Below are 115343 nucleotides of genomic sequence, written 5' to 3' on the forward strand. Positions count from 1 at the left end.
TTATTTGCCAATGTGGTGAATTAACACTTTTAACAATACAGTTAAAAAATTTAAATTTCGTCACATTTGATTTACATGCCGATATTAAATTCCAGTTCAAAATTCAAACAAAAAATTAATTGATTTAAATTCAACAAGATAAAAAAAATGCAGTTTTAATTATTTTTTAATTTAGAATTTTCTATCGATTCACGTGAGGTGCCCAATAAAACCGATTTATTTTATTAAACTAAGAAGAGGAAATTTGACGGTATTAAATACCAATAAATAAACAAAGATTGGTTTTTCACTTCATTCAAGTGAACAATGGCTATTTGGCCAAAATCTGTCAATGATTAATGATAAAAAACCAGCATACTGATATAACACAATATGCTGGCCTAGCTGGATTAAATACCCGTTAACTAGCGGCTTTGAGCTAAATCAGAAGGCATATTGCTTTGCATACTATGCCAAATTATTCCGCTTTCTTTACCATAGTTACGCACACAATCCATAATACGATCATAGGCTTGCTCACGACAAAGATGGCTTAATTGTTGATAAAAATTCAACGCTAAGCGCCTCGCTTCAGGGTTTGAAAAATAATAGCGGCCAACACGGGTATACAACCCTCTTAAACCGTTAATAATCAAACCATAAATTGGGTTACCGGATGCAAATGCAAGCCCACGGAAAATGTTATAATCCAAATCACTGAATGCATCTGAATTATCTTCCACTTTTTCCCGCCCAGCTAACACCTCTATTGATTTCTCTGGGTTATTTCGAAAGGCAGTGCGAATAAAAATTGCCGCAATATTGGTACGTACTGCCAATAAATTATCAATGAGTTGCGGTACTCTATCGTGATCAAGCCTAGCCAGTGTCTCTAAAATATTTAGGCCAGACGTTTCCCAATAGTTATTCACTTTCGTTGGTTTACCATGCTGAATGGTTAACCAACCGTCACGAGCCAAACGCTGTAACACTTCACGTAAGGTTGTTCTTGTTACACCAATTAACTCCGAAAGCTCACGCTCAGCGGGTAAAATTGAACCTGGTGGAAAGCGGTTGTTCCATATGCTCTCAATAATATACTCTTCCGCGAAACCGGCCGGACTTTGAGCTTTAATAACCATATTTTTATTATTCCAAACATTTAGACGGATATTGAGCAAATCATACCAGATTGTCATCACCTGATATAGTTAGACTAAAAATAAAGGGTGAAGCAAATCATATAATTTCCATATAATTCATACGCTCTCAATTAGCAAATAAGCTTAAAATCTGTCAGAGATAAGAGTAGTATGTATAACACAGTACACGACATCCGCATAAAAGAGGATAACGAACCATAATGGATTTTAGTTTAAAAACAGCTTTTTTGAAAAATTTTCTGGGAAATTCGCCTGATTGGTACAAATTAGCAATTATTATATTCCTAATAATTAACCCTATTGTCTTTTTCTTTATCAGCCCCTTCGTTGCAGGCTGGCTATTAGTCGCTGAATTTATATTCACACTCGCAATGGCACTTAAATGTTACCCATTGCAGCCTGGCGGTCTTTTGGCCATAGAGGCCGTTCTCATTGGTATGACTACACCAGCTCAAATTTCACATGAAATTAGCAATAACCTTGAAGTTATCTTGTTACTGATTTTTATGGTAGCGGGTATCTATTTCATGAAGCAATTGCTTTTGTTTGTTTTTACCAAACTGTTGATAAACGTGCGTTCTAAGCGCATTCTTTCCCTTGCCTTTTGTATCGCGAGTGCATTTTTATCTGCATTTTTAGATGCATTAACCGTTATTGCTGTGGTCATTAGCGTTTCAATTGGTTTTTATTCTATCTATCATCAGTATGCTTCTAACCAACCCAGCAGCACTGACCTACAAAATGATGGTTTCATTAACAGTGCAGAGCAGAAACAGACCCTTGAGCAGTTTAGGGCTTTTTTACGAAGCTTGATGATGCATGCAGGTATTGGTACCGCGCTTGGTGGTGTCATGACCATGGTGGGTGAACCACAGAACCTTATCATTGCAAAACATGTCAATTGGGACTTCATTACCTTCTATATCCGTATGGCTCCTGTAACCATACCGGTTTTTGTTTGTGGTTTAGTCGTCTGCTTTGTTGTTGAAAAATTTAAACTATTTGGCTACGGTGCTGAGCTTCCAGACTCTGTTCGCCAAATTTTGACTGAACACGATAAAAAACAGACCGCTAAACGTACCAAAAGAGATCTTGCACAGTTAGTCGTTCAAGGATTAATTGGTATTTGGTTGATAGTCGCCCTTGCTTTCCATTTAGCTGAAGTTGGTCTGATTGGCTTATCCGTTATCGTACTTGCTACCGCATTTTGTGGGATCACAGAAGAGCATGCATTAGGTAAAGCCTTCGAAGAAGCGTTACCTTTTACCGCGTTATTAACGGTCTTCTTTAGCATTGTTGCTGTTATTATTGACCAGCAATTATTCACCCCATTTATTCAGTTTGTGTTGCAATCCTCTGAATCATCGCAACTCTCCTTATTTTATCTGTTTAATGGCTTACTCTCTGCTGTATCAGATAACGTTTTCGTAGGGACAGTTTATATTACTGAAGCTTTAAAAGCGGCAAATGACGGGTTGGTGTCAACGGAACAATACCAGTTTTTAGCCGTGGCAATTAATACAGGGACTAACTTGCCTTCTGTTGCGACACCTAATGGCCAAGCTGCCTTCTTGTTTTTATTAACATCCGCGTTATCACCGCTGATCCGTTTGTCTTATGGTCGCATGGTTTGGATGGCGCTGCCATATACCATCGTAATGACAATTGTTGGGCTATTAGGAGTCGAATTCTGGCTAGTACCAATCACGCATTGGATGGAAAGTATTGGCTTGATAACATTCGCTCAGTAACTATACTTTAAAGCAATTAGCCGTCCCCCAATACGGCTAATTGTAATATTAGGTAAAGCCCTATCTAAAAATTGCATAATTTCACTTTAATTACTTTTTTTATCGGTGCGATAGAGGCAAAATGGGTGCATTACTCAATTAGGATACTAAGTATGTTCAGATTTTTTAACTACTGCTCACAAGGAAGAGTCGCTTGGCTACTCATGGCCTTTATTGCCTTTATGCTCGAGTGTGCGGCTTTATATTTTCAGCATGTTATGAAGCTACAACCATGCGTTATGTGTATCTATGAACGCGTTGCATTACTTGGCATTATGGTTGCTGGCATAGTTGGCGCAGTAGCACCGCGAAACATGGTGATACGCTGGGTTGCCATGCTTATTTGGGTTTACTCTGCTTGGCGCGGTTTAGATCTTGCATGGGAACATACCATGCTACAGCTTTATCCTTCCCCATTTGCCTCTTGCGATTTTTTTGTTAATTTCCCTGATTGGTTACCATTACAAGAATGGGTGCCTGCAGTGTTTGAAGCGACAGGTGACTGTGCCGTTAGGCAGTGGGCATTCTTAGGGCTAGATATGCCACAGTGGTTAATTGGTATCTTCGCGGCTTATCTCTTAGTAGCCATCATTGTTATCATCAGCCAGTTTTTCCCAGCCAAAAAATAGTCATTAAGGCCCCAAATGTTACGTTCAACATTTGGGGTTCCTAGAACAACAAAGTCGACTTATTGAATAACGCGTTCTAATTTCACAGGAATATTTTTATACGCAGGAATACCACATTGCGGGTCGAAATTATCTAACGAAATTAAATTATTAGCTTCAGGAAAATAAGTAGCAACGCTGCGGTCTGCCATATCATAAATCACGACAGTGAGGTTATCTAAACGACGTTTTGTCGGTTTTTGCTCACGATCTAATGCAATGAGATTTACTTTATCCCCCGCCTCTAATTTCTGTTTTTGGGCTTCGGCACCACTAATGAAAACAACATCTCGCTGCCCAAACACACCACGGTATCGGTCATTTAAACCATAAATTGTGGTATTGTATTGATCATGGCTACGCAATGTTGCCAAAATTAATTCGCTGTTTACGGCTGAATTCGGGTCTTCAATAACGCCTTCTGTTGGTACAAAATTAGCTTTACCTGATTGCGTTAACCAACGACGTTCAGAAGCAGCGTTAGTCAGATGGAACCCTCCTGGTATTTTAATACGCGCATTATAATCATCGAAACCAGGTAATACTGCTTCCATCGCATCACGGATCAAGTCGTAATTACCGATAAAATCATCCCATTCAACTTTACTATTCGGTATTGCCGCTTTCGCTATTCCTGCGACAATCGCACACTCGGATTTAAGATAAGGGCTACAAGGTTTAAGTAGACCTTTTGATGCATGGACCATCGACATGGAATCTTCTACCGTAACACATTGCACGCCACTGCTTTGTCTGTCTATCTCGCTACGCCCTAATACCGGTAACAAGAATGTCTGCTTAGCGGTTAATAAATGAGAACGATTCAGTTTAGTGGCTGTATGGACAGCTAAATCAAGCTTTTTCATACCTGAAAAACAAGCGTCTTTGTCTGGCATTGCAACTGCTAAGTTTCCACCCATACAGATTAACGCATTGGCTTTGCCTTCAGAAATCGCTTGCATGCTCGCCACTGCAGCATGGCCAAATTCACTTGGTGGTTTAAAACCAAATCGTTGTTCAATTTTGTCTAAAAAGCTTTTTGATGGTTTCTCTGTAATGCCAACCGTTCTGTCACCTTGAACATTCGAATGACCCCGTAATGGGCAAATACCTGCACCTTCCCTGCCAATATTTCCTTTTAGTAGCAGTAAGTTAACAAGTTGCTGAACATTCTGTGTACCATGTTCGTGCTGAGTGATCCCCATGCCATAACAGATAATGGTACTTTTTGCCTCAATATAAAGGTCAGCAATCTCTTCAATAGACTCACGTGGTAAACCAGAAACCCTTAAGATATCTTTCCAGCTTGTTGTCTGTAAGTCATTTTTTAAAGCTTCATAACCCTGGGTATGAGTTGATATGAACTCAGTATCAAGAATAGGCTCGTTTCCTGCCTCTACAGCAGCTTGGTGCTTTTCAATCAACAACTTCATGACGCCTTTAAGTAGCGCGGTGTCTCCACCGACACGAACCTTATAATAGTGCCCTGCTAAAGGTGTAGACTCTAGTGTTAACATTTCTACTACGTCTTGCGGGTAGGTAAAGCGCTCAAGACCACGCTCTCTTAAGGGATTGATTGCAATTATTTTTGCACCGCGTTTAGAAACTTCACGCAATGAACTCAACATCCTCGGATGGTTAGTTCCTGGGTTATGGCCTATGCAAATCACTAAATCCGCTTTATCAAAATCATCTAACAATACTGTCGCCTTACCGACACCAATGGAATCAGCAAGACCAACACTCGTTGGTTCATGGCACATATTTGAACAATCAGGGAAATTATTTGTGCCATATTCACGAGCCAATAATTGATATAAGAATGCGGCTTCATTTGAAGTCCGCCCGGAGGTATAAAACTCAACGGTATTTGGATTGGAATAACTCTGTAAACGTGTCCCTATTTGCTGAAATGCATCTTCCCATTCGATTGGTTCATATTTATCTGTTTGTGAATTATATTTCATAGGATGCGTTAAACGTCCCTCATCCTCTAAATGAAAATCATCCCACTCAAGTAATTCTGTAACGGTGTATTTAGAAAAAAATTCTGGGGTTGTTTTTTTAGATGTTGCTTCCCAAGCAATGGCTTTTGCCCCATTCTCACAAATATCAAATGACGCTGTGTGTACCGGATCAGGCCACGCGCAACCAGGGCAGTCAAAGCCATCCACCTTATTCATTTCAAACATCGCAATGATATCGTGCCCGATTTTCATTTGGCCACGTAACGCTTCTGCAACGGCTTTAACAGCACCCCAACCAGCAGCTGGGCCATCATACTCTTCAATTTTCTTTTTCATTTGGCATTACTCTTTAATAAATGTAAACATCTTTATATGTGGTTTTATAATTATCGAAAATATTCTTTATTATTTAATATTAGTAATATCATCATTAAATATCAATAATTAAAATAAACACCTAAATAGATGCTCATATTTAGATAGCCCGTATATGAATAGTGAAAATATAATTAAACAAAAATAGTTCGGGGTATTAAAATAGATTACAACCAAAGAAATATAGAGAGTTAATTAATCTTATATTAATAATTAATAAAAGATTAATTAACTTTATAATAAAATTATATACAAGAGCCCGATTGTATAATGTCAACAGCGCAACGCTTACCATTCGCAAATTGACATACTGCAGTTTGTGAGCCATTTAATTCTAATGTCAGTGCAGGCAAGCCTCCCGCTGACACGCAAGCTTCTTGCGCACCTGGCCCTAAATTGACTACTTGCTTGGCGTACTGACTCGCAGAATGTTCCACAGATTTATCTACGTTTGAGCTACCACACGCAGATAACATGACAGATATAAACCCAGTGAGTGATATTGCTATTACGGGTTTTAAAAATTGACTCATCCGATGCCTCATTCCTTGTTTCTCCAATCATGCTGCCTGAATATTCTGCACCAACGATTTAGTGCCCACCACTTTTTGAAAATAAATTGATGACTAACACACCAACAATAATTAATAGCATACCAATAATTGCAGGTAAATCGAGTTTTTGGTTGTAAATATAAATTGCAGCGATGGAAACCAGCACAATTCCCAAACCTGACCAAATTGCATAAGCAATCCCTAATGGCATGGTTTTTACTACCTGTGAAAGCCCCCAAAAAGAAACTGCATAACCAATAATAACAATCAAAGACGGCCAAAAACGACTAAAACCATCAGATGCTTTTAATGTGGTCGTTGCAATGACTTCAGCAATAATAGACATCAATAAAAAACCTAGACCCTTCATTGTCTTTCCTTATTATTAGAATGCGTTACTTAGATAACAACAAAAAAGCTCTGTTTATCATTAAAATAACACAGAGCTTTTTATCTTTACATCATAATGAAAATGCAAGTTACTGATTTACAGCGGTACCTGTTTTATCGCTGAGGGTAACACTATAACGCTTGAACAAATAGACACATAACGCGAAGGCGATAAGACCAATCACACCACCAATATAACCAATCTGGGTCATCCCCATATGGACAATAACTTGATTACCTAACAGTGCTCCAGCGCCAATACCAATGTTGAAAATTCCAGAAAAAATTGACATTGCCAAGTCGGTGGCATCTGGAGATAAATCAATCACCTTAACTTGCATTCCTAAACCAATGCACATCATTGCCATTCCCCAGAATACGGATAACATCACCAAAGACCAAACATCTCTACCTAATGGCATCAGCAATAATAAGCAAATCGTCATAAATGCGATTGCTGCGGGTAAAAAAGATAATGAAAATTTGCTGCTATAGCGGCTAAATATGACGCTACCAACAATACCGGCTCCACCAAAAATTAGCAGGAGTAAAGTGGCAAAGTTTTGGCTCTGTAATGCAACCTCTCGAACAAAAGGCTCAATATAACTGTAAGCCGTAAAGTGCGCCGTCACTGCTAACACTGTTAATGCAAACATGCCAACGAGTGCCGGTCGTTGAAATAACATAGGCAAACTTTTTAGCGAGCCAGAATGTTCACTTGGTAAACGAGGTAAAAAACGGATCAACACAACCATAGTGAACAATGCAATAACACCGATACCTAAAAATGTCGCTCGCCAACCCAAGAATTGCCCCACCACTCTGCCAAGGGGAAGACCCAATACTGTCGCTAATGCAGTCCCCGTCGCTAATAATCCAAGCGCTTGAGCTTTTTTACCTGCGGGAGCAACCCGAATAGCCAACGATGCCGTAATTGACCAAAATACCGCATGAGATAAAGCCACACCAATACGTCCTGCAATTAAAATATCAAAACTCCATGCAAAACCAGAAATAATATGGCTAATAATAAAGATAACAAATAAGAAGCCTAATAATTTACGACGCTCTATTTTACTGGTTAATAACATTAGAGGTAGCGACATCAAAGCCACAACCCACGCGTAGATTGTTATCATCAAACCAGTATGTGCGACCGTCATATCAAAGCTTTTTGCAATATCACTGAGTAATGCAACAGGCACAAACTCTGTTGTGTTAAAAACAAATGCAGCAACCGCTAATGCTATTACACGGATCCAAGCTGTTTTTCTAGAAACTTGCGTCATATTTCTTTTAGCCTTCACTTTCCCACAAATAATAGATACCAATCACCTAATTGGGTATAAAAATTGCTGCGAAAAGACATTGGTATTTAGTACAGGATTGAGACGTTACTGAGCAACTTTGGTTGCCAATAAATCTTTTTGTGAATTGTATCACAATTTTTCATTACTCATAAAGGCTCCTTTCCACTTACCGGTAAGAAAAACAGCGAGCCTAGAGGTGATCCCCCTCCTACATACTATTTAATTGTTCGTTCAAATTTAACTCATTAATCTGAATATTTATAACATTCAGTTATCTGAAAACACATAGTATTACTTTCTATGCTACAATCTTGCTATTATTTTTTTATGATTAAAGGACCTTTTTAATGAAAACCCATTTTCCTACTGAACCTAACGTTAATACTTTAGCGGATGAAGTTACTTGTCTAAAAAATTTGCTGACGCATATGCTAAAAGCTATTGGTCAGGCTGATGCAGGTAAAATTTTAATCAAGATGCAACGTGAAATTGCACAAATGGAAGACGAAAAACAGGCAGAAACCTATAAAAACACGTTAGAACAAATAAAAACAGGCTATCGCCAATAGATTATTTAGCGATAAATGCTATTTTAAGGATATATATACTATTGCGTGGTTTAAACTGCACAAATAACTAAGTTTTAATCATGAAAATCATCTATCTTTATTCATGAATTAAACCATTCTTTATTCATTTAGCTCCCCCTTCAGAACCCTATGAAGGGGGCTTTTTTTTCTACAACTTATGCATTATTTCGCTTATAAATATCTTGGCAATGCTGAATATATTCATCAACAGTCGTATCCGCGGTTTGTTTGTCCCAGCTTTTCTGCTCTTCGAAAGCCCACATTTGAAATGTTTGCCCTAAGTTAGCCCCTGATATGCCAACTTGCTTATATACCCGATGGTAAAAACCTTGCTCAGAATGATAAATCTCAAATTTAAATGGAACTAACCTAGCGGGGTTTGTCGTTGTCAAAAAATCATTACCAAACAATAACGTTTTCTCCAGAATATCCATTCTATCCCCTTGTTTAATTTATAAAATACGCATGGTTTACAACTTCTCTTCTAAGCATAGCGCATTTAACGCCATTCCGTAATTTTACTGATAAAAATAGATGATTTATATATTACCCATCGATAAGCTTTATGAATAAGAGGGGGATATTGAAGAAACAATAAGCTTCATCATTAAAATGAAGCTTATTGCCAATCAATTATGATTTATTGTCGTACAACTGTTTTGCCATATCAATGCTATCTGCGTTCACATCTTTTATATGGTCACGTGTTAACCGGTAAACAACAGGGCTTAAAAGTAACAGAGCAATCAAATTAGGGATCGCCATCATTGCATTTAGTGTATCCGCCAATAACCAAACAAAATCAAGCGATTGCGTTGCCCCAACTGGTAAAGCTATCAACCATAAAACTCGGTACGGCTTTATTGCTCGCAATCCAAATAAATATTGCACACATTTTTCACCATAGAAACTCCACCCTAAAATGGTAGTAAATGCAAATACGGCTAATGCAATAGCAACAATGTAATTTCCACCAGGAATGGCTGTTTGGAATGATGATGCAGTTAATGTCGCGCCAGTTTCACTGGTCAGCCAACCACCAGTAATAATGATGGTTAATCCCGTGACAGAACATACAATGATAGTGTCAATGAATGTCCCTAACATCGCAATAAGCCCTTGGCGAATAGGATTTTGTGTTTTTGCAGCAGCGTGGGCGATAGGTGCACTTCCCAAACCCGCTTCATTGGAAAACACGCCTCGCGCAACCCCAAAACGTATTGCAGCCCATACAGCCGCACCCGCAAACCCACCTTGAGCAGCAACAGGGTTAAAAGCCGAGGTAACAACCAAAGAAAGTGCCGCAGGGATCTCAGTAAAATAAATACCAAGCACAATGATGCCTGCGCCAAAATAGGCAACAGTCATAAATGGGACAAGTTTTCCTGCAACATCAGAAATACGTCGCAGCCCACCAATCAATACCGCACCAACTAATAAAACTAAAGCCCCTGCGGTCAACCATTTATGCACACCAAAGTTACTTTCTAGTACATCAGCCACTGAGTTCGCTTGTACCGTATTGCCGATACCAAAACTGGCACATGCACCGAAGAAGGCAAACAGTGCTCCCAGCCAAATCCATTTAGGGCCTAATCCATTTTTAATATAGTACATTGGGCCACCAATATACTGGCCATATTTATCGACTTCACGAAAACGGACAGCTAACACCGCCTCAGAGTATTTTGTTGCCATCCCCACCAATGCCGTCATCCACATCCAAAACAACGCGCCAGGTCCTCCCATGACAACCGCAGTTGCAACCCCGGCAATATTCCCCGTACCAATCGTTGCCGATAACGCAGTCATTAATGCATTAAAAGGTGATATTTGTCCCTCACCTCGTGATTCATTCTTTTGAAACAATAACTTAAAACCTGTTCCAATTTTCCTTATCGGTAGGAATGCAAGTCGAATTTGCATATAAATACCAACGCCTAAGATCCCAACAAGCATTGGTACTCCCCACACCACACCATTTAGTTCACTTAACCACGTCGTTATCAAATCCATCCTACCCCCAATCAACTCACATTAATTAACATACAAATAAAATTTATAACAATTCCTTATCAATCTAATAAAGATTAAAAGTAAAATAAAAGCGAACAAAATTTCAATAATTCATCATTTAAAATAAAAGATTGTGAGTAAGCTCACTTGTGATTTATCGATTGCAGTTATAAATACAATTAATTGCGAGCCGTCATTAAAATTGAGTTAGTTGAATATGAATGGGTATTTGGGAAGGGATATGTGTGCATCCTGCATCAATAAAAATGCCCAGTAATTAAACAATTACTGGGCAGATACTAAAACCATTGTCTACATAAGACGCACTTTAGATAATTATTTAGGCTACTTTAAATATTGACCTGAACGTAATGCTTCAATGCGCTTGTCTAATGGTGGGTGTGATAAAAATAATTCACTGAATGCTTTACCACGACCATTGATGCAAAACGCCATTAAACGGCCTTCTTCTTGTGGCTCATAGCTGGTTTTTAACCGTTGCAATGCCGCTATCATCTTTTCACGACCGACTAATTTTGCAGAACCTGCGTCCGCATGGAACTCACGGTAACGAGAGAACCACATCGTAATGATGCTTGCCAAAATACCGAAGACGATTTCAAGTACCATGGAAACCGCAAAATAGACCATTGGGTTACCATTGCTACTTTCACTTTCGTTATCACTGTTGGACATAAAACCTGCCGCAACCTGTGCAATAATACGAGAAATAAAAATAACGAACGTATTCACCACACCTTGCAATAAGGTCATCGTGACCATGTCACCATTTGCGATATGGCTAATTTCATGAGCGATGACCGCTTCCGCTTCATCGCGGCTCATATTTTCTAATAACCCAGTACTCACCGCAACAAGTGAAGCATCACGGCGTGCGCCCGTAGCAAACGCATTGATATCTGGGGCATGATAAATAGCCACTTGTGGCATCTGAATACCCACTTGTTGTGCTTGGCGCGCAACGGTTGATACTAACCACTGTTCGGTTTGGTTCCGTGGAGTTTCAATAACTTCACCGCCCACTGATTTCAGGGCCATCCATTTGGACATTAAGAGTGATATGAAAGCACCACCAAACCCAAACAGACCCGCCATAATCATAAGGCCTTGAACACTACTCCCTCTGATCCCAGTTAAACTTAGGATTATCCCAAACACAAACATAACAGCCAGGTTTGTGAGTAAGAATAAAGCAATTCTCATCATTTTTTATGTATTCCTTGGTAAAAACAAATATACGTAGAATTTACTTTATAAATAAGGTTTTTTCACACTATTTCAAGTGTATTAACGCGAAAACCCTAAAAAATAACATAACTTTACATAGCCACATGCAAAACTCATTCATATACGCTAAATAAATAATTACTTTTTATAGGAAAAATTTTAACCACTTGTTTTTACAGGTTCATTTTATAACCATTTAAATTTAAAGTTAAAGTTATTTTTTATTGAAACGATAAAGCTAGCTCGTCAATTACCAAAAACAATTTGGTGTATTTATCTATCTTATCACTTACTTTGTTCACCAAACGAATGAATATTCAATTTTACTTTCATTTTATTAAAAAATAATGCCACATTAAGTGGCACTATTTTGCTCTATCGTAATTTGCTGTTTTATTTTCGGACTAATTAGTTTTCTCTTTAGTTGATCTTGTTGTTTGTTCTTTTACTGTTTTAGCTGACCCTTTATCCGCAGCTTTAGATGCTTTCTCTTTCACCGCTTTTGCTGACTCTTTATCCGCAGCTTTAGACGCTTTCTCTTTCACCGCTTTTGCTGACTCTTTATCCGCAGCTTTAGACGCTTTCTCTTTCACCGCTTTTGCTGACTCTTTATCCGCAGCTTTAGACGCTTTCTCTTTCGCGGCTTTTGCTGACTCTTTATCTGCAGCTTTAGATGCTTTCTCTTTCACCGCTTTTGCGGAGCCTTTATCTGCCTCTTTGCTAACTTTATCTTTTACGTCTTTAACTTCTTTATCCGCAGCTTTGCTCGCCTTCTCTTTTACTGTCTTAGCTCTGCCAGATGCTTTGTCACTGGCCTTGTCTACTTTATCAGAAACGGTTTTACTGGCTTTGTCACTCGTATTTTTTATTGAATCAGAAACCGATGACTTACTCGATTGCTTGACTGCACCTGTGCCAATCACTGCCCCAGCCGCTTTTGCTTTACTGTTAATATCATTTTTTAATTCTCTCGTACACACTTGCTCTGAGCGGCTAGTTGACCCGTCATTACAGATAAACTTCTCCCCGTCACAACGGTCAATTCCACCTTTACTTCCAGAACATGGGTAATTTCTTGCATTCGCTGTATTAATAGATGCAACCATCATTACACTAACAGCCATTAATCCTATAAATAATTTACGCATGATATTGCCTCGTTGATAAGGAAACTATACCAAAGTTTAGGATAAATTAAGTAAAGGTAAAGAAGCCTATAAATAATTATTAACTTGAGTTAGTTATTTTAAAAAATAAAATAACTAAAGTATAAAACCGCATAAATTTAGACATTACTTATTAAAAACACCAAATTCACAATAAGTTGATATTGCGTTTTTCGTTTAAGATATGTATTAAATCGGTACTGTAATGACTCAAAAAATTAAGCCAGCTTAGGCGCTGGCTTAATTCGAAAAATAATAAGAGAAAATTATTTATTATTTGATAATAACTTAGTGTGTTGGTTAGCCAAATCGACTGCCATTTTCACCGTTTCATCGAGGTATGGATCCGGCCCTTCGTAATCTTTAGGTAAATCATCAATTGATTTCAGTAATGGTTTACCTTCTCGAGTATTACGTTCATTTATACGTTTCAATTTTGTCGCTTCAATTTCTGAATCTTCTTTTTGTCGCTCAGCATAGTTGAGTGAAATAAGATTCTTACTCTCTTTGTTAACTTTATAGCGCGCAATATCTTCATCAATATAGTTGAATTCAGGATCTTTGCTAATACGCGCCAAATGTTGCGTTTTTATTGGTGATAAATCAGAAGCAACATCACCAACAGGCGTATATTTTGCCGGTGGGATGCTATCCCATGGCAATGCATTATCCTCAAAGCTTTCACCTGTTTCAGCTGGATCTTGGCCTGTAGGCATGACCACATCAGGGGTTACCCCTTCACGTTGTGTACTACCGCCATTAACCCGGTAAAACTTCTGAATGGTATACTGGACAGAACCTAATGAAGGCCATTCTGGTTTTAGCATTTGATCGTAAACACGGCTCAGACTACGGTGCTGCTGAACGGTACCTTTACCAAAAGTCGGCTCGCCCACAATCATCGCCCTACCGTAATCTTGCATTGCCGCTGCAAAAATTTCAGATGCAGATGCACTAAAACGATCGACTAAAACAACGAGAGGACCTTTATAGTAAATAACATCGTCATCATCGATATCTTGGCGAACTTGACCGTTATTATCACGAACTTGAACAATTGGCCCTTTCGGAATAAACAGGCCGGATAACGCAACGGCTTCAGTTAATGCACCACCACCATTACCACGTAAGTCAATAACCAATGCCGAAACATTATCTTTTGCCAAGTTTTGCAATTGTGTTTTAACATCATTCGTTAAACCGACATAAAAACCAGGAATATCTAAAACAGCGACTTTATCTTTACCTTGCTGCTTAATCGTCAACTTAACCGCTCGGTCTTCTAACCGGATCTGCTCCCGAACTATCGTGACAATATGTGGCTTCGCCCCTTTAGTATCAGAAACGACTTCTAACCGAACTTTGCTTCCTTTCGGCCCTTTGATTAAAGCAACCACATCATCAAGGCGCCAACCAACCACATCAACAATCGGCTTACCTGTTTGACCTACACCGATAATTTTATCACCGACTTTTAGCTCTTTACTTTTAGCTGCTGGGCCTCCAGCAACTAACGAGTTAATAACCGTATTTTCGTCATCTTGCTGTAATACCGCACCAATTCCTTCTAATGATAAACTCATTTCTGAATTGAATTGTTCTGTATTACGAGGCGATAAATAACTTGTGTGCGGATCGATTTCACGGGCGAAAGAGTTAACGATCAATTGAAACACATCTTCACTTTGCGCTTGCGTTAAACGCCTTAACGCAAAGTTATAACGTTTTGTCAGTTTCTCTTTGATTTCTTTATCATCTTTCCCTGAAAGTTTTAAATTCAACCAGTCATAACGCACTTTTTGGTCCCAAAGACGATCAAGTTCTTGCTTGTCTTTGGGCCACGGTGATTTAGAACGGTCAACTTCAATTGAATCAGTCGCATTTAAATCGATAGGTTGCTCTAAACGAGCCAATGCATATTTAAAACGCTCGAAACGCCTTTCCTGTGACAGGTTATACAGGTCATAAAACGTATCTAATTTGCCATCCTCAAGCCACTGACCGACTTTGCCTTTATCTTTGGCGTATTGCTCAATATCATATTGGAGTAAAACATTATGACCAAAATCTAGCATATTAAGATAACGGTCAAATATCTTCCCAGAAAACGCATTGTCTAAATCAAATTGACGATAATGTGAGCGAGTGAACCGAGATGTGACTCTTTCACTCACAGTGCCGTGTTGTACACTCTGTTTTAAGACAGGTAACTGAGCCGCAGTGACCGGAGCCACTGCTTGAGTATTAGCGACCGCACTGCCGAAAGTTGCTAGACTTACCACCAGTGCAATTTTAAGAAGTTTGTTCATGACCTGATTGACCTCCGTATCAGAACTTTAAATGTTCCGCGCGTACAATCATTGCCAGCCCTGTTGGCAATTGAACCCTGACACCATCTTTTGCAATTTCCAGCACAGAAGCGTCCATCACACTAGTGCCCACTTTCACTTTCAAAGTTTGGCCAATCTGTAGTGCGTTGATGTCAGTCACTGATTTCAGGTTTTGCTCTGGAGCTGGTGTATTACGGCGAGGGTTTTTAGCTGATGTATTTTGCGGACGTTCTTTATTCTCTGTTGGACGGCGGCGAGGCGCTCTTTCTTTAGTTGCATTTTGAGTACGCGGTGTTTTTTCACCCGTTTTTTGTGCAACTGGGCGTTTTTGTGCTTTTTGTTCAGCACGTTGTGCTTGAACACGAGCTTTAGCCTCAGATAACTGTTGGCGCGCATGAGCAATATGTTCTGCGTCTAATTCACCACAATCTTCACCGTTTAGGTCAACGCGTTTGGCGCCCTCTTTAACACCGTAAAGATAACGCCAGCTAGAAGTATACATGCGTAATGCAGAACGCAATTGCGTTTTACTAATACCATCTTCTTCTTTTAAGCACCCTACGATATCTTGAAAAATTCCGACTTTTAACGGACGTGCTTCGCCTTCAGCGATAAAACAGCGAGGAAAACGCTCTGCTAGAAATGCGATAACTTCTTTACTACTATTCAACTTAGGTTGATTTTCCATGAAATTTCCTGATAACAACGATTTTGCCAACCTCACGGGCATGAACAAGCCGACATTATAATCGTGTTGCTGACAATTGCCACGTTACTATTAATTTAACTGACCATTATTTAATGATATTTAGGCATAGAACACATTGCCAAGTGTTGACACAACTGGCTTACAAGGTGCAGTAACCCTTTTTCATCCTCTTGGTCGAATTGGCTAATATTTGGGCTATCGATATCTAAAACCCCGATAGTTTGCCCATTAACGACCAAAGGAAAGACAATTTCTGCGTTACTAGCTGCATCACAGGCAATATGACCTGGGAATGCATGAACATCTTCTATACGCTGAACTTGGTTATTGGTAAAGGCTGTTCCACAAACGCCTTTACCAAAAGGGATCCGCACACACGCAACCTTACCTTGGAAAGGCCCCAGTACTAATTCTTGCCCATTACTGAGATAAAAACCAGCCCAGTTAACGCCTTCTAAACATTCATATAAAAACGCACTGGTATTTGCTAAGGTTGCAATTAAATCATACTCACCTGCAAGTAGAGCAGAGAGATTGTCTGAAAGTTCAAGATAATACTTCTTTTTATCCATAATTATTTCTTGTAATAATCAAGCAATTAATCAAATATTTGTAAGCGTAGTCCTAAGATTACCAATTTGTCACTTTGAGGTAAATTCTTTTACACTAGATTACATCTAGGTAACCACCTAAAATGAGTCAATATGAGCCACATTAATCACTCTGATTTGCTTTTTCAACGCTGTAATCATTGCAATCAGAAACTACTAACTCCTCAATTCAGCAGACGGCAAGTCGTTATTTGCCCTCGCTGTCAGAGCCAACTTAATGATGGGCGGTCTTGGTCACTTAACCGTTTATCGATATTGGCTGTCACATTATTAATGCTTGCTCCTATTGCATTTTGGCAACCACTCATTTCTATTCATTTATTAGGAAGCCAAATCAACGCAAATGTCATTGAAGGTATTCACTTAATTAACCAACAGGGGGACCCATTTACAGCCAGTATAGTGGCTTTTTGTGCTATTGCCGCCCCCTTGTTATTACCAATTTTAATTTTATTGTTATCCATTGGTCAGCGCATCAATTTGAACCTCCGGCCTATCCTTTTAGTGCTAGGGCATATCAAAGAGTGGGTTATGTTAGATGTTTACCTGATAGCATTAGGTATTGCCGCCATTAAAATGCAAGATTACGCAAGTGTATTCATTGGACATGGTTTAGTCGCTTTTATTACCATGTCGATTCTCAGCTTATTAATTCTCATCCATATGAACCTAGATGAGCTATGGCATAAGTTTTATCCCACGAATAATAAAAAAGCTCAAGATAGCACATTAGCTTGTACTGCCTGTCATTACACTGGGCCTGCGAATTGGAATGGGAAATGCAGGCGATGCCATCGTCCTCTTCATTTTCGGGAACCTCATAGCTTACAAAAAACCTGGGCCGCACTAATTGCTGCCATGGTGTTATTATTTCCTGCTAATTTAATGCCAATCTCTATTTTTTATCTCAATGGACAGCGTTTAGAGGACACCATCTATTCTGGCGTCGTTTCTTTAATTGATACAGGTAACTGGCCAATCGCAATTATTGTATTCATCGCCAGTATATTAGTTCCATTTATTAAGATTATTATCATGATATTGCTACTATTTTCTATCCATTTGAAAAGCAATACTGATCCTATTCTACGTATGAAATTACTCAAGTTTGTTTCATGGATTGGTCGTTGGTCCATGTTGGATTTATTTGTCATTGCCTTAATGATGACACTTGTTAATCGAGATCAGCTGATGTCTTTTACTATGGGGCCTGCCGCTCTGTATTTTGGTTCAGCCGTTATTTTAACAATTTTGGCTGTTGAGTGGTTAGATAGCCGTTTAATTTGGGATTCTTATGGAAAATCAAAACCCGCAAAATGAACCCTCTGAGGAAATATCAGAAGCCATATTGCGTAAACGCAAACAAATTTCGCCTTTCTGGCTATTGCCTTTGGTCGCTATTTTTATCGCAGGCTGGCTTTTGTTTCAACATTGGACTGAACGAGGTACAGATATCACGATTGAATTTACATCTGCGCCTGGTGTTGTCGCCAACCGAACACCTATCCGATACCAAGGCGTAGAAGTTGGCTTAGTACAATCCGTTGCTATCAGCAAAAATATGAAAACCATTATTGTGACCGCTAGTGTGAATAAAGATATGCGGCCGGCCCTAAATTCAGGCACTAAATTTTGGTTAGTCACCCCCAAAGCATCATTGGCTGGCGTTTCTGGCCTTGATGCTCTGGTTGGAGGAAATTACATTGGCATGTTACCCAGCACGGGAACAGAGCAGTTCTCTTTTGTTGCACAAGATACGCCCCCACAACTCAATATTGATAAAGGTGAGTTACTTATTCACCTTACAGCCCCAGATCTAGGCTCATTGAATGAGAACTCCCCTATTTATTACCGGAAAGTGCCTGTTGGTTATATTTCGGACTACACTATTTTACCTGATAACAACGGCGTTTCCATTTCTGCGGTAGTAAAAAAACCTTATGTTCACTTGGTTCGTAAAGAGAGCCAGTTTTGGAATGTATCAGGGCTTCAAGGCAATTTTGACCTTAAGTCTGGCGCGAGCCTAAAAATGGAAAGCCTTTCTGCCGTTATAAATGGCGCCATTGCTTTTGACTCACCACAAAACAGCCCACAAGCGGAAGAAGGGCAAAAATTTGTTCTACAAAGTAGTAAAAAAATCGTTAAAACCGAAGAACAAGATGGCAAATCTCCCCTTATGCTAACACTTTGGGCACACGATACTTACGGTGTCGATAAAGAGCAACCTATTGTTTATAAAGGTATCCAGATTGGTGAAGTGTTACAGCGTCACCTAGAAGCTGAGAAAGTCAATTTTAGTATCTTAATATATGATGAGTTCAAGCACCTTGTTCGTGAAGATAGTAAATTTATCGCAAATAGCCGAATGGATATCCAATTAGGCCTTAATGGAGTGCAATTCCAAGGCGCCACCCCTCAAGAATGGCTAGATGGCGGCATTCATTTAATTGCAGGACAAAGCAAAGAAAAACTCCCTGAAACGTTTCCTTTATATCGTAATGATGATAATGCAAAAGCGGGTATTTTGGGGGCTTTACCGCCTACCACTATCACCCTCAACACTACGACACTACCCGATATCCAAGCGGGCTCTGTTGTTCTTTATCGCCAATTTGCCGTCGGTAAAATCATTGCCATTAAACCAACTAAATCCGGGTTTGCGATCAATGTAAATATTTCAAATGAATATCTTCACTTACTCACTGAAAACAGTGTATTTTGGGCTGAAGGTGGCGCAAAAGTTCAGCTTAATAGTAACGGTTTAACCGTTCAAGCTGCACCACTGAGCCGAGCCATTAGCGGTGCTATTAGCTTTGATAACCTTGATGGTAGCGTCGCCAATACCGCTCGCCAACACACACTTTATCCAAATGAAACCTCAGCTAAAGCGATAGGAAGCATCATTACCTTAACAACATTTGATGCATCAAAACTCTCAGAAGGCATGCCTATCCGTTATTTGGGCATCAATATTGGCCAAATTGAATCATTAAAATTGTCATCTGATAAACGTGAAGTGCAAGCAAAGGCGATCCTATACCCTGAATATGTCAGCACTTTTACCAAACTAGGAAGTCGTTTCGCTGTTGTAACCCCTGAATTATCGCCCGCGGGTTTAAATAATTTAGATAGTATATTACAACCCTATATTAGCGCAGAACCGGGACGTAATAATAAAACCCGTTATCAATTTGAGTTACAAGCTGCAAATATTACAGACTCGCGTTATCTAGACGGTTTAACTATTTACCTTGATGCGAGTGATGTCGGCTCCGTTCAAGTTGGCACGCCTATTTTATTTAGAGGCCTAGAGGTCGGTGTTGTTACCGGTCTATATTTGGGAGAGCTTTCCGATCGTGTATATGTTGCCACACGCATTGGCAAGGAGTACCAATATCTGATTCGCAGCAATACCGAGTTTTGGCAATCCTCCGGTTTTAATTTTTCATTTGGTTTAACGGGTGGCGTTGCTAAAAGCGGAACTTTCAAACAGTTTGTGCGTGGTGGTATCTCCTTCGCAACCCCGCCGTCAGTACCTTTAGCCCCACAAGCTAAGCCTGAACAGCATTTCATCCTAAAATTGGAACCCCCTAAAGATTACATGGCATGGGGAACGTCTATCCCTAAAAAATAACCACTATTAGGGTGCATATTAACCACATATTGCACCCTTTCCTAATACACACCATAAAAATTATTTTGGAAATTAATTCCATTTGTACTATGCTTAACTTCGTTGGGCTGATTATATATGGTTAAAATGGATAAAGTGAGGTGCAGTTATGTGTATTGTGAAATTGAAAATATCTTCCTATGAAATTAATGATGCGATTATGGCTTCCCACAAAAGCGATACCGTTAGTATTCCGTGTGATTCTGATACTGACTTCTGCATGCAACTTGATGGATGGGACGAACATACAAGTATCCCGGCAACTTTAGATGAGAAGCCAGTCTTACTCTACCGTGATCGTTATGACAAAGAAAATCATCATTGGGTGATGAAACTAGCTTAATCATTTTATTTGTAAGCTTAGGCGAGTGGCTAAGTATATAAATAGACAAGAACTGATAAGCTGATATGAAATGAAAACGAATAAAATTATAGGCAAAAAAAGAGGCCTGGTAGATTCCGATTACCGGGCCTTGGGAAATGGCTCTGGCAGAGCCGTGCGCTAAAATTGCCATTGAGACGTAACAAAGTACACTCTAATACTAGCCTTCAATGCACGTTCTTACCATGTTTATTATCAATAATTTTACATATTATTAACACAATTTATTTCTTAATTTTCTAAAGTTGAACTATTTGTTTAATAGGTTGAACCTATACATGCAATAACTCAAACCTTTCAATCAATCAACGCATTGAATAATATTGATAATTTTCTAATTCTCCACATCCCTTATAGGCTGATAATTTAATTAGCAATACACTTAATTGCCTATACACAATTTTTTTGCCGCTTCTTTTATCGGCAATATTCTTTCCTCTACTGACTTGGCGCTATCAATAGGCTTAAGGAGTACATCAATTGGTTGCGCTTTGATCTCTTTCTTATTCATCAGCTCAGTCGCTATTTCATTGAGTGGATATTGCATTAATGTGGCAGGGTTAATGACGACCAAAGCCCCATTATGGCGGCACTCTAACATGACCTCCTCACGAGTAAATGGCCAATCAGCACCAAATTGTGTTTTACTCACAGATGTTAACGGTGCAGAAAAAGCCGTACTCACAGTTCCACCCAATAATAGAGAGCAAATAATGAGTTTAAGTTTCATGATAATGACCTTATTGAACATTAAATATATCGTTGCATATTATCAATTAAATATAAAAGTTTCGCTATATTGGTTGGTAGCTTGCAAAAATCGCCACAGAAAGGATCGCCATAGTGCCTAGCAATAACTCAACCCAACTGTTAATGATTAGGTAATTCACCCGCCCTTTTTGCCTAATGTTCGGTACGATGTAATAGCGATTGATAATAGCTAACAAAAGCATTCCCCCCACTAAAATGATCTTAAGCCAAAGTAGTGATTGGTATTCTGACCCCGAGTAGTTTAATGGCCAGCCAGGCAAAAGAATTACCGCACTGATGACACCCGTTATAATAACCAGTGCAACAGCGATATGGCCCAAACGTGAAAAACGCATCATGGTATTCACAATGTGTTTATCCATCCCTTCCGCCATCTCTTTTTTATTGCGTAAAAATTGAATGCAAATTAAAAATGGCCACAGACCACCAAACCAATAGGCCGAACTAATAAGATGAACAAACTGATTAATGCGATGAAGCACCCCGATTGCGCCATCATGCATCGCTGCGTGCCCAATAAAAGCATGCAGACCAAGTAAGATGACCGAAAAGATTAATATTAACGTTAATCGTAATTTGGTAGGCTTTACAAATAAAACCAAGAGTAATAATACCGATGACAAAAGTTCCCAACGCCATATTTGACCGAATGACGTCCCGAGTACCCCTTGCCATATCGCCCAGTCGATACTATCTTCCCAACCATCCCCCATCAAACCTGCTTGCGCAAGCATCCAGCTAAAGGTCGTTAATACAGTAACGATAGCGCAAAAGAAAATGCCTTTATTCAAATAGCGGCTTAGTAAATAATTAAATGACCCGCGGCTAAGTAACACTGCAAATATTGACATTCCGCACATCAATATTGCAGCGATAAAATGAACAAAGCGAATAAGTGTGTAAAAAGCTTCTAGTGACATATTATTTCACTGCAAAGCTATACGTTCCTTTTGTTTTATGTCCGTCGACAGAAACGACGCTCCAATTAACGTCATATTTTCCCGCAATGAGTTTGTCTTCCACAGGAACAATCACTTTAGTATCGTTAGTTGGATCTAACGTTGCTTTACCAGTTTTTACTATTTTATTTTCAGGCCCAATAATGCTGACTTTAGTAAAGTTAACTTCAATACCTTCAGAAAAGCTTAATGTGATGGACTCAGGTGCTTGTTCTACTGCTGTACCTTCAGCTGGAAGCTGGTCTTTTAAATGCGCATGTGCAAATGCTTGCTGGAAAGACATTCCTAAAAAAAGAACGGCAACTGCGCTGATTTTGCGCCATGAAGATTTAATAGGGTTAATTGGCATAGTAACCTCTTAATTTGCAGGTGAATTTAGAATAATTGCCAATCATTATACGGAAAACAAACCATTTTACCGCTTAAAAATGGGTTTTATCGCCCTATCCTGTGAGTTTTCACACAAAATGAAAAGAAAAAGACTTATGAACATTGAATTACCGTATTCGTGTCCATAAGTCTAGGGAGCTTATATATCAAGTTGAAATAAAAACGATGTTTCTATTTATCTGCGGTGTTTAGATTAAACATGCGTTGCCGCTGACAGGTTTTTCAAGTCTTTATCTAACAAGAAGAGTGCCTTACCAGACTCACCCACCATATCCAGTTTATCCAGTACTGATTTAAATAATTTTTCTTCTTCATGTTGCTCTGCAACATACCATTGTAAGAAGTTAAATGTAGAATAATCTTGTGTCGTCATTGCTAAATGAGCCAATTTATTAATTTCACGGGTGATTAATTGCTCATGTTCGTAAGTTTGGTTGAAGACATCGCTAATTGATTTGAAATCAACGGGTGGCGCAGCAATTTGCCCTAACAGTGGCAGTGCACCTGTGTCACTAAGATAATCAAATAAACGCTGCATATGTTCCATTTCTTCTTGCGAGTGTGCTTTTAAGAACGCCGCAGCGCCTTCATAGCCTTTGTCACTACACCAAGCACTCATTTGCAAATAAAGGTTTGCTGAGTAAAATTCAAGGTTTAATTGTTCGTTTAATTTTTTGACCATGTCTGTAGTTAACATATTTATGCCTTATCGGTTAATCATTGATGTGTATATTATGCACAGTATTACAATAATTAAAACCCTAAAACAATCTTAAAACAAAAAAACACAATTTACTGATAATTAATAACTTTTGTTAAAAACAATAATAATCAATCTCATTATCTTTTCTTGTTTTTCTTAATAACTAAATATATAAAAAGATAAATTTAATCCTTATATTTCATTATTCCAATTAATGTATTGAGATTTTTTCTCATTATCCAGTTACAATAATAAGGGATGAATTTAACCGTAGAGATCAAATATGAGTCATAATCTTGCTTTATTGCCTAAAGATGAAATGGATAAGGTCAATGTCGACCTTTTGGCTTCCGGTGTTGCATTTAAAGAACGCTATAACATTGCCATCATTGCTGAAGCTGTTGAGCGAGAACAACCTGAACACTTAAGGGAATACTTCAGGGAGCGACTAGTATACTACCGCCAACTATCACAGAATTTTGCACGTATGCCCTATGAGCCGCGAAATCGCTAGCCCCACAAACACACAAAAATGATGCAAAAAAGGGATAACCTGAATGGTTACCCCTTGATTATCAAGATCAAAAAATTTATTTCGACGTATTATATGTCACAGTATTATTTTGGCAGTCTACCGCAACTGAATAATGTAAGTCAGATTTTGCACCACGAACAACTAGCGGGACCCTATAACCTGTTTCGGTTTTAGTGACTTCGCTATCATTGACCCATGCAACCGCTTTCTTGCCTAAAGCCGCTTTTTCATCTGTCCAGCGAGGTAAACGATTATTCATAAAATCGCTTTTCACTTGTGCTGCAATTTGAGGCTCAGTTAACGTGCCACAACTGACGAAAGGTGCAGCTTTACCTTCTTCACTATTTGCGCTTAACGCAAAAGAGCTAAAAACCAGCGTACAAGCACCTAAAACCACAGCAATTTTTTGTTTCGCTTCCATACCATCCTCCGATACCTATTAATAGGTAAAGACTTTTGATTAGTTTAGCGGCTTATTTCAGCCTATCAGATACCCGTTATCTTCTGGTTATTATCTAGTCTTCATTGATAAATAGAATGACTTAACTAATATTAATTTATCAGATTTATGCATGGATGTTAATAGTATGTTTACAAATTATTAATTTTCATCATCAAAACGAACATGGATCTGCTCTTTATCTTGGTGCTTTTCTCTAATTTCTTGAGCGACTAATGCAATAGCCTCACCACTACTCATCCCTTCCGCCATCAATTGATGAATTTTTTCAACTGCTTCTTGCTGTTCTTGGTGATTAAGTGCTGGCATACCAGAAAACATGGTTTAAACCTCATGTATAAAAGACTAAAATCAATGATTAAGATTTTAACATCTCTTCGTCTATTAAGATAAGAATATATGTTAATCTGTATTGATTCACTTGCGGAAATTTAGACTCATCATTATGGTTATCAAAAAAATCCAATTACCTTATAGCCCAAGCACAGCCATTGATTATTTTACCCCACTGGCACACCTGCCATGGGCGATGTTACTGCATTCAGGTAATGCAAAACACCCCCATAATCGGTATGACATTATTGTTGCTGACCCCATTGCAACGCTGACGACTAATCAGTTTGAAACAACCATCTCAGAGCCAAATCAGGCTCCTATCGTTTCTGAATCAGATCCTTTTGAACTTCTTCAAGGATTGCTTGATAAATACCAACCGAAACATCAGGAAGAGACTGAATGTCCCTTCAACGGCGGTGCCCTCGGTCTTTGGAGTTACGATTTAGGTCGACGCATTGAAAAATTACCTGAAATTGCAACAACAGAATTGCAATTTCCAGATATGGCTATTGGGATCTACTTGTGGGCACTCATTGTTGATCACCATAATAAAACAACTACATTAATTAGTTATGATGATGTTGATGCCCGACTGGCTTGGCTGCAAACCCAAAAAAGGCCCCGTAAAAACAAGTTTCAATTAACCTCAGCATGGCAATCTAATATGTCAGAAGAGGCATATCATCATAATATTGCCCGTATCCATGAGTATTTACATAATGGTGATTGTTATCAAATCAACTTAGCGCAAAGATTCAAAGCTAAATATAAGGGAGATGAATGGAATGCATTTTTAGCGCTACTTGAACGTAACGGCGCCCCTTTCTCTTCATTTATACGTCTCCCCGAAAACGCAGTTATCAGTATTTCGCCTGAGCGTTTTATCAGTTTACAAGATGGGAATATCCAAACTCGTCCAATAAAAGGGACGCTACCTCGCCTAGATAATGAACAAGATGACCTTGCACAAGCAGAAAAACTGGCGAACTCAGTCAAAGACCGCGCAGAAAACTTGATGATTGTCGACCTACTACGTAATGATATTGGCCGCGTTGCAAAACCTGGCACTGTCAGTGTTCCTGAATTATTCGCTGTTGAAGCGTTTCCTGCAGTGCATCACTTAGTCAGTACCATCACGGCAAAACTCGATACCCCATACCGTGCAACTGATTTATTACGTGCGTGCTTTCCAGGCGGTTCAATAACCGGAGCCCCTAAAATTCGCGCAATGGAAATTATTGAAGAGTTAGAACCCCATCGCCGGCATGGCTATTGTGGCGCAATCGGCTATATTAGTTTCAGTGGTAATATGGATAGCAATATCACTATTCGTACTTTACTGACGTATAAAAAGCAGGTTTATTGTTGGGCTGGCGGCGGTATCGTTGCAGATAGCCAAGCAGACAAAGAGTACCAAGAAACTTTTGATAAATTAAGCCTGATCTTACCGCTATTAGGAGCGCTCAATACCGATGACTGAACTGAATAACTTTATCAGTCGTTTTCAGTTTACTTTACCGGCCACCCGCCAATCTGAACGCAAGGCGGGTAAATCGGCGGCTGTTCTTTTACCTATTATTAATAAACCAAATCCGACGCTACTTCTCACGCAACGCTCTCCATTTTTACGCTCCCATGCAGGCCAAGTCGCCTTTCCAGGTGGCGCAAGTGACCCAGAAGATGGTACGCTCGTGAATACCGCCTTGCGTGAAGCTTATGAAGAAGTGGCTATCCCCCCAGAAAAAGTCACGGTACTGGGCCAATTAAGCCCTTTACAAAGTTACGGTGGCTATGAAGTTACGCCAATCGTTGGCTTGGTGCCAAATAACATTCAATACCAAGCCAACCCGAGTGAAGTCGCTGCTATCTTTGAAGTTCCCTTATTTGATGCGCTTTCATTACAGCGTCATGAGTATGTCGATATTAAGCGTTCAGGGCGACATAATCGCATCTTTTTTTATTGGTATAATGGCCATTTAGTGTGGGGACTAACCGCCTCTATTATTCACCAACTTGCTTTGCAATTGGATTAACGCTTAACACAACTTTTCACCATACGATGCCAGTATCGCAGTAAAATCTATTTAAGATAACAAGATATGACGTCATATATGACAAAATATACCTCTACTACCTGTTGCTTTTTTAGCCATATCACAGACATTTTGTGCTATTTACAATCAATTACCCTTCAGCAACTACCTTATTTCAAAAAATACTTTAAACTTACTGGTTAACACTACTAAATAACAGTAAAGTAGCGCCTTTTAAAATAATGCACTACATTTTCATATTTTTTTTAAGGAGTCCTGCGTGATAAGCGTTTTCGACATGTTTAAAGTGGGCATAGGCCCTTCAAGCTCTCATACCGTTGGTCCAATGAAAGCTGGGAAAGAATTTGTCGATGATTTAGTAAGCAAAAATTTATTACCTAACGTCACTCGTATTTCTGTGGATGTTTATGGGTCATTATCGCTTACTGGAAAAGGGCACCATACTGATATCGCCATTATTATGGGGCTAGCAGGTAATTTACCTGCCACTGTCGACATTGAATCCATCCCAACTTTTATCAAAAATGTAGAAGAAACAGAAAAGTTATCATTAGCAAATGGTCTTCAGGTCGTTGACTTCCCCAATGAAGGTGGCATGAATTTTCGTCAAGACAACCTGCCATTGCATGAAAATGGCATGACAATTCATGCTTTTGCAGGTAATGATGAAATTTACACCAAAACTTATTATTCCATTGGTGGTGGTTTTATTGTAGATGCCGAGCATTTTGGTGAATCTACTCTTGATAGCAAACCAGTTTCTTATCCGTTTAATTCCGCGGAAGAGCTATTACTCAATTGTAAAAAATCAGGCCTCTCTATTTCTAGCTTAATGATGAAAAATGAGTTAGATCTTCACACTAAAGAAGAGATTGAAGCCTATTTCGCTGATGTATGGCAGACGATGCAGGCCTGTATTGAGCGTGGTTTAAATACCGAAGGTGTTTTACCTGGCCCATTGCGTGTTCCCCGTCGTGCGCCGGCACTTAATCGAATGGTCACTTCATCAAGCAAGTTATCTAATGACCCGATGAATGTGGTTGATCTGATCAATATGTATGCCTTAGCCGTGAATGAGGAAAATGCAGCTGGCGGCCGTGTCGTAACTGCCCCAACTAATGGTGCCTGCGGCATCGTACCTGCGGTATTAGCTTATTATAATCATTGCATTGAACCTGTAACGCCAGAGTTATATATGCGTTATTTCTTAGCTTCAGGCGCTATTGGTATATTATACAAAATGAATGCGTCCATTTCAGGTGCTGAAGTAGGCTGTCAAGGTGAAGTCGGTGTGGCATGTTCTATGGCCGCAGCGGGTCTGGCCGAATTATTTGGTGGCAGCCCTGAGCAAGTGTGTATTGCTGCAGAAATCGGTATGGAACACAATTTAGGTTTAACTTGTGACCCTGTCGCAGGCCAAGTGCAAGTTCCGTGTATTGAGCGTAATGCCATTGCATCCGTTAAAGCGGTGAATGCCACACGTATGGCACTGCGCAGAACAAGCGAACCTCGTGTTTCTCTCGATAAAGTCATTGAAACTATGTACGAAACTGGGAAAGACATGAATGCGAAATATCGTGAGACATCCCGAGGCGGGTTAGCCATCAAAGTACAATGTGACTAATTTTATTCTCAATTAATTTAAGTCTTAAGCACCCTTTTCTATTCTGTTATCGTTTTAAACAGTATTTTAAGGGTGCTTTTTTAATATGTATTAAAAAGTTTTTTGTTATTTTTAGTCACCTTTCTCTTCCTAAATGCTCCAATTCACCTAATCAATTACCCCTAATTTTTCCATTGAATTAACTCAGTTTTCTTATATTCAACAAGTTACATCAAAACGAAATTAATACTATTTTGTGCTAAAGATTGTTTTGAGCTGAATAAGAGATTTCTAATCGCCACTGAAAACTGATTATTTTTTACTCTAAAAATCAATATCGTACTATTTTATTTGCTTTTTTTGTTACCGATAACACAGCAATAAGCCAACAAAAACAAAATACTCAGATTATTAATTTTATTGAATCAAAATAAATAGCAGTAAAATGCAATTCAATATCAATTTTTAGGTATATTCTTATTTTTCTGACGCGAAACAAGTTTTTAGGATAATACAAGATGATATGCTAATAATGTAATTGATACTAACAACACCATGAGCTACTTCATGAATATTATGAGATGTTTGTAATTATTCAGCTAAAATTATTATACAGGGGAAACTGATAAAAAGGCGCCTGACTTGAGTGTCCATTTTATCGACAGATAATGTTTTGTTTTATCTATCTATGAGGGAAAAATAGTGAGTATAGCTATTATGATTGGTACACACGGAGTCGCTGCAGAGCAGCTTCTTCGAACAACCGAAATGTTAATAGGCGAGCAAGATAATGTGTCGTTTATTGACTTTATCCCTGGGGAAAACGCAGACACCCTATTTGATAAGTACACCCAAAAGCTAACTGATTTAGATACATCAAAGGGTGTCTTATTCCTTGTTGATACATGGGGAGGCAGTCCATTTAACGCGGCTAGTCGTATTGTTAATGAGCATGATAATTATGACATTATCACTGGTGTAAATGTTCCAATGTTAGTTGAAACCTTCATGTGCCGTGATGATGACCCATCAATGAATGAACTTATCTCTGTTGCACTCGAAACGGGTCGCGGTGGTGTTCGTTCATTTAAATTCAAAGAAGCTGTAGCAGAAGTAGAACCGGCTCCTGTCACATCAAACACCCCCACCCCTGCACCAGTGAAAGCCGGCCCCGGTGAACATATGGTGATCGCACTTGCTCGTATTGATGACAGATTAATTCACGGACAAGTTGCAACACGCTGGACGAAAGAAACCCAAGTTAAACGCATTATTGTGGTCAGTGATGACGTAGCAAAAGACCAAGTTCGCTCTACGTTGTTAAAACAAGTCGCACCACCGGGTGTCACTGCGCATGTTGTTGATGTGGCTAAATGTATTCGCGTTTACAATAACCCGAAATACGCTGGTGAGCGCGTTATGTTGCTTTTCACCAATCCAACTGATGTTAAACGTATCGTCGAAGAAGGTGTTGACGTCAAGTCCGTTAATATTGGTGGAATGGCATACCATGATGGCAAAACCATGGTCACAAATGCTGTTTCTATCAACCAAGAAGACATTGATGCATTTAATTATTTGAACGACAAAAAAATTGAACTTGAAGTTAGGAAGGTCTCATCAGATAGCAAAGTTTATATGATGGACTTGATCAATAAACTCAAAAAATAATTTTTATATTAATTTTAATCCATTACTCAAAACAGATTTTAAAACTTTTGGTTACAGGAGATTAAACAATGGAACTTACCGTTGTTCAAATAGTAATGGTCTTCATCGTCGCTTGTATCGCGGGGATGGGATCAATCCTTGATGAATTCCAATTTCACCGTCCTCTCATTGCTTGTACGCTTATAGGTATCGTTCTGGGAGATATGAAAACAGGTATCATCATCGGCGGTACATTAGAAATGATCGCACTGGGGTGGATGAATATCGGTGCTGCCGTTGCACCAGATGCCGCTTTAGCCTCTATTATTTCAACTATCCTCGTCATTGCCGGCGGTCAAAGTATTGGTGCAGGTATTGCCATTGCTATCCCACTCGCAGCTGCAGGACAGGTATTAACCATTATTGTTCGTACTGTGACAGTTGCATTCCAACATGCTGCTGATAAAGCCGCCCTAAATGGCAACCTAACTGCTATTGGCTTTATCCATATTTCAGCTTTATTACTGCAAGCGATGCGTATCGCAATACCTGCCTTAATTGTCGCCATTTCTGTTGGTACATCAGAAGTACAACAAATGTTGGATTCTATCCCACAAGTTGTTACTGACGGCCTGAATATTGCTGGTGGTATGATTGTTGTTGTCGGTTATGCGATGGTTATCAATATGATGCGTGCAGGATACTTAATGCCATTTTTCTACTTAGGCTTTGTTACCGCGGCATTTACTGACTTCAACCTGGTTGCTCTTGGGGTTATCGGTACTGTTATGGCTATTTTATATATCCAACTCAGTCCAAAATACAATAAATCGCAAACTGTTGTTACCCAAGGAAATAGTAGCAATAACAACCTTGATAATGAGCTAGACTAGGAGGAACGTATAATGGTAGATATCACTAAGCCAACGGCTAAAAAGCTTACACAAAGCGATATTCGCGGCGTATTCTTACGGTCTAACCTATTGCAAGGTTCTTGGAACTTTGAACGTATGCAAGCCCTAGGCTTCTGCTATTCAATGGTTCCCGTTATTCGTCGTCTTTATCCTGAAAATAATGATGATAGAAAACAAGCCATTAAGCGCCATCTTGAATTCTTCAATACTCACCCGTATGTTGCAGCGCCTGTTCTGGGTGTCACAATGGCAATGGAAGAGCAGCGTGCCAATGGTGCTGACATTGATGACGGTGCAATAAATGGTATCAAAGTCGGTCTAATGGGGCCATTAGCTGGTGTGGGTGACCCAATTTTCTGGGGAACGGTTCGCCCTGTATTTGCGGCTCTCGGTGCAGGTATCGCAATGACAGGTAGCTTACTTGGCCCTCTCCTGTTCTTTGTTTTGTTTAACCTTGTACGTTTATTAACCCTTTACTATGGTGTGTCATATGGCTACAAAAAAGGGATTGATATTGTTCAAGACATTGGTGGTGGTTTCCTACAAAAGCTAACCGAAGGAGCATCAATCCTTGGTTTATTTGTTATGGGGGCCTTGGTAAACAAATGGACACATGTCAATATTCCACTGGAAGTGTCACGGATCAAAAACCCTACAACGGGTACTGAAGATATTACCACCGTTCAAATGATCCTTGATCAACTCATGCCAGGATTAGTGCCTCTATTGCTGACTTTCGCCTGTATGTGGTTGTTACGTCGTAAAGTTAACGCGTTGTGGATTATTATCGGCTTCTTTGGCTTGGGTATCCTAGGTGCTTGGCTGAACTTCTTAGCGCCATAATTTTTCATCATTATTTGAATTGGGAGGTTGCAGCCTCCCTTTTTTAATTTTAAGCTCTGCATTATGTCTACTTATCCAAGGGCTCACAAATGACCTTCAATGATGCCATTCTTGTTATAATCATTTTGATCATGCTTGTTTATGCAATTTATGATGAATTCATTCAGCATTTGCTAAAGGGTAAAACCTTATTAAAAATTAATCTAAAACGAAAACATCGAGCTGATGCTATTATTTTTATTGTTCTAATTTGTATCGTTATTTATACAAATATTGTACGCCATGGTAATTCATTAACCACTTACTTATTATTGATTACTATTTTTATGTCAATCTATTTGGCATTTATAAGAACACCTAAGCTATTCTTCAAACAAACTGGTTTTTATTTTGCTAATGCATTTATTTTGTATGACAGAATAAAAACAATGAATTTATCCGAAGACGGTGTATTAATAATAGGTTTAGAAAAAAAGAAAATTAACATTCAAGTATCGCATCTTGATGATTTGCAACAAATTTATGAATTCCTCATTAATCATAAGTAAATAGTTTTTATATTGGCATTAAAAACAAGGTTAATTATAAATTTAATTAACCTTGTTTTTTTTAATAACCTTATTGATAATAATTCTCAATAAGATCTAATATCCACAATTAATTAAGTGTTGCCTTTAATATAAATTATGGTATCTTTCTTTCCACGTCATTGGGGAGTAGCCTGTTCTGGTTTGATATATTACCAGAAAGTCCGTATCAACATACTCGTTTGGTTTCAAACGTGGTGCGGACACCAAAGTTCGGTTGGCAAGACCATAGACACATAAATAAGCCTTTTGGTTGGGGGTAATTTATGTGTATATGGAATCACCCAACCGAGGTTCTATTATGAGTTTCTATGCTACCCTTATCTTAGCCCTTGCCCTGTCAATGGATGCCTTCGCTGTTGCTATTTGCAAAGGTGCCGTACTTCATAAACCCCGCTTTAGAGAAATCCTCCGTACAGGTTTTATTTTTGGTTTTATTGAAGCCATTACACCCATTATTGGTTGGGGGATCGGGATCTTAGCTAGCCAATATGTTATCCGCTGGGATCACTGGATTGCATTTGCTTTATTATTTGTTTTAGGTGCTAGAATGATCTGGCAGAGCATTAAAACAAAAGATGAAGAATGTTGTTCTAAACCCTCTAGTCATAGTTCAACAAACCTTATTTTTTCCGCGATAGCCACCAGCCTTGATGCAATGGCTATTGGTCTCGGTTTAGCTTTCTTACAAGTGGATATTGTTCATACTGCAATGACTATCGGCTTAATGACGATGATTATGGCAACTATCGGTATGATGATTGGCCGCTATGTTGGCCCATTACTCGGAAAAAAAGCAGAAATTATTGGTGGGTTGGTACTAATAGGTATTGGTTTTAATATTTTATTTGAGCATCTTGAGTTATTTATGTACGCCCATTAGTTTTTGTGCCCCCTTATATGGGGGCAATAACCTTACTCTGCATCAGATTGATAAACACGAATTAAAAAATCAGCCGTATACTCTTTCACTTCAGCTTGTTGCAAATTCTCTTTGACCTGCTCTGATGCGCGCCAAGCAAATGGTGTCATCATCAACAATTCATAAGCTTCATACCCTGTCAGTGCCATTTTATAATTTAATCGGCAGCTATCTATTAGCGAAAGATTGGGTAAATCTTCCTCTTTAGTTGGATGTAACTTTACCTCATCGTAAATTAACGCTTTTAATTCTTGCAGATGTTCCGCTGCTGGCGTAACGGTAATTAACACGCCTTTAGAAACTAATATACGGCTTAATTCTTGTGCTTTGCAGGGTGCGTAAATTCGGACAACTCCACCCAAGCTGTTATTTGAGAATGGCAAGCGATGACTTGTACCGACGCAAAAACGAACGGATTTATAGCGTTTCGCTGCATAACGAATTGCTACTTTCGAAACATCTAGGCCTAAAACCGAATATTTTTCAAAATGTTTTGCAAGTTCTCGAGAGAAATAGTCTGTGTAATACCCTTCCCCACAACCAATATCTAACAAACTAGGATGAGATGATGGAATAAACTGAATGAGTTTTTCGGCTACCTTTTCACGCATTGGATGGTAATGGCCCGCATCAAGAAATTGCCTACGCGCTTGCATCATTTCAGCATTATCACCGGGGTCTTTAGACCGTTTATGTTGCACGGGCAACAAATTAACGTAGCCCTCTTTTGCACAATCGAATTGGTGGTTTTCTACACAGCGATAGCTGTTATTGATAAAATTTAGCGGTGTAAAACAAAGTGGGCATTGATAATTCATAGGGGTCACTGACTAAATAAATAATAATCAGTATACCATACCAACATTGATGCAGCGCCATGAAATTATTTTTCCATGGCACTGTGACGTTAAATAAAATTCCTTGAGTTATTTCGTAGATTTGCTTACCTGTGCAGATTTTCCTTTATTCGCCTTTTTCTCACTGTTTATTTTAACTTGATGAGATTTGGTTATTTGATGTGACTGTGCGACCGGAGATACAGGTTCAGATTTTACCGTTGTGTTTGCTAATGCAGCACCAGAAACAGCTAAAGACAATACGGTTGCAATTGCTAATAACTTTTTCATTTAATGTACCTTATTATATTTACAAGCAAGGATGTTCTTGCCATGCTAATAAATCATACTTTATTTATTATCCACAATAGGACAAATTTAAAGATTTATATATTTTTCATAGGTTATCTTAGTGGAGATATATTTTCAGTTCGTTGATATTATATTTACTTTTCAATATTAGATTTTTTATTTTAAAAAAATTATAATTCAATAAAAACAGTCATATGGCAACATTCAGTTTTATTATCACTATTTATCAAGTTAAATCAAATTATTTGATAACTAATTTTCCAATAAGAATTTTATACTTGGCCTTGCCTTTTAATTTAATTTTTAGTTTTATAGAAGATAAAAGTAAATTAGGATGGAATAATGAAATTGAGATTAGCCACACCCAATGAAGCTGAATACCTTTGGTTTATACGCAACCAAGCCATTCGCCATGGCTGCACAACCAGTTTTGATGCAAAAACGATCAGCGCTTGGACACCTGATGAAATGCCAGTAAGTTATATATATATTGTGAAGAATAACCCATTCTTTGTTGTGACAAATGAAGATGATAAACCCGTTGCAACTGGCTATCTTAATCTAGAGGCTAACAGTGTTGATGCCATATTTACTTTACCACAGTACACTGGCTGCGGAGCTGCGGGCTTAATATTAGATGCTATTAAAGCTGAAGCCAAAAAGCGAAATATTAAAAAATTGGTATTAGATTCATCCCCGAATGCGGAACGTTTTTATCAGAAACATGGATTTACTTCGATTAAACATGGTAGTTACTACTCTTCTCTTGCGCAAGTCGAGTTAAATTGTGTTCAAATGGAAATTGAATTATAACTTTCAGTATAGCTGGAGTTAAAAGCCACTAACCTATTTAGTGGCTTTATTCTATTCAAGACGGACTATATTTGTGATCAACAGTACCTGTGACTACCGTTTTATATAACAGTTAAAAATCAGCAAATTCAGGGATAGGCTTACGTCCATGGGACTCTAAAAAATCCAATACACGACGTGGAGTAACATTTAAAATTTGTGATTGCGGAAAATCAATTGATTCCAACATTTCAACCACGCGATCAAAACGGCCGAGATACCCCGCAAAATGGGAGTCTGAACCTAATGCTACCCACCCGCCGGTCTCTTTAACAGCCTTAGCAATTTCTAAACAATTCTTTTGGCTACCCGCTCTTGAATGCAAGAATGAAGAGTTATTCATTTCCAAAGCCACATTACAATCTTTCGCAGCTTGTGCTACCGCTTTAATATCAATGGGATATTTGGGATTCCCCGGGTGGGTAATTATTTGCACTTTGCCGCTGCGGATCGTGGCAATCATGGCCTCTGTATTATCAGCTAAACTTTGAGGCTCAAGAACGGGTTCATGGAACCCCGCTAAAATAATATCTAAATGGCGAGCAATCTTTTCATTGCAGTCTGTCTCACCCAACTTGTTTTTTATATTCGCTTCAATACCGTACAATAAGCCAACGCCATCAACAATTCTCGGTAAGATAGGCATATTACCAAAGTGCCATTCATGTGGAGCATCTTGCATTTCAGGGCCGTGGTCGGTAATCGCAAAGAGTTTCACACCTCGACTTGCGGCTTCAGCAAAATATTCATTAACAGTGCTATATGCATGGGTGCTGGCAATGGTATGCGCATGTAAATCAACTTGATACATAAATGATATCCTTCTAATTCTTTTATTTTCCTTCCGAGTCAATCCGCTCAAAAAAGACTCTACCAAGCTAACATATCAGCTTATAAGTTTCGATAGCCATTCACCTAAACAGCATTTTATCAACATATTGCGATATCTTGGATAAAATCCGAAGAGGCTTTTAGGATAAAAAAACCCGCATTCATTACGGGTTAAAATACACTGAACTAAAAATCAGTTTAGTCAACTAAGATACGTTTATTGGTCGCTCCCCACAAGATCGACATCTCGGTAAATAACGCCCCGCTGATATCTTCAACTTCTTCGGCAGTAATTTCAGCATTACCTTGTTTACCAAAAAATACAACTTCATCTCCTGGGCTAACATTTTTTAAATCAGTAACATCAACCATAACCGTATTCATTGATGTTTTTCCTAGAACAGGAACTGTCTGACCATTAATCAATGCATGTCCCGCATTGCTAAATACGCGGCGATAACCATCTGCATAACCGACAGGGATATTGGCTAATACTGAGTCACGCTTTAAGGTATAGGTTCTGTCATAACCGACCGTATTGCCTTTTGGATAATGATTTACCGAGGCAATATTCGATTTCAGCGTCATCACACGCTTATAATCATTAGTCGCAACGGTATCACCATAGAAAATACCGCCTACACGTACCATATCCAGCCATGATTCTGGTACTGTAATGGTTGCATAAGTATTCGCCACATGTAATGTAATGTCTTCACGTTTTAACCCTGTCACATCCAATACTTGTTGAGACTCTTTTTGGAATTTCGCAAGGTCTTTACGGATTTGCGCTTCGTCCTCTTCTGGGTAATGGGACATAATGCCAACAATTTTTAACTGCGGTAATTGTGAAATCAGCTTGGCTTCATTAAGACCCGCAAGTGTACTCACCTCTAAACCGTTACGCGACATACCTGCTGAATTTAACGCAAGATGGATAGGGATCACTTTATTTTGCTTTTTCGCAATCGCATTCAAGCGCTGCGCCATAGCTAAATTACCGATTAACTCTTCCGTCTCATATTGTGTTGCTTGCGCCATTTCTTGCTCTGTCGCACTTCTCACTCGCATTAAGCGACCTTTGAAGCCTAAGTCTCTCACCGTTTTCAGCTCTTGGTTATTTGTCACACCAATACATTGCACGTTATTTTCAATCATTATTGGTGTAACTAAAGAAAGGTCATGCCCATATGCATCCCCTTTCAGAACAGCACATAAAGACGATTTATTTCCTAATAAGTTTTGTACTTTTTTGATATTAAAATCCAATGCCCCGCGAGATATTTCAATCCATGCGTTATTAACCACTGCAGGTTGGCTTTGTGTCGCATAGTTCTCTACTGGTGCTGTGATATGGTTTGGTTGCTGACATGCTGTCGCAGCAACAAATAAGGGAAGTAATGCCAAATATTTCAAACGAAAAGCCACGTGTTCTTCCTTATATCTAATGATTATCACCAAAATATTTTGATGTTTCTGAGTTATATAGACAAAATATGTATCGGTTTCAAATAATACCAACCTTAGCATTTCAAACAAGTAATGATTCATATTTTCTGCATAAAAAATCACTTAGATATAAACATAGCTCTTGCATCACATTGATTTTAATTTTCTAAAAATAAAACATTTGGTTGAAATCACCACAAATAAAATTATTTTTATTATTTAATAAGTTATCCATATTGTTTCACTAATATTTAATTTTGTTACATTTTTTATTTGGTTAATTGAAATGCTTAAATGATAATAACTATCAATTAGGACCGATTGCTAAATATCACTCAATCCATAAGGCTATATTATGAAGTACAAATTACTCGCACTCATTATTCCAACACTACTTACTACTAATGTTGCTAACTCCGCTGAAATGTACAATAAAGATGGTAATAAGCTTGATGTGTATGGGCAAATCGATGTTCGCCATCATATTGCTAAAAGCCGTAGTGGCGAAGATGGTGATGACTCACGTGTCAGATTGGGGCTAAAAGGTGACACACAAATCACCGACCAACTCATTGGCTTTGGGCGTTTTGAATGGGAAACTAAAACTAACCAATCAGAATCAACTGAAGAAAATAGCAATCGTTTAGCTTATGCAGGCTTAAAATTTGCAGATTACGGCTCTCTTGATTATGGCCGCAATTATGGTGTTATCTATGATACCAATGCTTGGACAGACGTATTACCTCTCTGGGGAGCGGATACGATGGATCAAGAAGATAACTACATGCTAAGCCGTAACCGCAATTTACTCACTTATCGCAATAATAATACCTTTGGTTACATTGATGGTTTAAGCTTTGCACTACAATATCAAGGTAAAAATGGCGAACAAAACCTATCATCCGGTGATGAATTAACCGATAACGGAGATGGTTTTGGTTTATCTACAGCTTATGAATTAGGTTATGGTATTTCCCTTGGCGGTGGTTACTCCTCATCTTCCCGTACACCAAAACAAAAAGATGCCACAACTAGCAGTGCGACTGGTAAACGCGCTGAAGCTTGGAACGTCGGGGGAAAATTTGAATACGAAGACCTGTATCTCGCAGTCATGTATGGCCAAACGCTTAATATGAGCCGTTTTGGTAATGATAATATGGAGTCAGTAGCAAATAAAACTCAGAACCTTGAAGTGGTTGCCTTATATTCTTTTGACTTCGGTTTAACCCCATCAATTGGCTATAACTATTCCAAAGGTAAAAACTTGGGCAGCTTTGGTGATAAAGAACTAGTAAATTATATCGCTGTCGGATCTGCATATGATTTCAATAAAAATCTAAGTGCTGTCATCGACTATAAAATCAATTTATTAAATGATAATGATTTTACCGACCACTACAAAGTCAATACCGATAATGTCCTTGGCTTAGGGTTAGTGTATCAGTTCTAATTTTAGAATTGAGTGAAAAGCAAAAGCGTCTGTAAATTACAGGCGCTTTTTTACGGGTGAGCTTTGACAATAAAAATATCTCTCATCATCTTCATGGCCTATTCCCTAAGAACGGGAAGTTCTGTTGCTTTCCCCTCGATAAAACAGTTGCAAGATACAAAAATATCTAACCCCATACATAGAGGCCCCTTTTCCTAAATAAATTCCTATAATGGTATATCTATTTTTTCTAACGTCTTTGGTACTAATAAAAAAAGGCACCAGTAAAAAACTGAAGGGCTTGCAAGCTCACTACTAGTACGATGTCAGTACAATTTAGCGCGATCCAAGCGGGTATTAGCATGGCTGTTTTGCCGCATTTCACTGCCCAAAAGATGGGACTGAGTTGGTTGCAAAGGAACATGAGAGGCTGTTGATGCCATAAGCTCCCTCCACTTTGACACGGGCTGATATCATTATTTAGCCAGCGAATGTTTATAGCGGGATTAAAACAAAGGGCTAATATTTCAATCCATGGGAGAACAGCCAGTATGTTGTTTTTACCTTTAGAATTTGCCAATATAACTGGCTCAAGATTTCAGACCTACCACACAATCAGCGGCTATATTGGCTTATGTCGATTAGCTCTATTCTAAGGATCCTACTATGGCCCCCTTTCATCAATTAGCAGCGACAAGTCTCGGCGGGCAACTTATCTCTATGAAAGACTACGCTGATAAGGTGGTTCTCGTCGTTAATACCGCCAGTCATTGTGGTTTTACACCACAATACAACGGCTTAGAATCACTCTACAAGAAATATGCTCCTCAGGGCTTTGTGGTACTGGGTTTCCCCTGTAATCAGTTTGGCAAACAAGAACCCGGTGGCGCTGAGGAAATCGCGCAGACCTGCTTTATTAATTACGGCGTGAGCTTTCCAATGTTCGAAAAAGTCGACGTTAATGGAAGCTCAGCTCACCCAATATTCCGTTACCTGAAAAACGAGCTACCAGGTCTAATGGGTGGGCGGATCAAGTGGAACTTTACTAAATTCTTGATCGGGCGTGATGGTAAACCGCTCAAACGCTTCGCGCCATTCACTACTCCTGAAAAAATGGAAGCAACAATCCTTTCGGCACTTAAAATTTAGGTGTTCGCTAATTTACTCAATTAAATCGAATACGACTAAAACAAAAAAGCCCATTTTTACATGGACTTAGATAGTTATTTTGCTAGTCAGTGCCAGCGAGTTCTTATTGGGGGATTATTCCCACTCAATAGTCGCAGGCGGTTTGCCGCTGATATCATATACAACCCTAGAAATGCCTTCGACCTCATTAATGATGCGGTTTGAAACGCGGCCGAGGAAGTCATAAGGTAAATGAGCCCAATGCGCGGTCATAAAGTCGATGGTTTCTACTGCACGCAGTGAAACAACCCAGTCATATTTACGGCCATCGCCCATGACGCCAACAGAGCGAACAGGTAAGAATACGGTAAATGCTTGGCTAACTTTATGATATAAATCCGCTTTGTGCAGTTCTTCGATAAAGATAGCGTCTGCGCGACGTAATAAGTCACAGTACTCTTTCTTCACCTCGCCTAATACGCGAACCCCTAAGCCTGGGCCTGGGAATGGGTGGCGATATAACATGTCATACGGCAGACCTAGTTCTAGACCAATCTTACGGACTTCATCTTTAAACAGCTCTTTTAATGGCTCAACTAAACCAAGCTTCATGTCATCCGGCAGACCACCTACGTTATGGTGAGACTTGATAACGTGTGCTTTACCGGTTGCGGATGCTGCTGATTCGATAACATCTGGGTAAATTGTTCCTTGAGCCAACCATTTGATATTAGGCAGCTTAGATGACTCTTCATCAAATACTTCGATAAAGACGTGACCAATTTTTTTGCGTTTAGCTTCTGGATCGCTGATCCCAGCTAATGCATTTAAGAAGCGATCTTCGGCTTTTGCATGGATGATGTTCAGGTCAAATTTACCCGCGAACATTTCCATCACTTGGTCTGCTTCATTTAAACGTAATAAACCGTTATCAACGAATACACAGGTTAAACGTTTACCAATTGCGCGGTTTAATAACAGTGCGGTAACTGATGAATCAACACCGCCCGATAATGCGAGCAGTACATGGTCATCACCAATTTGTTCTTTTAAACGGGCGACTGTGTCTTCGATGATTGCAGCTGGTGTCCATAGGGCTTCACAGCGACAAATATCTTTAACGAAACGCGTTAAAATATTTAAGCCTTGGTGAGTGTGAGTGACTTCTGGGTGGAATTGCACACCGTAGAATTTTTTCTCTTCATTTGCCATGATGGCATATGGGCAGCTTGGTGTACTGGCAATGGTTTTAAAGTCTGCTGGAATTGCAGTCACTTTATCGCCATGGCTCATCCAGACATCTAGTACTGGTTTACCCGCTTCGTTCAGAGAGTCATGAATATCACGGAATAATTCACATTGCTCGGTGATTTCAACATTAGCATAACCGAACTCACGTTCACCAGAAACTTCAACTGCACCACCCAGTTGCATTGACATGGTTTGCATGCCATAACAAATACCTAATACAGGAACGCCCGCATTAAATACGTAATCAGGAGCACGTGGACTATCTGATTCAGTCGTACTTTCTGGCCCACCAGAAAGAATGATACCGTTTGGATTAAATTCTCGAATTTGTTCTTCTGTAACGTCCCACGCCCAGAGTTCACAGTAAACGCCAATTTCACGGATACGACGGGCGATCAGCTGTGTATATTGCGAGCCGAAATCAAGAATAAGAATGCGATGTTTATGGATATTTGTTGTCATTTGAGGAGAATTCCAAAAATTCAAGTCAAAAATAAGAATCGGTGACGCAATCGAACGAATGCGCCACCCTGAGAAATTTTATCGATTATTGCCCCAAACGATAGTTTGGAGATTCTTTCGTGATAGTAACATCATGGACGTGGCTTTCTTGGATACCGGCTCCACTGATACGAACAAACTCTGCTTTTGTCCTTAATGCATCAATAGTACCACAACCTGTCAGCCCCATACAGGAACGTAAACCACCCATTTGTTGATGAATGATTTCTTTTAAACGGCCTTTATACGCGACACGGCCTTCAATCCCTTCTGGCACTAATTTATCTGCCGCATTATCCGATTGGAAGTAGCGGTCTGACGAACCTTTAGACATCGCACCAAGTGAGCCCATACCACGATATGCTTTGTAAGTACGGCCTTGGAATAAAATAGTTTCTCCAGGAGACTCTTCTGTTCCTGCGAACATTGAGCCGACCATCACACAGGCTGCGCCTGCTGCGATAGCTTTAGAGATGTCGCCTGAGAAACGAATACCACCATCCGCAATAACAGGAATACCCGTACCTTCAAGTGCTTCTGCCGCTTCTGCAATCGCTGTGATTTGCGGTACACCTACACCTGTTACGATACGAGTGGTACAAATAGAACCCGGACCAATACCCACTTTAACTGCGCTAACACCTGCATCTGCTAAGGCTTTAGCCCCTTCAGCTGTTGCAACGTTACCGCCTATGATTTGTAATTCAGGGTATTTTTGGCGGGTTTCACGAATACGTTGTAATACGCCTTCTGAATGGCCATGTGATGAGTCAATTAATAAAACATCAACGCCAGCGGCCACCAGTGCATCAACACGCTCTTCATTTCCTGCACCAGCACCAACCGCAGCACCAACACGTAAACGGCCTTGCTCGTCTTTACACGCGTTTGGTTTACGTTCTGCTTTTTGGAAATCTTTTACGGTGATCATCCCTAACAAATGAAAGTTATCATCGATCACTAAGGCTTTTTCAACACGTTTTTCATGCATTTTTTGTAAAACAATTTCACGTGCTTCACCTTCTTTGACGGTCACTAAACGCTCTTTTGGCGTCATCACAGCAGTAACAGGTTGGTCTAAATCTGTCACGAAACGGACGTCACGGCCTGTAATGATACCGACTAACGAGTTGTCTTTAGCAACAACAGGATAACCCGCGAACCCATTACGCTCAGCCATTTCTTGCACTTCACGAATGGTCGTATCTGGCGTTACGGTGACAGGGTCAGTAACCACACCACTTTCATGCTTTTTCACACGGCGAACTTCTTCCGCTTGGCGCTCGATAGTCATGTTTTTATGGATGAAGCCAATGCCACCTTCTTGTGCCAATGCGATAGCAAGATCAGATTCAGTGACAGTATCCATGGCTGCAGAAAGCATAGGGATGTTCAGGCGGATGTTTGCAGTCAGTTGAGTTGATAAGTCTGCAGTATTTGGTAATACCGTTGAGTGTGCAGGAACGAGTAAAACGTCGTCGAAAGTTAGTGCTTCTTTTTTAATGCGTAACATAGGCAATATCCCACCAGGCAGCGTTATGGAAAGGTATAAAATATTGCCGCGGCATTATACACACCGAAAACGGTTGCTTCCAGCGTTTTTTTGAAAAAAAACTTGATAACTCTTATGGCTGCGTTAGTATCTATCGATTAAGTCATTGTTTTAAAATTTGATCTGGCTCACATGTCGACATCACAAAATAGCGCAATTTACTCTGTTAGCAAGCTTAACCAGACAGTTCGAGAACTTCTTGATAACCAAATGGGTCGTATTTGGCTAACCGCAGAAATTTCTAATTTTTCGCAGCCAAGTTCAGGTCATTGGTATCTCACCTTAAAAGATGATCGGGCTCAGGTTCGTGCAGCCATGTTCCGTGGGCAAAATGCGCGAGTCACTTTCCGCCCTCAGAATGGCCAACAGGTGTTAGTCAGAGCGACCGTCACCTTATATGAGCCGCGAGGCGACTATCAATTAATCCTTGAAAGCATGCAGCCAGCTGGTGAAGGCTTACTACAACAGCGTTTTGAGCTATTAAAACAAACGCTAAGCGCACAAGGCTTATTTGATATTATTCATAAAAAACCGCTCCCTAGCCCTGCTAAATCTGTCGGTATCATTACCTCAGCAACGGGTGCGGCACTGCATGACATTTTAAATATTTTGCGTCGTCGTGACCCTTCCCTGCCTATCATCATCTACCCAACGGCCGTTCAAGGTGAGATGGCGCCAGCACAAATTGCTCGAATGATTGAGCTAGCAAACCTACGTCAAGAATGCGATGTGTTGATCGTCGGTCGCGGTGGCGGCTCACTTGAAGATTTATGGGCATTTAATGAAGAAATCGTTGCTAGAGCCATTTTTTCTAGTCAACTGCCTATAATTAGCGCTGTTGGCCATGAGACCGATGTGACCATTGCCGACTATGTCGCGGACGTAAGAGCTCCAACCCCATCGGCGGCCGCTGAGCTTGTTAGCCGTAATCAATTGGAAATGCTCCGCCAGCTAAAATCAGCGCAGCAACACCTTGAAATAGCGATGGATTACTATATAGCAGGTCAACAACAAAGATTTGCTCGTTTGCATCATCGCCTACAACAACAGCACCCGCAATTGCGGTTGGCGAGGCAACATAACCAACTCAATCTATTGCAGCAAAAGCTGACGCAGTCGATGACGCGGCAACTACAAAGTTCAACGGCTAAATTTGAAAAAGTTAATCGTCGTTTACTGCAAAATGATTTGCGTCCTCAATTGCAAAAACAGCAGCGTCAGTTGCAGCAGACACAGTATCATTTGCAGAATATGGTCACGAGTTTGGTTAATAGTTACCGCCAACGTTTCGCAGTGGCTTGTTCGAAAATGGAAGCGGTTAGCCCATTAGCGACCCTAGCTCGCGGGTTTAGTATAAGTGAAACCGCTAAAGGCACCGTGTTGAAAAAAACCAGCCAAGTGAAAGTTGGTCAACCACTGAGAACTCGCCTTAATGATGGCTGGGTTGAAAGCCAAGTCACCCACATTGAGAAGGTTAAAGCCAAAAGAGTATCGAAATAATTATTTTATCCACTTATCTCGATAAAAATAACGAGATAAGTGGTGTTAAATTTATATGTTGATTAGAAACGCACCTGTCCACCTATCATATAGGTACGCCCTCTACCCGTTTCGTTATTTCGTCCTCGTTCTTCCATAATTGCACCCGAATTTGCACGATTTAATGCATCGGTATAGTTTTTATTTGTCACATTGTTAATGGTCATCATCAACTTAACGTTTTTATTGATTTCATAATCTGCATAGACATCAACAATAGTAGGCTGTTTTTCATATTTTTCCGTCATTGCATCACCATTTTGGTCGGCATCAAGAATTGGGCTAATCCGCTTAGACGGCCCTGTCCACGTTATCGTTGAACCCAGTGTCAGCTTTTCATCCAGCAAACGCACACCTGAGTCTAATGTTAGGTAATAGTCGGGTAATTGCGTAAAGTCTCCAGCACTAAATGCAGAGGTACTATTAATAGAAACCGGTTGTTTCCCTGACTCTTTGGTATAGGAAATCATTGAGTAAAATACTCCTGCATCATAGTTGGCTTGCAATTCATACCCTCGCAGATTCACATTTCGGTGGTCATTCACATACATTTCTGCTCGCTGAGACATGGTTGGATTCTCTTTATCCCATACATCATCATTGACTAAACACCAATCAAATTCATCCTGTGGATTGGAACGACAAAGAATGAAAGCCTTACTTGTGATGTAATCTTTAACCTGAGTATGAAACCACAATGCTTTCAGATTAAATTGGTCGCCCTCCACCACTAAATCAGGTTTTAAGCTATTAAAGCCAACCTGCCACGTTTTCGATTTTTCACCTTTAAGAAATGGATTCATGCTCTGACCACCATTTGAGGAGAAAAAAGCTTCTTGTGAATTTGGCGCTCGCATTGAATGAGCATAGCTAACAAAGGGTTGGAATTCAGGAATAGGTTGCGCGGATAACAAGATACCCGGGTTAATACCGCTATCTTTAATATTCAGATTACTGGCTTCTTGAGGAAAACATTTCTCTGTTGCATCACACTCAGGTTTATAGCCCTTCACATTATAATTGAGGTAATTAAGGTCAAATACCGCTGTATAAATATCATACTTTGCTTCAAATTGAGTATATAGGCTCGCGATATCTTGTTTTCCACTTGGCGCAAATGGATTGTTGATCTGAGTGTTTGGATCTTCAACTGGCTGAGCAACTTTACTGTATTTGGTTTTCATTAATTTCGAGCCAACTTGCTATTTATAATCCACATCTCCATAAGAAAAATGGCTTGTATTGGATAAATTAATACTATCGGATTTATTTTTAGAGATGGCATCTCTATATGCACCACCAATAGGATCACCTTGGAGTTTTTGCTCATTATTTCCATGGCTTGCCAATATTTCCACATCAATTAATTCATTTAATGGGGTGTATTTATATTTAAGATAATAATCATCACTGTTAATCTTTCTGCTGGTTAGTTTATTTTGCAAGAAACGACCACTGAATTCTAATTCATGGCTGTCATTCGGTTTATATTTTAACTTTGCCAATTGAGATTGTGGCTTTTGTTTGAATGAGGGATCTGTGGCAAATTCATCACTATCAAACCCATCGCCATTCTTATAACTACCAGGAATATTATGACCGCTAATTGCAATTAAACCACCAAAGTAGCCATCATCTTGTAATAATGTCTTCCCCGCAACCGCAACCATCCCGTTATAACCGAGGCCATTATCTCCCCAGCTAGCTTTACTACGCAGGCCATATAAGTTGTTGTTGAAAATCACATCATCAATACCGATAGTACGAAAATTTGCACTCCCCGCTAACGCATTTACGCTGTTACTCCCATTCAGTTGCCCTTTCTCTACTTCCACAGCCACTATAAAGTTAGGATCTATTAATGAGCCAAAATCATTACTTGGCTGCATTCCGTGTGTGTACTTACTTGGGGAATTACCATAATAACTTTGCATGATACCATCAACCATCATATTCACGCGACCAAAACCACTTAACCCGCGAATATTCACGTTAACCGTTCCTTGGCTAGCATCCATTTGCGTATAAGTCCCAGGCATGGTGCGGATTATTTTATCCATCGACTGCAATTTATTTTCTGTACCAACCGCGCTATAAGCACCCGGTTTTTCCAATGCTTTGACTAATGGCGTTTGTTTCTGCGCACCCGAAACTTTTAATTGGCTAAAATTAACCACACCCTCTTTCTGCTTATTTTGCTGCTGTGTATTTTCAGCCAAAGCAATCCCTTGGTAGCTAGTCGTAATAATACCAGCAACCATAATTATTGTTTTATTATTCATTAAACCATTCCTGTAAACGTACTGTGTGTCATACGCTCACACTGCTAACACAGAGCAAATAAAGCCTGTGAAAAGGCTCAACAACAATGTCATTAATATTGTTGTTGGCCTGAAATAACCTAGTTTTTATAGGTTAATTATTATTTTAAATAAGGGAAATATTTATCTTTATTTTCAAGCATAAGAATAAAACTATATTCTTGGGCAATATCATCTAATGCATTAAAGCGGCCCGATTTACCACCATGCCCTGCATTCATATTCGTTTCTAATAATAATAATGAGTTGCCTTGCTTAATATCTCGCAATTTAGCCACCCATTTTGCAGGTTCCCAATATTGAACTTGTGAGTCATGTAGCCCTGTCGTCACTAAAATATGTGGGTAATGTTGTGCTTTGATATTATCATAAGGGCTATACGCTTTAATTCGCCAGTAATCTTCTTCATTTTCAGGGTTACCCCACTCATCGTATTCCCCGGTGGTCAGCGGAATTGATGGGTCTAACATTGTGGTCACTACATCCACAAATGGAACCGCGGAAACAACCCCCTCGTATAAATTAGGTGCCATGTTCACTACAGCGCCCATTAATAAGCCACCCGCACTACCCCCCATGGCATACACATGTCCTGCTTTACCATAACCTTCTGATAATAACCCTTTGGTTGCATCAATAAAGTCAGTAAATGTATTCATCTTGTGGATTGTTTTGCCTTGTATGTACCAATTTTTACCTAAATCACCACCACCACGAATATGTGCAATCGCGTAAACAAAACCACGATCCAGTAAAGACAAACGAGATGAGCTAAATGAAGGATCAATGCCATACCCATAAGCGCCATAACCATAGACTAACAATGGATTTTGGCCATGTTTGAAGAGTTCTTTACGATAAACCAAGGAAACCGGAACTTTTACTCCATCTTGTGCGGTAACCCAAATACGCTCACTTTGGTAGTTTTGCTTATTAAAATCTTTAACTTCTTCTTGTTTTAAAAGCTGTTTTTCTTGAGTCAGCATATTAATTTCATATACTGAAGACGGTGTGGTCATTGATGAGTAGCCGTAGCGTAGTGTGTCTGTATCAGGCTCAGGGTTATTACTAATCCATGCCATATACGTTGGGTCATCAAAGCTCACTTGGTTTTCTTTATGCGTTAACCAGCTGATTTGGCGAATATTTACTAAGCCATTTTGGCGCTCTTCTACAACTAACCAATTATTAAATAAAGCAAAACCTTCAAGATCAACCCCATCACGTGGGGCTATAAAGCTTGCCCACGGCGCTGAAATATTATCTACAATATATAAACCAAATAATGGGTGTTGGTGATTAGAACGAATGTAAAGTTTACCATTGAAATGATCAGGATAGTACTCAACCCCAACTTGACGTGGTTTTAAGATTTTAGCGTCATTTTGTGGCTGATTTGCATCAATTAACCGATATTCAGAAGTTTCAGTACTCGTGATACCTATTAAAATAAAATCTTTTGACGTCGATTTCGCTAAACTAACGTAAAAAGTATCATCCTTTTCTTCATACACCAGTTTGTCTTGAGTTTGCTGTGTACCATATTGGTGCCTAACGACTTGATAAGGAAGCAATGTTTGCTTGTCCTTATTCACATAGAATAGCGTTTGGTTGTCATTGGCCCAAACAATATTACCTGATGTATTGGTTAACACATTTTCTTGCCACTCGCTCTCATCAATTTTGCGAAATGACACGACAAATTCATTACGCCCTTGGCGATCTTCAGCAATGGCAAGCGTGGTATTATCTGGCGAAATAGCTAATGCGCCCATACGATAATATTCAGTGCCTTCTGCACGTTCATTACCATCAACTAATACAACCCATTCACCCTGGCTATTTACCGGACGCCTTTCATAGATAGAGTAGTTTTTACCTGCAACCACTCGAGAGCGGTAAGTATAACCATTATAATTATAAGGAACTGATTCATCGTCCTGCTTCATACGTGAAAAAAGTTCATCGTAAATTTCTTTTTTTAACGGCTCACCTTTTTCAAGTTGTTGCTGCGTATAATTATTTTCTTGCGTTAAATATTCGATAACGTCTGGAGACTCACGCTGGTCATCTCTTAACCAATAGTAGTTATCAACACGGGCATCTCCGTGAGTGGTAATGGTATGAGGCTGTTTTTTGGCTATTGGCGCTGACATTCTTTCCTCCGCAGCACTCGTTGCTGCATATAAACCAAGTGATGTAATAAGACAAAACTCAGTGAGTTTATTACGCATAATTAATCCAATCTATTTTTCATTAAGAGTAAAATCAATAGGGATCCTGACTGTTACCCGCCCATTCATTAAAATTTCGGCCGGTGGTTCAGGCAACGGTGCTGCCCTTGATAACACCTGCAACGCTTCTCTATCCAACGACCGCGTTCCAGATGAATTCACCAAGTCGCTAGCAAGCAAAAAGCCTTGTGGATCAACCGTAAATGTCACGGTTGATTGACCAACTCGCCCTCGCCTTACGGCCTCTTCAGGGAACCGCTTGTATTTATTTAATTTCCCCAAGACTTGAGCTTCCCACAGCCGCTTCGCGTTATCTATCGATTGTGACTGGCTGTTAAACTCTGCGGCAACTTTCTGAGTCTGTCGTGGTGCTGCCGCATCACTGGTGACAGGAGCATCATTGGCCTTTGAATCAGTCGCTTGTTTTTGTTCAACCGTCTGTTTTTCACGCTTTTGTTTTTTAACTTCAACTGTTCGCTGTTTACTCACCGCCTTAGCCACTTGCACTTCTGCCTGCTCATTGACAGCCAATGGCGGTATAATCTTTTCCTCTGATGGCATTTCATGGGCCTGACTTGCCACCGATAACTCTTGTAACTGACCAATGTTAACTTCCGTTAGCTGCTCCGCTTGCGATTCAATCGAAATCTCCATAACCACGGATGGCGGTGGCAATAACTCTTCCCATTGTTGATTGTGAGTTACCCAGATATACACCCCAACAACCACAACATGAAGAGCGATTGCCAATGCGAACCACCCACTCATCTTTGTCGTTCGCTTTAAATATTCATTTTCAAATGTTGTTATGCTCATTTTTATCTTACATACTTACGTACTCTCACATAAACGCAAATGATAATTAATAACAAATGAAAATGGAAATCATTTCTTAATGAAAATAAAGATTACTTCACAAAATTAACTTTTTTGAAATCATTAGGTTGCTATTATTTAGTCATCATTTAGGTGTATACCACACAAAATCCGCATGTAAGTGGTCTATTTCTTCCCCTCTTTCCGAAATAATTAACACTTTCATTGGTTCATCAGGGGCGAGATCTTGCACATGCAAGGGGACACCAATAGCCCTTGTTGCATGGTAGCCACCGGCGAACAGAAGCGCTGGTGTAGGCGCATTTAATAACGACTCTGCCATACGGCGGTCACGCAGCTGCTGTATAAATGTCATTTTTTCGACTTGTTCAGGCGTCAGTTCTCCACCATGCGAACTTTCAATTGTTTTGCTGATAAGTTCTTGAACAATAGGTTGAGTAGAATACTGCCCCGTTATCGATGACGGGTTAGCATAGGCGAAAAGCACCTCTTCTTTATCTAAATTTGCAGACAGTAGTGGATAAGGTGAGCTCAGCAAATGGCGGATTAAAGCCCCATATTGTTCCCAAGGCCAGCCAGTATTCCAATTTAAGGCAGACTGTAACTTTTCGTCACGAATATAGGGATTACTTTGCATCTGTGCCTGCACACGGCTCACGCCTTTTTGCTGTGAAGGTGTCAACATCTCAAGTAGGATCGCACCTTGAGGCCGTATTTTAGGCATTTCTTGTGCAAGCCACTGCTCAATTTGGTGGTGATAATGGTTATCATGTTTTTCGCCCACAATCACGCGTGGAGATTGAGCAAGCTGCTCAATTAATTGCTGAGGTGTTAAAGACTTACCTGTTGCTAAGTCAATAATTTGGTTACTAACTGTTAGTTGGTTATCTAATTGTACGGTTGTCGGTTCAACTTTTTGTGTACAACCAATAAGAAAGAATAACCCAACCATCAAAGTGGCTATTCGAGAGGTCAATCTAATTGAAATCATTATGCTTTCCGTCTTGTGTAGTCAAACCCACAAGATACAGATAATGAGAATCATTTTCAATAAAAAAGGCCACTATGAAACCATAGAAGCCTTTAAAAGAGACTAACTAAATTACCCGTTAGAGAGGATTTGTTTGAGCCTCAACAACCGCTAAAGCAACCATATTCACGATACGGCGTACCGACGCAATTGGTGTCAAAATATGCACAGGTTTCGCAACACCCATCAACACTGGCCCGACAGTCACACCATCAGAGCTAGTCACACGCAGTAAGTTATAACTAATACGTGCGGCTTCCATATTTGGCATTATTAATAAATTTGCTGAACCTTTTAATGGGCTATCAGGCATCACATCTTTACGGATAGACTCAATTAATGCGGCATCCGCATGCATTTCACCATCAATTTCAAGATGTGGGTCACGGGCTTTGATCATCGACAGCGTATCACGCATTTTTTGTGCTGAAGCACAGTCTGAAGAACCAAAGCTAGAACGCGATAACAGAGCTACTTTTGGCTCAATACCAAAGCGACGTACTGTATCAGCAGCCATTAATGTGATTTCAGTTAGCTCTTCCGGTGAAGGGTCTTCATTGACATAAGTATCTGCAATGAATGTATTCCCCGTTGGCAGTAATAATGCGTTCATTGCACCAGCGGTGTGCACACCTTCGCGGAAACCAAACAGTTCTTTAACCACTTCGTAGTGTTCGCCATAACTGCCGACAGTACCACAAATCATCCCGTCAGCTTCACCACGTAACACCATGATCCCACCAATTAGGGTTGGGTTATTAATCACTGCACGGCGCGCCATTTCTTGGGAAACACCACGACGTTTCATGATTTGGTAATATTCTTGCCAATACTCTTTATAACGCGGGTCATTTTCATTATTGACCACTTCAAAATCTTTACCTAACTCAATATGTAGGCCAAGTTTTTGAATACGCATTTCAATCACACTTGGGCGCCCAACTAAGACTGGGAAAGCTAAACCTAAAGAAACCAGCTCTTGAGTGGCATGTAATACACGTTCCTCTTCCCCTTCGGCTAAAACAATGCGTTTTTTCGCAGTCTTCGCTTGGGAGAAAATTGGCTTCATAAATAAGTTTGTTTTATAAACAAATTGGTTTAATTTTTCGATATAAGCATCGAAATCTTCAATTGGACGTGTTGCTACCCCTGAGTCCATTGCCGCTTTAGCCACAGCAGGTGCGATTTTAACAATCAAACGTGGATCAAATGGTTTCGGAATAATATATTCAGGGCCAAAGAATAGATCTTGGTTGCCATACGCAGAGGCGACTTCTTCGCTTTGCTCTGCCAATGCCAGGTCTGCAATGGCATACACACAAGCCAGTTTCATCTCTTCATTAATCGTTGTTGCGCCAACGTCTAGCGCACCGCGGAAAATGAATGGGAAACATAACACGTTATTAACCTGATTTGGGTAATCAGAGCGACCGGTACAAATGATGGCATCAGGACGAACTTCTTTTGCTAACGGTGGCAAAATTTCGGGCTCAGGGTTAGCCAATGCTAAGATCAGTGGATCTTTTGCCATGGTTTTCACCATTTCTGGCGTTAAAAGACGAGGCCCCGAACAACCTAAGAAAATATCTGCATTAGGGATCGCATCCGCTAAAGTGCGCTGACCGTTATCGTCAATTGCATACGCGGCTTTAGTCACATCCATGCGCTCGTCACGGCCTTTATAAATCACCCCTTTTGAATCACAGACAGTGATATGTTCGCGTTTCAACCCTAATGCGACTAATAGATTCATACAAGCGATTGATGCTGCCCCTGCGCCAGAAACCACTAGGCGAACATCACCAATCTCTTTTTTGACAATCCGTAACCCATTAATGACAGCGGCAGTACAGATGATCGCCGTTCCGTGCTGGTCATCATGGAATACAGGGATTTTCATCCGCTCACGGAGTTTTTGTTCAATATAAAAGCATTCTGGTGCTTTGATATCTTCTAAGTTAATACCGCCAAACGTCGGCTCAAGAGATGCTATGATATCCACGAGCTTGTCTGGATCGGTTTCATCAACTTCAATATCAAAGACATCAACGCCAGAAAACTTTTTAAATAGTACACCTTTCCCTTCCATGACGGGCTTACCAGCCAATGCACCGATATTCCCTAACCCAAGGACAGCAGTACCATTAGACACCACCCCGACAAGGTTACCTTTAGCGGTGTAACGATAAGCTTTAAGTGGGTCATCTGCAATTTCAAGACATGGCACTGCAACACCTGGTGAATATGCTAATGCGAGGTCTCTCTGGGTTGTTAGGGGTTTAGTTGGGGTAACCGTAATTTTCCCAGGATGTGGAAACTCATGAAAATCAAGAGCACTTTGTTTTAATTTATCATCCATCGTCAAGTCCTTTCAATATAAGTAAGGTAAGAGCGATAACAGTATAAACACATCTCACTAGCAAATCATGATCATACCTGCAATTTCCAGAAAAATCTTTCAGTTACAGCCTTTCAGCGACAATAGAGTTAGCCCACTATTAGAGTAAAACGTAATCACTTTAATTATTTTTCATGCTATCGCTATATCTTTTTAATTTATCGTTAATTTCATGATGGTAATATATATAAATAATTAATTACCTAACAACACTGTGTAATTCCGTTTTAAAATCACCCCCTTAATATTAATTTAAATATTAGATATGAATTTCCTTATTTTAATGTATTATCGACAAACGCCTTACTTTACCAATATGGCTATAGGAATTAATTAAATAAGTAATATTAATAATATAGCACACTAGTTTTATAATTATTAATATACCAATTAAACATAATGAATATATTGAAATCAAATTATCTATTTTATAGGAATACCTAAATAGGCTTTGGCGTTTGAGACATAAAAAAGGAACCCTCTATGTCTAAATATACAGTAATGATTATTGATGAGCACCCGATTATACGCTTGGGATTGCGTCAGCTCATAAATACTGATACACACTTTAGTATTACAGCTGAGTGCGCTTGTTGTTACGAAGCCCTCAGTATAGCAAGGCACCTACAACCTAATCTCATTATCATCGATACCAATATTCAAGGTATTAAAACATTTGAAACCATGCGATTACTTCGCAAACACTGCAATGATAGTTACTTACTAGTGTTATCGGCTTCAACAATTAAAACAGATATATATGGTGCTATTGATGCTGGTGCACAAGGTTATTTATTGAAAAGCAGTGAACTTGACATGTTATTTTATAGCATGAAAAAGGCTTCTAGAGGGCAATTGGTTTTTAGTGAAAAAATATATCAACATCTTATTTCACGTCATAATTATAATGACCCGCTATCAGCACTGACGAAACGAGAATCTGAAATTTTACATGAAATGGCTGTGGGCTTAAAAAACCGTGAAATATCTAATTTACTTTTTATTTCAGAGGAAACCGTTAAAGTTCATATTCGAAATATTCTTAAAAAGTTACGCGTTCGCTCTCGTCTCGAAGCTAGCTTAATTTATATGCGGTCAAGATAATTTTGTCTAATATACTAATTGTCGAGGTTAAATCATATAGATTTTAATTATAAGGTTATTATATATTTCTCAAGTTTGGGCTAGATCCCAAGTGATTTTTGCCTCATTATGTAAGAGTTATCGCTAGTTTTTTGAGGAAAATCATATGCCCAACACACCTAATGCGCCTTATATTATGTACGGAATTAAAAACTGTGACACCATTAAAAAAGCACGCCGTTACTTAGAAGACAATGGCATTAACTATCAATTTCATGATTATCGCGTTGATGGTATTAGCGATGAATTACTTTCTACTTTTATGAAACATATTGATTGGGAAGTGTTAGTCAATAAGCGAGGAACAACGTGGCGTAAACTGACTGATGATGAAAAAAATGCAGTTGTTGACGCAGACAGTGCAAAAAAAGTACTACTTGCAGAGCCTGCCATGATCAAAAGGCCCGTACTTGTTTCGCCAGATAACCAATACTTAGTTGGGTTTAACGCTAATGACTACCAAAACTTCATTCGATGAACAGGTAAATATGATGGATTGCCCCGTTATTCAGCTTGCCAAAGAATTAATTACTCGCCCTTCTATCAGCCCTGATGACCAAGGCTGCCAAGCAATACTGACCGAGCGCTTAAACCAACTTGGTTTTACTGTTGAACCCATGCATTTTGGTGACACATTGAATTTTTGGGCACACCGAGGTACTCAGGGGCCAACCCTTGCATTCGCAGGTCATACCGATGTTGTGCCGGCAGGCAATAGCGAAAATTGGCAGACGCCACCGTTTACCCCAACAATTATTAATCAACATTTGTATGGCCGTGGTGCTGCTGATATGAAAGGCTCAGTCGCAGCAATGGTTGTCGCTGCAGAGCGCTTTGTTAAGAAACACCCTCATCATCAGGGAAGATTGGCATTTTTAATCACATCTGATGAAGAAGCAGCTGCGTTGGATGGCACAGTTAAAGTTGTTGAAACATTAATGGCACGTAATGAGCGCGTTGATTACTGTTTAGTCGGTGAGCCGTCAAGCCAATCGCAATTAGGCGACATCATAAAGAATGGACGAAGAGGCTCAATTACCGCAAATTTAACTATTTTGGGTACACAGGGACACGTTGCCTATCCACATTTAGCGGACAACCCGGTGCACCGCTCAACCGCTTTTTTGCAAGAGCTCACCTCAACTATCTGGGATAACGGCAATGAGTTCTTCCCTGCCACCACCATGCAAATTGCCAATATTCATGCAGGTACTGGGGCAAGTAATGTGATCCCTGGTGAGTTATTTGTTCAATTTAATTTTCGTTTCAGCACAGAATTGACTGACACACAGATACGTGACAGGGTCACTAATATGTTAGACCGCCATGGCCTTACATACAAAGTTGAATGGTCATTATCTGGGCAGCCATTTTTGACTGAAAAACAAGAGCTTGTCACTGCAACTCTGCAAGCAGTTCATGAACTGACAGGTCTTAACGCAGAGCTATCAACAAGTGGTGGAACTTCGGATGGCCGTTTTATCGCCCAAATGGGAACTCAAGTGATTGAGCTTGGCCCATTGAATGCCACCATTCATAAAGTTGATGAATGCGTTAGCGTCAAAGACTTGCAACAACTGGCTTTAATTTATGAACGGGTCATGGAGTTATTGTTATTATGATCACCATCGCAATGTTAACGGGCCGTTCAACTGACCACTTAGTGACGCTTGGCGGCTCTCACCGCCTACAGTTTAATGCCACCAAAGCATTTTTAGCCATGCAACAAGCGGCGGCAAAAGCGGGTTTCAAGTTACAATCAGCAAGTGCATTTCGTGATTTTTCACGTCAACAGTTAATTTGGAATGAAAAATTCACCGGCCTCCGCCCTGTTCTTGATGCACAGAGCCAACCTCTAGATATTACAGCCCTTTCTGAAGGTGAGCTTTGTGAGGCGATTTTGCATTGGTCTGCCTTACCCGGTGCAAGCCGTCATCATTGGGGAACCGAAATAGACGTGTATGATCCTTTACGTATCCCTGCAGGGCAAACATTGCAGTTAGAACCTTGGGAGTATGAAACTGGCGGCTACCTTGCTGAACTAAATCACTGGCTCACGGATAATATGGCAACATTTGATTTTTATCGCCCTTTTACTGCCAAAAATGCAGGGGTCGCCTATGAACCTTGGCATATTAGCTACTGGCCGTTATCCCATGAAGCTGAACAGCTATTGACGCCAGAAGTGATTAGGCAAGTTCTAGAACAAGAGGATATTTGCGGGAAAAACTGGTTAAACAGTAACTTAGATTATGTATTCGAACGCTATATTAGAGTTCCTGAATAACCCCAAAGTTAGCAAAGCAACTTCTATCACGCCTCATAGACTACATGACATAATTTATGAGGCTTTTTTATTTTTAGTCGAAATTTGTTCATCAACAACGGGAAGTCGATACATAAAAATAAGCAGCCAACACAACAGTGCCAATAAGCCAATTTTTAACCATACATAACTAACAACCCAGATTGATAATGAAAAAGTGAGTATTATCAATATAATTGCTTTGGGTTTTGCCCCTTTAGGTAGCCCTCTGTGCTTTTGCCAATGACGGATATACCCCCCAAACCAAGAGCGGTATAATAACCAATGATGAAAGCGTGGAGATGAACGAGAAAAGCACCATGCCGCCAGCAATAAGAAAGGCGTAGTCGGCAAAACCGGCAGAACGACGCCGGCAAATGCCAGCGCAACAGCTAACCACCCAATAACAATGAGGAACAATTTTTTCAAAATTACTCCTCCTCTCTAATAGATAAATTAAATGGTAAAAACCGCATAAAATTTGTGGTAACTCATAATAATATCAATGGTATACTCTAATGGTAAACACGCTTAATGAAAAGTCGCTTTTGCCTGTTGGAATGATTATTACTAGCAATGACTAGGGTAACTAAGCGATATCAACGCACAGACAGCTCAAAGAATGGCTCTATCAACCCATTCTAAATTATTTGAGTTGTATGAAGGCGATGAGTGAGGGCATCCCTAGGAGCATACAAAAGTATGTAACTAGGGTAACTGAACGATATCAACGCACAGACAGCTCAAAGAATGGCTCTATCAACCCATTCTAAATTATTTGAGTTGTATGAAGGCGATGAGTGAGGGCATCCCTAGGAGCATACAAAAGTATGTGACTAGGGTAACTGAACGATATCAACGCACAGACAGCTCAAAGAATGACGAATGGAAGGTAATGTATGCAATGGTTAGCAGACTACTGGTGGATAATCATACTATTGTTAGTGGGGCTTATCTGGAATTCAGTCAAAGAAATGATGAAATTGGATCCCAAAAAGTTTTTAGATGACAAACCAGAGATCCCCCCACATCAAGATAATAACCACCTTTGGGATGATGAAGACGATTGGCCTAAAGACAAGAAGAAATAACTTTTTGCTTTATCTCCGCTAACAGCGTGGGTTGGTATTGTTTTACCTGTATACCAACCTCTTCTCTTACTCGTTGTAGCCATTGCTTTTGCCCTGTTATACCAACATCTGCGCAAATCTGTGCGATGGGTTCACATGACACAAAGTGCCGTCTGAGAAGCGAAAGCCCGTTTTTTTCTTCCTTCAATAAACGCAGGATCGCACTTTCACTCGCAGAAATGGGCCGTTTAAACTCACTAAAACCGATCAGTTCTATCCAATCATCTGTCACTAGTTGCTGCTGTGGGTCCGTTTCGAACGCAAACTCTTGTAAATCACTGCGCCAATATAGGTCACGTTTTAATCGGGATTCGCCTTGTTCACAAAGTTGGTATGCACGGTTTGAAATAGGTAAAATAGCCATCGCGGTAAAACAGCCACTACTGGCTTCTTTATGCGAACCTATTCGTATTAACCGAAAGCCCGCTTTTTGCCAAAATGCGACTAAGTCTGGTGTTAATCCAAAACTAACAGATAAAAAATCTAACCCTTGCTCTGTAGCAATTGCTTTCTGTTTTTCTAAAAGCGTTAAACCAATTTGGCGCCTACGGTAGTTCGCATCAACGGCAATACGCATCACTCGGCGAGATAGCCATTGTGCCGCAATGGGGAAATAACTATGAGCTGCTAAAGATTGGACAACTAAATTTCCTCTTGGTCGACGAAGCCCAGCCCATATTTGCCAGCTCAATGATTCGGTTAGTTGCCCTTCATCCACCATCCATAATGCACCTAAATAAGCACAATCATGAAGCTCCGTTTTTGCTACCATAAAATGTTGCTGCTGAGCATCCAATAGCCGTCGTAAATCTAATGGTGACGTTCGATAGTGTGCGCTCATTAATAGGCCATAAAATGCGCTTAGTTTTTCATTATTTTCTACTAATGACGCCTGAGTTAACGCTTTATATTCAACAGTTTCAGTAATAACCGTTTGAGAGGTGGGCTCTTGCAGTAATAGAGCGCTATTAACCCATGATTCTAAGGCGTCATTAGCCGCATAACGCATAGGGCTATCAAGTTGCAATAACCTGAAATGCGTTAGGCTTGCGCAGAATTTCAACATAAAACCACGCCCTGTTCCCTCATAGCCATCGACTGTTGTGGTTAATAAAACACGAGGAAAATACTCGACTAGCTCTCGTAATATATAATTAGGAATAGCGGAAGCTTCATCAATGATCAGCCAATCTGCTGTTATTTTTTCATTGCTGCGGCAATAGGCTAATAAGTTATCAGGGGACCAAAAGTTAATCGATTGGCCTGCATGTCGGCTTAAAACTTCCGTCGCCACTTTGGCGGGGGCACAGCACCAACACTCTCCCCCAAATTGTTGTATTAACATGCCTGCTATTGCCGATTTTCCGCGCCCTCTTGGCGCTATTAAGCCCCAAACTCCATATTCTGCGCTTAATAATTGGCTAATTATTTGTTGTTGTTGTTTTGTTGGCTGGCCTGTAGGTGCTTGCCATAACGGTTTGTTTTTTAGTAATGAGAAGTTAGGATTATCCCCTTGTTTATAAAATAAAATGTCGGGGGATGCTTTGAAAGTTCGTTGTAGGTGATGAACAAAATTCGGGGTCGGGATCACTCCCGATTGTTCATTCCAGCGAAGGCTGTCGACATCATTATTTGTCGCCCACTCAGATTGAGGTGCGGTGCATAATATTAACAAACTCCCTGCTTTTAACGTGCCCGCCAGCATGGCGAGTGCTTCACTATGAAAACCTTTACGTACATCAAAGATGCCATGCAAAAATTCACGGCCCAATAATAAATGGGCATTTTCAGGAGAAACACCGTGAGGCAAGTCTGATGAAATCGTTAGCCAGTCGCCCTCAATACTAGCTTGCAGTTGGTTGAGTTGCTGTTCCACCCACGCATCGTCGCCAGAAAGAACCATAAGACGACGCATGCCAACCAAATGCAATTGTTCGATAATAGCAGGAAGTAATTTCAACATCATAACGCTATGATTTACCAATTAATAATGACAATATCCCCGCTGCGATTAAAGGCCCTACAGGCACACCACGGAATAAGGCAACGCCAATCACGGTTCCAACAAGTAAGCCTGCAACGGTAGACGGTTGATGGGTCATTAATGTGACGCCTCGGCTACCCAACCAGGAAACCGCGATGCCAATAACAATTGCCAAAATCGATTTCCAATTCAAAAATGAGCTCAATACCTCACCAGCGGTTATTTTGCCGCTCGCAATTGGTGTCATAACGCCGATAGTTAAGATAAGTATGCCAATGGTTAAACCATATTTTTCAATCCATGGAAAATAATTATTCAATGGTGTTATTCTGACTACCAATAAAAATAGCATCGCAAGGGTGACTGTCATATTATGACTGATAATACCTAACCCAGCTAATACCAAGAGAATGATTAGTGTTGGATCAACATGACTCATAGATTTGTCCCTGTAAAACGCACAATTATAATTTATTTGCAGTCAATCGACTGACTTAAAAACATGTTATTGGCTCATTATCAAAGAAGCAAATATTAACGCCAACTCTTTTTATTTTTATAACGATATTTTTAATTAATAATAAGCCACTATCTCTGCACAGTTAATTAACCAAAATGTGACATTCGAGCTATTTTTTATTCGCTATTTAATGCTTCTAGAAAAATAGTCTCTCAGAATATCTGACGGTGACACCCTTAATTGAATAAAAATTAACATGGTAATACGGATAATCCTGATCATCGACAAAACTTAAGCTAAATATTCGGAATATTCATCACTGTTTATTTTTTTACTTCTCCCTTTTTTTTATATTTATCATTATAAAAACCAACTTATGGTGCCTTTTGCTGAAGATAGGCCGAAATACCTTTACCGCCAGACAATCCATCTCAATTGCGTATAATAATTACGAACAATTAATACTGAAAAATCATAACTTCGCATTATTTATAATTTTAGTGATTTCAATGGTTGTGGGACGCTTAGCGCAAGCACAATTATTAGGATTAATAATATGAATCAACTTTTATCACCCTATTCAAACGCTCGTTTTATTGCCATCCGCTTAGTCCCTGGCGAAGATGTGATCTTAACATTAAGACAAAAAATTGAGCAGTATGGCCTACAAGCTGCATTTATTGTCAGTAGTGTCGGCAGCTTAACTGACGTTGCTCTGCGTTTTGCAGGCCAAGAGAATACCTTTCAAATAACTGGTAAATTTGAAATTGTTTCATTCATTGGCACGTTAGATGCCCAAGGTGAACACCTGCATTTGTCTGTCTCCGATGAACAAGGAAAAGTCCTCGGTGGCCATATGATGCCGGGTTGTACGGTTAGAACCACATTAGAGCTGGTTATTGGGGAACTTGAGAAAGTTAATTTCACTCGAGAGCCTTGCCCGTTGTCTGGTTATGAAGAGCTTATTATCACCTCTCGTTAATTTTATTATTTTATTACTGTAAGGAATGACTTTGTCATGGGTAAAACGTCGATTATATCTAGTCGCACTTTGACTTTAATTGTGTTTTCTATTGCCATTAATATGGTCATTGGCCAATTAAGTTCGATGCTAAAACTGCCAATATTTTTAGATTCGATCGGAACATTAATTTGTGCATTATTGGCTGGCCCTTGGGTTGCGTTATTAAGTGGCTTACTCACGAATTTATTATGGGGCTTACTCAGTGGTCCAATTGCAGCTGCATTCGCACCTGTTGCGATGATGATTGGCCTGAGTGCTGGCTTATTAGCTCGTGCAGGCGGTTTTCGTACCTTACCAAGAGTGATCTTATCCGGTGTTGTGATTACTTTTGCGTTAATGATCGTTGCCGTTCCTATTCGCACTTACTTATTTGCGGGGACAACCGGTAGCGGCGCTGATTTTTTTGTCGCATATTTCCATGCAGTTGGCGATAACTTATTAGAATCTGTGGCCATTACGGTATTAGGCGCCAATATTGCGGATAAAGTAGCCTCTGCCATTATTGCTTGGTTACTGGTTCGACAATTACCCGAACGTGTTCAACGTAATTATCCAAATATGGCGAAGGTCCGTTAAATGCACCCCTTCACCTCGCTGACAATTTGGTTTTGGCTCAGTGCAAGTTCGCTTTTCTTACCGCTGAGCTGGCCATTAATTGTACTAGGTTGCAGCACTTTCACTGCTTTATTGTTTTGGCGGCCTGCGCGCTACCGTTGGAAAATAGTTGCGTGGATTATGCTTCCCATGGCGGCAGGGCTTTGGTTAATTCATGGAGGCTGGCTAGCTCAGCTCTTAACCGGGGACACTTTAAAAAATAGCCGCCCTGAGTTTGCGCTGGCGCTATGGTTTAAGTTATTGACAATTATTAGTGCTTCTCAACTTTGGCTGCAATATGTACCGACTGAGCGCTTTATTCGTGCTTTGTTTGCTAGCCGTTTACCTGCGAGCTTCGCTTATCTACTCGCTGGCCCATTATTACTTGCCGAACAACTTCGTCAACAATTGAGCACTATCCGTGAAGCACAAATAGCCAGAGGCGTTCCTCTTGATGGTCGCTTTTGGCAGCGTATTACATCGTTACCAGCCCTATTGTTTCCACTTGCCAGTAATACCTTGAGTGAACTGAGTATTCGTGGCGCTGCATTAGATATGCGTGGCTTTCGCTATTGCACTAAACGCACGACATTGAACCCACCGGTGGATAACCCCCACCAAGCCTTGCTTAGGTATGGGTTAGTTTTGTTAATTATTATTGAAGGTGGTCTCTCTCTGTGGTGGTGAATTTACAACAAATGCGCTTCATTCCGCAAGGTGCGGAGCAATCCTTATTAGGGCCGATTGACCTTCCGCTTAAAGCAGGCCAATGGCTATGTGTATTAGGTGGTAACGGCAGTGGAAAAAGCACGTTAGCACAAATACTTGCCGGTTGGCACAATGAGCTCATCCAGGGAAAAATTGAAGGAACCGCAGAGGTATTGCAAGCACCTTTAGCTGATAACGTGGTGGTTCAGGTGTCTATTTCACGCCAACTTGTTCAGCAATCCCCCCAATTACAACTCTCAGGCTGCGCGTTTACCGTTGAACAGGAAATTGCATTCGGCCCCGAGAACCTCGGTTTAACACCCGAATAAATTAGTGAGCGAGTTGAACTAGCCATTGAACTCACATTTTGTGAGGCACTGCGAACGCGTCATCCTGCCACCTTATCCGGCGGTGAAGCACAGCGCGTTGTGTTAGCCAGTGCATTAGCGATGCAGCCTAAACTCCTTTTACTCGATGAAGCGTTTAGTCGGCTAACCCCAAGTGCAACACAACGCATTTTAGCCCAATTACAATGCTATACAGAACAAACGGGCTGCAGCATTATTTTTTTTGAACGTAACTTACTACCGGCCATCCGTTTCTGTGGCTCATTCCTTTTGCTAAGTACAGGCCAAGCCTTTCAAGAAGCTGGGAAAATGGTCGCAACAGGCAGTTTAAATGATGTTTTTCTTGATGCTATTGAAACAATCAATATGCCAGATGCATGGCGGGCGGTAGGTGAGTTGGTCAAATTAGGGCATTGGCAAGGAAATATTCCCCACGATGAAGCGCAATTGCTACAGATGTTTAAGGAGCAATATGTTACTGCTTAACAATCTGAGTTATCGTTGGCCAAATTCAACTATTGATAATATACAATCTTTATCTCTGTCTATTCACCCTGGTGAATGGGTTGCTTTGGTTGGGGATAATGGTGCAGGAAAATCAACATTGTTACGCCTTTTAGCGGGGTTATTACACCCCACACAAGGCGACATTCGGCTTGATAGCCAGCCGCTTAACCTTCTCTCTTCACCACAAAGAGCCAACCATATCGGCATTTTATTCCAAGAAGCTGAGAAACAAATTTTTCATAGTCGTGTGCGTGATGAAATTGCGTTTGGCTTAAAACGCCAGAAATATCATAAACGTGATATTCAAGACCGAGTACATCAGGCACTTGAAATTTGTCATCTATCCGACGTAGCGGATAAACACCCTTTAGATTTGCATGCAGGCCAGCGAAGGATGGTTGCTGTTGCCTGTTTAGAGGCTGTTTCCCCTAAGCTATTGCTGCTTGATGAACCAAGCCGTGACTTTGATGCCTTTTGGATGCGAAAGTTTGAAGATTGGCTGACATTACAAAGAAAAAAAGGGGTAACTGTCGTTTCCATCAGCCACGACCTTGATTTTGTTGCCCGCCATTTTCAGCGTGTATTGCATCTATCAAAGGGTAATCTAATTGCTGATGGTCAACCACGGGAAGTATTAGGTCATCCTGAGTTACAAGTTGAAAGCCCACTTCCCGCACCGACATTGATGTCACTTAGTCAGCAACTACAAATAAGTGCCACGGATACCGCTCTCGCTTCATGGATCACTCATTTGATCCGCCAATAGCCGCCTTGAGTTTATAGCTAAAAAAATAGCCTGCAATGCAGGCTAAAATTTCATTCAAATTATAGGAAATCGATTAATCTAACTGTACGCCAATACGACGAGCGACTTCTTCGTAAGCCTCAATTAAGCCGCCAAGGCTCTGACGAAAACGGTCTTTATCCATTTTATTTAGCGTTTCTTTGTCCCATAAACGGCTACCGTCTGGGGAAAATTCATCGCCTAATACCACTTGGCCTTTATACAAGCCAAACTCCAGTTTAAAATCGACTAAGATTAACCCTGCATCAGCAAAAATTTTACTGAGCACTTCATTGGCTTTGTAGCTTAGCTCACGCATTTTTGCCAAGTTTTCTTTACTCACCCAGCCAAATGTCTCACAGTACGATTCATTCACCATCGGGTCATGTTTGGCATCGTCCTTTAAAAATAAGTCGAATAGTGGCGGATTTAATTCCATGCCCTCTTCAACACCTAAGCGTTTTACCAGTGAACCTGCTGCACGGTTACGGATCACACACTCAACCGGCACCATATCTAACTTTTTCACCAGAGCTTCTGTGTCAGACAACAATGCTTCCATTTGCGTTGGAATACCGGCGGCTTCTAATTTACTCATAATGAAATGATTAAATTTGTTATTTACCATACCTTTACGGTCAAACTGCTCGATACGTTCACCATCGAGTGCTGATGTATCATTACGGAACTCCAGAACCAGTAGATCAGGATCCTCTGTGGTATAGACTGTTTTTGCCTTACCACGATACAACTCAGCTTTCTTTTGCATCTTACACACTCCAGAGATGTGATTAAACTAAACAAAATCAACCTGCACAGCAGATTCAGATAAGTAACAGAAGAACAAAAACCAGCCAAATGGCCTATTCATTGTTAATTTTCTGCTCTGTTTCAGTCAGTTACTGAAAATCACCATGCGAAACGCTAACTCGCTGATATTCAATATTTTATAATTCACTGCTAATCATGATAATAAAATTCCCGAGCAGACGCAAACGATTACTTAACCATAAACACTGATTTTTTGTCCATTTGTTTTAGGTGGAAATATGAAAAATAAAATTAGCCTACCAGAGAAGGAAAATTCAAATTGATGAAATGCTATTTAATAACTAATTAAGTATATAGATTACGAGTAGCATGAAATAAACAAAATACAGAGCTGATAACCACCAGCCTATGCGTATGAAACTTAATATCTTTACCCTAATACAACCCCATCCAATTTAAATAAAAAAACCGCAGCTTGTATTTAAGCTACGGTTTAATTAACAATCTCAAAATGTTGAATTATGACTTTTTAGCGGGTGCTTTACTAAATGCTGCTTTCAGCGCTGCAACCATTTCATCATTTTGTTTCTGTGTTAAAGGCACACCTTTAGTGGTGATAAATTGCAGTGTGCTACGGTTATTTAAATCACCGACCTGCACTTTATAGTCTGCTTCTGGCACAGTTGGGTCATCAATGCCCAAGGCCTGCCATTCTGAGCTGCTTAAACCTTTGTAAGTCACCATTACAGAACCACTTGAACGTGTACGATCACCCACTTTCATACCAACACTTTCTAAGGTGTGAGGTAAACGCTCCCATACTGCGTCAAATGGTGCACGAACGACAATTAAAGGTAAGCCAGTATCATCACTACCCGTTTGAACATCTATAATGCCATACGCGTTTTGAATGCTACCTTTGTTTGAAGTATCACGTAATGTATATAAGTTATCGGTTAATTCATTCAATAACAGTTTGTTATATCGTTGAGTTTCGACAACATCGGTAATTGTCTCTCCGCCTTGACGTAAACCTAAGCTTGTTACCGTCAATGCCATCATACCGTTTTCGGGTTGTACCGTGACTTTATGGCGGCTTTCAATTGGAACGTTTTCATCTGCACGATCCCATTTAACCCAATCGGTTTCAATTGAGCGAGAACCATCGTCTTTAGATGAAACTGGGATCCCTCTTTGCTCTAAGATCATCGTAACTTGTGACCAAAGTGCACTATTTTCAGGTGTATTTTCTAGCAACAAACGACTTGCTTCCGCGCTATCCTCTGTACGTGAGCCCGCTAATTGCGAAATTGTCAGTACTGGTGGACGAATATCTAACGCTTTTCCTATTGCCCCTGTTGATGTGGCTTTAGGGATGTCATACTCACCATTTTGTTCTGGTAATGTCAGCCCTTGTGGCACATTCAACACTTTCAATGGCGCAGCATTGAGATATTCCTCATCACCACTGACCTGACGTTTATAGCGCTGATCGCTGGAGCAGGCTGCCAGTAACACGACAAGTGACAGGCCAGCAACCTTCATAACCTTCGATTTTTGCAATAATGTTGCCATTAAAATTCCCTAAATTTTACAGTAACCCAGCGAGTCTCAAAGCTTCCTCAACTTTTTGCTGGCCTGAGGTGGTTAACGGTGTCATTGGCAACCGTAATGTACCATCTGAAATCAGACCTAAGCGATGACAGCCCCACTTCGCTGGAATTGGATTTGGTTCAACAAATAACTGAAGATGAAGCCCCATCAGTTTTTTATTTAATTCACGCGCCTCAGTATATTTGCCTGCAAGCGCTAAGTCACACATTTTTACCATCTGCGCTGCAGCAACGTTGGATGTGACCGAAATAACGCCTTTACCACCTAGTTGCATGAAATCAAGTGCTGTTGCGTCATCACCTGTTAGCAGTACAAAATCATCATCAACCAGTTCTTTGATTTGATGAACCCTAGCTAAGTTCCCTGTTGCCTCTTTAATTGCAACAATATTCGCCAGTTTTGCTAAACGCCCCACGGTTTCTGGCAACATATCACAGCCCGTCCGTGATGGTACATTATAAAGAATTTGTGGCAAGCTGGTGTTTTCTGATATTGCTTTAAAGTGCTGATATAACCCTTCCTGAGAAGGTCTATTATAATAAGGTGTTACTGTCAGGCAAGCAACTACGCCACTGTTTTCAAAATCATTTGTTAGAGAAATAGCTTCTGCTGTTGCGTTTGCGCCCGCTCCTGCAATAATAGGAATACGGCCATCCGCTAATTCGAGCGTCGCTTTCACGACATCGACATGCTCTTTATGCGTTAAGGTTGCTGACTCGCCAGTTGTACCAACAGAAACAATAGCCGTTGTTCCGCTTTCAACATGGTAATCCACCAATTTTTTTAGACTGGCTTTATCTAAACGCCCTGCCGAATCCATTGGTGTAATGACTGCAACAATGCTTCCTGTTAAAAAATCTTTATAATTTGCGTTTCCATTAGCCATAGCGATACCCCTCAATAATTGAACCCCCATGTTACTTTTTCATTTCAAAGAAGAAAACCACTCAATAGCAAGAATTTAATGAATTTTGTTAATGCCAAAGACATTAACTTAAATAGAAGTAATAATTCACTGACATTTCTCGCAAGAGTCTATTTCCCCTCTTGGCAGATTGCCTTTTTTATGGTTTCCTTACCTTTATAGTTAGCCAGTTTTTAGTGCTCGAATTATACAGCTATATTCTAATCAAATATTTAACTAACATAATTAAAATACTAAGGAATAGACTTTGCCTAAGACTGAACAGCAATTTCTTGTCATTACTGCGCTGGGAACAGATCGTCCGGGCATTGTGAATACCATTACACGCCTCGTCAGCGAGTGTGACTGTAATATTGAAGATAGTCGCTTAGCGATGTTTGGCAAGGAATTCACCTTTATTATGATGTTATCAGGCAGCTGGAATGCAATCACCCTTTTAGAGGCGACATTGCCACCTAAAGGTGCTGAGCTTGACTTGCTCATCGTAATGAAAAGAACCCAGAGTGTCCAAACAACCTATTATCCATCAACCGTAACAGTGAATATTGTTGTTGACGATGCACCCCGTATTGTCGAGCAATTCACAAATTTATTCACAACCTCTCAATGTAATATCGCGGAGCTTGTTTCTAAAACACAACCAGCCAATAATGATATGCCCGCTCAACTGGAAATTCAGATTACTGCACACGATCCGTTGGACGATAATGGCATAATCATAAAAAATAAATTTCAACAACTGTGTACAATGCTAAATGCCAAAGGCAACATAAGTATTGTTAACAACCCCAATATGCAAAGTTAACGGAGATATATGTAATGAACCCATTGAAAGCCGGTGATAAGGCGCCTCAATTTAGCCTTCCTGACCAAGATGGTGAGCTCATCAATCTTTCTGATTATCAGGGTCAACGCGTATTAGTTTACTTTTATCCTAAAGCGATGACACCTGGCTGTACTGTTCAAGCGTGTGGTCTACGTGATGAAATGGATACACTTAAAGCGAAAGGTGTCGAAGTATTAGGTATTAGCACAGACAAGCCAGAAAAACTGTCTCGTTTCGCTGAAAAAGAGATGTTGAACTTCACTTTATTATCAGATGAAGACCACCAAGTATGTGAGCAATTTGGAGTTTGGGGTGAAAAACAATTCATGGGGAAAACCTATGATGGAATTCATCGTATTAGCTTCCTCGTTGACCCTACTGGGAAAATAGAACACGTCTTTGACAATTTTAAAACCAGTAACCACCACGAAATCGTGCTTGATTACATTAATACACACGCTTAATCATCACGGCATAGTGCTGTATGCCCCCATACAGCACTATTCCTAACCTATTTGGTTGATTCTGTTGTTTCTTCCGGCCATACATGGATAACCGCTTTAATCAGCGTTGCTAATGGTATTGCAAAAAATACCCCCCAAAAGCCCCATAACCCACCAAAGATCACAACCGATAAAATAATCACAAGTGGATGTAAATTCACCGCTTCAGAAAACAATAAAGGCACAACAACGTTGCTATCCAAACCTTGGATCACTAAATATGCCAACATTAAGTACCAAAATTCGCTGCCAACACCAAACTGAAAGAGTGCAACAATAACCACAGGGATCGTAGCCGCTACCGCACCAATATAAGGGATTAATACCGCCACGCCGACTAGAACCGATAACAATACGGAATAACGCAAGTCAAAATAAGCAAAACATAAATAGGTCGCCACCCCAACAATCACCATTTCTGTAACTTTTCCTCGTAAGTAGTTGGTGATTTGTTCATTCATTTCAACCCAAACTTTTCCTACTAACAAACGGTTTTTGGGTAACAATTTAAGAAAACTTTTGCTAATACGTTCTTTATCTTTTAAAAGGAAGAATGTCATCAATGGCACGAGAACTAAGTAAACGGCTAAAGTAAAAATACCAATTAACGAAGCCACTGACGCTTTAACCACTGAGTCTGCAATACCTGACATACGGCTACGGAGGTTATCGGCCATCATATCGATGATGCCAACATCCACTAATGCAGGGTATTGTTCTGGAAGTTTCTGTGCAAATTCATTGAACCTGTTAACCATATTTGGTAGATCGGCCATCAAATTAATTCCTTGCTGCCATGCTGTCGGCGCAATAATTAAAATAACCATGGCACTTATTCCTGCAAACAAGGTCAAAATGATACCGACAGAAACTGAGCGGGATAGCCCTATGCGCTGTAATAAGTTTGTTGGCCATTCAAGCAAATAAGCTAAAGCAATTGCCGCCAGCAATGGCGCCAGTATACTGCTGAAAAAGAAGATGATCACAAACCCCGATACGAGTAATGTAAAGAGGGCTATGGCTTGTGGGTCCGCAAAACGCCGACGATACCACTGTAAAAACAATTCCAGCATTTATTGCTCCTGGGGAATAACACAAAGGACAGTTCCTAAAGTAACGAAAATTATACCGAAGAACAGATTTTACGATAGCTTTTGCTATCATGTGTTTTAAACTTTTCGCATTTTTAAGTGCCTTACTTAAAGTACACCCGAAATAAAGTCGGTACTTACCCTAAATTAAAATGTTGTATGGGATACTCACGTTTCATGAAGAAAAATTTAAAATGTCCATTATTGGCTTTCATGATCGCTGCGCTAATGAACGGTGCAGTTTTACCTGCTTATAGTGCAATTGAAGATACCTTACCCGATATAGGAACGACGGCGGGAGGCACTCTTAGTATCAACCAAGAAATTATTATGGGAGATGCTATCACACGCCAAATACGTGCCAGCACCCCTCTTATTTATGACCCGCTGTTAACCCAATATGTTAACAAACTTGGCATGCGGTTAGTGAAAAATGCCGACTCAGTTAAAACACCGTTTAAGTTCTACTTAGTTAACAACCCCAATATTAACGCATACGCCTATTTTGGGGGAAATGTCGTGCTGCACTCCGCATTGTTCCGGTACAGCCAAAATGAAAGTCAGCTAGCCTCCGTCATGGCGCACGAAATATCTCACGTTACACAAAGGCACCTTGCGCGAATGATGGAAGACCAAAAGAGCACCACGCCTCTCGCGATTGCTGGGACTATTGGTTCTTTACTGTTAGTCATGGCAAACCCTCAAGCTGGTTTTGCAGCATTAACCAGCACGATGGCTGGGGTGCAGCAAGGCATGATAAGCTTTACCCAAGCCAATGAGCAAGAAGCTGACCGTATTGGCTTGCAAACATTACGACGCTCTGGCTTTGACCCACACGCCATGGCTGATTTTATGCAAACCATGTCAGACCAAACCCGCTATATGTCTAAGCCCCCTGAAATCCTGCTAACGCACCCCTTACCGGATAGCCGTTTAGCGGATGCCAGAAACCGCTCGAACCAATACCCTAAAGTGAGTGTGCCTTCATCACTGGATTTTATGTTAGCCAGAGTCCGTATTTTGGCCATGTATAGCACCGAGCAAAAACATGCTTTAGACCAAATCATTGAAAATTACGGGAAAGGTTCTGCACAAGAACAAATTGCGGCTCAATATGGGAAAGCTTTACTCCTTTCTCAAGACAAAAAATACGCAGAAGCAGGTAAAATCCTGACAGAGCTATTAGCGAAACAACCCGATAACCCTTGGTTTATCGACAGTATGACAGATGTCGATATTGAACAGCATCAAGTTGCTAGAGCGGTATCCCGCTTACAAAATGCATTGAAAAAAGCACCAAAAAACACCGTATTTATGGTCAACCTAGCTAATGCGCTAATTAACAATCATCAGTATAAAGAAGCGACAACTTTACTGAATAAATACACATTTGATTACCCTGATGACCCAATTGGTTGGGATTTACTGGCAGAGGCATCCGCAAAACAAGGTAAACGTACTGAAGAACTTGCTGCTTACGCAGAAGGGATGGCATTACGAGGTAATTACGACATTGCGATTAATTATCTCAGTGATGCGAGTCGCCAAAGCCGTTTAGGCAGTTACGAGCAACAGCGTTATGACGCTCGCATTGATGCACTTCGAAAACTACAATTACGCGATCAAAATGCAAAACCGTAAGGAATTAAATAATGACGGATTCAATTAAGATTTATCACAACCCACGTTGCTCTAAAAGCCGAGAAACGTTAGCGCTTTTAACAGATAAAGGCATTACGCCAACCGTGATCGAGTATTTAAATACGCCTCCAAGCGTGGCTGAAATCAAAAAACTGCTTGAAATGTTAGGGTTCAAAGATGCTCGTCAATTAATGCGTACCAAAGACGAGTTATATAAAGAATTAAAATTAGCCGATGACTCTTTAACTCAAGCACAACTCATCAAAGCGATGCATGAGAACCCTAAGTTGATTGAACGACCTATCGTTGTGAATGGAGATAAAGCGCGTTTAGGGCGTCCACCTGAGCAAGTGAGTGAAATTTTATAATCGCTATTTTGGCAGCTGTGCAGCTGCCAACTCGCTTAGCCCGCTAAAGTTTTAGAATATCTTTTACGAAAGGGATCGTTAATTTGCGCTGAGCAACGATGGATGCGTGGTCAAGTTTGTTTAAGATATCAAACAAGGTTCCCATTTTTCTATCTAAGCGTTTTAATACGAAACGGCACACATCTTCCGGTAATTCGAAACCACGAATACGAGCGCGTAATTGAAGAGCCCAAATCTTATCTTCATCACTGAGTGGATGCAGTTTATAAATTTGCCCCCAATCAAGGCGAGAGGCTAAATCAGGTAATTTCAGTTCGATTTGCCGAGGTGGCCTATCCCCAGTGATTAATAAACAAGTTCGGCCAATTTCCAAAATACGATTATATAAATTGAAAATCGCCATTTCCCACTCTTCATCACCCGCGATGCACTGAATATTATCAATACAAACGAGTGATAAATGCTCCATCCCGTCTAGTACTTCAGGGACAAAATATGCACGTTTATCTAAAGGGACATAGCCTACTGCAATACCTTGTTCAGACAGCTCTGCGCAAGCCGCATGCAATAAATGGCTTTTTCCACCACCTTCTCGCGACCAATAATAGATATAACTACCGTGTGGTTGATTAATAGCAGACTGAATAGCAGACAGCAACGCCCCATTTTCCCCTGCATAAAAGCTTGCAAAGGTTTCATCATCTGGCAGATATAGTGGTAATGAAAGCTGTGATGGTGTGTTCAGAAGCGCCTCTGGCTGTACAAATCAATTTTCATCTCGCAGTTTACCATAAAAAATACGGATAGATGAATAAGAACGGTGACCAAATGCCGCTCGAACAACCGAACGGCAATAAGGAAAGTCACATGGCTTATTTTTTATTGCTATCAAGCTCTTGCACTTCAGATGTTACAAATTGCTTTTCAGGCCTAACAAAAGTAATAAAGCGGAACAATAATGCCATAAAGATCCCGACTATCGTTGCCAACGCCATACCCTTGAGTTCAGCTTGACCTATATGGATAACCGCACCACTGACACCAATAATTAAAATCACTGAGGTTAAGATCAAATTCTGTGGCTTGTTATAATCGACTTTTGAATCAATTAATACGCGAATACCTGATGCACCAATCACCCCGTATAATAAGAGTGAAACCCCGCCCATTACAGGAACCGGCACTAATTGAATAGCCGCGGCTAACTTACCAACACAAGATAATAAAATGGCGATAATTGCAGCGCCACCAATCACCCAAGTACTGTATACCTTGGTAATTGCCATTACCCCAATGTTTTCACCATAAGTCGTATTCGGTGTTGAGCCAAAGAAACCTGAAATCACTGTAGAGAACCCATTGGCAAACATTGAGCGATGTAAACCTGGCGATTTCATTAAGTCACGTTCAACAATATTCGCAGTGACCACTAAGTGCCCTACGTGCTCAGCAATTACCACTAGAGCCGCAGGTAAAATAGTTAAAATGGCAAACCATTCGAAACGTGGTGTATAAAATGTCGGGATAGCAAACCATGGTGCTTCAATGACAGGGGTGAAATCCACAATACCCATAAAATAGGACAATGCATAACCCGCTAAAAAGCCAATCAAAATCGGGATTATAGATAAAAACCCACGGAAAACGACAGCACAAAGAATAGTGACCGATAACGTCGTCAAGGAGATAATTAACGTATTTGAATCAACCACTGCACCATCTTTAGGTAAAAGCCCAGCCATACCTGCAGCGGTTTGAGCAAGCTCTAAACCGATCACAGCCACAATTGCTCCCATTGCCGCTGGGGGAAACATCACGTTGATCCACCCTCTTCCCGCAACTTTAACAATCAATGCAACGATACAGAACAACACACCACAAATAATAAAGCCGCCGAGCGCCAGCTCATAACCTAATGGTAATAAAATCAACACAGGGGAAATGAATGCAAAGCTTGAACCTAAATAAGCTGGGATCTGCCCTTTACAAATAAATAGATACAGCAGCGTCCCTATTCCATTAAACAGCAAAATTGTCGCGGGGTTTACACCAAACAGAATGGGTACGATAACGGTTGCGCCAAACATAGCAAACAGATGTTGAAGGCTCAGTGGGATAGTTTGTAATAATGGCGGTCTTTCTTCAACACTGATGGTGCGACGAGTCATGTGACTTTATCCTCTTTTAGCGAAGTGGCTAATCACTGAGTAAGCAGTGAGTCTCTACAATTAATCAAAAAAAAGCCGACTTCTCAGTCGGCTTATCATTATTTAGTACCAAATATCTTGTCGCCCGCGTCACCGAGACCCGGAACGATATACCCCTCTTCATTTAAATACTCATCAATTGAAGCGGTGTATAATTCAACATCTGGATGCGCAGCTTCTAACGCTTTTAAACCTTCTGGCGCTGCAACAAGGACTAAGATTTTAATCGAGGTACAACCCGCATTTTTTAACAAATCAATGGTAGCAATCATTGAGCCACCCGTTGCTAACATTGGGTCAACGACTAATGCCATACGTTCTTCAATGTTAGAGGCGAGTTTTTGGAAATAAGGGACAGGCTGCAGTGTTTCTTCATCACGATAAACACCTACCACACTGATACGTGCACTTGGAATACTATCTAATACACCATTCATCATACCAATACCAGCACGGAGAATTGGTACTACAGTGATTTTCTTACCTTTAATTTGTTCTATTTCTACAGGACCACACCAACCATCGATAGTCACTTTTTCAGTTTCAAGGTCAGCAGTTGCTTCATAAGTCAGTAGGCTACCAACCTCTGAGGCCAGTTCACGAAAGCGTTTAGTGCTTATATCATGATCTCGCATCAGGCCGAGTTTATGTTTAACGAGAGGGTGTTTTACCTCAACGATCTTCATGGGTTTCTCCTACTATTTAAGACGGCGGCGGACAAAAAAATCGCCGGATTATACCTCTTTTAGCTTTGGTTGCCACTAGATAACGCTTGATTTTGGTCAAAACAACAGCGATTAACACAATTTTTTCTAGGATCATACCTTATCTCAGTTAAGTTGAAATTGGCTAAACCGCAAATTTGATTTAAATAAAATCATTTATTATTTTGCTGTACGACTACTTAGCAATCCTCTTTTTTGATCGCGAGTACTAAAAAAAATTTCCAACACAAAGCTATCGCAAACGTTTGCCTAGCCTGTTAGAATAATGTCAATGATGTTATTTTTCTCAAAAATGTAATTGCCTTGGGGGCCGTAGTGACTGATAAAACCTCTCTCAGCTATAAAGATGCCGGTGTTGATATTGATGCGGGTAACGCCTTGGTTGAACGTATTAAAGGTGTCGTAAAAGAAACCCGCCGCCCTGAAGTGATGGGCGGGCTTGGGGGATTCGGTGCATTATGTTCCCTACCGCAAAAATACCGTGAGCCTGTTTTAGTTTCAGGCACTGACGGTGTCGGTACCAAATTACGCCTAGCAATGGATTTAAAACGTCATGACTCCATTGGCATTGACCTTGTCGCTATGTGTGTCAATGATTTGATCGTTCAAGGCGCAGAGCCTCTGTTTTTCCTTGATTATTACGCGACCGGTAAACTGGACGTTGATACCGCTGCGAGTGTGATCACCGGTATCGCTGAAGGCTGTAAACAATCGGGTTGCGCGTTAGTTGGTGGTGAAACCGCAGAAATGCCGGGGATGTACCATGGTGAAGACTACGATGTGGCTGGTTTCTGTGTTGGCGTAGTTGAACGCTCAGAAATCATCGATGGCAGCAAAGTGAGTGCTGGGGATGCTTTAATTGCTTTAGCGTCTAGCGGCCCGCATTCAAATGGCTATTCGTTAGTTCGCAAGATCCTCGAAGTCAGTCAAACCAACCCAGAAGAAACGCAATTAGATGGGAAACCTTTAGCTGACCATTTATTAGAACCAACACGCATTTATGTTAAAAATGTATTAGAGCTGATCGCAAACAGTGATATCCACGCTATTGCCCACATTACGGGTGGTGGTTTCTGGGAAAATATTCCTCGCGTACTGCCTGAAAACACACAAGCAATTATTGACGGTAGCAGCTGGCAATGGCCTGCTGTCTTTAACTGGTTACAGCAAGCTGGTGATGTGAGCACTCACGAAATGTACCGTACCTTCAACTGTGGAGTCGGTATTATTATTGCGCTACCACAACAGGAAGTGGCAAATGCACTTACTCTGTTGAACAAACTTGGTGAAAACGCATGGCAAATCGGTACCATTGGCACATTACCCGCGGGTGAAGAGCAGGTTGTGATCCGCTAATGAAAAAAATTGTTGTCCTCATTTCTGGCAGTGGCAGTAATTTGCAATCATTGATTGATAACTGCCACTCAGGGGCAATCGGCGCTCAAATTGTTGCGGTCATTAGCAATCAAGAAAATGCTTATGGCCTTATTCGAGCACAACAGGCTGGGATCCCAGCCTGTTATTTAGATGCGAAACAGTATGCAGACCGCCAAGCCTATGATGCCGCCTTACTCGCATATGTTGACCAGTTTCAGCCCGATTTAGTCGTATTAGCCGGTTTTATGCGCATTTTATCAGCCCAATTCGTCAACCACTTTGCGGGGAAATTACTCAACATCCATCCTTCTTTGTTACCTAAATATCCTGGTTTACACACACACCGTAAAGCATTGGAAAATGGAGATAAAGAACATGGTACATCCGTTCATTTCGTTACTGAAGAACTCGATGGCGGGCCTGTGATTTTACAAGCTAGAGTGCCTATCTTTGAACAAGATAACGAAGACGATATTATCGAGCGGATAAAAACCCAAGAACATGCGATTTATCCATTAGTCGTTGAGTGGTTCATCAGTGGCCGATTAGTGATGGATAACGGTAAGGCTTTGTTAGATGATAATATTTTACCGCAACAAGGTTACGCTAACGAATAATATTCGTGATACGCGAAATCGCATTTTAAGGGTGGATTTCCACCCTTTTTTCGTCGTATTTCACATGGAATAACATAGAACAGTATTGAGTTAAACCGCTTCCCCCTAAGTAAAATGAATTATTTTTCAACAAGGTGATAATCTCTCTGTGCTATGTCATTATTTTATCGTAAATAAATGTTATCCTTAGCTTCGAAGAACAAAACATTTTTCCTAACTAAATAGAGGTATTTTTATGACGACCGGGCAAGTTCATCCGTTTAGGTTGCGCCCACTTGAACGTGAAGATTTAGCTTTCATTCACCAGCTTGATAATAATGCCAGTGTTATGCGTTATTGGTTTGAAGAACCTTACGAAGCTTTTGTTGAGTTAAGCGATCTTTACGATAAACATATTCATGACCAGTCTGAGCGCCGCTTTATTGTCGAGAACGACAGCGAAAAAGTTGGCCTAGTCGAATTGGTCGAGATTGACTATATTCACCGACGCTCTGAATTTCAGATTATCATTGCACCAAGACATCAAGGTCATGGCTATGCGAGTCGCGCTGCAAAATTAGCAATGGACTACGCGTTTTCTGTATTAAACTTATATAAACTTTATCTTATTGTTGATAAAGAAAATGTCAAAGCTATCCATATTTATAATAAACTAGGCTTCCATACTGAAGGCGAACTGATCGACGAGTTTTTTGTCAATGGCCGTTATCACACCGCTATCCGTATGTGTATTTTTCAACAACAATATTTTACGATGAAGCAGCAATCTGCCAATCCAGAAAGTGTTATTAGCCAAGATAAAGCAATTAAACAACACATTTAGCTAACTGACTGGTATCATAGCCATAAAGTAATAAGAGTCTAATACGGAGTTAGAATGTCCCAAGAACGTCTCTATCATGAAAAAGAGTTAAGCTGGCTGTCTTTTAACGAGCGTGTTTTACAAGAAGCAGCCGACAAGCGTAACCCTCTTATTGAACGAATGCGTTTTTTGGGGATTTATTCCAATAATCTAGACGAATTTTATAAAGTCCGCTTCGCCGACGTCAAACGCCGTATTTTAATTAATGAAGAACGCGGTTCGGCAAGCGGTGCTCGCCATTTATTAAAAAAAATTCAATCAAGAGTTGCCAAACAAGAACAAGAATTCGATATTCTCTACAATGACTTACTATTGGAAATGGCGCGTAATCAAATATTCTTGATTAACGAACGGCAAATTTCTCCACGCCAACAGATTTGGTTACGTCAATATTTTCGGCAGAATCTGCGTCAGCATATTACGCCAATATTAATTAATCCTGATACCAATCTCGTTGAATTCCTAAAAGATGACTACACGTATCTTGCTGTTGAAATCATCAATGGTAACCAAATTCAATATGCACTGTTGGAAATTCCTTCCGATAAAGTGCCTCGGTTTGTTAACCTACCGCCTGAAATGCCAAAGCGTCGCAAGTCAATGATTTTAATTGACAATATCCTTCGCTATACACTGGATGAAATTTTCAAAGGCTTCTTTGATTACGATAAGCTCAATGCCTATTCGATGAAAATGACGCGTGATGCGGAGTACGACATCGCAACAGAGATGGAATCGAGCTTACTTGAGATAATGTCATCCACATTAAAACAGCGTTTAACCGCAGAGCCTGTACGTTTTGTCTATCAACGTGATATGCCTGACGAAATGGTTGCTCTTTTACGTGAAAAACTGGGGTTATCCAGTGATGACTCCGTGATTGCTGGCGGTCGCTACCACAATTTTAAAGATTTTATTAACTTCCCGAATGAGGGAAATAAAAATTTATTAAACAAGCCATTACCAAGGCTGCGTCATCGTTGGTTTGATAATTTCCGTAACGGTTTCGATGCCATTCGTGAACGTGATGTGCTGCTGTATTATCCCTACTATACCTTTGAGCATACTTTAGAGTTATTACGACAAGCGTCTTTTGACCCGAATGTCTTGTCGATTAAAATTAATATTTACCGTGTCGCGAAAGACTCTCGCATTATCGACTCTGTCATTCATGCCGCCCATAATGGAAAAAAAGTCACGGTGGTCGTTGAGTTACAAGCACGGTTTGATGAAGCCGCCAATATTCATTGGGCTAAACGGTTAACCGAAGCCGGCGTGCATGTTATTTTCTCCGCGCCAGGGCTTAAAATCCATGCAAAATTATTTATTATTTCACGTATGGAAGAAGGCCAAATCGTTCGCTATGCCCATATTGGTACGGGTAATTTTAACGAAAAAACCGCTCGGCTTTATACCGATTACTCCCTACTCACTGCAAATGAGCTGATCACCAACGAAGTTCGTCGGGTATTTAGCTTTATTGAAAACCCATACCGCCCAGTGACTTTTGATAATTTAATGGTGTCCCCACAAAATACACGGATCCGTTTGATGGCCTTAATTGACCAAGAAATCGAAAATGCGCTCGCTGAGCGGCCCAGTGGCATCACATTAAAAATCAATAATTTAGTCGATAAAGAGTTAATTGACAAACTGTATGATGCCTCCAATGCGGGTGTCAAAATTCGTTTGTTAGTCAGGGGGATGTGCTCTTTAGTGGCAGGTCAAGCTGGCTACAGTGAAAATATTCAAGTAACCAGTATTGTTGACCGCTTCCTTGAGCATGACCGTGTCTATGTTTTCACCAATGCGGGTGACGAAAAAGTCTTTATTTCCTCCGCTGACTGGATGACGCGCAATATTGACTACCGCATTGAAGTTGCCGTTAGCTTAGTCGACTCACATTTAAAACAACGGGTGTTGGATATTTTAGAGCTGCAATTTAGCGATACCGTAAAAGCACGTTATGTTGACAAAGATTTAAGTAATCATTATGTTCCCCGCGGAAATAAACGTAAAATTCAGGCCCAACTTGCTGTGTATGATTATTTAAAATCAATCGAAACACCTGATACAAGAGCTTAAAAATATGCCAATAACCAACGCATCAACACCGAGACCACAAGAAATTGCGGCTATAGATTTAGGCTCAAATAGTTTTCATATGGTCATTGCCCGTATTGTCAACGGTGCATTGCAAGTTCTCACTCGTTTAAAAAAGCGTGTTCACCTCGCTGATGGCCTAAGTGATACCAATGAATTAAGCGAAGAAGCCATGGAGCGTGGGCTTGCCTGCCTCGCGTTGTTTGCCGAACGGTTACAAGGTTTTTCCCCTGAGAACGTGTGTATTGTTGGGACTCACTCATTACGGGTGGCGACTAATGTAAAACAGTTTCTGCAACGCGCTAAAGAAATCATCCCTTACCCGATTGAAATCATTTCAGGCCAAGAAGAAGCTCGCTTGATTTTTATGGGGGTTGAACACACTCAACCCGAAAAAGGCCGTAAATTGGTTCTCGATATCGGTGGTGGTTCAACAGAATTAGTCATTGGTGAAAAATTTGAGCCTCTTTTGATTGAAAGTCGTCGAATGGGCTGTGTGAGTTTTGCCCGTACTTATTTTCCAAATGAAGAAATTACCCCTGAATTTTTTAGTCGCGCTTATCTAGGGGCTTGCTTAAAATTAGAGAGCACCGCAATTTTATTTAAAAAACAAACATGGGACGTCGCAATGGGCGCTTCTGGTACCATCAAAGCCGCCCATGGTGTGATACAAGAATTAGGCTATAAAGACGGCATTATCACTCGGGAACGCCTTATCGAAATCAAGCAAATGGCATTAAAATATAAGTCATTTAGCTCGTTGAATATATTAGGTCTATCTAACGAACGTAAACGCGTATTTGTTCCTGGTTTAGCCATTTTACTTGCTGTATTTGATTCCTTAGAAATTAAAGAGTTACGTTTATCTGACGGCGCATTACGTGAAGGCGTTTTATATGAAATGGAAGGCCGCTTTCGCCACCAAGATATCCGCCAGCGTACTGCATTAAGCCTTGCTGAACATTATAATATCGACAGAGAGCAAGCTAAACGCGTATTAAAAACGATGGAAGAGCTTTATTTCCAGTGGGGGCAACAAAACCCCAAACAACTCAATCCCCAGCTGGAATCCATTTTAATATGGGCAGTTATGCTCCATGAAGTTGGCTTAAGTATTAATCATAGCGGTATGCACCGCCATTCTGCTTATATATTGCAAAATACCAATTTACCGGGTTTCAACCAAGAACAGCAGTTATTACTTGCAACATTAGTGCGTAACCATCGAAGGGCTATCAAGTATGACGATATCCCTAAATTTAACTTATTTAAAAGAAAACAATTTATGCCGCTTATTCAAATTTTGCGGCTAGCCATTTTGTTAAATAATCAACGCCAATCTACAACGATCCCCTCTTCATTACGAATAGAAACGGATGATGGGCACTGGACTCTCTATTTACCATCTGAATATCTCGCGCAAAATGCATTGATGTTATTAGATTTAGAAAAAGAGAGTGGCTATTGGGAAGATGTTCCCGGTTGGTCGTTAACTATTTGCGCAGAAAATGAGTGATTTGCGGCCATTATTGTAGTGATTTGTTCTTATTATTCATCTTTGATGACTTGAAAATCACCGCTTATTTGACTCAACTATTTGATATATTATTTAAATAGGCGACAATAATGATAATAAATTTCGTCCGCTCGCAGACGAATTCATAAAAAGCGCTTTTGCGCTGCTATTGCTTTAAGGATTAAAATGTCACAATCTGCTTTCTCAACCGATGCGTTGCCAACAGTCAACCCGCATTCTCAAAAACTGGCGCATATTCGTCAGCAAATCCTGACGCTATTTTTAGATGACGAAGAGTTCGTCCATGCGCTTGTTGAAAATGACCAACACGTCAGTATTGATGACAAAGCAATTAGTGAAAAAATTAGTCTTGTAAAAGAATTGCTACTTGATTTACATACTGCAGATATCGCCGATATCTTAGAAATGCTTCCTTATGATGAGCGTTTAGCATTATGGCGCCTAGTTGATAATAACGAGCGTGGTGAAGTGTTAGTTGAAGCTTCTGTTTCTGTTTGGGATAGCCTAATTAAGGATATGTCTGACAGAGAGCTTCTTCGCGCAGTTGCTAACTTACATGTTGATGAACAAGCTTATATTGCTGAGCATTTACCTCGTGACACCATGCGCCGGCTCCTCACTTATTTAGAGCCTAGCCTACGTAGCCGCATTCGCGAAGTTTTACAATATGCGAAAGATAGCGTCGGCCAAATGATGGATTTTGAATTCGTCACGGTACGTCCAAATGTAACGCTCAAGACCGTTCAACGTTATTTACGTCAACGCGGCAAGATCCCAGAAGCAACCGATAAAATTTTCGTTGTCGATAACAATAATTATCTGCAAGGTGAATTACCACTAACCACTATTTTAACGCAATCCCCTGAAAAGATAGTCGCTGATGTGATGAAAACTGACACTGTCACCTTCTTACCGGATGAAAAAGGGGAAGATGCAGCGAGTGCGTTCGAACGTTATGACTTAATTTCTGCGGCTGTTGTTGATAACAGCGGCCTACTAATGGGCCGCTTAACGGTTGAAGATATCGTTGATAATATTAGTGAAGAAAATGATAACAGCATTCGTCGTATGGGGGGGTTAAGCCCTGAAGAAGACGTTTTCGCCCCTGTCGGCCAAGCCGTTAAAACCCGTTGGACATGGCTGGCCATTAACTTATGTACCGCTTTTGTCGCTTCTCGTGTGATTGGCGTTTTTGAAGATACCATTTCCCAATTAGTCGCTTTAGCCACATTAATGCCTATTGTTGCCGGAATTGGCGGTAATACGGGGAACCAAACCATTACCATGATTGTTCGTGCCATTGCCCTGCACCAAATACAAAACAACAGTTTCTCTTTCTTAATGTTAAGGGAGCTTGGCGTCGCCTTTATTAATGGGGTTGTTTGGGGAGGAATAATGGGGGTGGTCACCTATTTCCTATATGGTGATATTGCGATGGGCGCAGTCATGACATTAGCGATGATTTTAAACTTGTTAATGGCCGCGATTATGGGGGTGCTAATCCCTCTCATTATGCTGAAAATGGGCAAAGATCCTGCTATCGGTTCAAGTGTGATGATCACCGCTATCACAGACACAGGCGGTTTCTTTATTTTCCTTGGCTTAGCAACTCTCTTCCTCGTTTAAATTTGCTTTGCACGCGCCTTTTTTTTCAGTTGGGCGCGTGCGAATTATAAAACACTCCCGCCAATAACAAAACCCAGCTAAAAAACCAAAATTCCGCAAACAGCCATTTTATTTATCTATTAACTTAATAAATTCATAGTTATTTAGTTTATCTAGATTAATAAAACTAATAATAATAAAAAATAATTAGGTTATATTTGTTTACGGTAATTCAGTAAGAATTTATTAAATTAAATATAATTAACACTATAACTAGCTAATTTAAATATACGATATTCTGCAAAATTAATATTATTGACATCATATAAGGTTATTTATCATCGCGACAAACTAATAGACCAATAAAAACAAACTAATTGGAATGTTGAGCTTGTTTTTGGGGTTGAGGTTTACAGAATATAGAATTTCCTGCTATAAATATACACATGCAAAAAAGATACTGTGTATTAAACTAAGTTATACCCATCCAACGTTTTATACCTCTTATCTGTGCCAATATAAACATTAGCTCATTAATATGAGCCAATACTTGTTATTTTTAATTTATGTAAATTTAGTATTTCAGGTAGTTAGAAGGAAACTATAATGACACCGCAAACCGCCAGCCAGCCCTCTGCGAGGCCTTTGGGCAAAGAAGACTATAAAACATTAGGTTTATCCTCTTTAGGGGGAACTCTTGAGTTTTATGACTTCGTTATCTTTGTTTTTTACGCAAAAATTATTTCCCAACTATTTTTCCCAGGGGATAACGAATTTCTCGCGCTAATGGCAACACTGGGTCTATTTGCAGCAGGTTACCTTGCTCGCCCTCTTGGTGGCATTATCATGGCTCACTTCGGGGATAAAATTGGCCGCAAGAAAATGTTTACCCTCAGTATTTTCTTAATGGCATTCCCAACATTTGTCATTGGTTTTTTACCAACGTTTGAAACCATTGGTGCTGCAGCGCCATTATTACTGCTGTTAATGCGCATTATGCAAGGTGCCGCGATTGGTGGCGAAATGCCAGGTGCCTGGGTATTTATTGCAGAACATACACCAAAACAACGTTATGGCTTAGGTGTCGGTACACTCACTTCTGGGATCACCGGTGGTATTTTATTAGGCTCTATCGTTGCCATTATTATTGAGCGCTCTTATACCACAACTGAGATCCATGATTTTGCATGGCGTATTCCATTTATTCTTGGTGGTGTTTTTGGGTTTACCTCTGTGTATTTACGTCGTTTTTTACAAGAAACTCCGATATTCAAAGAGCTGGCAGCCAAAAAGGCCTTGTCACAAGAGTTGCCAGTCAAAACCGTCATTAAATCCCATAAACAAGCTTGTATGATCACCGCTGCGCTGACCTGGTCATTATCAACAGCCATCGTTGTCACTATTTTAATGACACCTGACGTCGTGTTAAAAGGGATCTATCACATTGACCGTAATATTGCATTGCAAGCCAACTGCGCAGCAACTTTAACCTTAACATTAGGCTGTATCTTCTGGGGTTGGTTAGGCGATAAAACCGGCACACGTACATCAATGACGTTATCGTGGGGCGGATTAGCCGTAACCGCAATTTATTTCTATTCGTCATTATCCTCTGATATCGCTGCAAGTATATTGATTTTTAACTATGCATTAATGGGCTTCTTTGTTGGTGCGATTGCAACCACACCGATTATCAGTACACGCGCATTCCCACCTGAAATTCGCTATTCTGGCCTGTCATTCGCTTACAATGTGGCTTATGCAATTTTTGGTGGTTTAACACCAATATTGACTGGTGCTTGGTTGCAGCAGTCTCACATGGCACCGGCTTATTATGTCGCTGGCGTCTCATTATTAGCCGTTGCCGTAGCCTTTATCCCATTATCTTGGAAGGGTTGGACAGTCAATTCTGAGTCTTCAAGCGAAAAATCTGCAGTCCTAAACGCTTCTAGTCTGTAAAATCTATTGCACCCTATTAATTAGGGTGCAAACCTTATTTCAGGAAAGCAGTTAATTTCCCCTCCCCCCGCTTTTACAAGCATAGAAGTCGATAAGTACAAAAATTGACACTTATTCATATTTCCTCCATTTTTCTTTGTACCTATCACGTTAAACTACTAATATGTCTAACTGACTCTTTTTTGTTAGTTTTTTATTATACTGTCTAATGGATCTCATCCACTTTTTTGAGTTAAGCGAATTACCCAAAATGAATAAACAAAAACAACGCAAACCTTTTATTCGCTCTGCCATTTTTATTGCCATTATTGCGGCAGCTGGCGCCTCTTGGTATTTTTATCATCAAGAAAAACAATCAGATACACAATCTACTAATGCTGTAGCAAAACCAAATTCACAACGAAGCGCGATGGGCCGCCCACCGCGTGTTTTAGCCCCTGTGCAGTTTGCCGTGGCTGAGCAAAAAGTGGTTCCACGCTTTTTATCGGGTTTAGGCACAGTACAAGCTGCAAATGTTGTCACCGTAACCAGCCGTGTTGAAGGCCAGTTAATGCAGTTGTATTTTACCGAAGGGCAACACGTTAATAAGGGCGATTTATTGGCACAGATTGACCCCCGCCCATTTGAAGTTCAGCTATCACAAGCGGAAGGCCAACTAGCTAAAGACAAAGCAACATTAGCGAATGCGCAATTAGATTTAGTTCGTTATCAAAAACTTGCTGGCACGAAAGTGATTTCGCAACAAGAGCTAGATAACCAAAAAGCGGCGGTCTTACAGGCACAAGGCAGTATTAAAGTCGACCAAGCAGCCGTCGACAACGCCAAACTGCAGCTAACCTACAGTAAAATTACCGCCCCCATTTCAGGGCGTGTTGGTTTAAAACAAGTGGATGTCGGAAACTTTATCTCTGCGGGGACCTCAACCCCTCTTGTTGTTATCACGCAAACTCAACCTGCAAATGTCCTTTTTGCGTTACCTGAAGGCGATATTCCCGCGATCCAGCAGGCCCAATCCTCTGGTGAGAAAGTGTTGATTGAAGCTTGGGACAGAAACAATATCGCACTTATCGCAAGTGGTGAGCTACTCAGTACGGATAACCAAATTGATGCGGCAACAGGCACGCTTAAAATAAAAGCGCGCTTTACTAACGAAGAAGAAAAACTTTTTCCAAATCAATTTGTTAACGTGAAGATGCAAGTTGAAACGCTGCAAAATGCCGTCGTGATCCCAACCGCTGCCCTGCAAATGGGCAATGAAGGCCATTATGTCTGGATATTGAGTGATGATAATAAAGTCAGCAAACACAATGTCACTGTGGGTATGCAAGACAGCCAACAAGTGGTTATTGAAAGCGGACTTGCTGCAAATACCAAAGTCATCACCGATGGTGTTGATAAACTCACGGATGGCACAACGGTTGAAGTCGTTACCCCTGAAAGCATTGCCAAAAAAGAGTCCCGCAAAGGTAAACCGAATAGCGCGGAGAAAGCGTAATGCAGCCTGAAATGTTAAAAGGCGGTGGGCCTTCTCGTTTATTTATTTTGCGCCCTGTTGCTACCACATTATTCATGGTGGCTATATTACTTGCAGGGATCATCGGCTATCGTTTCTTACCTGTTTCAGCCCTGCCCGAAGTCGATTACCCGACGATCCAAGTTGTTACCCTTTACCCGGGAGCCAGCCCCGATGTGATGACCTCTGCGGTGACTGCCCCATTGGAAACCCAGTTTGGGCAAATGTCAGGTCTTAAACAGATGTCATCGCAAAGCTCAGGAGGAGCATCAGTTATCACGTTAATGTTCCAATTAACGTTACCTTTAGAGGTCGCGGAACAGGAAGTCCAAGCTGCGATTAATTCCGCCAGTAGCTTACTGCCTTCTGACTTACCCTATCCTCCTATTTATAATAAGGTTAACCCTGCTGACCCGCCTGTACTCACCTTAGCGGTTACCTCTGATGCGATGCCGTTAACGCAAGTGCAGGATATTATTGAAACGCGAATTGCCCAAAAAATATCCCAAGTCAATGGGGTGGGCTTAGTCACCTTAGCGGGCGGCCAGCGCCCTGCTGTTCGCGTGAATATCAACCCGCAAGCCATGGCAGCCAAAGGATTAGATAGCGAAACGATCCGCCTTGCCATTAACAATGCGAACGTCAACTCCGCAAAAGGGAGTTTCGATGGCCCAACGCGGGCGGTAACGCTGTCTGCTAACGACCAAATGAAGTCACTTGACGACTATCGTCAACTTATTGTGGCCTTTCAAAATGGGGCACCAGTGCGTTTGGGCGATATTGCAACGATTGCACAAGGGGCTGAAAATGCCTATTTAGGGGCATGGGCTAATAATGAACAAGCGATCGTGATCAATGTTCAACGACAGCCCGGTGCTAACGTCATTGAAACCACTGATACCATTCGTTCCCTGCTGCCTGAACTGATTGAAAGTTTACCTAAATCGGTTAATGTCGATATTTTAACCGATAGAACCAGTACCATTCGTGCTTCCGTTAATGATGTACAATTTGAGTTAATGTTAGCTATCGCCCTCGTAGTGATGGTAATTTATTTGTTTTTACGCAATGGAATTGCCACTTTGATACCGGGCATTGCCGTACCCCTATCGCTCGTTGGTACCTTTGCTGTGATGTATTTTTGCGGTTTTTCTGTCAATAACCTCACCCTAATGGCTTTAACCATCGCCACCGGTTTTGTGGTCGATGACGCGATAGTGGTGATTGAAAATATTTCCCGCTACTTAGAACAAGGCGATAAACCTCTGGTCGCTGCACTCAAAGGGGCGGGTGAAATCGGGTTTACCATTATCTCCCTTACCTTTTCCTTGGTTGCGGTGTTAATCCCGCTGTTATTTATGGGGGATATTGTCGGTCGGTTATTCCGTGAATTTGCCATTACCTTGGCTGTGGCGATTTTGATTTCCGCGGTCGTCTCTTTGACGTTAACGCCAATGATGTGCGCGCGTTTATTAAAACCGGAATCACAACATAAGCATAATCGTTTCGAGTTAGCGTGCGAGCGTTTCTTTGACCGTATGGTTGCTGGATACGCAATTTGGTTAAAACGTATTCTCAACCACCAATGGTTAACGCTTTCAGTGGCGCTAGGCACCATGGTACTGACTGTCTTGCTGTATATGTGGATCCCAAAAGGGTTTTTCCCATTACAAGATAGTGGAATTATTCAAGGCTCAATTGAAAGCCGTCAATCCATTTCTTTTGATGCAATGGCGCAAAAGCAGCAAGAAGTCGCATCAAAACTATTAGCCGATCCCGCGGTCGACAATGTCACCACCTATGTGGGAGTTGATGGCAGCAACCCAACATTAAACAATGTGCGCTTACAAATTACCCTAAAACCCCTTGATGAGCGTGAAGACAGGGTTGTGGCGATTATTGACCGTCTACAACAATCCGTGGATAACATTGCTGGGGTGAATTTATATCTGCAACCCATGCAAGATCTCACCATCGATACGCAAGTGGCACGAACGCAGTATCAATTCACTTTACAAGCCGGTTCATTAGAGGAATTAACCACTTGGGTTCCACGCTTGTTAGACGCCCTAGACCAACAACCTGAACTCACTGATGTCAGTAGTGATTGGCAAAATAAAGGGTTAGTTGCTTATGTGAATGTGAACCGCGATACAGCAAGCCGTTTTGGTATCACGATGTCAGCCATTGATAACGCTTTATATAATGCATTTGGGCAGCGAATGATTTCGACTATCTATACGCAGTCAAATCAATATCGAGTGATATTAGAACATGACACACAAACCCGTGATGGTATGGATGCGCTGAATGATATCCGCCTAAAAGGAACTGATGGTGCCATTGTCCCATTGAGCACCTTAGTGAACATTCGAGAAGGTAATGGGCCATTAGCCATTAATCACCTCGACCAATTTCCCGCAGTGACCTTTTCGTTTAATGTGGCGGATGGCGCTTCGCTTGAGTCTGCCGTCAATGCCGTGAAATTGGCCGAATCACAAATTGCTATGCCAAAATCTATTACCACGCAATTCCAAGGGGCAACTTTAGCCTTTGAAGCTGCGTTAAGCAGTACTATCTGGCTAATTGCAGCTGCAATTGTGGCAATGTATATCGTATTGGGCATTTTATATGAGAGTTTCATTCACCCGATTACTATTTTGTCTACCCTACCGACAGCCGGGGTTGGTGCACTACTCGCTTTAATGATGGCCGGGAAAGACCTTGATGTTATTGCGGTCATCGGCATCATCTTACTAATTGGTATCGTGAAAAAGAATGCCATTATGATGATTGACTTTGCCCTTGCGGCAGAGCGTGAACAGGGAATGTCCCCTTATGATGCCATCTACCAAGCATGCTTGCTGCGTTTTCGCCCAATTTTGATGACCACCATGGCGGCATTGCTGGGTGCCTTACCATTAATGTTAAGTACCGGTGTCGGTGCAGAATTACGTCAACCGTTAGGTATTTGTATGGTTGGCGGCTTAATTATGAGCCAAATCCTTACCCTATTTACCACACCAGTGATTTACTTATTGTTCGACCGTCTTTCTCATTACTTTAAAGACCGTCGCCAAGCGAAGAAGGCACAGGTGTCATAATGAAGCGCTTCTTTGCTCTATTTATTAGCCGCCCGGTAGCGACCACGCTTATCAGCGTTGCGATTACCTTGTGTGGTGCCTTAAGTTTTCTATTTTTACCGGTTTCTCCGTTGCCTCAAGTGGATTACCCTGTGATCAACGTGACAGCGTCACTTCCTGGCGCATCACCCGAAACCATGGCGTCCTCGGTTGCGACGCCACTTGAACGCTCTTTAGGCAGTATTGCGGGGATCAGCGAAATGACCTCAAGCAGTGCGCTTGGGCGAACCACTATTACCCTTGAGTTTAATCTCGACAAAGACATTAATAACGCGGCACGTGAAGTGCAAGCCGCGATTAATGCTGCACAAAACTTATTGCCCAGCGGTATGCCAAGCCGTCCACGTTATTACAAGTCAAACCCGTCTGATGCGCCAATTATGATCTTAACCATGACCTCAGATACTATGGGTACTGGCGAAATTTATGATATAGCGTCGACGCGTTTAGCCCAGCGAATTGCGCAGATTGAGGGGGTTAGTGAAGTTTCAGTGGGGGGAGGTTCGCTCCCTGCAGTTCGGGTTGAACTCAACCCAACCGCCCTATTTAATCAAGGGGTTTCCCTTGATGCCGTGCGCTCAGCCATTAGTAGTGCAAACGTTCGCCAACCACAAGGCTACATCAATGATGATGAAAAGCGTTATCAGGTGCAGACCAATGATGAATTAAAAAAAGCCGCAGATTATCGACCCATTATTGTTCATTATAGCCAAGGTAATGCCGTTAAACTCAGCGATGTCGCCAATGTTAAAGATTCCATTGAAAATGTACGGGCTGCCGGTATGGCAGACGGTAAACCGGCTATTTTGATTGTTATTCGCCGCGAGGCGGGTGCCAATATCATTGAGACAGTGAATCGAATTCGTGATGAATTACCTGAATTCAATGACATGATCCCAGCCGCCATTGAGCTAAAAGTGGCACAAGACCGGACACCGACCATCCGTGCGTCTTTAGCTGAAGTGGAACGCGCCTTGCTGATTGCCGTTGCTTTGGTGATCCTCGTTGTGCTGCTGTTCTTACGTTCAGGTCGCGCTACTTTGATCCCTGCAATTGCCGTCCCCGTTTCATTGATTGGAACTTTTACGGCCATGTATTTATGTGGCTTTAGTTTAAATAACTTGTCATTGATGGCATTAACGGTTGCGACGGGCTTTGTGGTCGATGATGCGATTGTCGTATTGGAAAATATCTCGCGTCATATCGAAAATGGTAAAAAACCGTTTATTGCGGCGGTTAAAGGCGTGCATGAAGTCGGCTTTACCGTCGTTTCCATGAGTATTTCCTTAGTGGCTGTTTTTATTCCGCTACTGCTTATGGATGGGCTCGTCGGTCGCTTATTTAGTGAGTTTGCCATTACCCTTGCAACCGCTATCGGTATTTCGTTGGTGATTTCGCTAACGCTCACCCCCATGATGTGTGCTTATTTACTGAAGAAACGCCCTCACAACGTCAAAGCCAAGCATCGCGGGTTTGGCCGTGTGTTATTGCGCTTGCAAGAAAGTTATGGCGTCGCTTTAAAATGGGTACTCGAACATCGCCGTAGTGTTCTCGCGGTGCTATTTGCCACAATCGGCTTAAACGTTTATCTGTATATTACCGTTCCAAAAACTTTCTTTCCTGAACAAGATACCGGCCGTGTGCTGGGCTTTGTTCGCGCAGACCAAAGTATTTCATTTCAGTCAATGAAAGAAAAAATGACCCGTTTTATGCAGCAAGTTAAAGCCGACCCAGCGACGGATAATGTCACCGGTTTTACTGGCGGTAGCCGAGTAAACAGCGGTTTTATGTATATCTCATTAAAACCACTGGGTGAACGTACTGAAAGTTCAGCTGAAGTCATTAATCGGTTACGCATGAAATTAGCCAATGAGCCTGGGGCTAACCTGTTTATGATGCCAGTACAAGATATTCGTGTGGGAGGTCGACAGGCCAATGCCAGTTACCAGTTTACCCTGCTTGCAGATGAACTTTCAGCATTGCGTGACTGGGAACCCGCCATTCGTAAAGCACTCGGTGAATTGCCACAGCTGACCGACGTGAACTCGGATAAGGAAGACAAAGGCGCAGAAATGGCTATCACCTACGATAGGGACTTAATGGCCCAGCTAGGTATCGATGTCCGTGAAGCCAACAGCTTGCTCAACAATGCATTTGGTCAGCGCCAAGTTTCCACTATTTATGAGGCAATGAACCAATATAAAGTAGTGATGGAAGTTGCCCCTGAATATACGCAAGATGTTAGCTCTCTCGATAAGATGTTTGTTATCAATAAAACAGGTGAAGCGATCCCACTGTCGTATTTTGCGCGTTGGCAGCCGGCGAATGCCCCATTAAGCGTGAATCACCAAGGGCTATCTGCTTCATCCACTATCGCGTTTAATGTTGCGGACGGCTATACCTTAAATGATGCCATTGTCGAAATTGAAAAAACCATGACTGCACTTGGCGTACCATCGACGGTAAGAGGCACTTTTGCAGGAACGGCACAAATATTCCAAGAAACCTTACAGTCACAATTGTTTTTAATTTTAGCCGCCATTGTGACCGTTTATTTGGTTCTGGGTATATTATATGAAAGTTATATTCACCCACTGACTATTTTATCAACCCTTCCCTCTGCAGGTGTCGGTGCATTATTAGCCCTTGAGTTATTTGATACGCCATTTAGTTTAATCGCCTTAATTGGCATCATGCTATTAATTGGGATCGTCAAGAAGAACGCCATTATTATGGTGGACTTTGCTATTCAAGCACAAAGAACAGCGGGTTTAACCGCTCAAGAAGCCATTTTCCGCGCCAGTTTATTACGTTTTCGCCCTATTTTAATGACGACACTCGCCGCTATTTTTGGTGCGTTACCGTTAATGTTAGGTAGTGGTGATGGAGCAGAACTACGTCAACCTCTCGGGATCACCATTGTCGGTGGCTTAATAATGAGCCAATTACTGACCTTATTTACCACGCCTGTTGTGTATTTAAGTTTTGATAGCTTAAGGCAACGTTGGCAGCGCAAAAAGTCATTAACGCAAAAAATCGCGGAGAATAACCATGAAGCTTAGGTTGAATAGTGTGAGTACTCGCCTTTTTTTAGCTATTTTTGCAACATGCTTATTGCTAGTGCTGATTATGCACCAAGGCGTACGCATGAGCTTTCAACACGGCTTTATTGATTATATAAAAGAAAATGACCAGCAGCGTGTAGAACTGGTTTCTTCCGCCCTTGCGGAACAATATGAAGAGATGGGCAATTGGGGTTTTCTGATTGGTAATGAACGCATTTTTTTTCGTATTTTGCGCTCGGTAGAGCATCAACAACACCGCGGTCCTATGCGCCAGCGTTGGCGAACAACTTTTTGGGTTTATGATACACAGAACAGGCTCATTTTCGGGCAAGACACACCTTTACCTAGTAAAGTCTTGCGTGAACCCATTATTACCAGCGGTGGTGATACCGTAGGCTGGCTTGTTGCCAGCTATGAAACGGGCATTAGCAGTGCCCTTGACCGCCGTTTTGATACCAAACAAATGTACACCAGCTGGATCATCGCTGGGCTGTCTTTATTTGTGGCCCTTATTGCCACATTATTTCTTGCTCGTAGCTTTTTAAGACCCATCAAGCGTTTGCTCGAAGGAACAAATCAGCTCGCTAATGGTGATTTCACTACACGGGTTCCTGAGTCTGGCCGCGATGAACTTGGGCAACTGGCTAAAGATTTTAACCATCTGGCCTCGACCCTCGAAAAAAACGAACAAATGCGGCGTGATTATATGGCGGATATTTCCCATGAGCTCCGCACCCCATTGTCAGTTTTACGCGGTGAGTTAGAAGCGGTGCAAGATGGTGTTCGCCAAGCCACGCCCGAAACAATTAATTCCCTACTCAATGAAACCCAAACTTTAATTAAGCTGGTTAATGACCTCCACCAGCTCTCGTTATCGGATAGAGGCTCATTGGTCTATCGTATGCAACTTACCGATATCATTCCTTTAATTGAAATGGCAATAGGCCAAGCTCGCTGGCGGTTAGAAGACCAACAACTTTCGGTTGAACGAAAATTTATTGCACAAGGCAACGTGTTTGCAGACCCTGACCGCATCACCCAGTTGTTCTATAATTTGATGGAAAACAGCTTACGCTATACGGATCCACACGGTAAAATTGACGTTCAAGTCACACAAGACCAAAACCAGCTCAATATCATTTGGCAAGATAGCGCCCCAGGGCTTACTGCTGAACAATGCCAACATTTATTTGAACGTTTTTACCGCGCTGAAGGCTCTCGTAATCGCGCCAGTGGTGGTTCCGGTTTAGGCCTGGCCATTTGCTATAATATTGTTGAGGCTCACCATGGTACAATTTCTGCGGCACCGTCATCATTAGGTGGTGTCAAAATTACCATTAATTTACCGATTCAATTAAAAGATAAAGGGTTATGATCATGGCTGAACAGAGTAATATCCCTATTTTGGTTGTGGAAGATGAACCCAAATTAGGCCAACTGCTGTTTGACTATTTACACGCTGCAAACTATCAACCCGCATTAATTGCGCGTGGTGATGAAGTCATCGATTATGTTAAGCAGCATCAACCTGCACTTATTTTATTAGATTTAATGTTGCCCGGTATGGACGGCATATCCGTATGCCGTGAATTGCGAAAATTTAGTGATGTTCCCATTATTATGGTGACCGCAAAAACAGAAGAAATTGATCGTTTGCTAGGGTTAGAAATTGGGGCTGATGACTATATTTGTAAACCCTTTAGCCCGCGAGAAGTTGTGGCTCGTGTCAAAACCATTTTACGTCGTTGCCAGCCAAATATGGCGGCGTACAACAGCCAAACGAATAATGATAATCAAACCAAACTAATTATTGATGAAAATGCCTTTCAAGTACGCTATGGCTCACAGTTACTTGAACTGACACCCGCTGAATTTCGGTTACTCAAATTTATGTCTGATAATGCGGGTATGGTGTTTTCTCGTGATCAGCTACTGGATATCTTATATGACGACCACCGGGTAGTCACTGATCGTACCATTGATAGCCACGTCAAAAATTTACGCCGTAAATTGGAATCTCTCGATAACGAAAAAACCTTTATTCGCTCAATTTATGGCCTTGGCTACCGTTGGGATGAATATTAATCAACCAATAGACATACTGTTCTTGTGGGATATTTGGTTTTTTTATCAAATAGGAGTAAAATCCTCATCCTTTAAAAATACTCTCTCCTAAGAGTGAGTGCTGACTTGATATCAGATAGAGAATAACCATGTTTACACCAGAGCTTTTGTCCCCTGCCGGTTCTTTAAAGAATATGCGCTACGCCTTTGCGTATGGCGCAGATGCCGTTTATGCAGGCCAACCTCGTTACAGCCTACGCGTACGCAATAACGAATTTAATCACGAAAACTTAGCTAAAGGCATTCAAGAAGCCCATGAGCTGGGTAAAAAGTTTTATGTGGTCGTGAATATTGCGCCCCATAATGCGAAATTAAAAACCTTTATTCGTGATTTAACCCCTGTCATTGAAATGGGCCCAGATGCATTGATTATGTCAGATCCTGGCCTTATTATGATGGTTCGTGAAGCGTTTCCTGAGATGGATATTCATTTATCTGTGCAGGCGAATGCTGTTAACTGGGCGTCGGTGAAGTTCTGGAAACAGATGGGCTTAACACGGGTGATTTTATCCCGCGAATTATCCCTTGAAGAAATTGCTGAAATTCGCCAACACGTGCCTGAAATTGAGCTTGAAGTATTTGTTCACGGAGCGCTGTGCATGGCCTATTCTGGCCGCTGCTTGCTGTCAGGGTACATCAATAAACGTGACCCAAACCAAGGGACGTGCACCAATGCTTGCCGCTGGGAATACAACGTACAAGAAGGTAAAGAAGACGATGTAGGTAATATTGTCCATGTGCATGAACCTATCCCAGTCCAAAATGTAGCGCCAACCTTAGGTGCTGGTGCGCCAACAGATAAAGTCTTTATGATAGAAGAAGCCAAACGTCCGGGCGAATATATGACCGCCTTTGAAGATGAACACGGCACGTATATTATGAATTCGAAGGATTTGCGCGCAATTGAGCACGTTGAAAACCTAACAAAAATGGGCGTTCACTCATTAAAAATTGAAGGCCGTACAAAATCATTTTATTACTGTGCTCGTACAGCACAAGTCTATCGACGTGCAATTGATGATGCAGTTGCAGGAAAACCCTTTGACCCAACGTTGCTATCCACCTTAGAAGGGTTAGCACACCGCGGTTATACTGAAGGCTTCTTACGTCGTCACACCCATGATGCCTACCAAACTTATGAATATGGTTATTCTGTTTCTGACACACAACAATTTGTGGGTGAATTTACAGGTAAACGTATTGATGGTATGGCTGAAGTTGATGTAAAAAATAAATTTAGTGTCGGTGATAGCCTAGAAATGATGACCCCTGCAGGGAATATTGTCTTTACCTTAGATGCCTTAACAAACCGCAAAGGTGAAGCAATTGATGTTGCACCAGGTAACGGCCATGTGGTTTACCTCCCTATCCCTGAAGATGTCGATGTTAATTTTGGCTTGTTGATCCGTAACCTAGCAGGCACAACGACCCGAGCACCTCACCAAACTCAGGCAGAAAAGCAAATTGTAGGCTAACTGCCACTCCGTATTTTTTAAATAGTTTGTTCGCTAAAAGCCAAAATCTCATCGTTTAACGTTTTGATATTTTGGCTTTTTTTTATCTATAATATGATATTATTTTACTTTATATGCTTTTTCTTATATGAGAATCATTCGCGTTATTGACATTTACATTAAAAAGTGCGCTGAATATCCAATTTTATACAACAGATCACATCAATTGGCTATTCAATATCGTATAGTCACTATCGAAAACGAAGAACTAGAAAGTCATAAAATAAGACTAGGAACCACCTCCTTGGCTGGCTCAATCTCCCTTGAGCTAGCCATTTCTTTTATCTGCAATTTTTATTTCATTTATCTTGTTAACGCTACTACTGTAAAAAATCTAAAATAAGCTCATCAATATCTTATAAATCCATTTATACTCATTTTAACGAATATTTGACATATGTTAAACCGAATGGATGGGTATATATGAATCAATATCAGTCAGCCATGATTATCCTTAATGGTAAACAAGCCAATCACGCTGAGCTGCGAAAGGCCATTACTCACTTACGTAATGAAGGCCATCAAATTCAAGTCCGTATTCCGTGGGAACTGAATGACACGTATTATTTTATTTCTCAGGCGATAAAAAACGGTGTTGATACTATCATTGCCGCGGGCGGTGACGGCACAGTGAATGCGGTTGCCAGTACTCTGATGAAGTTCCCAAGTGACTCTCGCCCTATTTTAGGCATTCTTCCTATGGGTACAGCAAATGATTTTGCCACCAGCGCGAATATTCCTATGGATATTGAAGCCGCCTTAGCACTTTCATTAAAAGGTAAAGCCATCCCCATTGATATTGCGCAAGTCAATAAGCAATATTATTTTCTCAATATGGCAACGGGTGGCTTTGGGACGCGTATTACCACCGAAACGCCTGAAGCATTGAAATCAGCATTAGGCGGAGCTGCTTACGTGATAAATGGCTTACTGCGCCCTGATACGCTGAAAACGGATATTTGCCGCATTGAGGGTGAAAACTTTAGTTGGGAAGGTGAAACGTTGGTCATCGCAGTCGGAAACGGCCGCCAAGCGGGCGGAGGGCAGCAACTAACACCGCAAGCACTGATTAATGACGGCGCATTGAATTTACTGATCATTCCGTCAAGGGATGTCATACCCGCGTTTTTATCGAATTTGTTTTCAACCGATAAAAACGAACACTTAGTTGAAAAAAACTTGTCATGGGTAAAAATCTCATCCCCTCACGATATGATCTTAAACCTTGATGGTGAGCCATTATCGGGAGATACCTTTACGTTCGCAGTGCAGCCGAATGCTATTCAGTGTCGGTTACCACCTCAATGTAACTTATTAGCTTAAAATATAGCGAGAAAGCCCTAGTATTCGGGCTTTCAATCATTACAGACTACCACCATGCATGGAAGTGATGGACCGGGCCAATCCCCTTCCCGACTTCTAAACTGTCCGCTTGCTCTAACGCAGCTTGTAAATAGGCTTTAGCCTGCGTAACCGCTTCTTGCCAATCAGTGCAACGAGGACGCAATGCAGCCAGAGCCGCCGATAAAGTACATCCAGTACCATGGGTATTTTTAGTATTTACACGAATAGAGGTAAAGCGCCATTCACCTTCAGGTGTGATTAACCAATCAGGGCTTTCAGCATCACTTAGGTGCCCGCCTTTCATCAACACCGCTTGGCAACCTTTTTCCAGTAATTTATACCCCTGAGTCAACATTTGGCTTTCTGTTTGTGCAACTTTTTCGTCTAGCAATACCGCAGCTTCAGGAAGGTTCGGTGTAATAATCGAAACAAGAGGTAATAATTGTTGGCGTAGTGCATCAACGGCATCCGGTAATAATAACGGGTCGCCACTTTTAGCCACCATTACAGTATCCAATACCACATACGGAATTGGATATTGCTTCAGCGCATTCGCCACCACTACGATATTACTTTGATTAAACAACATGCCGATTTTTGCACTATCAATTCGCACATCACTGAGAACAGAATCTAATTGTGCCGCCACAAATTCAGGGGGTAAGTCTTGGACAGATTGTACGCCTTGAGTATTTTGAGCCACCAATGCCGTCATCACGCTCGTACCATAAGCCTCTAATGCTGAGAAAGTTTTTAAATCCGCCTGAATACCCGCCCCACCCGATGGGTCTGTTCCGGCGATGGTTAACGCATTGATCCTCATGAGTGACTCCCCTTTTCGGCTAAAACAATAGAATAGATTGATAAGCGAGGTTTACTGAAATCATTTTAAATCAAACAATAAAACCGCCTTGATTGTCTCATAACATTTAACAAATGCCAGCGGTTAGTGAATGAATTTTAATGACTTAGATAAAAAGAGGGAATATCTCACAAAGGAAAAATCAGCATGGCTTATAAGTACACATTAGGCAAATGAATATTACCCACGCCTCGCGATTGTAACTGTTGAGCAAATGCCTCTACTTCCGTTTGGGTTGCCGCAGGCCAGTTAACCGCTTCATTTTTTACGCCATGTTGCTGAAATGCATTAACTTTTATTCGTGTATTTGCAGGTAGTTGATTTAAGAAATTAGCAAGTTTATCAATATGTTCTAGGTAGTCCGTTTGATGAGGAATATATAATAAACGCAATTCATACAATTTCCCCGCTTGAGCCAGAAATTGAATTGATTGAAATACACGTTGGTTATCTTTCCCAGTTAATCTTAAGGCACACTCATCACCCCATGATTTCAAGTCAATCATTACGCCATCAGTATACTCAATCACTTTATTCCACCCTGCAGAAGCAAGGTGCCCATTACTGTCAATAAAGCAGGTTAAATGCTTGAGTTCCGGTGCCGCTTTAATCGCTTTAAACAGTTCAATAATAAAGGGTAATTGTGTTGTTGCCTCTCCGCCACTGACGGTTACACCATTCAGAAAAGCAACATTTTTCTTCAAATCATTAACGGCATCATTAACACTTAATGATACGGTCATCGGGCTTGAATTCTTAGAGCACGTTTGTAAACAGGTATCGCAGAGCTGGCAAGCATCGCTATCCCATATCACCTTGCCGTCAACAAACGATAACCCATTGTGAGGACAGGTTAAAACACAGTCCCCACAATGGTCACAGAGCGCCATGGTATATGGATTATGGCAATTCAAACAACGTAAATTGCAACCTTGCAAAAAGATAACATGTCGATTACCCGGCCCATCTACGCAGGAAAAAGGAATAACCTTATTCAGTGTAGCGCATCGATTGCTCATTGCTGATGACTCGCTGCTGACGGGCTGTAATTTTACAGTTCTTAGTCGCCTCTTCACCTAACCAGGTAGTATTGCTTCTAGAACCTTGCTCTTTATATTTCTCTATATCTGATAAACGCACCATATAGCCAGTAACACGGACTAAATCATTACTTGCCACATTTGCGGTAAATTCACGCATTCCACAATTAAATGCGCCTTTACACAGTTGCATTAGGGCCTGCGGGTTCTGCTTAATCGTTTCGTCGATAGTTAAAATGTCACTGATCCCAGACAAATAGTGTTTGTGATGGGGAGCTACCGCTTGAATGTGTGACACCGGATCGGGCTCTTCACCGTATGGAATACGAGCCCCCGGTGTCGTCCCGATATCCGAGCTGATCCCTGATTGAGCATGGAGCATCGCACGGCCTTTATAACCATATTTAACGGGGGTCGTTTCAACAAAATTAGCGAGTTGCTCGCTGATTTGATAAGACAATGGCAAGGCAGGCGAATTTGCCTGATACTGGCCTTTCACCCCGTCTTTTTCCATCAGGAGATTCACAGCTTCTGCTAAACCGTATATACCAAACATAGGCGCAAAACGTTCAGGCTCAATTAACCCTTCTTGTACTAAAAAACTGGTTTGGAAGAAATTAGACTCCTCAAATAAAAATGCGCTACGTGTTTCAATGAGTTCCATTTGTAACTCACAATATTTTTTCAATTGCACATTTAGAAAATCAGCTGAATTTTGACTGCGTAGCGCAACTTCACGTAAATTAATACGAACTAAAGTACTTCCCCCACCCGCAACAGGCAACGCATTATAACAACTGACAATACCGTAACCTTGTTCATCAAATGCCGCACGATGAATGATATCATTTGCAATATGCGGTTTACTGCATTCACAAATGCTTTCAATCGCTTGTAAGAAAAGTGACTCCGGTGTGCGCTGTGGATGATAAACAAATGTCAGATTAGGTGCGACTTGTTTCAGTTCCGCATCAATGCGTAAAATCAAGCGGCAAATAACGTTGTCATCCGGCCCAATATTGGCATGCATAAAAGCATCCGGCAGTGTTCGGTCTAGCTGTATCCAGAACCTTTTTAGCTTTGGATACAGTTGTTCTTCTGTCAACTCCCCCACATATGGCATAAGGAGTCTATCTAAATACCCTAAAAATACGGGGAAATTGGTTACCGACGGCACGTGATGATACAAAATCATCAGATGATTAAGGGCGTCATCAAAATCCTCAGCTGGGGCTAATTCTAAGTATTCTGAGCCTTGTTTGAGGTATTTTACATAGTCAGGCAATACATAACGCGGCTTATACGGCGCATTTCCTTCATACATATCACAAATAACACGTTCATCTAACGCATCAGCAAGGGGCTGGCTCATTGCAAGATATGGAATATGGCTATCTGCCTCTGCCGCTAAAAAATTGGCTTTTTGTTTTGGTGATAATATTTTGTCAGTGGCGATAGCCAAGCATTTAGCTTGGTATTCAGTCAGTGGTTCTTGGCGTTTCATCATAGAGACGTTCCTTTTTTAGTTAGAAGCTAAGGTTACACACAGCAATGTATATGCCATAAACCTTCGAAAACTCGCTCCTACCTGTATTGACATGCCGCAGCTCATACCTGCCGCCTATAGCATTTATTTCATCCCATTGAGGCGTGCCATTATTTGATGTGCATCATACTTTTTGGATTTGCTTGCACGTTATTTTTCATAAATGTCTGCTCTATCAACATGCCTAGTCACAATCACCTAGATAATGAAAAATATCTTTTTATTACATAATGTTAACTACAAAAATAATGAATGGCACTTTATTTTTCTTATCTTTTTAAAAATCCATCTCGTTTTCTCTCATCAAAAAACTGTCTTATCCAACCTGAAAATGAAACACCTCGTCTGTTATCAGCTACTTTAGGAGTATTAGCCTATTCAACAACTAATTTGATACGTTATTATTTAATCAGATAATCGGTTATCCCACATAAAAACAGGCAAAATTAAACGGTTCTAATATGACCAGCCAGTTTTTATCCTCAATTATGTGATAAATACTGTTATATTATATGTATCTTAATTAAAATAATTCCGCTCAAAATTATAATAATAATGCTAATCTGATAATTATTAGCGAGCTAATCATCATTTATATATCTGCGATACAAAACTGGATTTACAATGAGAGTTTATAAAAACATACAGTTGGCCGTAGGTGCATCGTTACTCATGAGCACCTCAATCTGCATATCATCGCCTGCCATTGCTCAAGAGCAATCGGAAAATTTATGGGATAAATTTAAAGGCAATGTCAGTACCACATGGGACTCAGACAAATATGAGCTATATATCCCCGCGGTGACTTGGCACAACCGTGCAATGTACGACAAGAAAAAAACAGATGAATATAACGAGCGCCCTTGGGGGCTGGGCTTTGGTAAATATCGTTATGATGAAGACAATGACTGGCATGCTATCTATGCAATGGCATTTAAAGATTCACATAATGATTGGGAGCCAATTGCGGGTTATGCATTCCAAAAAATGTGGATCCCGGGAGATATTGATGGCTTCCGTATGGGAGCAGGCTTCACTCTAGGTGTCACTGCCCGTAAGGATATGTATTATATTCCGATCCCAGCACCACTCCCTCTGGTATCAGTGGAATATGATAGACTTTCACTGCAAGCCACTTACATTCCGGGGACTTATAATAACGGCAACGTGTTATTCGCTTGGTTACGTTGGCAATGGTGACCTAGCCATCTCATGGCTATATAAAATTTCATGGCTATATAAAATTTCATGGCTGTATAAAATTTCATGGCTGTATAAAAAGGCCGGAGGGAATACCCTACCGGCCTTTTTATTATAAGAAAAAATTAAATTTAACTGAGTTGTTAGCTTTTAGCTAAATCCTGCTTTTTAGCCCCTGAGAATTGATACCCAATCCACAGAACCGCTATCCATAATGGCATAATTAATACGGAAATGCGCAAGCCGTCCATCGTCAGGATAATCCCCAAAATTAACAGTAAGAATGCTAAGCACAAATAGTTTCCAAATGGATACCAAATACTCTTAAATTTCGTTTCGACACCTTGCTTGTTCATTGCTGCTCTGAATTTCAAATTTGAAACACAAATCATAATCCAGTTCAAAACTAACGTTGTCACAACCAATGACATTAACAATTCGAAAGCTTTACCTTCCATCACAAAGTTAATTAAAATACCGCCAGACGTCGCAATACCTGAAACAAGTAATGCCATAACTGGAACGCCACCTTTATTCACTTTTGCAAGAAATTTAGGCGCATTATTTTGTTGTGCCAAGCCATACAACATACGACTTGTCGCATAAGCCCCGCTGTTATACACAGATAATGCAGCAATTAAAATGACAACGTTCAACGAATTAGCAACCAGTAAGTCCCCTAATTCATGGAAAATTAATACAAATGGGCTTGTTTCGCCATCAAGATCAACCCAAGGATATAAAGCTAACAGTACCGCTAATGAGCCAATATAAAAAATTAGGATACGATATACAACTTGGTTAATCGCTTTTGGAATGCTTTTATCTGGGTCTTCTGCCTCTGCCGCGGTAATACCGACCAGCTCTAACCCCCCAAATGAAAACATAATAATAGCTAACGCCATTATTAGCCCATTGAAGCCATTAGCAAAGAAACCGCCGTGCTCCCATAAGTTACTCACTTTCGCTTGTGGGCCGCCATGACCGCTGAGTAATAAGTAGCAGCCAAAAATAATCATCGCAACGACGGCAATAACTTTAATTAATGCAAACCAGAACTCAGTTTCTCCATAAGAGCGTACATTAATCAAGTTAACTGCATTTACCGCAACAAAAAACACCGCGGCAGACACCCATATAGGCAGCTCAGGCCACCAATGTTGCATATATTTACCTGCAGCGGTCAGCTCTGTCATCCCAACGAGAATAAACATAAACCAATAATTCCAGCCTGAAAGAAACCCGGCAAAACCACCCCAATACTTAAATGCAAAATGGCTAAACGAACCTGCGACAGGTTCCTGAACAATCATTTCGCCCAACTGACGCATAATCAGGAAAGCAATAAACCCACACAGCGCATAACCCAGTAAAACTGATGGCCCTGCCATTTGTATGGTTGTTGCTATTCCGAGGAATAACCCTGTACCAACAGCGCCTCCCAATGCAATCAATTGGATATGCCTGTTTTTTAATCCCCGCTTTAGCGTCTGTTGCTGTTGCGCCATAACTTTACCCTTTCGTCCCCTTACTTGTTTTTATCTTCCCAAACAATGATAATGACACAAGTTTATTTGAATTTTCTTATTAACACTACATTCTTCTGGTGCCGTTTTCAGTATATTTTACGCCCCAAAAGCAGATGCTATTCATTATTTTTTTATCACATAGCAAAATGATACCGCAGGATGGCTACCCTGACTCAATATCATGGATTGAGCATTAAAAAGCAAATTCAAAATGGTAACAAGGCAGTTACACGACAAATACCAAAAATAAAGTTTTCGCCTCCCTGATCACACAGGTTATCCATCGCTAAAAGATAGAAAAAGATACAAGCCAAAACTGTACTTATAGCAATAATTAATTTACGACCAAACACTGACAATTCCTTCATATTTCTATGATGATTTTATTTTTCAAATGATTACAATATTGAAGTGCTGCCATTTTATGTTTGGTACCATTTATGGCATTGCAGATAATGCGTTAATAAAATAGATAGTACTCTAATTTAGAGCATCAAATTTGAGGAAAATATGCGATTCACCTCTTTTTACAAAAATTTGCTCATTTTTGGTGCTATTGATTACTAACTTATTCTGATTGTGCTTTTTTTGCCCTAAAAATGAGAAATACCGCACAAGCAGCCTTTGTCATGATGAAATGAAGTTGTGTATACTTCTGCTACCGTAAAACTAGAAAACATTTGAGATGCCACAAGATAACCACTTAGCACTTGTTTATGCTTTGAGTAAATGGATAGAAGAACACTTAGGCCGCGTGATCCACTTAGAAGAGCTCGCGGCTTATTCAGGCTATTCACTTTGGCATATGCAGAAAATTTTTAAAGAAGTCACCGGGATTTCACTGGGTAAATACATCCGCCAACGCCGCCTTGCTGGCGCGGTCAATTTACTCCGTAATAGTAACCAGTCCATTTTCGATATTGCACTGGATTTTGGTTTTGGATCACAATCCCACTTTACCTATATGTTCCGCAAAGAATATGGCATCACACCATTTGATTTTAGGCAGAATGACCAAATCCAATTAGATGTTAAGCAACCGCTTCACCTAATTCATGATTATGAGTGAGAATATTTTAGCTGCATTAACCTTTTGATTTATATATTAATGCCATAAAACATTGTCATTTCGACCTTTAACTATTGAACAGAGTTCCTGCTTTATATTCTGTTCAATTTCACATCAAACACACATTATTCTATTGCAACTAAAATTATAACCATTTGTATAATTTACATTCTGAATAATTAGAGTAAGGTATTGACAGAAAGCACGAATTTTAGGAGGCATTGGATGTCAATAAAACTGGTCGCCATTGATTTAGATGGCACATTACTTAACTCTCAACACCAAATATCTCCCGTCGTAAAAGAGGCTATCACGCAAGCTAAGCAAAAAGGTGTTCATATTATCTTAGCCTCAGGCCGGCCATTTTCTGGTATATCCCCCTACCTGCGTGAATTAGATTTAAATACAACTGATAATTATTGTATTAGTAATAATGGCAGTGTCATTCACCAAGCCAGTGATGGCAGCCATCTCGCAGAAAATTTGTTAGATTTCGCTGACTTCCAATATTTTGAAGAACTCGCAAGAAATGTTGGGGTTCATATGCATGCTCTTGCGGATAATTGCATGTTCACAGCTAACCGCCATATTAGCCACTATACGGTCGCAGATGCCTATTTAACGCACACTCCGCTTATTTATTGCCCCGTTAATGAAATGGACTCGTCTCTAGAATTTACTAAATTTATGATAATTGACCATCCAGAAAAATTAGATATTGGTATCAGCTATATTCCAGAGAATGTTTTCGACAATTACGCTTTAACCCGAACAAGCCCCTATTTCCTTGAGGTCTCAAATAAAACTGCGAATAAAGGGACTGCGTTGCAATATATCTGTGAAAAGTTGGGTATTACACCGGATAAAGTCATGAGTATTGGTGACCAAAATAATGATATCCAAATGCTGCAATATGCCAGTGTTTCTGTCGCAATGGGCAATGCGTTAGAACCCATTCGCCAAATGGTTAAATTTGTCACTACGACCAATGATGAAGATGGTGTTGCTGTGGCCATCAATAAATTTATTAATGTATAACCACAAAAGATTTACTATCAACATGATCCCATGGCAGCGCCTGCACTCATCTACGCTGCCACTTTTAGCCGCTTATTGTTTTTTGCCTAGTCGCTAAAAAGCAAATGACCGACCCCATGGTCACCATTAACACACCTTGCCAAAAACTTAATGTTAGTGTCGTGCTTAACAATATTGACGCGAATGCTGTCGAAATAACTGGGGTAAAATAAGAAAGCGTTCCTAAAAACGCCACATTGCCCTTAATAACCGCAAATGTCCACAATGCATTCGCGCCACCAGTCGCAATTGAAGCAACGAGTAATAATAACAGGCTTTGGCTAGTGATAATAAATGGTGTCGGTGTACTGAAAAAATACAGTATCCATAACCCGATAGAGGTCATGATAAAAAATAATACCATGCCATTATGACCACCAGAAATACGTTTGGTTACATTGCTGTAGAACGACCAAACAATGGCCCCGATAAAAGCTAAAAAATAGCTCAGTGGGTTACTTTGAATATTCACTAAAATAGTTTGTACCGATAATGGCTGATTTCCTGAAATTACCCAAATCAGCCCCATAAAAGCTAAAACCAGCCCTAAACCCAATAATAAAGTGAAACGTTGACGGTTAAAAAATACAGCCAGTGCGATAGTAAAACTTGGCCACAAATAATTCACCATACCCAGCTCAATCGCTTGTTGCCGGCTATTGGCTAAACCTAATGCAAGCACAAAACAAATTTCATAGCTAACAAACAGTATTGTTCCCCAAAGCAAATAGCGTTTAGGATATTTCGTTATTTTTGGCATTCCCATGGTAAGTACTAATACCAATGAACCGACCGTATAAACTAATGCTGCACCACCAACAGGCCCAAAATTTTCACTTACACTGCGGATCAGTCCTACCATTGTGCTCCACAATAAGATTGAAATAACTCCATACAGCGTTGCGGCGTACTGATTCAATTTCATAACTCTCTCGGCTATTTAAATTAGAAAATGATATATATGGTGATAATACATTTATTTCACCATCTTAAAAAACCTTATAGCTCAAAGAATTATAAAACAAGTGTTTATTCTTATTAAACCTTGATAATATTTCATAAAAAAATTCTCAGGCTTTCACCTAAGAATTTTATGATTTAAAATTTTGTATTAGCGAGATGTTTCTTTCTCAATCCATTTATCAACTTCTTCTTTTTCCCATATCCCCTCCTCAAACTGTTTCTTTAATTCAGGGTGCTGATTAATATCAAAAGTCGGTATTTTACCTGCAACTAATTGCTGGTTATAATCTTTAGCAAGTTTGAAAGCGATACCCGATAATAGAAGGATCGCAATTAGATTAGTTATCGCCATTAGACCCATCGATAAGTCTGCAAGTTTCCAAATGAATGGCATTTCAGCAAGAGCACCAAACATCACCATACCCAATGCAGCTAAACGGAAAATAAATAAACCAGCCGTATGATTGTTCTCTAAAAAAATCATATTGCTTTCAGCATATGCATAATTCGCAATAATTGATGTGAATGCAAAAAAGAAGATAGCTATCGCAATAAACGTACTTCCCCAACTACCGACAGCAGAAGAAAGTGCAAGTTGTGTTAATTCAATGCCATTAATATTTTCCATTCCACTTTCTAAAACACCAGAGGATAAAATAATAATTACTGTCGCACTGCAAATAACGATGGTGTCCATAAAAACACCAAGCATCTGTACATACCCTTGTGATGCAGGATGTGGAGGATAAGGTGCTGCCGATGCCGCTGCATTTGGTGCGGACCCCATCCCTGCCTCATTAGAGAACAATCCTCGCTGAATTCCTTGTGTCATCGCCTGAGCAACACCATAACCAACAGCCCCGCCAGCCGCCTCTTGTAGACCAAACGCATTTCGGATTATCAGCATGAAAACTTCAGGTAATCGTTCAATATGGTGCCCAACAACCCAAAATGCCAATAGCAAATAGGCCAACGCCATAACAGGAACAACTAATTCAGCAACCTTCGCAATGGATTTCAATCCACCAAAAATAATGACCCCGCTTAATAAAACTAAGCCAATGCCAACATAAATTGGATTGAAATCAAAGGCGACCGCGGTTGCTTGAGCAATCGAATTCGCTTGTACTGCATTAAATACTAAACCAAAGGCAATAATTAGGAAAATTGAAAACAACACGCCCATCCAGCGCTGGTTTAAGCCTTTCTGCATATAATATGACGGCCCACCTCGATAATTTCCTTTATCATCTTTGGTTTTGTATAACTGTGCTAGAGTGCATTCAATAAAAGAGGTTGCCATTCCCAATAACGCAACCACCCACATCCAAAAAATAGCTCCAGGTCCGCCTGCTGTTAGGGCTATTGCTACACCGGTTAAATTTCCTGTACCAACCCTAGCCGCTAAACTTGTACATAATGCCTGAAAAGATGAAATACCTGCGCTATCAGATTGTTTACTGTTTTTTAAAACACGAAACATGTGGCCAAAATGCCTAATTTGAATAAAACCAGATCGAAGCGTAAAATATAGACCAGCTCCCAGTAATAAATAAATAAGTAAAGAACCCCAAATGAAATTAGTTATTGAGTTTATAAATTCTATCAAATTACACTCCTTTTTTATTAAAACGATTAATAAAAACCAATCGAAAATTAAATACTCACATTTACATCACAACTCCAGAAAAGGAGTTTAGCTAGCAAGAGCCAACTCATCTTAATATGATTATCAGAAATTATATTTTTTTATCTTTAATGTAAATTAATTTTCGATTCATTAATCATTAACTACATTCAATTTTAATAGAAATATGTTACATAATTACAAAAGAACACGTATAACCCTTTGAAAAAACTAACCATGGCAAATCTTCTCAACATTCCATGGGAAGTAAATCAAATGATTGATTTGTCGCGTTTATTTTAACCAATCAGTTAATTGAACAAATAAAAACTCATTATTCATTTCATATACCTACTTTTAATTAGCCTATCCTTTAACTAAAAACTTTATAATACTTCTTTTATTTAATTCATTATTTGGAAGTATTGCATCAATGCGTACATTAATGCACAACAACAAATTAATCCAATTACAATCGTCTTAATTAGATGATTGCTTATGCTTTCACTTAACAATAAACTGAACCTAATAAATTTATAGGCAAGAGGTTAACACATGGAAATTAATATCAAGTTATCTGATGAGGCACTTTCTCAGTTCTCTGAAAAATCATATGATGCTTTCACTGCTGAGCTGAAAGCACGTGTTTTGGAAGTCTATCCTGGCAGCTATCTATTGATCACTCATGATAATGGCCCAACGACTTTTCAAACTAAAGGCTTTCATGATGATAACGAAGTACATATTGTTTTACATGAACTTGTCGAAGATGTCTTAAAACATGGCCATTGGTTAAAACAGTAATTTCCTTATCAAATTACACTCATAAAACCAGCCGTGAGCCTGCATAGCTCTAGCTGGTTATTTGTAATATTCCTCTCGTATTTCAATAACGTTTCCACCTCAATATTTACTCAAAGTCTGATCAAGATCATACTTAAACTTAACTATCCTCAAAACAAGCCAAATTTGCTTTACCTTTAACCGTTATATGGTAATGTATATAACGTAATTTTCATTTACATTGCTTTTGCTAATTATAGCGGCCAGTATTTATACTGGCTCTTTTTTATGAAATCATGCTAAAAACCCATTCGATATCCCCGTTTTAGGCCTAATCTGCTATAGTATTTCTCTAATACTAGATAGAGTTATTATTCATTGAGTGCAAAATAGAGGTATGACTATGAAGCGTTTATTACTGGCTTTTTGCCTGACCCCAGCCCTTGTTATGGCTGATAATGCCCCATTAAATATTAGTGAGATAGCCAACGATTATTGCGAAATCACAGGTCAAGCACTAAGTGAAGCATACAGCACTGACAAAACTAGCAGTGAGTTAACCCAAGCAACCATTGCTAAACTGAAAAGTGAAAATGTCGACCTCAAGCAATTAGCGACTGTTGAGTCAGACTTACGCGAAAATCTAACTTCAGCGATTGATGCAGTACGCAGCAATAAATCTAAGTTTGCTAATGAAGCTGATTTCAATAAATCATTAAATGACTCTGTTTCAGCTTGTAAAATCCAAACTGAACTTCTTTTGAATAAATCTTAAGATTTAATTTTCGAGTAAAAAGCGCTCAAACTAAAATTTGAGCGCTTTTTTATCAATTAGTTTGTTTTTTAACACACAACTGTTCAATCGAAAATTGTAATTCAGGTGTTTCACTGATAATCAGTTGCCCATGTTCAGAAAGACGTCCATCTTTAATACTTACATTCGCAACAAATGGCAGCGAATTTTCTTGGGAAGGTAGACGATATAAACCACAAACCCGATAACTTTCCCCTTCCTTAAATTCACTTTTTTGTACTATTTCCACATCACTAAACTCAACCACAGATGCGTTGCTGAGTTTCTTTTCCACCATGCTTTGAGCTTCATTTTTGACATCTGAATCACCAATACTCGTATAAGAATGGTACGCAAATACGCCTAAAGCCAATAGCAATACTATCAATAATTTTGTTTTTATACGCTTCAACGCATCACCCTTCCTATATTATGATTAATTCACTTAGTATAAATGTATTATATCAATTTGAGTAAACAATTTGAGCTTTTGCCTCAACTGTTTAGTTTTCACCCTAACCAATTGATAATAGATTATAACGGTTATTTTTCAATCCTAATAATTGACTAAAAACACCTATCAATATTGATTTTATTTATATTTATTAACTTAGCATTAATAAAAAAAACATTTTTTATTTTCTTAGCTAGTTTTATAATAGCCTCTATACTATGAAACTGATTTAATATATTTTTATGAAAGAAAAAATCGTTAAAAATCTTGTTAACTTGACTCATGGAAACAACAATGATGTTAAAATAGCGGCGATAAATGCATTGGGCGATTATATTTGTTCAATTGAACAAGACGCCGCCATCGATAGGCTACTTGTTTTATGTGATGACTATAATAAAGACATTGCTGTTGCATCAATTATATCAATCAGCAAACTCGCTAAATTCTTCAATGAAAAATAATAACTTAACGTTAACCTCATTTTATTAACAAATTATTTTCATTGTGAGGAAATAATGAAATAAAAGTGGCTGAATTATGATTTGTTCATTTAGATAAGTAAATACAATTGAATTAATTAATTACAATGGCAGAATGATAATTAACAAATATCTAAAGGAGATATCTCATGAATATATTAAAGCCATTAATTCTTAGTGCGAGTTTAATCGCTATTAGCTTTTCGACGCTCGCTTACCCAGGGGATGGTAATGGTTCATGGCACCGTGGCGGATACCAAAACCAACACCAATATAATGATAGGCCTTGCGATAATTATCGCCACTCTAATTATGCAAATCGTCACCGTGGAATGATGCAATACTCGACATCAATTCAAACAGCTCAACCAGATGAAACACTGAAAAAAATTGCTGCAGATGTGCCTAAAGGAGAAAATGGTAAACAATATATGGTTAAAGTTGCAGTTGTAGAAATTACACCTAATGTCCCTGCACAAGGCCAGTAATCTTTACCAAGGGTAGAAAAACACTACCCTTTTTTTATTTATATGTCCTCAATAATGCTATACCCCAATGAGTTGCCCTCCACCACCTTAGCATGACACGTTCTCCCTTCATGTTTTCAATAAATAGATTTTCAACACATAAATCCCACACCACCAATGCGAATAATTAGTCATAATAAGTAAATAATTATTTACTTTAGGTTGATTTTAAGTAATCTATTACTTTCAATAATAATAACTTTAGGGAATAACTATGGATCGCCGTTCGTTTCTTAAATCCACATCATTAGTTGCAGGTGGGCTTGCACTTAACTCATTGTTTAATCATGCAGTTGCACAAAATAATAACATTGTCTTGCCGAGTGAAAAACACCCATTACTATTGAATTTCAATGAAAATTCATTAGGGATGTCCGAAAATGCTAAAGAAGCTATCATCAAGGCATTACCTAATGCATTTCGCTACCCTGATGATGCTCGTGCTGAATTACAGCAGAATATTGGTGAGCTCTACAATTTGTCTGATAAGCACATCAGCATAGGTAATGGTTCATCTGAAACCATTCAAGCTGCTGTTGCCATGTTAGCTGCTAAAGCAAATAAACTCGGTAAAAAAATTCAATTAGTCACCCCTGATCCAACATTCAATTATGCAGAACTTTATTCTCTGCCATTGAATATAACGATAACGAAAGTGCCTTTAAAAACCGATCTATCATTTGATTTAGAAAAAATGGAACAAGCTGCTGATGATTTTAACGGTCTATCAATGGTTTATATTTGTAATCCAAATAATCCGACGGCAATGATCACACCTCACAGCCAGCTTGATAAGTGGATGAGTAAAAAATCTGACAACACATTTTTTATCGTTGATGAAGCTTATGCTGAATTTGTTGAAGACCCAGACTTTATCAGTGCCATTGAGTTAGTCAAAAAAGGCCAGAATAACTTGATCGTCACACGCACCTTCTCAAAAATTTTCGCCTTAGCAGGATTAAGAGTTGGCTATGGTGTTGCAACTCCCGACGTTATTGCTGCTGTAGACGAGTTTTTATCTATTGATAACACCAATACAGCAGGAGCTGTTGCTGCAATAGCATCGCTAAAGGACAAACCCTTTATTGAATACAGCCTGAAATCTAACAATACATCGAGAAAAATTGTGGAAAAGGCATTAAATGAAATTGGGCTAGAATACGCTCCATCACAGGCTAATTTTATTTTTCATAAAGTCAAAGGTGATGTAAAAACCTATCAGCAGCGTATGGCAGAGGCACATGTAATGGTTGGCCGTGAATTTCCACCAGCGATTGGCTGGAATAGATTAACGCTAGGCACCCCTGAGGAAATGCAGCAATTTGTTGTGATACTAAAACAATTCCATGAAAAAGGGTGGGTATAAATTAAGTCCCCCAGAAACCCAGAAAGGGCAGCTCAAGCTGCTCTTTCTGTTTAAAATGGCCCTTTAAATATAAAAAAGGCGCCTGCAAAAATAAGAATAAAACCGATTAAATGGTTAATGGTAAAACTTTCACCTAAATACAATACCGAAAAAAGAACAAATACACAGAGCGTTATCACCTCCTGCATTGTTTTCAATTCAGCCGCACTGTAGTACTGGTGTCCTAACCGATTAGCCGGTACCGCAAAACAGTATTCAACCAAGGCGATTAACCAACTAAAGAAAATAACAACATACAACGGTTTTGTTGTGAATTTTAAATGCCCATACCAAGCAAACATCATAAATACATTTGAAATAATAAGTAAGAATACTGGGTAAAGTTTAATTAACATGCTGATTCAATAGACAAAGAATAGATAATCGATATTATGGGGTTAGAACTAATATATTGCCATAGACTCCCATAAATACCCCTGGTTCTTCATATCACAAATTTAAGCGTATTTAGCAATCATTACGAGGTAATAATGAATATTAAATATGAATTAATGACACAGGTTGATTGTCCCGCTGTCGCTCAATTATTGCAATCTAATTCTGAATCCCAACAAGGTGGGTTACTTGGTGAATATCCCCAAGCCAAAGTTAACGCAATGTTTGCAGGAAGTCTAACCACCATTATAGCTCGGGATGCAAATAAAATTATTGCGGTTGTGTTTAGCTTTGACTCTCACTCTTCATCCTTACCCCCTATAGCACATTTAATTATTAAACAGCATGCAGACATCATACGAGGCAACTGGTTTTATGGCCCTGTTTGTATTGATAATGATTATAGGGGGAAGAATATTCTCAAAAACCTTTTTGATGAAATTAGTTCGTACAATCAAGGAAAACCCGTTGCTTTTATCAATGCAGATAATCTCAGGTCTCTTTTCGCACATAAAAAAATAGGTATGAGTAATATCACTGATTTTGAATTTGATGGCACAACATATCATTTAATGATCGGAAAATAAATGTACTGTTTAGTACACTTTTTGGTTTCAACTTACTTATTTTTTGCTACACTGTGACAAATTATTGTATACAGAGGTATATTTATGACCGATTACACGAGTGCAAATCAAAAAGCATGGGATAAACAAGCAGAATCACAACTTGCTTGGTCAAAACCTGTTGATTCCAAAACTATCCATGATGCCAAACAAGGTAAATGGCAGGTTCATTTAACGCCGACACCTGTTGATGCAGCTTGGTTAGGTGATATAAAAGATAAAAAAATTCTCTGCTTAGCCTCAGCGGGAGGACAACAAGCTCCAGTACTCGCCGCAGCGGGAGCAAATGTGACTGTATTTGACTTTTCTCAGAAACAACTTGAGCAAGACAAAATGGTGGCGGAAAGGGATAATTTAACATTAGAGATTGTTCAGGGTGACATGCGCTCATTACAC

101 protein-coding genes, 4 pseudogenes and 1 riboswitch (1 of these 106 only partly in view) are annotated in these 115343 nt (G+C 40.3%); of the genes and pseudogenes, 57 read left to right on the plus strand and 48 right to left on the minus strand.

The annotated features are described in order from the left end of the window. Nucleotides 1-404: 404 nt before the first annotated feature. Nucleotides 405-1121 (minus strand): fatty acid metabolism transcriptional regulator FadR, encoded by a 717-nt coding sequence (gene fadR, locus M0M83_RS11105; RefSeq protein WP_125893216.1) that lies wholly within the window; start codon nt 1119-1121, stop codon nt 405-407. Between the two features lie 221 nt (nt 1122-1342). Between fadR and nhaB the strand changes: the two genes are divergently transcribed. Both nhaB and dsbB read left to right on the plus strand, forming a co-directional pair. Beyond that, a complete protein-coding gene (nhaB, locus tag M0M83_RS11110) occupies nt 1343-2893 on the plus strand; it encodes a sodium/proton antiporter NhaB (RefSeq protein WP_125893038.1) in 1551 nt (516 codons plus the stop codon). Nucleotides 2894-3045: 152 nt separating this feature from the next. Continuing rightward, nucleotides 3046-3561: a disulfide bond formation protein DsbB gene (dsbB, locus tag M0M83_RS11115; RefSeq protein WP_248466586.1), complete on the plus strand. Its 516-nt coding sequence runs from the start codon at nt 3046-3048 to the stop codon at nt 3559-3561. Nucleotides 3562-3620: 59 nt separating this feature from the next. Here dsbB and M0M83_RS11120 read toward each other — a convergent pair whose 3' ends face one another. The 4 genes from M0M83_RS11120 to M0M83_RS11135 all read right to left on the minus strand — a co-directional run bounded on the left by M0M83_RS11120 (nt 3621) and on the right by M0M83_RS11135 (nt 8175). Then, complete coding sequence (locus tag M0M83_RS11120) at nt 3621-5903, minus strand: FdhF/YdeP family oxidoreductase (protein WP_125893034.1); 2283 nt, start codon at nt 5901-5903, stop codon at nt 3621-3623. A 284-nt stretch (nt 5904-6187) separates the two neighbouring features. Then, nucleotides 6188-6475 carry a DUF333 domain-containing protein gene (locus M0M83_RS11125; protein ID WP_248466587.1) on the minus strand — a complete coding sequence of 96 codons (288 nt, stop codon included), beginning with the start codon at nt 6473-6475 and terminating at the stop codon, nt 6188-6190. Between the two features lie 58 nt (nt 6476-6533). Then, a complete protein-coding gene (locus tag M0M83_RS11130) occupies nt 6534-6866 on the minus strand; it encodes a DMT family transporter (RefSeq protein WP_125893030.1) in 333 nt (110 codons plus the stop codon). Nucleotides 6867-6975: 109 nt separating this feature from the next. Continuing rightward, nucleotides 6976-8175 carry a sugar transporter gene (locus tag M0M83_RS11135; protein ID WP_125893028.1) on the minus strand — a complete coding sequence of 400 codons (1200 nt, stop codon included), beginning with the start codon at nt 8173-8175 and terminating at the stop codon, nt 6976-6978. A gap of 368 nt (nt 8176-8543) precedes the next feature. On the opposite strand from M0M83_RS11135, the gene M0M83_RS11140 reads away from it, so the two are divergent. Continuing rightward, nucleotides 8544-8765, plus strand: a complete 222-nt coding sequence (locus tag M0M83_RS11140) for a DUF2594 family protein (protein ID WP_125893026.1) — start codon at nt 8544-8546, stop codon at nt 8763-8765. Nucleotides 8766-8941: 176 nt separating this feature from the next. Here M0M83_RS11140 and M0M83_RS11145 read toward each other — a convergent pair whose 3' ends face one another. From M0M83_RS11145 to M0M83_RS11175, 7 genes are all read right to left on the minus strand, one after another. Then, a complete protein-coding gene (locus tag M0M83_RS11145) occupies nt 8942-9220 on the minus strand; it encodes a hypothetical protein (protein WP_213912662.1) in 279 nt (92 codons plus the stop codon). Between the two features lie 199 nt (nt 9221-9419). Continuing rightward, complete coding sequence (locus M0M83_RS11150; protein WP_248466588.1) at nt 9420-10802, minus strand: alanine/glycine:cation symporter family protein; 1383 nt, start codon at nt 10800-10802, stop codon at nt 9420-9422. Nucleotides 10803-11147: 345 nt separating this feature from the next. After that, nucleotides 11148-12029, minus strand: coding sequence for a protease HtpX (gene htpX / locus M0M83_RS11155; protein ID WP_125893020.1), 882 nt, complete (start codon nt 12027-12029; stop codon nt 11148-11150). 425 nt (nt 12030-12454) lie between these two features. Further along, nucleotides 12455-13198 carry a cell envelope biogenesis protein TolA gene (locus M0M83_RS11160; protein ID WP_248466589.1) on the minus strand — a complete coding sequence of 248 codons (744 nt, stop codon included), beginning with the start codon at nt 13196-13198 and terminating at the stop codon, nt 12455-12457. Nucleotides 13199-13482: 284 nt separating this feature from the next. Further along, entirely contained in the window at nt 13483-15525 is a 2043-nt protein-coding gene (prc, locus tag M0M83_RS11165; RefSeq protein WP_248466590.1) for a carboxy terminal-processing peptidase, read from the minus strand. A 19-nt stretch (nt 15526-15544) separates the two neighbouring features. Next, nucleotides 15545-16234 (minus strand): RNA chaperone ProQ, encoded by a 690-nt coding sequence (gene proQ, locus M0M83_RS11170; protein WP_125893014.1) that lies wholly within the window; start codon nt 16232-16234, stop codon nt 15545-15547. A 110-nt stretch (nt 16235-16344) separates the two neighbouring features. Then, the gene (locus M0M83_RS11175) at nt 16345-16827 is read right to left on the minus strand and encodes a GAF domain-containing protein (RefSeq protein ID WP_213912660.1); all 483 of its coding nucleotides are present in this window, start codon (nt 16825-16827) and stop codon (nt 16345-16347) included. 132 nt (nt 16828-16959) lie between these two features. Between M0M83_RS11175 and yebS the strand changes: the two genes are divergently transcribed. From yebS to M0M83_RS11190, 3 genes are all read left to right on the plus strand, one after another. Then, the gene (gene yebS, locus M0M83_RS11180; RefSeq protein ID WP_248466591.1) at nt 16960-18186 is read left to right on the plus strand and encodes a paraquat-inducible protein A; all 1227 of its coding nucleotides are present in this window, start codon (nt 16960-16962) and stop codon (nt 18184-18186) included. After that, nucleotides 18161-20500, plus strand: a complete 2340-nt coding sequence (locus M0M83_RS11185) for a PqiB family protein (RefSeq protein WP_248466592.1) — start codon at nt 18161-18163, stop codon at nt 20498-20500. Before yebS ends, M0M83_RS11185 begins: the two co-directional genes overlap by 26 nt. Before the next feature lie 148 nt (nt 20501-20648). Further along, nucleotides 20649-20882 (plus strand): DUF1480 family protein, encoded by a 234-nt coding sequence (locus M0M83_RS11190; protein ID WP_102138682.1) that lies wholly within the window; start codon nt 20649-20651, stop codon nt 20880-20882. 421 nt (nt 20883-21303) lie between these two features. On the opposite strand, the gene M0M83_RS11195 is transcribed toward M0M83_RS11190, so the two are convergent. From M0M83_RS11195 to ftnA, 4 genes are all read right to left on the minus strand, one after another. Beyond that, nucleotides 21304-21651, minus strand: coding sequence for a DUF2511 domain-containing protein (locus M0M83_RS11195; RefSeq protein WP_248466593.1), 348 nt, complete (start codon nt 21649-21651; stop codon nt 21304-21306). A 64-nt stretch (nt 21652-21715) separates the two neighbouring features. Then, a complete protein-coding gene (gene copD / locus M0M83_RS11200; RefSeq protein ID WP_213912657.1) occupies nt 21716-22612 on the minus strand; it encodes a copper homeostasis membrane protein CopD in 897 nt (298 codons plus the stop codon). 1 nt (nt 22613) lies between these two features. Further along, on the minus strand, nt 22614-23000 hold the full coding sequence (gene copC / locus M0M83_RS11205; RefSeq protein WP_125893002.1) for a copper homeostasis periplasmic binding protein CopC: 387 nt from the start codon (nt 22998-23000) through the stop codon (nt 22614-22616). A 234-nt stretch (nt 23001-23234) separates the two neighbouring features. Continuing rightward, nucleotides 23235-23738 (minus strand): non-heme ferritin, encoded by a 504-nt coding sequence (ftnA, locus tag M0M83_RS11210; RefSeq protein ID WP_102138686.1) that lies wholly within the window; start codon nt 23736-23738, stop codon nt 23235-23237. Between the two features lie 289 nt (nt 23739-24027). Here ftnA and M0M83_RS11215 point away from each other — a divergent pair, with 289 nt between their 5' ends. Further along, complete coding sequence (locus M0M83_RS11215) at nt 24028-24258, plus strand: DNA polymerase III subunit theta (protein ID WP_004253885.1); 231 nt, start codon at nt 24028-24030, stop codon at nt 24256-24258. 76 nt (nt 24259-24334) lie between these two features. Here M0M83_RS11215 and yebF read toward each other — a convergent pair whose 3' ends face one another. Continuing rightward, nucleotides 24335-24700 (minus strand): protein YebF, encoded by a 366-nt coding sequence (gene yebF / locus M0M83_RS11220; RefSeq protein ID WP_213912656.1) that lies wholly within the window; start codon nt 24698-24700, stop codon nt 24335-24337. Nucleotides 24701-24880: 180 nt separating this feature from the next. Next, entirely contained in the window at nt 24881-25060 is a 180-nt protein-coding gene (locus tag M0M83_RS11225) for a YoaH family protein (RefSeq protein ID WP_213912655.1), read from the minus strand. A gap of 124 nt (nt 25061-25184) precedes the next feature. Here M0M83_RS11225 and pabB point away from each other — a divergent pair, with 124 nt between their 5' ends. From pabB to mntP, 8 genes are all read left to right on the plus strand, one after another. Beyond that, the gene (gene pabB / locus M0M83_RS11230) at nt 25185-26555 is read left to right on the plus strand and encodes an aminodeoxychorismate synthase component 1 (RefSeq protein WP_248466594.1); all 1371 of its coding nucleotides are present in this window, start codon (nt 25185-25187) and stop codon (nt 26553-26555) included. Further along, complete coding sequence (locus tag M0M83_RS11235) at nt 26548-27108, plus strand: CoA pyrophosphatase (protein ID WP_248466595.1); 561 nt, start codon at nt 26548-26550, stop codon at nt 27106-27108. The genes pabB and M0M83_RS11235 overlap by 8 nt, the downstream gene beginning before the upstream one ends. A gap of 280 nt (nt 27109-27388) precedes the next feature. Next, on the plus strand, nt 27389-28753 hold the full coding sequence (locus M0M83_RS11240; protein WP_125892995.1) for an L-serine ammonia-lyase: 1365 nt from the start codon (nt 27389-27391) through the stop codon (nt 28751-28753). 681 nt (nt 28754-29434) lie between these two features. Continuing rightward, entirely contained in the window at nt 29435-30403 is a 969-nt protein-coding gene (gene manX, locus M0M83_RS11245; protein ID WP_248466596.1) for a PTS mannose transporter subunit IIAB, read from the plus strand. 68 nt (nt 30404-30471) lie between these two features. Then, the gene (locus tag M0M83_RS11250; RefSeq protein ID WP_004253851.1) at nt 30472-31275 is read left to right on the plus strand and encodes a PTS mannose/fructose/sorbose transporter subunit IIC; all 804 of its coding nucleotides are present in this window, start codon (nt 30472-30474) and stop codon (nt 31273-31275) included. Between the two features lie 12 nt (nt 31276-31287). After that, nucleotides 31288-32139 carry a PTS mannose transporter subunit IID gene (locus M0M83_RS11255; protein WP_102138691.1) on the plus strand — a complete coding sequence of 284 codons (852 nt, stop codon included), beginning with the start codon at nt 31288-31290 and terminating at the stop codon, nt 32137-32139. An 89-nt stretch (nt 32140-32228) separates the two neighbouring features. Further along, complete coding sequence (locus tag M0M83_RS11260) at nt 32229-32687, plus strand: DUF986 family protein (protein ID WP_125892993.1); 459 nt, start codon at nt 32229-32231, stop codon at nt 32685-32687. Nucleotides 32688-32838: 151 nt separating this feature from the next. Next, nucleotides 32839-32981: riboswitch (yybP-ykoY riboswitch) on the plus strand. A 46-nt stretch (nt 32982-33027) separates the two neighbouring features. After that, nucleotides 33028-33609 (plus strand): manganese efflux pump MntP, encoded by a 582-nt coding sequence (gene mntP / locus M0M83_RS11265; RefSeq protein ID WP_125892992.1) that lies wholly within the window; start codon nt 33028-33030, stop codon nt 33607-33609. Nucleotides 33610-33641: 32 nt separating this feature from the next. Here the strand turns inward: mntP and rlmA are convergent, their stop codons facing one another. Beyond that, nucleotides 33642-34466 carry a 23S rRNA (guanine(745)-N(1))-methyltransferase gene (gene rlmA, locus M0M83_RS11270; RefSeq protein ID WP_125892990.1) on the minus strand — a complete coding sequence of 275 codons (825 nt, stop codon included), beginning with the start codon at nt 34464-34466 and terminating at the stop codon, nt 33642-33644. A 108-nt stretch (nt 34467-34574) separates the two neighbouring features. Further along, nucleotides 34575-34775: an acid-shock protein gene (locus M0M83_RS11275; protein WP_125892988.1), complete on the minus strand. Its 201-nt coding sequence runs from the start codon at nt 34773-34775 to the stop codon at nt 34575-34577. Nucleotides 34776-35138: 363 nt separating this feature from the next. Between M0M83_RS11275 and M0M83_RS11280 the strand changes: the two genes are divergently transcribed. Beyond that, on the plus strand, nt 35139-35609 hold the full coding sequence (locus M0M83_RS11280) for a GNAT family N-acetyltransferase (protein ID WP_125892986.1): 471 nt from the start codon (nt 35139-35141) through the stop codon (nt 35607-35609). Nucleotides 35610-35721: 112 nt separating this feature from the next. Here the strand turns inward: M0M83_RS11280 and M0M83_RS11285 are convergent, their stop codons facing one another. Together M0M83_RS11285 and alr are read right to left on the minus strand one after the other, a co-directional pair. Then, nucleotides 35722-36459: a phosphatase gene (locus tag M0M83_RS11285; RefSeq protein ID WP_004253839.1), complete on the minus strand. Its 738-nt coding sequence runs from the start codon at nt 36457-36459 to the stop codon at nt 35722-35724. Between the two features lie 218 nt (nt 36460-36677). Continuing rightward, complete coding sequence (gene alr / locus M0M83_RS11290) at nt 36678-37907, minus strand: alanine racemase (RefSeq protein WP_248466597.1); 1230 nt, start codon at nt 37905-37907, stop codon at nt 36678-36680. A 376-nt stretch (nt 37908-38283) separates the two neighbouring features. On the opposite strand from alr, the gene M0M83_RS11295 reads away from it, so the two are divergent. Both M0M83_RS11295 and M0M83_RS11300 read left to right on the plus strand, forming a co-directional pair. Beyond that, nucleotides 38284-39378 carry a porin gene (locus M0M83_RS11295; protein WP_213912649.1) on the plus strand — a complete coding sequence of 365 codons (1095 nt, stop codon included), beginning with the start codon at nt 38284-38286 and terminating at the stop codon, nt 39376-39378. A gap of 645 nt (nt 39379-40023) precedes the next feature. Beyond that, a complete protein-coding gene (locus M0M83_RS11300; RefSeq protein ID WP_213912648.1) occupies nt 40024-40506 on the plus strand; it encodes a glutathione peroxidase in 483 nt (160 codons plus the stop codon). A 114-nt stretch (nt 40507-40620) separates the two neighbouring features. Here M0M83_RS11300 and guaA read toward each other — a convergent pair whose 3' ends face one another. Next, complete coding sequence (gene guaA, locus M0M83_RS11305; protein ID WP_125891117.1) at nt 40621-42198, minus strand: glutamine-hydrolyzing GMP synthase; 1578 nt, start codon at nt 42196-42198, stop codon at nt 40621-40623. Nucleotides 42199-42283: 85 nt separating this feature from the next. Further along, nucleotides 42284-43750, minus strand: coding sequence for an IMP dehydrogenase (gene guaB / locus M0M83_RS11310; protein ID WP_125891118.1), 1467 nt, complete (start codon nt 43748-43750; stop codon nt 42284-42286). Between the two features lie 171 nt (nt 43751-43921). On the opposite strand from guaB, the gene xseA reads away from it, so the two are divergent. Next, on the plus strand, nt 43922-45289 hold the full coding sequence (gene xseA / locus M0M83_RS11315; RefSeq protein ID WP_248466598.1) for an exodeoxyribonuclease VII large subunit: 1368 nt from the start codon (nt 43922-43924) through the stop codon (nt 45287-45289). 62 nt (nt 45290-45351) lie between these two features. On the opposite strand, the pseudogene M0M83_RS11320 reads toward xseA, so the two are convergent. The 5 genes and pseudogenes from M0M83_RS11320 to maeB form a co-directional block, all read right to left on the minus strand. Beyond that, a pseudogene (locus tag M0M83_RS11320) lies at nt 45352-47610 on the minus strand (TonB-dependent receptor domain-containing protein). Between the two features lie 140 nt (nt 47611-47750). Continuing rightward, on the minus strand, nt 47751-49883 hold the full coding sequence (locus M0M83_RS11325) for a S9 family peptidase (protein ID WP_248466599.1): 2133 nt from the start codon (nt 49881-49883) through the stop codon (nt 47751-47753). Nucleotides 49884-49895: 12 nt separating this feature from the next. After that, nucleotides 49896-50699, minus strand: a complete 804-nt coding sequence (locus tag M0M83_RS11330; RefSeq protein WP_213912630.1) for an energy transducer TonB family protein — start codon at nt 50697-50699, stop codon at nt 49896-49898. Between the two features lie 145 nt (nt 50700-50844). Beyond that, on the minus strand, nt 50845-51711 hold the full coding sequence (locus M0M83_RS11335) for a ChaN family lipoprotein (RefSeq protein ID WP_213912629.1): 867 nt from the start codon (nt 51709-51711) through the stop codon (nt 50845-50847). A gap of 118 nt (nt 51712-51829) precedes the next feature. Next, complete coding sequence (maeB, locus tag M0M83_RS11340; protein ID WP_213912628.1) at nt 51830-54109, minus strand: NADP-dependent malic enzyme; 2280 nt, start codon at nt 54107-54109, stop codon at nt 51830-51832. A gap of 522 nt (nt 54110-54631) precedes the next feature. Between maeB and M0M83_RS11345 the strand changes: the two genes are divergently transcribed. The 4 genes from M0M83_RS11345 to M0M83_RS11360 all read left to right on the plus strand — a co-directional run bounded on the left by M0M83_RS11345 (nt 54632) and on the right by M0M83_RS11360 (nt 57578). After that, on the plus strand, nt 54632-55252 hold the full coding sequence (locus M0M83_RS11345) for a LuxR C-terminal-related transcriptional regulator (protein WP_125891124.1): 621 nt from the start codon (nt 54632-54634) through the stop codon (nt 55250-55252). 145 nt (nt 55253-55397) lie between these two features. Next, the gene (locus tag M0M83_RS11350; protein WP_248466600.1) at nt 55398-55769 is read left to right on the plus strand and encodes an ArsC family reductase; all 372 of its coding nucleotides are present in this window, start codon (nt 55398-55400) and stop codon (nt 55767-55769) included. Between the two features lie 13 nt (nt 55770-55782). Then, entirely contained in the window at nt 55783-56913 is a 1131-nt protein-coding gene (dapE, locus tag M0M83_RS11355) for a succinyl-diaminopimelate desuccinylase (RefSeq protein WP_248468448.1), read from the plus strand. After that, complete coding sequence (locus M0M83_RS11360) at nt 56910-57578, plus strand: M15 family metallopeptidase (RefSeq protein ID WP_125891125.1); 669 nt, start codon at nt 56910-56912, stop codon at nt 57576-57578. Before dapE ends, M0M83_RS11360 begins: the two co-directional genes overlap by 4 nt. 54 nt (nt 57579-57632) lie before the next feature. Here the strand turns inward: M0M83_RS11360 and M0M83_RS11365 are convergent, their stop codons facing one another. After that, entirely contained in the window at nt 57633-58025 is a 393-nt protein-coding gene (locus M0M83_RS11365) for a DUF454 family protein (RefSeq protein ID WP_102139840.1), read from the minus strand. A gap of 470 nt (nt 58026-58495) precedes the next feature. Here M0M83_RS11365 and M0M83_RS11370 point away from each other — a divergent pair, with 470 nt between their 5' ends. Next, nucleotides 58496-58687, plus strand: a complete 192-nt coding sequence (locus M0M83_RS11370; protein ID WP_125891127.1) for a YpfN family protein — start codon at nt 58496-58498, stop codon at nt 58685-58687. On the opposite strand, the gene M0M83_RS11375 is transcribed toward M0M83_RS11370, so the two are convergent. Beyond that, entirely contained in the window at nt 58668-60692 is a 2025-nt protein-coding gene (locus M0M83_RS11375) for a tRNA(Met) cytidine acetyltransferase TmcA (protein WP_248466601.1), read from the minus strand. The genes M0M83_RS11370 and M0M83_RS11375 overlap by 20 nt on opposite strands. A gap of 4 nt (nt 60693-60696) precedes the next feature. Next, nucleotides 60697-61149, minus strand: coding sequence for a DUF441 domain-containing protein (locus M0M83_RS11380; RefSeq protein WP_125891128.1), 453 nt, complete (start codon nt 61147-61149; stop codon nt 60697-60699). 577 nt (nt 61150-61726) lie between these two features. On the opposite strand from M0M83_RS11380, the gene M0M83_RS11385 reads away from it, so the two are divergent. The 5 genes and pseudogenes from M0M83_RS11385 to M0M83_RS11410 all read left to right on the plus strand — a co-directional run. Further along, complete coding sequence (locus M0M83_RS11385) at nt 61727-62152, plus strand: PPC domain-containing DNA-binding protein (RefSeq protein WP_213912626.1); 426 nt, start codon at nt 61727-61729, stop codon at nt 62150-62152. Nucleotides 62153-62188: 36 nt separating this feature from the next. After that, nucleotides 62189-62770, plus strand: a complete 582-nt coding sequence (locus M0M83_RS11390) for an ECF transporter S component (RefSeq protein ID WP_125891130.1) — start codon at nt 62189-62191, stop codon at nt 62768-62770. After that, the gene (locus tag M0M83_RS11395) at nt 62771-63475 is read left to right on the plus strand and encodes an energy-coupling factor transporter transmembrane component T (protein ID WP_248466602.1); all 705 of its coding nucleotides are present in this window, start codon (nt 62771-62773) and stop codon (nt 63473-63475) included. Continuing rightward, nucleotides 63469-64101: pseudogene (locus M0M83_RS11400) on the plus strand (ABC transporter ATP-binding protein); the annotation flags it as partial. The gene M0M83_RS11395 and the pseudogene M0M83_RS11400, both read left to right, overlap by 7 nt. Nucleotides 64102-64315: 214 nt before the next feature. Continuing rightward, nucleotides 64316-64996, plus strand: a pseudogene (locus M0M83_RS11410) (energy-coupling factor ABC transporter ATP-binding protein); the annotation flags it as partial. A 193-nt stretch (nt 64997-65189) separates the two neighbouring features. On the opposite strand, the gene purC reads toward M0M83_RS11410, so the two are convergent. From purC to dapA, 3 genes are all read right to left on the minus strand, one after another. Further along, nucleotides 65190-65903 carry a phosphoribosylaminoimidazolesuccinocarboxamide synthase gene (gene purC, locus M0M83_RS11415; RefSeq protein ID WP_102139833.1) on the minus strand — a complete coding sequence of 238 codons (714 nt, stop codon included), beginning with the start codon at nt 65901-65903 and terminating at the stop codon, nt 65190-65192. Between the two features lie 521 nt (nt 65904-66424). Beyond that, a complete protein-coding gene (gene bamC, locus M0M83_RS11420; protein ID WP_125891133.1) occupies nt 66425-67480 on the minus strand; it encodes an outer membrane protein assembly factor BamC in 1056 nt (351 codons plus the stop codon). Nucleotides 67481-67496: 16 nt separating this feature from the next. Beyond that, the gene (gene dapA / locus M0M83_RS11425; RefSeq protein ID WP_125891134.1) at nt 67497-68405 is read right to left on the minus strand and encodes a 4-hydroxy-tetrahydrodipicolinate synthase; all 909 of its coding nucleotides are present in this window, start codon (nt 68403-68405) and stop codon (nt 67497-67499) included. A gap of 286 nt (nt 68406-68691) precedes the next feature. On the opposite strand from dapA, the gene M0M83_RS11430 reads away from it, so the two are divergent. Together M0M83_RS11430 and bcp are read left to right on the plus strand one after the other, a co-directional pair. Then, entirely contained in the window at nt 68692-69249 is a 558-nt protein-coding gene (locus M0M83_RS11430; protein WP_102139830.1) for a glycine cleavage system transcriptional repressor, read from the plus strand. A 14-nt stretch (nt 69250-69263) separates the two neighbouring features. After that, nucleotides 69264-69734 (plus strand): thioredoxin-dependent thiol peroxidase, encoded by a 471-nt coding sequence (gene bcp, locus M0M83_RS11435; protein WP_004253548.1) that lies wholly within the window; start codon nt 69264-69266, stop codon nt 69732-69734. A gap of 47 nt (nt 69735-69781) precedes the next feature. Here the strand turns inward: bcp and M0M83_RS11440 are convergent, their stop codons facing one another. Further along, entirely contained in the window at nt 69782-70846 is a 1065-nt protein-coding gene (locus tag M0M83_RS11440; protein ID WP_213912621.1) for an AI-2E family transporter, read from the minus strand. 195 nt (nt 70847-71041) lie between these two features. Between M0M83_RS11440 and M0M83_RS11445 the strand changes: the two genes are divergently transcribed. Together M0M83_RS11445 and arsC are read left to right on the plus strand one after the other, a co-directional pair. Beyond that, entirely contained in the window at nt 71042-72505 is a 1464-nt protein-coding gene (locus M0M83_RS11445; protein WP_213912620.1) for a tetratricopeptide repeat protein, read from the plus strand. A gap of 11 nt (nt 72506-72516) precedes the next feature. Next, a complete protein-coding gene (arsC, locus tag M0M83_RS11450) occupies nt 72517-72873 on the plus strand; it encodes an arsenate reductase (glutaredoxin) (RefSeq protein ID WP_125891137.1) in 357 nt (118 codons plus the stop codon). 43 nt (nt 72874-72916) lie between these two features. Here the strand turns inward: arsC and hda are convergent, their stop codons facing one another. The 3 genes from hda to upp form a co-directional block, all read right to left on the minus strand. Further along, nucleotides 72917-73618, minus strand: a complete 702-nt coding sequence (hda, locus tag M0M83_RS11455) for a DnaA inactivator Hda (protein WP_036957653.1) — start codon at nt 73616-73618, stop codon at nt 72917-72919. A gap of 127 nt (nt 73619-73745) precedes the next feature. Further along, nucleotides 73746-75041, minus strand: coding sequence for a uracil permease (uraA, locus tag M0M83_RS11460; protein ID WP_004253542.1), 1296 nt, complete (start codon nt 75039-75041; stop codon nt 73746-73748). 98 nt (nt 75042-75139) lie between these two features. After that, nucleotides 75140-75766 carry a uracil phosphoribosyltransferase gene (upp, locus tag M0M83_RS11465; protein WP_004253541.1) on the minus strand — a complete coding sequence of 209 codons (627 nt, stop codon included), beginning with the start codon at nt 75764-75766 and terminating at the stop codon, nt 75140-75142. Between the two features lie 354 nt (nt 75767-76120). Here upp and purM point away from each other — a divergent pair, with 354 nt between their 5' ends. From purM to yegS, 14 genes and pseudogenes are all read left to right on the plus strand, one after another. Continuing rightward, nucleotides 76121-77161: a phosphoribosylformylglycinamidine cyclo-ligase gene (purM, locus tag M0M83_RS11470; protein ID WP_248466603.1), complete on the plus strand. Its 1041-nt coding sequence runs from the start codon at nt 76121-76123 to the stop codon at nt 77159-77161. Beyond that, nucleotides 77161-77799, plus strand: a complete 639-nt coding sequence (gene purN, locus M0M83_RS11475) for a phosphoribosylglycinamide formyltransferase (RefSeq protein WP_125891139.1) — start codon at nt 77161-77163, stop codon at nt 77797-77799. The genes purM and purN overlap by 1 nt, the downstream gene beginning before the upstream one ends. 235 nt (nt 77800-78034) lie before the next feature. Next, complete coding sequence (gene speG / locus M0M83_RS11480; protein WP_125891140.1) at nt 78035-78622, plus strand: spermidine N1-acetyltransferase; 588 nt, start codon at nt 78035-78037, stop codon at nt 78620-78622. A 54-nt stretch (nt 78623-78676) separates the two neighbouring features. Next, entirely contained in the window at nt 78677-80746 is a 2070-nt protein-coding gene (gene ppk1, locus M0M83_RS11485; protein WP_248466604.1) for a polyphosphate kinase 1, read from the plus strand. A gap of 4 nt (nt 80747-80750) precedes the next feature. After that, nucleotides 80751-82280, plus strand: coding sequence for an exopolyphosphatase (locus tag M0M83_RS11490; protein WP_213912617.1), 1530 nt, complete (start codon nt 80751-80753; stop codon nt 82278-82280). A 375-nt stretch (nt 82281-82655) separates the two neighbouring features. After that, a pseudogene (mgtE, locus tag M0M83_RS11495) lies at nt 82656-83927 on the plus strand (magnesium transporter); the annotation flags it as partial. Nucleotides 83928-84512: 585 nt separating this feature from the next. Further along, entirely contained in the window at nt 84513-85865 is a 1353-nt protein-coding gene (locus M0M83_RS11500; protein WP_248466605.1) for an MFS transporter, read from the plus strand. 250 nt (nt 85866-86115) lie between these two features. After that, complete coding sequence (locus M0M83_RS11505; protein ID WP_213912615.1) at nt 86116-87360, plus strand: MdtA/MuxA family multidrug efflux RND transporter periplasmic adaptor subunit; 1245 nt, start codon at nt 86116-86118, stop codon at nt 87358-87360. Beyond that, nucleotides 87360-90482: an MdtB/MuxB family multidrug efflux RND transporter permease subunit gene (locus M0M83_RS11510; protein WP_213912614.1), complete on the plus strand. Its 3123-nt coding sequence runs from the start codon at nt 87360-87362 to the stop codon at nt 90480-90482. Before M0M83_RS11505 ends, M0M83_RS11510 begins: the two co-directional genes overlap by 1 nt. Beyond that, nucleotides 90482-93583 (plus strand): multidrug efflux RND transporter permease subunit MdtC, encoded by a 3102-nt coding sequence (mdtC, locus tag M0M83_RS11515; protein ID WP_248466606.1) that lies wholly within the window; start codon nt 90482-90484, stop codon nt 93581-93583. The genes M0M83_RS11510 and mdtC overlap by 1 nt, the downstream gene beginning before the upstream one ends. After that, nucleotides 93573-94961, plus strand: coding sequence for a two-component system sensor histidine kinase BaeS (gene baeS, locus M0M83_RS11520; RefSeq protein ID WP_213912612.1), 1389 nt, complete (start codon nt 93573-93575; stop codon nt 94959-94961). Before mdtC ends, baeS begins: the two co-directional genes overlap by 11 nt. Continuing rightward, nucleotides 94958-95671, plus strand: coding sequence for a two-component system response regulator BaeR (baeR, locus tag M0M83_RS11525; protein ID WP_248466607.1), 714 nt, complete (start codon nt 94958-94960; stop codon nt 95669-95671). The genes baeS and baeR overlap by 4 nt, the downstream gene beginning before the upstream one ends. Nucleotides 95672-95799: 128 nt before the next feature. After that, entirely contained in the window at nt 95800-97185 is a 1386-nt protein-coding gene (gene yegQ, locus M0M83_RS11530; RefSeq protein WP_248466608.1) for a tRNA 5-hydroxyuridine modification protein YegQ, read from the plus strand. A 462-nt stretch (nt 97186-97647) separates the two neighbouring features. Then, nucleotides 97648-98547 (plus strand): lipid kinase YegS, encoded by a 900-nt coding sequence (yegS, locus tag M0M83_RS11535; RefSeq protein ID WP_248466609.1) that lies wholly within the window; start codon nt 97648-97650, stop codon nt 98545-98547. 46 nt (nt 98548-98593) lie between these two features. On the opposite strand, the gene thiD is transcribed toward yegS, so the two are convergent. From thiD to M0M83_RS11550, 3 genes are all read right to left on the minus strand, one after another. Further along, complete coding sequence (gene thiD / locus M0M83_RS11540) at nt 98594-99391, minus strand: bifunctional hydroxymethylpyrimidine kinase/phosphomethylpyrimidine kinase (RefSeq protein WP_213912608.1); 798 nt, start codon at nt 99389-99391, stop codon at nt 98594-98596. Between the two features lie 191 nt (nt 99392-99582). Further along, nucleotides 99583-100449, minus strand: a complete 867-nt coding sequence (locus M0M83_RS11545) for a YjjW family glycine radical enzyme activase (protein WP_248466610.1) — start codon at nt 100447-100449, stop codon at nt 99583-99585. After that, a complete protein-coding gene (locus M0M83_RS11550; protein WP_248466611.1) occupies nt 100421-101977 on the minus strand; it encodes a YjjI family glycine radical enzyme in 1557 nt (518 codons plus the stop codon). Before M0M83_RS11550 ends, M0M83_RS11545 begins: the two co-directional genes overlap by 29 nt. Before the next feature lie 663 nt (nt 101978-102640). On the opposite strand from M0M83_RS11550, the gene pagP reads away from it, so the two are divergent. Then, complete coding sequence (gene pagP / locus M0M83_RS11555; RefSeq protein WP_125891155.1) at nt 102641-103216, plus strand: lipid IV(A) palmitoyltransferase PagP; 576 nt, start codon at nt 102641-102643, stop codon at nt 103214-103216. Between the two features lie 143 nt (nt 103217-103359). On the opposite strand, the gene M0M83_RS11560 is transcribed toward pagP, so the two are convergent. Then, the gene (locus tag M0M83_RS11560) at nt 103360-104724 is read right to left on the minus strand and encodes an amino acid permease (RefSeq protein WP_125891156.1); all 1365 of its coding nucleotides are present in this window, start codon (nt 104722-104724) and stop codon (nt 103360-103362) included. Between the two features lie 227 nt (nt 104725-104951). Next, nucleotides 104952-105098 (minus strand): PhoP/PhoQ regulator MgrB, encoded by a 147-nt coding sequence (gene mgrB, locus M0M83_RS11565; RefSeq protein WP_248466613.1) that lies wholly within the window; start codon nt 105096-105098, stop codon nt 104952-104954. A 332-nt stretch (nt 105099-105430) separates the two neighbouring features. Between mgrB and M0M83_RS11570 the strand changes: the two genes are divergently transcribed. Together M0M83_RS11570 and yidA are read left to right on the plus strand one after the other, a co-directional pair. Beyond that, nucleotides 105431-105814, plus strand: a complete 384-nt coding sequence (locus M0M83_RS11570; RefSeq protein ID WP_125891158.1) for a helix-turn-helix domain-containing protein — start codon at nt 105431-105433, stop codon at nt 105812-105814. A 225-nt stretch (nt 105815-106039) separates the two neighbouring features. Continuing rightward, nucleotides 106040-106852 (plus strand): sugar-phosphatase, encoded by an 813-nt coding sequence (yidA, locus tag M0M83_RS11575; protein WP_125891159.1) that lies wholly within the window; start codon nt 106040-106042, stop codon nt 106850-106852. Nucleotides 106853-106916: 64 nt separating this feature from the next. On the opposite strand, the gene yddG is transcribed toward yidA, so the two are convergent. After that, a complete protein-coding gene (gene yddG / locus M0M83_RS11580) occupies nt 106917-107816 on the minus strand; it encodes an aromatic amino acid DMT transporter YddG (RefSeq protein ID WP_282561351.1) in 900 nt (299 codons plus the stop codon). 186 nt (nt 107817-108002) lie between these two features. Next, nucleotides 108003-109463: an alanine/glycine:cation symporter family protein gene (locus M0M83_RS11585; protein ID WP_248466614.1), complete on the minus strand. Its 1461-nt coding sequence runs from the start codon at nt 109461-109463 to the stop codon at nt 108003-108005. A gap of 573 nt (nt 109464-110036) precedes the next feature. Here M0M83_RS11585 and M0M83_RS11590 point away from each other — a divergent pair. Beyond that, on the plus strand, nt 110037-110285 hold the full coding sequence (locus M0M83_RS11590; protein ID WP_125891162.1) for a DinI-like family protein: 249 nt from the start codon (nt 110037-110039) through the stop codon (nt 110283-110285). Between the two features lie 382 nt (nt 110286-110667). Next, complete coding sequence (locus M0M83_RS11595; RefSeq protein WP_125891163.1) at nt 110668-111039, plus strand: hypothetical protein; 372 nt, start codon at nt 110668-110670, stop codon at nt 111037-111039. 52 nt (nt 111040-111091) lie between these two features. On the opposite strand, the gene M0M83_RS11600 is transcribed toward M0M83_RS11595, so the two are convergent. Next, complete coding sequence (locus M0M83_RS11600) at nt 111092-111469, minus strand: hypothetical protein (RefSeq protein WP_125891164.1); 378 nt, start codon at nt 111467-111469, stop codon at nt 111092-111094. 284 nt (nt 111470-111753) lie between these two features. On the opposite strand from M0M83_RS11600, the gene M0M83_RS11605 reads away from it, so the two are divergent. The 3 genes from M0M83_RS11605 to M0M83_RS11615 all read left to right on the plus strand — a co-directional run bounded on the left by M0M83_RS11605 (nt 111754) and on the right by M0M83_RS11615 (nt 113886). Continuing rightward, nucleotides 111754-111975, plus strand: a complete 222-nt coding sequence (locus M0M83_RS11605; RefSeq protein WP_213912603.1) for a HEAT repeat domain-containing protein — start codon at nt 111754-111756, stop codon at nt 111973-111975. A gap of 167 nt (nt 111976-112142) precedes the next feature. Beyond that, nucleotides 112143-112481 carry a hypothetical protein gene (locus M0M83_RS11610; protein ID WP_125891166.1) on the plus strand — a complete coding sequence of 113 codons (339 nt, stop codon included), beginning with the start codon at nt 112143-112145 and terminating at the stop codon, nt 112479-112481. Between the two features lie 253 nt (nt 112482-112734). Next, nucleotides 112735-113886: a pyridoxal phosphate-dependent aminotransferase gene (locus M0M83_RS11615; RefSeq protein ID WP_248466615.1), complete on the plus strand. Its 1152-nt coding sequence runs from the start codon at nt 112735-112737 to the stop codon at nt 113884-113886. A 50-nt stretch (nt 113887-113936) separates the two neighbouring features. Here the strand turns inward: M0M83_RS11615 and M0M83_RS11620 are convergent, their stop codons facing one another. Next, nucleotides 113937-114281 (minus strand): DMT family protein, encoded by a 345-nt coding sequence (locus M0M83_RS11620; RefSeq protein ID WP_125891168.1) that lies wholly within the window; start codon nt 114279-114281, stop codon nt 113937-113939. Nucleotides 114282-114416: 135 nt separating this feature from the next. Between M0M83_RS11620 and M0M83_RS11625 the strand changes: the two genes are divergently transcribed. Then, nucleotides 114417-114908, plus strand: a complete 492-nt coding sequence (locus M0M83_RS11625) for an N-acetyltransferase (protein WP_248466616.1) — start codon at nt 114417-114419, stop codon at nt 114906-114908. An 84-nt stretch (nt 114909-114992) separates the two neighbouring features. Then, on the plus strand, nt 114993-115343 hold the 5' end (the start) of the coding sequence (locus M0M83_RS11630; protein WP_248466617.1) for a class I SAM-dependent methyltransferase. Its footprint extends 432 nt past the window's final position; only the first 351 of its 783 coding nucleotides appear in the window; its start codon is at nt 114993-114995; its stop codon lies beyond the right edge, outside the window.

It is taken from the genome of Providencia rettgeri (assembly GCF_023205015.1).
Lineage (GTDB): Bacteria > Pseudomonadota > Gammaproteobacteria > Enterobacterales > Enterobacteriaceae > Providencia > Providencia rettgeri_E.

Excerpts from the sequence above, each read along its gene's own strand:
- baeS (WP_213912612.1), top strand. The coding sequence starts at position 93,573 with ATGAAGCTTAGGTTGAATAGTGTGAGTACTCGCCTTTTTTTAGCTATT.
- M0M83_RS11595 (WP_125891163.1), top strand. The coding sequence starts at position 110,668 with ATGAAGCGTTTATTACTGGCTTTTTGCCTGACCCCAGCCCTTGTTATG.
- pabB (WP_248466594.1), top strand. The coding sequence starts at position 25,185 with ATGGTTATCAAAAAAATCCAATTACCTTATAGCCCAAGCACAGCCATT.
- purC (WP_102139833.1), bottom strand. The coding sequence starts at position 65,903 with ATGCAAAAGAAAGCTGAGTTGTATCGTGGTAAGGCAAAAACAGTCTAT.
- M0M83_RS11615 (WP_248466615.1), top strand. The coding sequence starts at position 112,735 with ATGGATCGCCGTTCGTTTCTTAAATCCACATCATTAGTTGCAGGTGGG.
- dapE (WP_248468448.1), top strand. The coding sequence starts at position 55,783 with ATGGATTGCCCCGTTATTCAGCTTGCCAAAGAATTAATTACTCGCCCT.
- M0M83_RS11195 (WP_248466593.1), bottom strand. The coding sequence starts at position 21,651 with ATGAAACTTAAACTCATTATTTGCTCTCTATTATTGGGTGGAACTGTG.
- M0M83_RS11510 (WP_213912614.1), top strand. The coding sequence starts at position 87,360 with ATGCAGCCTGAAATGTTAAAAGGCGGTGGGCCTTCTCGTTTATTTATT.
- M0M83_RS11250 (WP_004253851.1), top strand. The coding sequence starts at position 30,472 with ATGGAACTTACCGTTGTTCAAATAGTAATGGTCTTCATCGTCGCTTGT.
- M0M83_RS11215 (WP_004253885.1), top strand. The coding sequence starts at position 24,028 with ATGAGTCATAATCTTGCTTTATTGCCTAAAGATGAAATGGATAAGGTC.
- upp (WP_004253541.1), bottom strand. The coding sequence starts at position 75,766 with ATGAAGATCGTTGAGGTAAAACACCCTCTCGTTAAACATAAACTCGGC.
- M0M83_RS11350 (WP_248466600.1), top strand. The coding sequence starts at position 55,398 with ATGCCCAACACACCTAATGCGCCTTATATTATGTACGGAATTAAAAAC.
- M0M83_RS11130 (WP_125893030.1), bottom strand. The coding sequence starts at position 6,866 with ATGAAGGGTCTAGGTTTTTTATTGATGTCTATTATTGCTGAAGTCATT.
- purN (WP_125891139.1), top strand. The coding sequence starts at position 77,161 with ATGAAAAAAATTGTTGTCCTCATTTCTGGCAGTGGCAGTAATTTGCAA.
- copC (WP_125893002.1), bottom strand. The coding sequence starts at position 23,000 with ATGCCAATTAACCCTATTAAATCTTCATGGCGCAAAATCAGCGCAGTT.
- M0M83_RS11295 (WP_213912649.1), top strand. The coding sequence starts at position 38,284 with ATGAAGTACAAATTACTCGCACTCATTATTCCAACACTACTTACTACT.
- M0M83_RS11145 (WP_213912662.1), bottom strand. The coding sequence starts at position 9,220 with ATGGATATTCTGGAGAAAACGTTATTGTTTGGTAATGATTTTTTGACA.
- M0M83_RS11300 (WP_213912648.1), top strand. The coding sequence starts at position 40,024 with ATGGCCCCCTTTCATCAATTAGCAGCGACAAGTCTCGGCGGGCAACTT.
- M0M83_RS11260 (WP_125892993.1), top strand. The coding sequence starts at position 32,229 with ATGACCTTCAATGATGCCATTCTTGTTATAATCATTTTGATCATGCTT.
- mdtC (WP_248466606.1), top strand. The coding sequence starts at position 90,482 with ATGAAGCGCTTCTTTGCTCTATTTATTAGCCGCCCGGTAGCGACCACG.
- xseA (WP_248466598.1), top strand. The coding sequence starts at position 43,922 with ATGTCGACATCACAAAATAGCGCAATTTACTCTGTTAGCAAGCTTAAC.
- M0M83_RS11385 (WP_213912626.1), top strand. The coding sequence starts at position 61,727 with ATGAATCAACTTTTATCACCCTATTCAAACGCTCGTTTTATTGCCATC.
- M0M83_RS11500 (WP_248466605.1), top strand. The coding sequence starts at position 84,513 with ATGACACCGCAAACCGCCAGCCAGCCCTCTGCGAGGCCTTTGGGCAAA.
- M0M83_RS11225 (WP_213912655.1), bottom strand. The coding sequence starts at position 25,060 with ATGTTTTCTGGTATGCCAGCACTTAATCACCAAGAACAGCAAGAAGCA.
- thiD (WP_213912608.1), bottom strand. The coding sequence starts at position 99,391 with ATGAGGATCAATGCGTTAACCATCGCCGGAACAGACCCATCGGGTGGG.
- speG (WP_125891140.1), top strand. The coding sequence starts at position 78,035 with ATGACGACCGGGCAAGTTCATCCGTTTAGGTTGCGCCCACTTGAACGT.
- M0M83_RS11325 (WP_248466599.1), bottom strand. The coding sequence starts at position 49,883 with ATGCGTAATAAACTCACTGAGTTTTGTCTTATTACATCACTTGGTTTA.
- M0M83_RS11185 (WP_248466592.1), top strand. The coding sequence starts at position 18,161 with ATGGAAAATCAAAACCCGCAAAATGAACCCTCTGAGGAAATATCAGAA.
- uraA (WP_004253542.1), bottom strand. The coding sequence starts at position 75,041 with ATGACTCGTCGCACCATCAGTGTTGAAGAAAGACCGCCATTATTACAA.
- rlmA (WP_125892990.1), bottom strand. The coding sequence starts at position 34,466 with ATGAATTATCAATGCCCACTTTGTTTTACACCGCTAAATTTTATCAAT.
- M0M83_RS11360 (WP_125891125.1), top strand. The coding sequence starts at position 56,910 with ATGATCACCATCGCAATGTTAACGGGCCGTTCAACTGACCACTTAGTG.
- M0M83_RS11560 (WP_125891156.1), bottom strand. The coding sequence starts at position 104,724 with ATGGCGCAACAGCAACAGACGCTAAAGCGGGGATTAAAAAACAGGCAT.
- yddG (WP_282561351.1), bottom strand. The coding sequence starts at position 107,816 with ATGAAATTGAATCAGTACGCCGCAACGCTGTATGGAGTTATTTCAATC.
- M0M83_RS11590 (WP_125891162.1), top strand. The coding sequence starts at position 110,037 with ATGGAAATTAATATCAAGTTATCTGATGAGGCACTTTCTCAGTTCTCT.
- M0M83_RS11190 (WP_102138682.1), top strand. The coding sequence starts at position 20,649 with ATGTGTATTGTGAAATTGAAAATATCTTCCTATGAAATTAATGATGCG.
- M0M83_RS11570 (WP_125891158.1), top strand. The coding sequence starts at position 105,431 with ATGCCACAAGATAACCACTTAGCACTTGTTTATGCTTTGAGTAAATGG.
- M0M83_RS11390 (WP_125891130.1), top strand. The coding sequence starts at position 62,189 with ATGGGTAAAACGTCGATTATATCTAGTCGCACTTTGACTTTAATTGTG.
- M0M83_RS11235 (WP_248466595.1), top strand. The coding sequence starts at position 26,548 with ATGACTGAACTGAATAACTTTATCAGTCGTTTTCAGTTTACTTTACCG.
- dsbB (WP_248466586.1), top strand. The coding sequence starts at position 3,046 with ATGTTCAGATTTTTTAACTACTGCTCACAAGGAAGAGTCGCTTGGCTA.
- yidA (WP_125891159.1), top strand. The coding sequence starts at position 106,040 with ATGTCAATAAAACTGGTCGCCATTGATTTAGATGGCACATTACTTAAC.
- arsC (WP_125891137.1), top strand. The coding sequence starts at position 72,517 with ATGACGGATTCAATTAAGATTTATCACAACCCACGTTGCTCTAAAAGC.
- bamC (WP_125891133.1), bottom strand. The coding sequence starts at position 67,480 with ATGGCAACATTATTGCAAAAATCGAAGGTTATGAAGGTTGCTGGCCTG.
- M0M83_RS11505 (WP_213912615.1), top strand. The coding sequence starts at position 86,116 with ATGAATAAACAAAAACAACGCAAACCTTTTATTCGCTCTGCCATTTTT.
- nhaB (WP_125893038.1), top strand. The coding sequence starts at position 1,343 with ATGGATTTTAGTTTAAAAACAGCTTTTTTGAAAAATTTTCTGGGAAAT.
- ppk1 (WP_248466604.1), top strand. The coding sequence starts at position 78,677 with ATGTCCCAAGAACGTCTCTATCATGAAAAAGAGTTAAGCTGGCTGTCT.
- fadR (WP_125893216.1), bottom strand. The coding sequence starts at position 1,121 with ATGGTTATTAAAGCTCAAAGTCCGGCCGGTTTCGCGGAAGAGTATATT.
- baeR (WP_248466607.1), top strand. The coding sequence starts at position 94,958 with ATGATCATGGCTGAACAGAGTAATATCCCTATTTTGGTTGTGGAAGAT.
- proQ (WP_125893014.1), bottom strand. The coding sequence starts at position 16,234 with ATGGAAAATCAACCTAAGTTGAATAGTAGTAAAGAAGTTATCGCATTT.
- M0M83_RS11140 (WP_125893026.1), top strand. The coding sequence starts at position 8,544 with ATGAAAACCCATTTTCCTACTGAACCTAACGTTAATACTTTAGCGGAT.
- guaB (WP_125891118.1), bottom strand. The coding sequence starts at position 43,750 with ATGTTACGCATTAAAAAAGAAGCACTAACTTTCGACGACGTTTTACTC.
- M0M83_RS11440 (WP_213912621.1), bottom strand. The coding sequence starts at position 70,846 with ATGCTGGAATTGTTTTTACAGTGGTATCGTCGGCGTTTTGCGGACCCA.
- M0M83_RS11135 (WP_125893028.1), bottom strand. The coding sequence starts at position 8,175 with ATGACGCAAGTTTCTAGAAAAACAGCTTGGATCCGTGTAATAGCATTA.
- M0M83_RS11375 (WP_248466601.1), bottom strand. The coding sequence starts at position 60,692 with ATGATGTTGAAATTACTTCCTGCTATTATCGAACAATTGCATTTGGTT.
- htpX (WP_125893020.1), bottom strand. The coding sequence starts at position 12,029 with ATGATGAGAATTGCTTTATTCTTACTCACAAACCTGGCTGTTATGTTT.
- prc (WP_248466590.1), bottom strand. The coding sequence starts at position 15,525 with ATGAACAAACTTCTTAAAATTGCACTGGTGGTAAGTCTAGCAACTTTC.
- copD (WP_213912657.1), bottom strand. The coding sequence starts at position 22,612 with ATGTCACTAGAAGCTTTTTACACACTTATTCGCTTTGTTCATTTTATC.
- M0M83_RS11370 (WP_125891127.1), top strand. The coding sequence starts at position 58,496 with ATGCAATGGTTAGCAGACTACTGGTGGATAATCATACTATTGTTAGTG.
- ftnA (WP_102138686.1), bottom strand. The coding sequence starts at position 23,738 with ATGTTAACTACAGACATGGTCAAAAAATTAAACGAACAATTAAACCTT.
- M0M83_RS11625 (WP_248466616.1), top strand. The coding sequence starts at position 114,417 with ATGAATATTAAATATGAATTAATGACACAGGTTGATTGTCCCGCTGTC.
- M0M83_RS11275 (WP_125892988.1), bottom strand. The coding sequence starts at position 34,775 with ATGAAAAAGTTATTAGCAATTGCAACCGTATTGTCTTTAGCTGTTTCT.
- dapA (WP_125891134.1), bottom strand. The coding sequence starts at position 68,405 with ATGGCTAATGGAAACGCAAATTATAAAGATTTTTTAACAGGAAGCATT.
- yegS (WP_248466609.1), top strand. The coding sequence starts at position 97,648 with ATGAATCAATATCAGTCAGCCATGATTATCCTTAATGGTAAACAAGCC.
- bcp (WP_004253548.1), top strand. The coding sequence starts at position 69,264 with ATGAACCCATTGAAAGCCGGTGATAAGGCGCCTCAATTTAGCCTTCCT.
- yebS (WP_248466591.1), top strand. The coding sequence starts at position 16,960 with ATGAGCCACATTAATCACTCTGATTTGCTTTTTCAACGCTGTAATCAT.
- M0M83_RS11125 (WP_248466587.1), bottom strand. The coding sequence starts at position 6,475 with ATGAGTCAATTTTTAAAACCCGTAATAGCAATATCACTCACTGGGTTT.
- pagP (WP_125891155.1), top strand. The coding sequence starts at position 102,641 with ATGAGAGTTTATAAAAACATACAGTTGGCCGTAGGTGCATCGTTACTC.
- M0M83_RS11620 (WP_125891168.1), bottom strand. The coding sequence starts at position 114,281 with ATGTTAATTAAACTTTACCCAGTATTCTTACTTATTATTTCAAATGTA.
- M0M83_RS11175 (WP_213912660.1), bottom strand. The coding sequence starts at position 16,827 with ATGGATAAAAAGAAGTATTATCTTGAACTTTCAGACAATCTCTCTGCT.
- M0M83_RS11545 (WP_248466610.1), bottom strand. The coding sequence starts at position 100,449 with ATGAGCAATCGATGCGCTACACTGAATAAGGTTATTCCTTTTTCCTGC.
- M0M83_RS11605 (WP_213912603.1), top strand. The coding sequence starts at position 111,754 with ATGAAAGAAAAAATCGTTAAAAATCTTGTTAACTTGACTCATGGAAAC.
- M0M83_RS11255 (WP_102138691.1), top strand. The coding sequence starts at position 31,288 with ATGGTAGATATCACTAAGCCAACGGCTAAAAAGCTTACACAAAGCGAT.
- M0M83_RS11330 (WP_213912630.1), bottom strand. The coding sequence starts at position 50,699 with ATGAGCATAACAACATTTGAAAATGAATATTTAAAGCGAACGACAAAG.
- M0M83_RS11285 (WP_004253839.1), bottom strand. The coding sequence starts at position 36,459 with ATGTATCAAGTTGATTTACATGCGCATACCATTGCCAGCACCCATGCA.
- M0M83_RS11610 (WP_125891166.1), top strand. The coding sequence starts at position 112,143 with ATGAATATATTAAAGCCATTAATTCTTAGTGCGAGTTTAATCGCTATT.
- M0M83_RS11395 (WP_248466602.1), top strand. The coding sequence starts at position 62,771 with ATGCACCCCTTCACCTCGCTGACAATTTGGTTTTGGCTCAGTGCAAGT.
- M0M83_RS11120 (WP_125893034.1), bottom strand. The coding sequence starts at position 5,903 with ATGAAAAAGAAAATTGAAGAGTATGATGGCCCAGCTGCTGGTTGGGGT.
- maeB (WP_213912628.1), bottom strand. The coding sequence starts at position 54,109 with ATGGATGATAAATTAAAACAAAGTGCTCTTGATTTTCATGAGTTTCCA.
- guaA (WP_125891117.1), bottom strand. The coding sequence starts at position 42,198 with ATGACAACAAATATCCATAAACATCGCATTCTTATTCTTGATTTCGGC.
- M0M83_RS11380 (WP_125891128.1), bottom strand. The coding sequence starts at position 61,149 with ATGAGTCATGTTGATCCAACACTAATCATTCTCTTGGTATTAGCTGGG.
- M0M83_RS11335 (WP_213912629.1), bottom strand. The coding sequence starts at position 51,711 with ATGATTTCAATTAGATTGACCTCTCGAATAGCCACTTTGATGGTTGGG.
- M0M83_RS11490 (WP_213912617.1), top strand. The coding sequence starts at position 80,751 with ATGCCAATAACCAACGCATCAACACCGAGACCACAAGAAATTGCGGCT.
- M0M83_RS11445 (WP_213912620.1), top strand. The coding sequence starts at position 71,042 with ATGAAGAAAAATTTAAAATGTCCATTATTGGCTTTCATGATCGCTGCG.
- yegQ (WP_248466608.1), top strand. The coding sequence starts at position 95,800 with ATGTTTACACCAGAGCTTTTGTCCCCTGCCGGTTCTTTAAAGAATATG.
- yebF (WP_213912656.1), bottom strand. The coding sequence starts at position 24,700 with ATGGAAGCGAAACAAAAAATTGCTGTGGTTTTAGGTGCTTGTACGCTG.
- M0M83_RS11280 (WP_125892986.1), top strand. The coding sequence starts at position 35,139 with ATGAAATTGAGATTAGCCACACCCAATGAAGCTGAATACCTTTGGTTT.
- M0M83_RS11160 (WP_248466589.1), bottom strand. The coding sequence starts at position 13,198 with ATGCGTAAATTATTTATAGGATTAATGGCTGTTAGTGTAATGATGGTT.
- M0M83_RS11345 (WP_125891124.1), top strand. The coding sequence starts at position 54,632 with ATGTCTAAATATACAGTAATGATTATTGATGAGCACCCGATTATACGC.
- M0M83_RS11550 (WP_248466611.1), bottom strand. The coding sequence starts at position 101,977 with ATGATGAAACGCCAAGAACCACTGACTGAATACCAAGCTAAATGCTTG.
- mntP (WP_125892992.1), top strand. The coding sequence starts at position 33,028 with ATGAGTTTCTATGCTACCCTTATCTTAGCCCTTGCCCTGTCAATGGAT.
- M0M83_RS11150 (WP_248466588.1), bottom strand. The coding sequence starts at position 10,802 with ATGGATTTGATAACGACGTGGTTAAGTGAACTAAATGGTGTGGTGTGG.